The sequence below is a fragment of the Kitasatospora sp. NPDC001683 genome, assembly GCF_053596495.1.
The window spans coordinates 1-107,658 of sequence record NZ_JBSFGK010000007.1 but is presented as its reverse complement, the minus strand read 5'-3'; the positions used below and the strand labels follow the sequence as shown (position 1 = coordinate 107,658).

At 72.8% G+C, this 107,658-nt stretch carries 113 protein-coding genes and 12 pseudogenes (1 of these 125 only partly in view); 74 read left to right on the top strand and 51 right to left on the bottom strand.

Annotated features, from left to right (window positions below; genetic code table 11):
• Positions 1-156 carry the 3' end of an inorganic diphosphatase gene (locus ACWCYO_RS06050; RefSeq protein ID WP_449783564.1) on the top strand. The gene continues 330 nt to the left of window position 1, outside the view, so only the last 156 of its 486 coding nucleotides appear in the window; its start codon lies off the left edge, out of view; it ends in the stop codon at positions 154-156.
• On the opposite strand, the gene ACWCYO_RS06045 is transcribed toward ACWCYO_RS06050, so the two are convergent.
• Positions 144-1,202: a S41 family peptidase gene (locus tag ACWCYO_RS06045; RefSeq protein ID WP_449783528.1), complete on the bottom strand. Its 1,059-nt coding sequence runs from the start codon at positions 1,200-1,202 to the stop codon at positions 144-146. The genes ACWCYO_RS06050 and ACWCYO_RS06045 overlap by 13 nt on opposite strands.
• A 386-nt stretch (positions 1,203-1,588) precedes the next feature.
• On the opposite strand from ACWCYO_RS06045, the gene ACWCYO_RS06040 reads away from it, so the two are divergent.
• Both ACWCYO_RS06040 and ACWCYO_RS06035 read left to right on the top strand, forming a co-directional pair.
• Positions 1,589-2,785 (top strand): cytochrome P450 family protein, encoded by a 1,197-nt coding sequence (locus tag ACWCYO_RS06040; protein ID WP_449783527.1) that lies wholly within the window; start codon positions 1,589-1,591, stop codon positions 2,783-2,785.
• Between the two features lie 82 nt (positions 2,786-2,867).
• On the top strand, positions 2,868-3,908 hold the full coding sequence (locus ACWCYO_RS06035; RefSeq protein WP_449783526.1) for a TerD family protein: 1,041 nt from the start codon (positions 2,868-2,870) through the stop codon (positions 3,906-3,908).
• A 17-nt stretch (positions 3,909-3,925) separates the two neighbouring features.
• On the opposite strand, the gene ACWCYO_RS06030 is transcribed toward ACWCYO_RS06035, so the two are convergent.
• A complete protein-coding gene (locus ACWCYO_RS06030; RefSeq protein WP_270141271.1) occupies positions 3,926-4,612 on the bottom strand; it encodes a C39 family peptidase in 687 nt (228 codons plus the stop codon).
• Positions 4,613-4,810: 198 nt separating this feature from the next.
• Between ACWCYO_RS06030 and ACWCYO_RS06025 the strand changes: the two genes are divergently transcribed.
• Positions 4,811-5,008 carry a hypothetical protein gene (locus ACWCYO_RS06025; RefSeq protein ID WP_449783525.1) on the top strand — a complete coding sequence of 66 codons (198 nt, stop codon included), beginning with the start codon at positions 4,811-4,813 and terminating at the stop codon, positions 5,006-5,008.
• Between the two features lie 69 nt (positions 5,009-5,077).
• Here ACWCYO_RS06025 and ACWCYO_RS06020 read toward each other — a convergent pair whose 3' ends face one another.
• Complete coding sequence (locus ACWCYO_RS06020) at positions 5,078-5,791, bottom strand: TetR/AcrR family transcriptional regulator C-terminal ligand-binding domain-containing protein (RefSeq protein WP_449783524.1); 714 nt, start codon at positions 5,789-5,791, stop codon at positions 5,078-5,080.
• Between the two features lie 130 nt (positions 5,792-5,921).
• Here ACWCYO_RS06020 and ACWCYO_RS06015 point away from each other — a divergent pair, with 130 nt between their 5' ends.
• The 4 genes from ACWCYO_RS06015 (at position 5,922) to ACWCYO_RS06000 (ending at position 9,930) form a co-directional block, all read left to right on the top strand.
• Positions 5,922-6,959: an aldo/keto reductase gene (locus ACWCYO_RS06015; RefSeq protein WP_449783563.1), complete on the top strand. Its 1,038-nt coding sequence runs from the start codon at positions 5,922-5,924 to the stop codon at positions 6,957-6,959.
• Between the two features lie 137 nt (positions 6,960-7,096).
• On the top strand, positions 7,097-7,543 hold the full coding sequence (locus ACWCYO_RS06010; protein ID WP_449783523.1) for a Uma2 family endonuclease: 447 nt from the start codon (positions 7,097-7,099) through the stop codon (positions 7,541-7,543).
• 332 nt (positions 7,544-7,875) lie between these two features.
• Positions 7,876-9,249 carry an MFS transporter gene (locus ACWCYO_RS06005; RefSeq protein ID WP_405000783.1) on the top strand — a complete coding sequence of 458 codons (1,374 nt, stop codon included), beginning with the start codon at positions 7,876-7,878 and terminating at the stop codon, positions 9,247-9,249.
• A 39-nt stretch (positions 9,250-9,288) separates the two neighbouring features.
• A complete protein-coding gene (locus ACWCYO_RS06000; protein WP_449783522.1) occupies positions 9,289-9,930 on the top strand; it encodes a maleylpyruvate isomerase N-terminal domain-containing protein in 642 nt (213 codons plus the stop codon).
• 33 nt (positions 9,931-9,963) lie between these two features.
• Here ACWCYO_RS06000 and ACWCYO_RS05995 read toward each other — a convergent pair whose 3' ends face one another.
• Positions 9,964-10,794, bottom strand: a complete 831-nt coding sequence (locus ACWCYO_RS05995; RefSeq protein ID WP_449783521.1) for an ABC transporter permease — start codon at positions 10,792-10,794, stop codon at positions 9,964-9,966.
• Positions 10,791-11,702, bottom strand: a complete 912-nt coding sequence (locus ACWCYO_RS05990; protein ID WP_449783520.1) for an ABC transporter ATP-binding protein — start codon at positions 11,700-11,702, stop codon at positions 10,791-10,793. Before ACWCYO_RS05990 ends, ACWCYO_RS05995 begins: the two co-directional genes overlap by 4 nt.
• Positions 11,703-11,827: 125 nt before the next feature.
• Between ACWCYO_RS05990 and ACWCYO_RS05985 the strand changes: the two genes are divergently transcribed.
• Positions 11,828-13,024: a sensor histidine kinase gene (locus ACWCYO_RS05985; protein ID WP_449783519.1), complete on the top strand. Its 1,197-nt coding sequence runs from the start codon at positions 11,828-11,830 to the stop codon at positions 13,022-13,024.
• Entirely contained in the window at positions 13,021-13,683 is a 663-nt protein-coding gene (locus tag ACWCYO_RS05980; protein ID WP_449783518.1) for a response regulator, read from the top strand. Before ACWCYO_RS05985 ends, ACWCYO_RS05980 begins: the two co-directional genes overlap by 4 nt.
• 75 nt (positions 13,684-13,758) lie before the next feature.
• Here the strand turns inward: ACWCYO_RS05980 and ACWCYO_RS05975 are convergent.
• From ACWCYO_RS05975 to ACWCYO_RS05945, 7 genes and pseudogenes are all read right to left on the bottom strand, one after another.
• Positions 13,759-14,097: pseudogene (locus tag ACWCYO_RS05975) on the bottom strand (SAM-dependent methyltransferase); the annotation flags it as partial.
• A gap of 5 nt (positions 14,098-14,102) precedes the next feature.
• Positions 14,103-15,794, bottom strand: coding sequence for a hypothetical protein (locus ACWCYO_RS05970; protein ID WP_449783517.1), 1,692 nt, complete (start codon positions 15,792-15,794; stop codon positions 14,103-14,105).
• A gap of 308 nt (positions 15,795-16,102) precedes the next feature.
• Positions 16,103-16,846 (bottom strand): hypothetical protein, encoded by a 744-nt coding sequence (locus tag ACWCYO_RS05965; protein ID WP_449783516.1) that lies wholly within the window; start codon positions 16,844-16,846, stop codon positions 16,103-16,105.
• Positions 16,847-16,962: 116 nt separating this feature from the next.
• Positions 16,963-18,282: an ABC transporter ATP-binding protein gene (locus ACWCYO_RS05960; protein WP_449783515.1), complete on the bottom strand. Its 1,320-nt coding sequence runs from the start codon at positions 18,280-18,282 to the stop codon at positions 16,963-16,965.
• Positions 18,283-18,302: 20 nt separating this feature from the next.
• Positions 18,303-20,105: an ABC transporter permease gene (locus tag ACWCYO_RS05955; protein WP_449783514.1), complete on the bottom strand. Its 1,803-nt coding sequence runs from the start codon at positions 20,103-20,105 to the stop codon at positions 18,303-18,305.
• Between the two features lie 68 nt (positions 20,106-20,173).
• Positions 20,174-21,109 carry a DUF1648 domain-containing protein gene (locus ACWCYO_RS05950; protein ID WP_449783513.1) on the bottom strand — a complete coding sequence of 312 codons (936 nt, stop codon included), beginning with the start codon at positions 21,107-21,109 and terminating at the stop codon, positions 20,174-20,176.
• Positions 21,110-21,177: 68 nt separating this feature from the next.
• Positions 21,178-21,525: a GntR family transcriptional regulator gene (locus tag ACWCYO_RS05945; protein ID WP_449783512.1), complete on the bottom strand. Its 348-nt coding sequence runs from the start codon at positions 21,523-21,525 to the stop codon at positions 21,178-21,180.
• 499 nt (positions 21,526-22,024) lie between these two features.
• Between ACWCYO_RS05945 and ACWCYO_RS05940 the strand changes: the two genes are divergently transcribed.
• The 4 genes from ACWCYO_RS05940 to ACWCYO_RS05925 all read left to right on the top strand — a co-directional run bounded on the left by ACWCYO_RS05940 (position 22,025) and on the right by ACWCYO_RS05925 (position 24,859).
• The gene (locus ACWCYO_RS05940) at positions 22,025-22,318 is read left to right on the top strand and encodes a DUF1330 domain-containing protein (RefSeq protein WP_270141243.1); all 294 of its coding nucleotides are present in this window, start codon (positions 22,025-22,027) and stop codon (positions 22,316-22,318) included.
• A 420-nt stretch (positions 22,319-22,738) separates the two neighbouring features.
• The gene (locus ACWCYO_RS05935; RefSeq protein WP_449783562.1) at positions 22,739-23,305 is read left to right on the top strand and encodes a maleylpyruvate isomerase N-terminal domain-containing protein; all 567 of its coding nucleotides are present in this window, start codon (positions 22,739-22,741) and stop codon (positions 23,303-23,305) included.
• 106 nt (positions 23,306-23,411) lie between these two features.
• Complete coding sequence (locus ACWCYO_RS05930; RefSeq protein WP_270141241.1) at positions 23,412-23,966, top strand: universal stress protein; 555 nt, start codon at positions 23,412-23,414, stop codon at positions 23,964-23,966.
• A gap of 254 nt (positions 23,967-24,220) precedes the next feature.
• Entirely contained in the window at positions 24,221-24,859 is a 639-nt protein-coding gene (locus ACWCYO_RS05925) for an N-acetyltransferase (RefSeq protein ID WP_270141240.1), read from the top strand.
• A 13-nt stretch (positions 24,860-24,872) separates the two neighbouring features.
• On the opposite strand, the gene ACWCYO_RS05920 is transcribed toward ACWCYO_RS05925, so the two are convergent.
• The 4 genes and pseudogenes from ACWCYO_RS05920 to ACWCYO_RS05905 all read right to left on the bottom strand — a co-directional run bounded on the left by ACWCYO_RS05920 (position 24,873) and on the right by ACWCYO_RS05905 (position 26,709).
• The gene (locus tag ACWCYO_RS05920) at positions 24,873-25,094 is read right to left on the bottom strand and encodes a PDZ domain-containing protein (RefSeq protein ID WP_449783561.1); all 222 of its coding nucleotides are present in this window, start codon (positions 25,092-25,094) and stop codon (positions 24,873-24,875) included.
• A 10-nt stretch (positions 25,095-25,104) separates the two neighbouring features.
• Complete coding sequence (locus ACWCYO_RS05915) at positions 25,105-25,554, bottom strand: hypothetical protein (protein ID WP_449783511.1); 450 nt, start codon at positions 25,552-25,554, stop codon at positions 25,105-25,107.
• 182 nt (positions 25,555-25,736) lie between these two features.
• Positions 25,737-25,967, bottom strand: a pseudogene (locus ACWCYO_RS05910) (DUF397 domain-containing protein); the annotation flags it as partial.
• Between the two features lie 613 nt (positions 25,968-26,580).
• Positions 26,581-26,709, bottom strand: a complete 129-nt coding sequence (locus tag ACWCYO_RS05905; protein WP_270141235.1) for a hypothetical protein — start codon at positions 26,707-26,709, stop codon at positions 26,581-26,583.
• A 5-nt stretch (positions 26,710-26,714) separates the two neighbouring features.
• Between ACWCYO_RS05905 and ACWCYO_RS05900 the strand changes: the two genes are divergently transcribed.
• Both ACWCYO_RS05900 and ACWCYO_RS05895 read left to right on the top strand, forming a co-directional pair.
• Complete coding sequence (locus tag ACWCYO_RS05900; RefSeq protein WP_449783510.1) at positions 26,715-27,299, top strand: DinB family protein; 585 nt, start codon at positions 26,715-26,717, stop codon at positions 27,297-27,299.
• Between the two features lie 33 nt (positions 27,300-27,332).
• Complete coding sequence (locus ACWCYO_RS05895; RefSeq protein ID WP_449783509.1) at positions 27,333-27,563, top strand: transposase; 231 nt, start codon at positions 27,333-27,335, stop codon at positions 27,561-27,563.
• Between the two features lie 278 nt (positions 27,564-27,841).
• On the opposite strand, the gene ACWCYO_RS05890 is transcribed toward ACWCYO_RS05895, so the two are convergent.
• Both ACWCYO_RS05890 and ACWCYO_RS05885 read right to left on the bottom strand, forming a co-directional pair.
• Positions 27,842-28,045: a helix-turn-helix domain-containing protein gene (locus tag ACWCYO_RS05890; RefSeq protein WP_270141233.1), complete on the bottom strand. Its 204-nt coding sequence runs from the start codon at positions 28,043-28,045 to the stop codon at positions 27,842-27,844.
• Positions 28,046-28,112: 67 nt separating this feature from the next.
• Positions 28,113-28,468, bottom strand: a pseudogene (locus tag ACWCYO_RS05885) (hypothetical protein); the annotation flags it as partial.
• A 217-nt stretch (positions 28,469-28,685) separates the two neighbouring features.
• Here ACWCYO_RS05885 and ACWCYO_RS05880 point away from each other — a divergent pair.
• The 6 genes from ACWCYO_RS05880 to ACWCYO_RS05855 all read left to right on the top strand — a co-directional run bounded on the left by ACWCYO_RS05880 (position 28,686) and on the right by ACWCYO_RS05855 (position 31,752).
• Positions 28,686-28,877 carry a hypothetical protein gene (locus tag ACWCYO_RS05880; protein ID WP_270141232.1) on the top strand — a complete coding sequence of 64 codons (192 nt, stop codon included), beginning with the start codon at positions 28,686-28,688 and terminating at the stop codon, positions 28,875-28,877.
• Positions 28,878-28,879: 2 nt separating this feature from the next.
• Positions 28,880-29,236 carry an ArsR/SmtB family transcription factor gene (locus ACWCYO_RS05875; protein ID WP_270141231.1) on the top strand — a complete coding sequence of 119 codons (357 nt, stop codon included), beginning with the start codon at positions 28,880-28,882 and terminating at the stop codon, positions 29,234-29,236.
• Between the two features lie 80 nt (positions 29,237-29,316).
• On the top strand, positions 29,317-30,942 hold the full coding sequence (locus ACWCYO_RS05870) for a SulP family inorganic anion transporter (protein ID WP_270150779.1): 1,626 nt from the start codon (positions 29,317-29,319) through the stop codon (positions 30,940-30,942).
• Positions 30,943-30,982: 40 nt separating this feature from the next.
• On the top strand, positions 30,983-31,465 hold the full coding sequence (locus tag ACWCYO_RS05865) for an ATP-binding protein (protein WP_449783508.1): 483 nt from the start codon (positions 30,983-30,985) through the stop codon (positions 31,463-31,465).
• A 15-nt stretch (positions 31,466-31,480) separates the two neighbouring features.
• A complete protein-coding gene (locus ACWCYO_RS05860) occupies positions 31,481-31,660 on the top strand; it encodes a hypothetical protein (RefSeq protein WP_270141228.1) in 180 nt (59 codons plus the stop codon).
• Positions 31,657-31,752, top strand: coding sequence for a DUF6126 family protein (locus tag ACWCYO_RS05855; RefSeq protein WP_449783507.1), 96 nt, complete (start codon positions 31,657-31,659; stop codon positions 31,750-31,752). Before ACWCYO_RS05860 ends, ACWCYO_RS05855 begins: the two co-directional genes overlap by 4 nt.
• Here ACWCYO_RS05855 and ACWCYO_RS05850 read toward each other — a convergent pair.
• Together ACWCYO_RS05850 and ACWCYO_RS05845 are read right to left on the bottom strand one after the other, a co-directional pair.
• Positions 31,746-31,970: pseudogene (locus ACWCYO_RS05850) on the bottom strand (UDP-N-acetylmuramate dehydrogenase); the annotation flags it as partial. The gene ACWCYO_RS05855 and the pseudogene ACWCYO_RS05850 sit on opposite strands and share 7 nt — an antisense overlap.
• A 194-nt stretch (positions 31,971-32,164) precedes the next feature.
• Entirely contained in the window at positions 32,165-32,362 is a 198-nt protein-coding gene (locus tag ACWCYO_RS05845) for a hypothetical protein (RefSeq protein WP_449783506.1), read from the bottom strand.
• Between the two features lie 392 nt (positions 32,363-32,754).
• Here ACWCYO_RS05845 and ACWCYO_RS05840 point away from each other — a divergent pair, with 392 nt between their 5' ends.
• The 11 genes and pseudogenes from ACWCYO_RS05840 (at position 32,755) to ACWCYO_RS05790 (ending at position 42,142) form a co-directional block, all read left to right on the top strand.
• Positions 32,755-33,117 carry a hypothetical protein gene (locus ACWCYO_RS05840; protein ID WP_449783560.1) on the top strand — a complete coding sequence of 121 codons (363 nt, stop codon included), beginning with the start codon at positions 32,755-32,757 and terminating at the stop codon, positions 33,115-33,117.
• Positions 33,118-33,339: 222 nt separating this feature from the next.
• Positions 33,340-33,594: pseudogene (locus tag ACWCYO_RS05835) on the top strand (GNAT family N-acetyltransferase); the annotation flags it as partial.
• A gap of 89 nt (positions 33,595-33,683) precedes the next feature.
• Positions 33,684-33,857 carry a GNAT family N-acetyltransferase gene (locus ACWCYO_RS05830; RefSeq protein ID WP_449783505.1) on the top strand — a complete coding sequence of 58 codons (174 nt, stop codon included), beginning with the start codon at positions 33,684-33,686 and terminating at the stop codon, positions 33,855-33,857.
• Positions 33,858-34,012: 155 nt separating this feature from the next.
• On the top strand, positions 34,013-34,342 hold the full coding sequence (locus ACWCYO_RS05825; protein ID WP_380332644.1) for an ArsR/SmtB family transcription factor: 330 nt from the start codon (positions 34,013-34,015) through the stop codon (positions 34,340-34,342).
• Between the two features lie 27 nt (positions 34,343-34,369).
• Positions 34,370-34,702 carry an NIPSNAP family protein gene (locus ACWCYO_RS05820; protein WP_449783504.1) on the top strand — a complete coding sequence of 111 codons (333 nt, stop codon included), beginning with the start codon at positions 34,370-34,372 and terminating at the stop codon, positions 34,700-34,702.
• A 181-nt stretch (positions 34,703-34,883) separates the two neighbouring features.
• The gene (locus ACWCYO_RS05815) at positions 34,884-35,369 is read left to right on the top strand and encodes an NADH-quinone oxidoreductase subunit B family protein (RefSeq protein WP_449783503.1); all 486 of its coding nucleotides are present in this window, start codon (positions 34,884-34,886) and stop codon (positions 35,367-35,369) included.
• The gene (locus ACWCYO_RS05810; RefSeq protein ID WP_449783502.1) at positions 35,366-37,387 is read left to right on the top strand and encodes a proton-conducting transporter transmembrane domain-containing protein; all 2,022 of its coding nucleotides are present in this window, start codon (positions 35,366-35,368) and stop codon (positions 37,385-37,387) included. The genes ACWCYO_RS05815 and ACWCYO_RS05810 overlap by 4 nt, the downstream gene beginning before the upstream one ends.
• A gap of 127 nt (positions 37,388-37,514) precedes the next feature.
• Positions 37,515-38,468, top strand: a complete 954-nt coding sequence (locus tag ACWCYO_RS05805; protein ID WP_449783501.1) for a respiratory chain complex I subunit 1 family protein — start codon at positions 37,515-37,517, stop codon at positions 38,466-38,468.
• 31 nt (positions 38,469-38,499) lie between these two features.
• On the top strand, positions 38,500-39,159 hold the full coding sequence (locus ACWCYO_RS05800) for a hypothetical protein (protein WP_449783500.1): 660 nt from the start codon (positions 38,500-38,502) through the stop codon (positions 39,157-39,159).
• The gene (locus ACWCYO_RS05795) at positions 39,159-40,646 is read left to right on the top strand and encodes a proton-conducting transporter transmembrane domain-containing protein (protein ID WP_449783499.1); all 1,488 of its coding nucleotides are present in this window, start codon (positions 39,159-39,161) and stop codon (positions 40,644-40,646) included. Before ACWCYO_RS05800 ends, ACWCYO_RS05795 begins: the two co-directional genes overlap by 1 nt.
• A 2-nt stretch (positions 40,647-40,648) precedes the next feature.
• Positions 40,649-42,142, top strand: coding sequence for a hydrogenase large subunit (locus tag ACWCYO_RS05790; RefSeq protein WP_449783498.1), 1,494 nt, complete (start codon positions 40,649-40,651; stop codon positions 42,140-42,142).
• 558 nt (positions 42,143-42,700) lie between these two features.
• Here ACWCYO_RS05790 and ACWCYO_RS05785 read toward each other — a convergent pair.
• The 3 genes and pseudogenes from ACWCYO_RS05785 to ACWCYO_RS05775 all read right to left on the bottom strand — a co-directional run bounded on the left by ACWCYO_RS05785 (position 42,701) and on the right by ACWCYO_RS05775 (position 44,401).
• Positions 42,701-42,916, bottom strand: a complete 216-nt coding sequence (locus ACWCYO_RS05785) for a hypothetical protein (protein WP_449783566.1) — start codon at positions 42,914-42,916, stop codon at positions 42,701-42,703.
• Positions 42,892-43,335: pseudogene (locus ACWCYO_RS05780) on the bottom strand (aldehyde dehydrogenase family protein); the annotation flags it as partial. The gene ACWCYO_RS05785 and the pseudogene ACWCYO_RS05780, both read right to left, overlap by 25 nt.
• A gap of 187 nt (positions 43,336-43,522) precedes the next feature.
• On the bottom strand, positions 43,523-44,401 hold the full coding sequence (locus ACWCYO_RS05775; protein WP_270141222.1) for a universal stress protein: 879 nt from the start codon (positions 44,399-44,401) through the stop codon (positions 43,523-43,525).
• 214 nt (positions 44,402-44,615) lie between these two features.
• Between ACWCYO_RS05775 and ACWCYO_RS05770 the strand changes: the two genes are divergently transcribed.
• Entirely contained in the window at positions 44,616-46,301 is a 1,686-nt protein-coding gene (locus tag ACWCYO_RS05770) for a GAF domain-containing protein (RefSeq protein WP_449783559.1), read from the top strand.
• Between the two features lie 58 nt (positions 46,302-46,359).
• Here ACWCYO_RS05770 and ACWCYO_RS05765 read toward each other — a convergent pair whose 3' ends face one another.
• The 5 genes from ACWCYO_RS05765 to ACWCYO_RS05745 all read right to left on the bottom strand — a co-directional run bounded on the left by ACWCYO_RS05765 (position 46,360) and on the right by ACWCYO_RS05745 (position 50,376).
• On the bottom strand, positions 46,360-46,743 hold the full coding sequence (locus ACWCYO_RS05765; RefSeq protein ID WP_449783497.1) for a pyridoxamine 5'-phosphate oxidase family protein: 384 nt from the start codon (positions 46,741-46,743) through the stop codon (positions 46,360-46,362).
• A 107-nt stretch (positions 46,744-46,850) separates the two neighbouring features.
• Positions 46,851-47,552, bottom strand: a complete 702-nt coding sequence (locus ACWCYO_RS05760; RefSeq protein ID WP_270141218.1) for a response regulator — start codon at positions 47,550-47,552, stop codon at positions 46,851-46,853.
• A gap of 169 nt (positions 47,553-47,721) precedes the next feature.
• Positions 47,722-48,738, bottom strand: coding sequence for an Acg family FMN-binding oxidoreductase (locus ACWCYO_RS05755; RefSeq protein WP_449783496.1), 1,017 nt, complete (start codon positions 48,736-48,738; stop codon positions 47,722-47,724).
• 58 nt (positions 48,739-48,796) lie between these two features.
• The gene (locus ACWCYO_RS05750; protein WP_449783495.1) at positions 48,797-49,444 is read right to left on the bottom strand and encodes an Rv1733c family protein; all 648 of its coding nucleotides are present in this window, start codon (positions 49,442-49,444) and stop codon (positions 48,797-48,799) included.
• Between the two features lie 53 nt (positions 49,445-49,497).
• Positions 49,498-50,376, bottom strand: coding sequence for a universal stress protein (locus tag ACWCYO_RS05745; RefSeq protein WP_449783494.1), 879 nt, complete (start codon positions 50,374-50,376; stop codon positions 49,498-49,500).
• A gap of 400 nt (positions 50,377-50,776) precedes the next feature.
• Here ACWCYO_RS05745 and ACWCYO_RS05740 point away from each other — a divergent pair, with 400 nt between their 5' ends.
• Genes ACWCYO_RS05740 through ACWCYO_RS05720 form a run of 5 tightly spaced genes read left to right on the top strand, consistent with a single transcriptional unit; the run spans position 50,777 to position 56,359 of the window.
• Positions 50,777-52,273 carry an amino acid permease gene (locus tag ACWCYO_RS05740; protein ID WP_270141210.1) on the top strand — a complete coding sequence of 499 codons (1,497 nt, stop codon included), beginning with the start codon at positions 50,777-50,779 and terminating at the stop codon, positions 52,271-52,273.
• Between the two features lie 18 nt (positions 52,274-52,291).
• Complete coding sequence (locus tag ACWCYO_RS05735) at positions 52,292-53,515, top strand: arginine deiminase (RefSeq protein ID WP_270141208.1); 1,224 nt, start codon at positions 52,292-52,294, stop codon at positions 53,513-53,515.
• Between the two features lie 25 nt (positions 53,516-53,540).
• On the top strand, positions 53,541-54,545 hold the full coding sequence (argF, locus tag ACWCYO_RS05730) for an ornithine carbamoyltransferase (protein WP_270141207.1): 1,005 nt from the start codon (positions 53,541-53,543) through the stop codon (positions 54,543-54,545).
• Between the two features lie 2 nt (positions 54,546-54,547).
• The gene (locus ACWCYO_RS05725; protein WP_449783493.1) at positions 54,548-55,543 is read left to right on the top strand and encodes a carbamate kinase; all 996 of its coding nucleotides are present in this window, start codon (positions 54,548-54,550) and stop codon (positions 55,541-55,543) included.
• A 27-nt stretch (positions 55,544-55,570) separates the two neighbouring features.
• Positions 55,571-56,359 carry a ribosome hibernation promotion factor gene (locus ACWCYO_RS05720; protein ID WP_270141203.1) on the top strand — a complete coding sequence of 263 codons (789 nt, stop codon included), beginning with the start codon at positions 55,571-55,573 and terminating at the stop codon, positions 56,357-56,359.
• A 261-nt stretch (positions 56,360-56,620) separates the two neighbouring features.
• Here the strand turns inward: ACWCYO_RS05720 and ACWCYO_RS05715 are convergent, their stop codons facing one another.
• Entirely contained in the window at positions 56,621-57,505 is an 885-nt protein-coding gene (locus ACWCYO_RS05715; RefSeq protein WP_270141201.1) for a universal stress protein, read from the bottom strand.
• Positions 57,502-58,435, bottom strand: a pseudogene (locus ACWCYO_RS05710) (oleate hydratase). Before ACWCYO_RS05710 ends, ACWCYO_RS05715 begins: the two are co-directional and overlap by 4 nt.
• Before the next feature lie 371 nt (positions 58,436-58,806).
• On the opposite strand from ACWCYO_RS05710, the pseudogene ACWCYO_RS05705 reads away from it, so the two are divergent.
• Positions 58,807-59,642 (top strand): annotated as a pseudogene (locus ACWCYO_RS05705) (universal stress protein).
• Between the two features lie 91 nt (positions 59,643-59,733).
• Here ACWCYO_RS05705 and ACWCYO_RS05700 read toward each other — a convergent pair.
• From ACWCYO_RS05700 to ACWCYO_RS05685, 4 genes are all read right to left on the bottom strand, one after another.
• Positions 59,734-61,008: an NAD(P)/FAD-dependent oxidoreductase gene (locus ACWCYO_RS05700; RefSeq protein ID WP_449783492.1), complete on the bottom strand. Its 1,275-nt coding sequence runs from the start codon at positions 61,006-61,008 to the stop codon at positions 59,734-59,736.
• Between the two features lie 118 nt (positions 61,009-61,126).
• Complete coding sequence (locus ACWCYO_RS05695) at positions 61,127-61,558, bottom strand: nuclear transport factor 2 family protein (protein ID WP_270141195.1); 432 nt, start codon at positions 61,556-61,558, stop codon at positions 61,127-61,129.
• A gap of 7 nt (positions 61,559-61,565) precedes the next feature.
• A complete protein-coding gene (locus tag ACWCYO_RS05690) occupies positions 61,566-62,369 on the bottom strand; it encodes an MBL fold metallo-hydrolase (protein WP_270141194.1) in 804 nt (267 codons plus the stop codon).
• Between the two features lie 193 nt (positions 62,370-62,562).
• A complete protein-coding gene (locus ACWCYO_RS05685; RefSeq protein WP_449783491.1) occupies positions 62,563-63,132 on the bottom strand; it encodes a hypothetical protein in 570 nt (189 codons plus the stop codon).
• Between the two features lie 170 nt (positions 63,133-63,302).
• On the opposite strand from ACWCYO_RS05685, the pseudogene ACWCYO_RS05680 reads away from it, so the two are divergent.
• The 3 genes and pseudogenes from ACWCYO_RS05680 to ACWCYO_RS05670 all read left to right on the top strand — a co-directional run.
• Positions 63,303-63,757 (top strand): annotated as a pseudogene (locus ACWCYO_RS05680) (RNA-guided endonuclease InsQ/TnpB family protein); the annotation flags it as partial.
• Positions 63,758-63,896: 139 nt separating this feature from the next.
• Positions 63,897-64,748: a PhzF family phenazine biosynthesis protein gene (locus ACWCYO_RS05675; RefSeq protein ID WP_270141190.1), complete on the top strand. Its 852-nt coding sequence runs from the start codon at positions 63,897-63,899 to the stop codon at positions 64,746-64,748.
• A 126-nt stretch (positions 64,749-64,874) separates the two neighbouring features.
• Positions 64,875-65,279 (top strand): hypothetical protein, encoded by a 405-nt coding sequence (locus ACWCYO_RS05670; RefSeq protein WP_449783490.1) that lies wholly within the window; start codon positions 64,875-64,877, stop codon positions 65,277-65,279.
• A 48-nt stretch (positions 65,280-65,327) separates the two neighbouring features.
• On the opposite strand, the gene ACWCYO_RS05665 is transcribed toward ACWCYO_RS05670, so the two are convergent.
• Positions 65,328-66,059: an MBL fold metallo-hydrolase gene (locus ACWCYO_RS05665; RefSeq protein WP_449783489.1), complete on the bottom strand. Its 732-nt coding sequence runs from the start codon at positions 66,057-66,059 to the stop codon at positions 65,328-65,330.
• Positions 66,060-66,138: 79 nt separating this feature from the next.
• Here ACWCYO_RS05665 and ACWCYO_RS05660 point away from each other — a divergent pair, with 79 nt between their 5' ends.
• The 4 genes and pseudogenes from ACWCYO_RS05660 to ACWCYO_RS05645 all read left to right on the top strand — a co-directional run.
• Positions 66,139-67,410: a phosphotransferase family protein gene (locus ACWCYO_RS05660; RefSeq protein WP_449783488.1), complete on the top strand. Its 1,272-nt coding sequence runs from the start codon at positions 66,139-66,141 to the stop codon at positions 67,408-67,410.
• A 42-nt stretch (positions 67,411-67,452) separates the two neighbouring features.
• Positions 67,453-68,022, top strand: coding sequence for a hypothetical protein (locus ACWCYO_RS05655; RefSeq protein ID WP_270141183.1), 570 nt, complete (start codon positions 67,453-67,455; stop codon positions 68,020-68,022).
• Between the two features lie 5 nt (positions 68,023-68,027).
• Positions 68,028-68,687 carry a hypothetical protein gene (locus ACWCYO_RS05650; RefSeq protein WP_270141181.1) on the top strand — a complete coding sequence of 220 codons (660 nt, stop codon included), beginning with the start codon at positions 68,028-68,030 and terminating at the stop codon, positions 68,685-68,687.
• Positions 68,688-68,724: 37 nt separating this feature from the next.
• Positions 68,725-68,949, top strand: a pseudogene (locus tag ACWCYO_RS05645) (helix-turn-helix domain-containing protein); the annotation flags it as partial.
• A 104-nt stretch (positions 68,950-69,053) separates the two neighbouring features.
• On the opposite strand, the gene ACWCYO_RS05640 reads toward ACWCYO_RS05645, so the two are convergent.
• Both ACWCYO_RS05640 and ACWCYO_RS05635 read right to left on the bottom strand, forming a co-directional pair.
• Positions 69,054-69,311, bottom strand: coding sequence for a ferredoxin (locus tag ACWCYO_RS05640; RefSeq protein ID WP_449783487.1), 258 nt, complete (start codon positions 69,309-69,311; stop codon positions 69,054-69,056).
• Complete coding sequence (locus ACWCYO_RS05635; RefSeq protein ID WP_270141177.1) at positions 69,308-70,528, bottom strand: cytochrome P450; 1,221 nt, start codon at positions 70,526-70,528, stop codon at positions 69,308-69,310. Before ACWCYO_RS05635 ends, ACWCYO_RS05640 begins: the two co-directional genes overlap by 4 nt.
• A gap of 624 nt (positions 70,529-71,152) precedes the next feature.
• Between ACWCYO_RS05635 and ACWCYO_RS05630 the strand changes: the two genes are divergently transcribed.
• The 3 genes from ACWCYO_RS05630 to ACWCYO_RS05620 all read left to right on the top strand — a co-directional run bounded on the left by ACWCYO_RS05630 (position 71,153) and on the right by ACWCYO_RS05620 (position 73,330).
• Positions 71,153-72,238 carry an S-(hydroxymethyl)mycothiol dehydrogenase gene (locus ACWCYO_RS05630; RefSeq protein ID WP_270141175.1) on the top strand — a complete coding sequence of 362 codons (1,086 nt, stop codon included), beginning with the start codon at positions 71,153-71,155 and terminating at the stop codon, positions 72,236-72,238.
• Positions 72,238-72,867 (top strand): MBL fold metallo-hydrolase, encoded by a 630-nt coding sequence (locus tag ACWCYO_RS05625; RefSeq protein ID WP_449783486.1) that lies wholly within the window; start codon positions 72,238-72,240, stop codon positions 72,865-72,867. The genes ACWCYO_RS05630 and ACWCYO_RS05625 overlap by 1 nt, the downstream gene beginning before the upstream one ends.
• Positions 72,868-72,928: 61 nt before the next feature.
• Entirely contained in the window at positions 72,929-73,330 is a 402-nt protein-coding gene (locus ACWCYO_RS05620; protein ID WP_270141171.1) for a pyridoxamine 5'-phosphate oxidase family protein, read from the top strand.
• An 11-nt stretch (positions 73,331-73,341) separates the two neighbouring features.
• Here ACWCYO_RS05620 and ACWCYO_RS05615 read toward each other — a convergent pair whose 3' ends face one another.
• Together ACWCYO_RS05615 and ACWCYO_RS05610 are read right to left on the bottom strand one after the other, a co-directional pair.
• Positions 73,342-73,746, bottom strand: a complete 405-nt coding sequence (locus tag ACWCYO_RS05615) for an SRPBCC family protein (protein ID WP_270141169.1) — start codon at positions 73,744-73,746, stop codon at positions 73,342-73,344.
• A 182-nt stretch (positions 73,747-73,928) separates the two neighbouring features.
• Positions 73,929-74,240, bottom strand: a complete 312-nt coding sequence (locus ACWCYO_RS05610; RefSeq protein WP_270141167.1) for an ArsR/SmtB family transcription factor — start codon at positions 74,238-74,240, stop codon at positions 73,929-73,931.
• 131 nt (positions 74,241-74,371) lie between these two features.
• Here ACWCYO_RS05610 and ACWCYO_RS05605 point away from each other — a divergent pair.
• Positions 74,372-74,536, top strand: a pseudogene (locus tag ACWCYO_RS05605) (pirin family protein); the annotation flags it as partial.
• 742 nt (positions 74,537-75,278) lie between these two features.
• Here ACWCYO_RS05605 and ACWCYO_RS05600 read toward each other — a convergent pair.
• Complete coding sequence (locus tag ACWCYO_RS05600; protein ID WP_270141165.1) at positions 75,279-75,452, bottom strand: CsbD family protein; 174 nt, start codon at positions 75,450-75,452, stop codon at positions 75,279-75,281.
• Between the two features lie 326 nt (positions 75,453-75,778).
• Between ACWCYO_RS05600 and ACWCYO_RS05595 the strand changes: the two genes are divergently transcribed.
• On the top strand, positions 75,779-76,699 hold the full coding sequence (locus tag ACWCYO_RS05595) for a YihY/virulence factor BrkB family protein (protein ID WP_449783485.1): 921 nt from the start codon (positions 75,779-75,781) through the stop codon (positions 76,697-76,699).
• 551 nt (positions 76,700-77,250) lie between these two features.
• Here the strand turns inward: ACWCYO_RS05595 and ACWCYO_RS05590 are convergent.
• Entirely contained in the window at positions 77,251-78,318 is a 1,068-nt protein-coding gene (locus ACWCYO_RS05590; protein ID WP_270141160.1) for an SRPBCC family protein, read from the bottom strand.
• A gap of 3 nt (positions 78,319-78,321) precedes the next feature.
• Positions 78,322-79,134 (bottom strand): histone protein, encoded by an 813-nt coding sequence (locus ACWCYO_RS05585; protein WP_449783484.1) that lies wholly within the window; start codon positions 79,132-79,134, stop codon positions 78,322-78,324.
• Positions 79,135-79,574: 440 nt separating this feature from the next.
• Here ACWCYO_RS05585 and ACWCYO_RS05580 point away from each other — a divergent pair, with 440 nt between their 5' ends.
• The 8 genes from ACWCYO_RS05580 (at position 79,575) to ACWCYO_RS05545 (ending at position 83,365) form a co-directional block, all read left to right on the top strand.
• Positions 79,575-79,925, top strand: coding sequence for a gas vesicle protein GvpO (locus tag ACWCYO_RS05580; protein ID WP_270141157.1), 351 nt, complete (start codon positions 79,575-79,577; stop codon positions 79,923-79,925).
• Between the two features lie 72 nt (positions 79,926-79,997).
• The gene (locus ACWCYO_RS05575; protein ID WP_030285897.1) at positions 79,998-80,441 is read left to right on the top strand and encodes a gas vesicle structural protein GvpA; all 444 of its coding nucleotides are present in this window, start codon (positions 79,998-80,000) and stop codon (positions 80,439-80,441) included.
• Position 80,442: 1 nt separating this feature from the next.
• Positions 80,443-81,156, top strand: coding sequence for a GvpL/GvpF family gas vesicle protein (locus ACWCYO_RS05570; RefSeq protein WP_270141151.1), 714 nt, complete (start codon positions 80,443-80,445; stop codon positions 81,154-81,156).
• Positions 81,157-81,169: 13 nt separating this feature from the next.
• Positions 81,170-81,421 (top strand): gas vesicle protein GvpG, encoded by a 252-nt coding sequence (locus ACWCYO_RS05565; RefSeq protein ID WP_449783483.1) that lies wholly within the window; start codon positions 81,170-81,172, stop codon positions 81,419-81,421.
• A gap of 36 nt (positions 81,422-81,457) precedes the next feature.
• On the top strand, positions 81,458-81,895 hold the full coding sequence (locus tag ACWCYO_RS05560) for a gas vesicle protein (protein ID WP_449783482.1): 438 nt from the start codon (positions 81,458-81,460) through the stop codon (positions 81,893-81,895).
• Positions 81,892-82,710 (top strand): GvpL/GvpF family gas vesicle protein, encoded by an 819-nt coding sequence (locus ACWCYO_RS05555; protein WP_270141145.1) that lies wholly within the window; start codon positions 81,892-81,894, stop codon positions 82,708-82,710. Before ACWCYO_RS05560 ends, ACWCYO_RS05555 begins: the two co-directional genes overlap by 4 nt.
• A complete protein-coding gene (locus tag ACWCYO_RS05550) occupies positions 82,707-82,955 on the top strand; it encodes a gas vesicle protein (protein ID WP_270141143.1) in 249 nt (82 codons plus the stop codon). The genes ACWCYO_RS05555 and ACWCYO_RS05550 overlap by 4 nt, the downstream gene beginning before the upstream one ends.
• Positions 82,952-83,365, top strand: a complete 414-nt coding sequence (locus tag ACWCYO_RS05545) for a gas vesicle protein K (RefSeq protein ID WP_270141142.1) — start codon at positions 82,952-82,954, stop codon at positions 83,363-83,365. The genes ACWCYO_RS05550 and ACWCYO_RS05545 overlap by 4 nt, the downstream gene beginning before the upstream one ends.
• Positions 83,366-83,718: 353 nt before the next feature.
• Here ACWCYO_RS05545 and ACWCYO_RS05540 read toward each other — a convergent pair whose 3' ends face one another.
• Positions 83,719-84,222, bottom strand: a complete 504-nt coding sequence (locus ACWCYO_RS05540) for a hypothetical protein (protein WP_449783481.1) — start codon at positions 84,220-84,222, stop codon at positions 83,719-83,721.
• Positions 84,223-84,577: 355 nt separating this feature from the next.
• Here ACWCYO_RS05540 and ACWCYO_RS05535 point away from each other — a divergent pair, with 355 nt between their 5' ends.
• Together ACWCYO_RS05535 and ACWCYO_RS05530 are read left to right on the top strand one after the other, a co-directional pair.
• Positions 84,578-84,751, top strand: a complete 174-nt coding sequence (locus tag ACWCYO_RS05535; protein WP_270141139.1) for a CsbD family protein — start codon at positions 84,578-84,580, stop codon at positions 84,749-84,751.
• Between the two features lie 305 nt (positions 84,752-85,056).
• On the top strand, positions 85,057-85,506 hold the full coding sequence (locus ACWCYO_RS05530) for an SRPBCC family protein (RefSeq protein WP_270141138.1): 450 nt from the start codon (positions 85,057-85,059) through the stop codon (positions 85,504-85,506).
• Positions 85,507-85,823: 317 nt separating this feature from the next.
• On the opposite strand, the gene ACWCYO_RS05525 is transcribed toward ACWCYO_RS05530, so the two are convergent.
• Positions 85,824-86,009 (bottom strand): hypothetical protein, encoded by a 186-nt coding sequence (locus ACWCYO_RS05525; RefSeq protein ID WP_449783480.1) that lies wholly within the window; start codon positions 86,007-86,009, stop codon positions 85,824-85,826.
• 56 nt (positions 86,010-86,065) lie between these two features.
• Positions 86,066-87,004 (bottom strand): class A beta-lactamase, encoded by a 939-nt coding sequence (gene bla / locus ACWCYO_RS05520; RefSeq protein WP_449783479.1) that lies wholly within the window; start codon positions 87,002-87,004, stop codon positions 86,066-86,068.
• A gap of 134 nt (positions 87,005-87,138) precedes the next feature.
• Here bla and ACWCYO_RS05515 point away from each other — a divergent pair, with 134 nt between their 5' ends.
• The 3 genes and pseudogenes from ACWCYO_RS05515 to ACWCYO_RS05505 all read left to right on the top strand — a co-directional run bounded on the left by ACWCYO_RS05515 (position 87,139) and on the right by ACWCYO_RS05505 (position 90,233).
• Entirely contained in the window at positions 87,139-88,086 is a 948-nt protein-coding gene (locus tag ACWCYO_RS05515) for a LysR family transcriptional regulator (RefSeq protein WP_449783478.1), read from the top strand.
• 101 nt (positions 88,087-88,187) lie between these two features.
• A complete protein-coding gene (locus ACWCYO_RS05510; protein WP_270150774.1) occupies positions 88,188-89,087 on the top strand; it encodes a serine hydrolase in 900 nt (299 codons plus the stop codon).
• A 280-nt stretch (positions 89,088-89,367) separates the two neighbouring features.
• Positions 89,368-90,233, top strand: a pseudogene (locus ACWCYO_RS05505) (NAD-dependent protein deacetylase).
• Here ACWCYO_RS05505 and ACWCYO_RS05500 read toward each other — a convergent pair.
• Together ACWCYO_RS05500 and ACWCYO_RS05495 are read right to left on the bottom strand one after the other, a co-directional pair.
• Complete coding sequence (locus ACWCYO_RS05500) at positions 90,220-91,053, bottom strand: hypothetical protein (RefSeq protein ID WP_449783477.1); 834 nt, start codon at positions 91,051-91,053, stop codon at positions 90,220-90,222. The pseudogene ACWCYO_RS05505 and the gene ACWCYO_RS05500 overlap by 14 nt on opposite strands.
• 174 nt (positions 91,054-91,227) lie before the next feature.
• Positions 91,228-91,623, bottom strand: a complete 396-nt coding sequence (locus tag ACWCYO_RS05495) for an SsgA family sporulation/cell division regulator (RefSeq protein WP_270141128.1) — start codon at positions 91,621-91,623, stop codon at positions 91,228-91,230.
• Positions 91,624-91,877: 254 nt separating this feature from the next.
• Between ACWCYO_RS05495 and ACWCYO_RS05490 the strand changes: the two genes are divergently transcribed.
• From ACWCYO_RS05490 to ACWCYO_RS05470, 5 genes are all read left to right on the top strand, one after another.
• A complete protein-coding gene (locus tag ACWCYO_RS05490) occupies positions 91,878-92,840 on the top strand; it encodes a SigB/SigF/SigG family RNA polymerase sigma factor (protein WP_449783476.1) in 963 nt (320 codons plus the stop codon).
• Between the two features lie 162 nt (positions 92,841-93,002).
• A complete protein-coding gene (locus ACWCYO_RS05485) occupies positions 93,003-93,464 on the top strand; it encodes an STAS domain-containing protein (protein WP_449783475.1) in 462 nt (153 codons plus the stop codon).
• Positions 93,465-93,563: 99 nt separating this feature from the next.
• Positions 93,564-94,034 carry an ATP-binding protein gene (locus tag ACWCYO_RS05480; RefSeq protein WP_270141123.1) on the top strand — a complete coding sequence of 157 codons (471 nt, stop codon included), beginning with the start codon at positions 93,564-93,566 and terminating at the stop codon, positions 94,032-94,034.
• 191 nt (positions 94,035-94,225) lie between these two features.
• Positions 94,226-94,909, top strand: coding sequence for a hypothetical protein (locus ACWCYO_RS05475; protein ID WP_449783474.1), 684 nt, complete (start codon positions 94,226-94,228; stop codon positions 94,907-94,909).
• A gap of 128 nt (positions 94,910-95,037) precedes the next feature.
• A complete protein-coding gene (locus tag ACWCYO_RS05470) occupies positions 95,038-96,678 on the top strand; it encodes a multicopper oxidase family protein (RefSeq protein ID WP_449783473.1) in 1,641 nt (546 codons plus the stop codon).
• Here the strand turns inward: ACWCYO_RS05470 and ACWCYO_RS05465 are convergent.
• Positions 96,663-97,871, bottom strand: a complete 1,209-nt coding sequence (locus tag ACWCYO_RS05465; RefSeq protein ID WP_270141118.1) for a 4-hydroxybenzoate 3-monooxygenase — start codon at positions 97,869-97,871, stop codon at positions 96,663-96,665. The two genes, ACWCYO_RS05470 and ACWCYO_RS05465, sit on opposite strands and share 16 nt — an antisense overlap.
• 250 nt (positions 97,872-98,121) lie before the next feature.
• Here ACWCYO_RS05465 and ACWCYO_RS05460 point away from each other — a divergent pair, with 250 nt between their 5' ends.
• Together ACWCYO_RS05460 and ACWCYO_RS05455 are read left to right on the top strand one after the other, a co-directional pair.
• Positions 98,122-98,841, top strand: coding sequence for a peptidoglycan-binding domain-containing protein (locus ACWCYO_RS05460; RefSeq protein WP_270141116.1), 720 nt, complete (start codon positions 98,122-98,124; stop codon positions 98,839-98,841).
• Positions 98,842-98,900: 59 nt separating this feature from the next.
• Positions 98,901-99,665, top strand: a complete 765-nt coding sequence (locus ACWCYO_RS05455) for a D-Ala-D-Ala carboxypeptidase family metallohydrolase (protein WP_270141114.1) — start codon at positions 98,901-98,903, stop codon at positions 99,663-99,665.
• Between the two features lie 83 nt (positions 99,666-99,748).
• Here ACWCYO_RS05455 and ACWCYO_RS05450 read toward each other — a convergent pair whose 3' ends face one another.
• On the bottom strand, positions 99,749-100,228 hold the full coding sequence (locus ACWCYO_RS05450; protein WP_270141112.1) for a helix-turn-helix domain-containing protein: 480 nt from the start codon (positions 100,226-100,228) through the stop codon (positions 99,749-99,751).
• A gap of 369 nt (positions 100,229-100,597) precedes the next feature.
• On the opposite strand from ACWCYO_RS05450, the gene ACWCYO_RS05445 reads away from it, so the two are divergent.
• Positions 100,598-101,626, top strand: coding sequence for a DUF2690 domain-containing protein (locus tag ACWCYO_RS05445; RefSeq protein ID WP_270141110.1), 1,029 nt, complete (start codon positions 100,598-100,600; stop codon positions 101,624-101,626).
• 228 nt (positions 101,627-101,854) lie between these two features.
• Here the strand turns inward: ACWCYO_RS05445 and ACWCYO_RS05440 are convergent, their stop codons facing one another.
• Positions 101,855-103,198: a glutamate-cysteine ligase family protein gene (locus ACWCYO_RS05440; protein WP_449783472.1), complete on the bottom strand. Its 1,344-nt coding sequence runs from the start codon at positions 103,196-103,198 to the stop codon at positions 101,855-101,857.
• Positions 103,195-104,682, bottom strand: coding sequence for a flavin monoamine oxidase family protein (locus ACWCYO_RS05435; protein ID WP_449783471.1), 1,488 nt, complete (start codon positions 104,680-104,682; stop codon positions 103,195-103,197). The genes ACWCYO_RS05440 and ACWCYO_RS05435 overlap by 4 nt, the downstream gene beginning before the upstream one ends.
• Before the next feature lie 604 nt (positions 104,683-105,286).
• Here ACWCYO_RS05435 and ACWCYO_RS05430 point away from each other — a divergent pair.
• Entirely contained in the window at positions 105,287-107,539 is a 2,253-nt protein-coding gene (locus ACWCYO_RS05430) for a hypothetical protein (RefSeq protein WP_270141103.1), read from the top strand.
• Positions 107,540-107,658: the final 119 nt, after the last annotated feature.

Here is a 107,658-nt window from a genome sequence, read left to right as displayed (position 1 = left end):
CTGCTGGAGATCACCCACTTCTTCCAGGTGTACAAGGACCTCGAACGCGGCAAGTCGGTCGAGGGCTCGCACTGGGCCGGCCGCGAGGCGGCCTGGACCGAGATCACCGAGTCCCGCGCCCGGGCGGCGGGGACGCGCTTCGCCTACCCGGCCTGACTCCCCTGACTCCCCTGGCAGCCGGGCTGCCGGTGCAGCCAGGCCCGGGCCGCCGCCAGCACCCGGTCCCGGTCGCTGCCCACTGCGGCGGCGGGGTCGTTGGCCACCTCCTCGTCGGGCGGGATGGGGGCGTCGTACGTGCGGCCGGTGCGGTCGACGTCGTCGGCGGTGGTGAGGTTCAGGACCGCCCCGTCGGAGAGGCGGAAGGGGTTGTTCCCGGTGGGGACGCCGTAGGTCGGCTCGCCGAAGAACCGGGTGCCCTGGCGGCCGTGGAAGGCGACCACCACCGCCTCGCCGGAACTGGCGGTGTGTTGGCCGGTCAGGACGGCGACCGGCGGCACGCTCCGGGCGATCGGCCGGCTGTCCGCCCAGCCGATCGGTCGGCCGTCCTCGTAGCCGTTGCCGTGCTCGACCGACCAGGCGGCCCGCCGGCCGTCGGCGTCGACCATGCCGCCGGCCGGTCCGTCGCCGAGGATCGGCCCCAGGACGGCCAGCATCGGCCGGACGGCGCCGCCGCTGTCCCCGCGCAGGTCCACGATCCAGCCGCAGGCCCCGGCCCGGTCCGCGGTCGCCACGGCCTGGCGGCCCCGCCGGACGTACCCGTCGAGGGTCGCCGCCGAGCCCTCCACGGCGCGCAGCACCAGGTAGCCGATCCCGTCGCCGTCCAGCGAGGTGCCCTGGAGACCCTGGGGATCGAGCTCGACGGCGCCGAAGACGGCCGCGGCCGTCTTCGGGGCGGCGAAGAAGCTGTGGCCGTCGTGCACGGAGTTCAGCGCCGAGGCGATGACCCCGTAGGTGTCGGCCGCCGTCCGGGCGCCGTGCGCCTGGTCCAGCGCCCGGCGCCGCAGCTGGGCCCAGTCCACCTGGTGGCGGAGGACGGAGTGCTGCTCCATCAGGTCCAGGGCCGTCGTCAGGTAGGTCCGGGCCTCGGGCGACATGCCGTCGTCCGGAGCGCCCGAAAGCCCGCTCGCGGACCCGGCTGCCGTCAGCAGGACACCCAGCGCCGCCGCGAGGGCGGCGAGGCGCAGTGAACGCTTCCGTTCCATGTGCTCCCCCTTGCACGCCCCGCGCCGCTGCGGGGCGTGCACCACTGTAGGGCCGTTCGACGTTCCGCGGGGTCTGCCGGCTCAGAGCCGGGCGCTGCGCAGGATCGCGCCGATCTCGTCCGAGATCGCCGCCTCGTTGTGCTCGAACTCCGGTGAGGCGACCTGGTCCTGCTGCTCCGGCAGGCCGGTGAGACCTGCGTGGCGGCCTGGGCGACGGTGGCCGGGGCGAGCAGGGCGGCGAGGGTGCCGGCGAGGGCGGTAGCCAGGGTGGCGGCTTGTCCGGTGGCGCGTCCGGCGGTGCGGCGAGTTTTTGTCATGGGCACTGACCATAAGTGGCGGGCTGATGCCCCGCCAGGGCGCATGTCCGCTACCCGTAGGCTGACCGGGTGACATCCCTCGACCCGACCGTGAAGTCCCTGCTCGCCGACCCATACGGCGCCTACGCCAAGCTGCGCGCCGAGGCGCCCGTCCAGCGCATCGTCGGCCTGGACGGCCTGCCCGCCTGGCTGGTGACCCGCTATCCGGACGTCCGCCAGGCCCTCGCCGACCCGCGCCTCGCCCTCGACAAGGTGCACGCCGCACCCGGCAACTACCGGGGCCTCGCGCTGCCGCCCGCGCTGGACGCCAACCTGCTCAACATGGACCCGCCGGACCACACCCGGATCCGCCGCCTGGTCGCCCGGGCGTTCACCCCGCGCCGGGTCGCCGCCCTGCGCGCGCCGATCGAGCGCGTCGCCGAGCAACTCCTCGACGCCATGGAGGACACCTCCGCGCCGACCCGCCGCGCCGACCTGCTCGCGAGCTACGCCGCGCCGCTGCCGATCACGGTCATCTGCGACCTGCTCGGCGTCCCCGAGGACGACCGGCACGACTTCCGCGCCTGGACCGACGCCCTGATCACCCCGGACCCGGCCCGCCCCGAGCAGGCCCGTGACGCCGTCAAGGCGATGCTCGGGTTCTTCACCGGCCTGATCGAGCGCAAGCGCACCGAGCCGGCCGACGACCTGCTCTCCGACCTGATCGCCGTCCGGGACGAGCAGGACCGGCTGAGCGAGGACGAGCTGACCTCGTTGGCCTTCCTGATCCTCTTCGCCGGCTACGAGAACACCGTCCACCTGATCGCCAACGCCGTCCTCGCCCTGCTCACCCACCCCGAGCAGCTCGCCGCGCTGCGCGCCGAGCCGGAGCTGGTCGCTGGCGCCGTCGAGGAGTTCGCCCGCTTCGACGGCCCGGGCCCGCTGGCCATCCGCCGCTTCCCGCGCGAGGACGTCACCATCGGCGGCGTCACCATCCCGGCGGGGGAGACGGTGCTGCTCTCGCTCGCCTCCGCCAACCGCGACCCCGAGCAGTTCACCCACCCCGACCGGCTGGACCTGCGCCGCCGGGAGAACGGCCACCTCGCCCTCGGCCACGGCATCCACTACTGCCTGGGCGCCCCGCTGGCCCGGATGGAGACGGCGCTCGCGATCACCGCGCTGCTGCGCCGCTTCCCCGCGCTGGCCCTGGACGTCCCGGTCGAGCAGCTGCGCCACCGACCCGCCCTGCGGGCCCGTGGCCTGCTGGAACTCCCCGTCCGGTTCTGACCGGGCGACCGGGAACCGGCGTGACGTCGACGGCGTTGTCGTGGTCGGACAGCGTGATTCGGACGGTGGTGGAGGAAACCCCATGAGTGTGGCCCTGACGAAGGGTGGCAACGTCTCCCTGAACCGGCAGGCGCCCGGCGTGCGGTCCGTCCGGGTCTGCCTCGGCTGGACGGCCGGCGCCGGTTACGACCTGGACGCCAGCGCCCTGCTCTGCGGGGCGTCCGGGAAGGTGCCCACGGACCAGCACTTCGTCTTCTTCAACAACCTGCAGAGCCCGGACGGCGCGGTGCGTCACCTCGGCACGGGCGGCGGGGGCGAGGACCGGGAGCGGATCGAGGTCCGGCTCGCGGACGTCGCGGCCGACGTGCAGAAGGTCGTCTTCGCGGTGGCGATCTACGACGCGGCGCAGCGCCGGCAGACCTTCGGGCAGGTGCGCGGCGCGTACGTCCGCCTCACCGACGCGGACGGCGGCGCCGAGGTGGCCCGCTACGACGTCACGCCGGAGACGGGCAGCGAGACGGCGATGGTGTTCGGCGAGTTGTACCGGCACGGCGCGGACTGGAAGTTCCGCGCCATCGGGCAGGGCTACGCCTCGGGGCTCGCGGGCATCGCCACCGACTTCGGGGTCGACGTCCTGCAGCCGGCGCCGGCCGCCGCGCCCGTCGCCGCGTCCACCGCCCCGCCGCCGCCCGTCGCTCCGGCCGCCCCCGCCCCCGCCGCCGTTCCCGCTGTTCCGAAGACCCAGCCAGCAACAGGGAGTTCCGCCGTGACGTGTTTCTTCGACCCCACCCACGGCGTGGGCACGGCCGTGGTGCTGTGGCAGCCGCAGTGGGGCGTGCCGCGCCAGATCGAGACCTGCGCGGCCTGCGCCCAGCGGGTGCAGACCACCGTCCCGCCGTTCTACACGCCGCCGCAGGCCGGCTACCCGCAGCAGCAGGTCCAGCCGCAGGTGCCCGCCCAGCAGCATGAACAGGGCGGCCGCCGCTTCGGCACCGGCGCCATGCTCGGCGCGGGTGCGGCGGGCCTGGTCGGCGGCATGCTGCTGAACGAGGCGCTGAGCGACGACGAGCCGCACGTGGTGGTCAACAACTACTACGAGGACGACGACGACTCCTTCTTCTGACACCCGCGCCGGTCCGGTCAGCCGATGACGACCGCCATCTGCCCGTAGGTGGCGTAGCCGTCGGCGAAGTCCTGTTCGGAGACCGTGGTGCGGCCGCGCGCGGGGTCGTTGAGCGAGACGTTGCCGCCGCTGAACCCGGTGACGACGACGGTGTGTTCGGCGGGCCCCGCGTACGGGATGCTCCGGCCGTCGTACGCCGTGTACGTGGTGGTGGCGAGGTGCCGCCAGAGGTAGTCCACCCAGACGATCGCCGGGTGGCCGGCGGCCAGGTGGTCCTTCAGCTCCTGGACGGAGACGCCCTCGTCGTCCTGGAGCACGGTGAGCCCGTAGGAGCGGGCGGCCCCGGCGACCGGTGGGTGGTAGACGCCGAACCCGGTGCCGCCCGTCTCCGAGCCGTTCGGGTCGCCGACGAACGCCCGGTAGGGGTCGCCGGAGCGTGGGCCGGAGTGGCCGAACTCGGGGTGCTCGCGGTCGACGCCGATCCGATCCAGGATCTGCTGGTCGTCCGCGTCCACGCCCCGTGCGGCGAGGACCATGCGCAGTGCGGCGGCCTCGCAGTCGTCGCTGAGCTGCTGGTGGTAGTAGGGGACGCTGACGTCGTCGAGGGTGCCGGGGGCGCCCCGCGCGGGGCCGGTGCCCGCCGCCAGGGTCGCGGTGGTCAGGACGGCGAGCCAGGACGCTCGCGCTCGTGCGGTGATCGCCATGGCCATGACGCTACGAAGGCCGGTTGCGCGCCGCAGCTGCTGGGCGGCGATCAGGTGACGGAGCGTACGCGGTGGTGGTCCCGGAGGAGCTGACCCGGTGCCAGCGACTGTCCGTGCCATGCGCTTGGATGGGATCGTTGCACCGCCTGGACCACCGGGCCGGGCCACGGCGGCTGGGCCGCCGACTCGCTGCCCGAGGTGATCGGCGCGCTGGCGCTGCTGGCCACCTTCGAGGAGCGGATCACGGGCGATGACGCCGAGGCCGCGCTGGACGAGTTCGAGGCGCTGGTCGCGCAGTTGGGCCAGGGGTCGGAGAAGTCGGACCTCTGGGTCGGCCTGCTGGAGCAACTCCGGGAGAACTGCGAGGAGTTCGACGAGGAGTTCGGCGAGGACTGACCCCCCCGGACCGCCCTCCCGCACCGAACGGCTGCCCGAAGCAACCGCGTCGGGCGGCCGTTCGGCTTCTCACGCCCGCCGGTACGCCCCCGCCCGGGCGGCGGCCTCGGCGGCGGCCGCGGCGCGGTCGGCGGCGGGCTCGTCGAGCGGCTCGGCGGTGGTGAGCATCCGGTAGTAGAGCGGCGCCGAGACGGCCCGGATCACCTCGAACGGGTCGGTGTCGGGCGGGAGTTCGCCGCGCTCGACGGCCTCGGTGACGCACGGCGCCCACTCCTCGACCCGGCGCCGGTAGAAGTGCCGCAGGGCCTCGGCCGTCCCCGGATCGCCGTTGGCGGCCACGATGACGGCGCGGAAGAGCGCGCCCTGCCGGGGGTCGGCCAGCGTGCGCTGGACCAGCCGGGCGTTGGCCCGCAGGTCCTCGGCGAGCGAGCCGCTGCGGCTGCGCGGCAGCGACTGCTCGGCCATGTCGGCGAGCAGGTCGGCGACCAGGGCGGTGGTGCTGCCCCAGCGGCGGTAGACGGTGGTGCGGCCGACCTCGGCGCGCTGGGCGAGGTCGGCGAGGTCCAGGCCGCCGAAGCCGTGCTCGACCAGGGCGTCCTCGGCGGCCCGCAGGACGGCGGCGCGGACCCGGGCGGTGCGGCCGCCGGGGCGGACGGTGCCGGGCGTCCCAGGTGTTGCGGGCGTCCCGGGCGTTGCGGGCGTCCCGGGCGTTGCGGGTGTCCCGGGCTCGGCGGGCTCGGGGGAGCCGGCGGGCTCGGCGGGGGCAACCGGTTCGACGGCCATTAACGGGATTCCTGTTCCATTAGCCGGGAGAGGTCTGCTAGCTTCGAAACATCCTAACGGAACGGGAGTCCCATTAGAGGGCTCCGAGGGGAGTACGGTCATGACAACCACCACCACGCGATCCACCGGCATGGAGTACCGCCGGCTCGGCGCATCCGGACTCCGGGTCCCCGCGCTCAGCCTCGGCACCGGCACCTTCGGCGGCCGCGGCCCGCTGTTCGGCGCCTGGGGCACCACCGACGTCCAGGAGGCCCGCCGCCTGCTCGACATCGCCATCGACGCCGGAGTCACCCTGTTCGACACCGCCGACGTCTACTCCGACGGCGCCTCCGAGGAGGTGCTCGGCCAGGCCGTCCGCGGCCGCCGCGACCAGGTGCTGATCTCCACCAAGGCCGGCCTGCCGCTCGGCGACGGCCCCCAGGACGCCGGCACCTCCCGTGCCCGGCTCATCCGCTCCGTGGACGACGCGCTGCGCCGCCTCGGCACCGACCACCTCGACCTGTTCCAGCTGCACGCCTACGACGCGGCCACCCCGATCGAGGAGGTGCTGGCCACGCTGGAGGACCTGGTCCGCGCGGGCAAGATCCGCTACACCGGAGTCTCCAACTTCTCCGGCTGGCAGCTGATGAAGTCCCTGGACCTCGCCGACCGCCACGGTCGCCCCCGCTACGCCGCCCACCAGGTCTACTACTCCCTGGTCGGCCGCGACTACGAATGGGACCTGATGCCGCTCGCCCAGCAGGAGGGCGTCGGCGCCCTGGTCTGGAGCCCGCTCGGCTGGGGCCGCCTCACCGGCCGGATCCGGCGCGGCCATCCGCTCCCGGCCGGCAGCCGGCTGCACGACACCGCCGACTACGGCCCGCCGGTCGAGGACGAGTTGCTGTACCGGGTGGTCGACGCCCTGGACGAGATCGCCGCCGAGACCGGCCGCACCGTCCCCCAGGTGGCGATCAACTGGCTGCTGCGCCGCCCGACCGTCTCCTCGGTCATCATCGGCGCCCGCAACGAGGAGCAGCTGCGGCAGAACCTCGGCGCCGTCGGCTGGTCGCTGACGGAGGACCAGGTCGCCCGCCTGGACGCGGCCAGCGCCCGCACCGCGCCCTACCCGCACTTCCCGTACCGTCGCCAGGCCGGCTTCGCCCGGCTCAACCCGCCGCTGGCGGGCTGACCTGCCGAAACCCCGTTCACCGGCTTCGCCGGCCAGCCTGGGTGGGCTGCTGATCGCCGGGGGCGCGGACCTCCCGATCGGCGAGGGCCGCGCCCCCGGCATCGCCGACGCGCCGGCGCGCGGCGGCCGGCGGCGTGATGACCCTGCCGTCGTGGGCGCACGAGTCAGCCGCCGAGGTCGTCCGTCGTCAGCTCGGTCCCCGTCCGGAAGAGCTCGACCTGGTGTCCGGCTCCGGCAATCTCGACCTGCCCGGCAGCGAGAACTGGTACGTCCCGGACCCAGCCGTCGTGCCGGCCGACCTCGCCGCGAAGACGGAAGGCGCCTCGCTCCCCGATCAGACCCTCCTGATCGTCGAGGTCAGCTCTCCTTCCGGCGCGGACACCGACCGCGTCGTCAAGCGCCATCGGTACGGCCAGTACGGCGCTCCGCTCTACCTCCTCGTCGACCGGCAGAACCGCACCTGCACCCTGTACGGCGAACCGACCCGCCTCGGGTCCGCCAAGGAGAGCGGCCCGCACCCCTTCGGTGCGCCGGTCCACCTGCCGAGTCCCTTCGACCTCGACCTCGACACCACCCGCCTGTAGCCGGGCTACGAGCGGGCGGAAGCCTTCGCGCGGGCGCCGGTCGCGATCCGGTTGGGCCGTTCAAGTGATTGCCACCGGCTCCGGGCGGGTACGGACGGGCCGCGCGGGGTGGCGGACCCGGGTGGCGGCGCGCTGTGGGCCGGGCGACGATGAGCCGGAGCAGAGCCAGGACCAGCCGGGACCAGTCCCCGAACACCGGGAAGAGGCCCCCATTGACCTCCCAACCCTCCCGCGACGCCGAGAAGCAGCAGCCGCCCGGATCCACCGCGGTCTGCGGGCGGGCCCAGACACGGCGCTGGCGAGCGCTGACGGTCTGCCTGGTCGCCGGGTTCATGACCCTGCTGGACGTCAGCATCGTGAACGTCGCGCTGCCCACCGTCCGGGCCGGACTGCACATGTCGGACAGCGGCCTGCAGTGGGTGCTCAGCGGCTACGCGCTCGCCTTCGGCCTGGTGCTCGTCCCCTCCGGGCGGCTCGGTGACGCTCGCAGCAGGCGGGCGGTCTTCCTCGCCGGACTCGCCCTGTTCACCGCCGCCAGCGCGCTGGCCGGGGCGGCCCAGGACCAGGAGTGGCTGGTGCTGGCCCGGCTGTTCCAGGGCGCGGCCGGCGGGGTGCTGGTGCCCCAGGTGTCCGGCTTCATCCAGACCCTGTTCCAGGGCGCCGAACGCGGCCGGGCCTTCGGTGCACTCGGCGCCACCATCGGGCTGTCCACCGCCGTCGGACCGCTGCTCGGCGGAGTGCTGATCCACCTGTTCGGCCCGCAGGACGGCTGGCGCTGGGTGTTCCTGGTCAACCTGCCGATCGGCGTCGCCGCCCTGCCGATCGCCTACCGGCTGCTCCCGCCGCCCCGCCCGACCGCCGAACGGGCCGGGCACCGCGACTTCGACCCGGTCGGGGTGCTGCTGCTCGGCGCCGGGACGGTCGCCCTGCTGCTGCCCTTCGTCCAGCAGCAGCAGTGGCACAGCCCGGCCCGCTGGCTGCTGCTGCCGGTGGCGGCGGTGCTGCTGGCCGTCTTCGTCGGCTGGGAGCGGCACTACGGGCGGCGACGCGAACCGCTGGTCAGCATGGCCCTGTTCACGGTGCGGCCGTACGCGGCGGGAGTGCTGCTGTCACTGGTGTACTTCGCCGGGTTCACCGCGGTCTTCTTCATCTTCACGCTCTACTTGCAGGCGGGCCTGCACTACTCGGCGCTGGCGGCGGGCCTGGCCGTCACCCCCTTCGCGGTCGGCTCGGGCGTGTCGGCGGCGGTGGGCGGGCGGCTGGTCAGCCGGCTCGGACGACGGCTGGTGGTGGCGGGGCTGGTGCTGGTGCTGCTCGGCCTGCTGGCCTCCGCCCTGGCGGTGCAGCTGTGGTCCGGGCCCTCGGTGGCCTGGACGACGCTGGGCCCGCTGCTGGTCGCCGGGGTGGGCAGCGGCCTGGTGATCTCCCCGAACCAGACGCTCACCCTCCAGCACGTGCCGATCGCCCGCGCCGGCAGCGCCGGCGGCGTCCTGCAGACCGCCCAGCGGGTCGGCTCGGCCGTCGGCATCGCCCTCGTCGGCTCGGTCTTCTTCGCCCATGCCGCCGGCCGCCACCCCGACTGGGCCCTCGCCTTCCAACTCGGCGACACGGTGGCATCGGGGCTGGTCCTGGCAGCGCTGCTGGTGGCCCTGGCCGACGAATGGGCGAACCGGCGGGAGAATGCGGAACAGCCCCGAGCGGGGTGACGACGAGCCGGGTCGGCCGGGGGCGTTGGGAGGTGCGGCATGACGGATGCCCGGGTGGAGTTCCTGGCGGCGGCCCGCGCGGCCGAGGGGCTGTTGCGCCGGCCGGAGGTGGCCCAGGAGTGGGAGCGGCCGAGTGCGTTGGCGCAGTGGAGCGTGGGCGGCCTGGCCGGGCACCTGGCGTACCAGGTGCTGTGCGTGCCGGAGGTGCTGGCCGCCCCGGCGCCAGGCGAGGAGACGGTGGGGCTTCTGGAGCACTACCGGCGGTCGCAGTGGCTCGGGGCCGGAGTCGATGCCGAGATCAACGTGCGGATCCGGCAGAGCAGCGAGGCGCTGGGGGCGTCCGGCCCCGTCGCGTTGAGCCGACGGGTCGCCGACACCATCGCCGGACTCCCGGCGGTCCTCGCGGGCGAGGACGGCGCCCGGGCGGTCCGGCTGCCGTTCTGGGGAGCGTGGTCGCTCGCGCTGGACGACCTGCTGACCACCCGGACGATGGAACTGGCCGTCCACGCGGACGACCTCGCGGTCAGCGTCGGGGTGCCGACCCCCGAACTTCCGCCGGAGACCTCCGAGTCCGTGATCGGGCTGCTGACCCGGCTGGCGGTGCGGCGGCACGGCCCGGTGAGCGTGCTGAGGGCACTCAGCCGGGCCGAGCGGGCGCCGGGGAGCATCGCCGCGTTCTGAAACGGCCTTGCGCCGATCAGTGGTCGGCGCGGATCAGTGGTCGCGGCGCCGGATCACCACCGTCGCGATGACCACCGAGGCCAGCGCCCACGCCGCGTACGTGGTCCAGGCGCCCGCGACCGTGGCCGGGTAGTCGGTGGGCCGCATGCCCGCCAGGGTGATCCGGGCCAGGCGCTGCCAGGCGGGGAAGGGCAGGATGTGCAGCAGGTCGGCCGTCCAGCGGTAGCGCTCGGTGACCAGGGACGGCAGGAAGAACAGCACCACCACGGTGCCCACCACCGCGCCCGCGCTGTGCCGGATCAGGGTGCCGAGGCAGAGCCCGACCAGCCCGCACACCGGGGCGAACAGCGCGGCGGCGGCCACGTACCGCAGGGCGGACGGGTCGGTGATGGACTGCCCGATGCCCCGGTCGGCCAGGACCGCCTGGGTGAGGCCGAAGGAGCCGCCCGCGGTGACCGTCCCGAAGCCGAGCAGTACCGCCGTCAGCACGGCGGCCTTGGCGAGCAGCACCGCCCGGCGGTCCGGGACGGCGGCCAGGGTGGTGCGGATCAGCCCGGTCGCGTACTCGCCCGCGATGACGATGGCGCCCAGGCCGCCGCCGACCAGCATCAGGGTGTCGGCGGAGACGATGTCGAAGGAGTCGTCCAGCGCGATCTGCGCCATCACCGCCGGGTCGCCGTCGCCGGGCACGTAGTGGTCGTGGGTGTACTGGGCGGACTTGAGGTTGGCGGCGATGGCGAGCAGCGTGGCGAGGCCGAGCACCCAGGGGATCGAGCGCAGCGACCAGAACTTGAGCCACTCGGCGGCCAGCAGGTCGCCGAAGCGGTGGCGGCGAACGGGGGTCGGGAGGGTGGCGGTGCTCATCGGGGCTCTCCGGCGAGGTACTCGACGCTGTCGGCGGTCAGTTCCATGAAGGCCTCCTCCAGGGAGGCGCCGCGATCGGTCAGGGCGTACAGCAACAGGCGCTGTTCCAGGGCGAGTTCGCCGATCCGGCCGGCGTCCAGGCCGGTGACGTCCAGGGTGCCGTCCGGGCCGGGGCGCACGGTGGCGCCGACGGCGCGCAGCACGGCGGTCAGCCGGTCGGGTTCGGCGGCGCGGACGGTGACGGCGGCCCGGCCGGCGCGGGCGGCGAACTCGCTGAGGCCCTCGTCGGCGATCAGCCGTCCGCGGCCGATCACCACCAGGCGGTCGGCGGTGTGCTGCATCTCGGCCATCATGTGGCTGGAGACGAAGACCGTCCGGCCCTCCGCGGCGAGTTGGCGGAACAGTCCGCGCACCCAGAGCACGCCCTCCGGGTCCAGCCCGTTGAGCGGCTCGTCGAAGAGCAGGACGGGCGGGTCGCCGAGCAGGGCGCCGGCGATGCCGAGGCGCTGCTTCATGCCCAGCGAGTAGCCACCGATCCGCCGCCCGGCGGCCTCGGTGAGCCCGACCTCGGCCAGCACCTCCTCCACCCGGCCGTAGGGGATGGCGTTGCTGCGGGCCAGCGCCATCAGGTGGGCCGCGCCGGTGCGGCCGCCGTGCACGTCGCCCGCGTCCAGCAGCGCGCCGACCTCGCGCAGGCCGCGCGGCAGGCCGCGGAAGGTCCGGCCGTCGACGGTGGCGGTGCCGGAGGTGGGGTCGTTGAGGCCGAGGATCAGCCGCAGGGTGGTGGACTTGCCGGCGCCGTTGGGGCCGAGGAAACCGGTGACGTGGCCGGGGCGGACGGTGAAGGTCAACCGGTCGGCGGCCGTCCGGCGGCCGTAGCGCTTGGTCAGTTCGATGACTTCGATCATGGGCACCACGGTGCCGGGGGAGCCCCTGCCGACGCATCGGACCGGTGTCGACACCGCAGGTCGGCCCCGGTCGTACAACCACGGTCGGATGACGGCGCCCACCCCCGTCGTTACGATCTTGAACCATGCCCGCGACACCGACGCCCCCGCTCATCCGGCGCGTCCCGCCCGAGGCCTGGGTCGCCCTCGCCTGGTGCGTGGCCGTCGCCTATCCCGCCGTGCTGCTCCGCGACACCGGGTGGCGGCAACACGGCGCGGCCGCGCACGGCGGCCTGCCCTTCACCCTGGCCACCACGGTGGTGGCCTTCGCCGGTGCCGCGCTGGTGCGCCGGGTGCCGGTGCTCTCGGTCGCCGTGCTGCTGATCGCCACCTGGACCGAGACCGACGGCTGGTCCGCGAGGTTTTCGCAGGTGCCCCCGGCCGCGCTGCTCGCCGTGGACGTCGCGCTCTTCGTGATCACCGCCGGAGCGCCGCGCCGCAGTTCGCGCGCCGCTTTCGCGCTGGTCATGACCTTCCTGGTGCTGCACATCGGACTCGTCCCCGGCAACACCGTCGGCATCTTCACCGGCACCCACATCGGCAGCGCCGACGGCGCGGCCCTGCTCGCCCTGGTCGCCCGGCTGGCCGGGCGCTCGCTCCGGCAGAACCGGGAGCACGCCGAGGCACTGAGCACCCGGGCGGCCACCGAGGCGGTCACCGCCGAACGGCTGCGGATCGCCCGGGAGATGCACGACACCGTCGCGCACAGCATCGGCATCGTCGCACTGCAGGCCGGCGCCGCCCGCCGGGTGATCGACCGCCGGCCGGAGCGGGCCAAGCAGGCCCTGGGCGAGATCGAGGCCGCCGGCCGGGAGACCCTGGCCGCGCTGCGCCGCATGCTGGTCGCGCTGCGGCAGGCCGACGGCGAGGTGTCGGACACCGCCCCGCACGGCCTGGCCGATCTCGACCGGCTGGCCGAGACCACCACGGCTGCGGGCGTGCGGGTCGAGGTGCGGCGCGCGGGCGAACCGGGCCCGCTGCCACCGGAGATCGACCTCTCGGCGTTCCGGATCATCCAGGAGTCGGTCACCAACGTGGTCCGGCACGCGGGGGTCCGCGACTGCCTGGTGACCGTCGGCCGGACGGCGGGGGAGCTGTCCGTCGAGATCACCGACCGCGGCCGGGGCCACGGCACCGCGCCCGGCAGCGGTTTCGGCCTGGCCGGGTTGCGCGAGCGGGTCGCCCTGCTGCACGGCGAGTTCGAGGCCGGGCCGCGACCGGACGGCGGCTTCCGGGTCGCCGCCCGGTTGCCGATCCCCGACTCCGCGGAGGTCGCCGCATGATCCGCGTGGTCCTGGCCGACGACCAGCCGCTGGTGCGGGCCGCCCTGGAGATGGTCATCGCCGAGACGACCGACGTCGAGGTGGTCGGCGAGGCGGGCGACGGCGCCGAGGCCGTCCGGCTGGCCGCCGAACTGCGGCCGGACGTCGTGGTGATGGACATCCGGATGCCCGGCACCGACGGCATCGAGGCCACCCGGCAGGTGACCGCCGACGGCGGGCCGACCAGGGTGGTCGTGCTCACCACCTTCGACGAGGACGAGCACGTGTACGCGGCGCTGCGCGCCGGCGCGTCCGGCTTCCTGGTCAAGGACATGGCGCTGGACGACATCCTCGCCGCGGTGCGGGTGGTCGCCGCGGGGGAGGCGCTGATCGCGCCGAGCGTCACCCGGCGGCTGATCGGGGCGTTCGCGGGACAGCGACCGAAACGGACACCGGTCCCGGCCTCGCGCCGGCTGGACGTGATCACCGACCGGGAGCGGGAGATCCTCACCCTGGTCGGCCGGGGGTTGTCCAACACCGAGATCGCCGCCGAGCTGGTCCTCAGCATCGCCACCGTGAAGACCTACATGACCCGGCTGCTCGCCAAGCTGGACGCCCGCGACCGGGTCCAACTGGTCATCCTGGCCTACGAGACGGGCCTGGTCTCCGTCCCCGGCTGACCAGGCCGCCGCCGATCAGTCCTTGACGGCCACGCCCGCGTACATCGCGATGTCCCGGTCGCGGATGACCGGGGCGTCGGCGTCCACGTAACAGGTGCGGCCCTGGGGCGTGCTGGACATCAGGGCCCGGGCGTGGGTCAGCACGATCGGGTCGTTGTCCACGTACGCGACCCGGGCCTCGGGGGCGACCGCCTGGGCGATCTCGTGCAGGTTGGGCGAGGTGGGGATGCCGGTGCCGATGTCCAGGAACTGCCGGACCCCGTACCGCTCGGTGAGGTGGCGCACCGAGCGCTGCATGAAGTCCCGGGTGGTGCGCATCGAGATCGGCAGCGCCGGCCAGGCCTGCACCGAGGCGTGCGCGGCGGCCCGGTCCGCCTCGAAGTTGGTCTTGCCGCCGATGAGGTAGTCGTAGACCGTTCTTAGCGATGTCGGCCAGTGTTGGCCGAATCACCTGAATCCGGACAGGTAGTCCGGTGACCTCGCGAACGGTCTTCGAGGTCGGGGAGCAGCGTGAGTTGGTCGCCTCGGTCCGGCCGGGTCTTGTCGCCTCCGTTTGGCGTGCCCGCTGTCCTGGGTGGGCTCACGGTCCCACGCGCCTTCGGGATGAACACGGTCTGGCCGGTAGCTCTCCCCGTGCTCATCCTCTGGTGAGCGGGGGTCACACCTGGCCGACGCCGGATTCGATGCCCGAGGGCGCGCCGTCCGATCACCACCGAAGCGCCGTGGTGCCTGGTGGCGGTGGTGGTGGTCTGTTGCTGGAGCGGGGTCTTCCAGTACTTCTCGCCCCAGATGCTGGTGTAGGCAGGATCGACCGCGATCACGACCAGGCCCTGGTGGTAGGCCATGGCGCGCAGGCGTTCCCGGAACTTCGCGGTGGGGATACCGGCGACGGTGCGGCGGAACCTCTTGCCGCGTGCGCCCCGTCCCATGGTTTCGCGGCCGGTGGTGCGGGCGTCGTCGAATCCCAGGTTCTCGATCGCGATCCCGGCGCAGTGATGCTCCCGGGCGGTACGGATCAGGTCGGTGATGGCCTGGCGAAGGTGCCCGTCCCGCTGGCTGGCGGGGCCTGTGATGGCGATCGCGATGGTGAGCGGGTCGCCGATAGGGTTGCCGTGCGGGTCGAGGACGTAGGCGGCGAGGTGGTCGGCGTTCAGGTCCACGCCGAGCATGCGTTCACCGAACGCCCGGATCTCCTCGGGGGTGGGCAGGACGGCGGTGTCGGCTCCCCAGGAGGCGTCCAGGTACCAGCGGGCACGCTCCGGGACGTACACGATGTCGTACCGCACGGCCCGGTGCGCGGCCGCGCGTTCCTGCCACTCCTCCCGACGGTGGTGGAACCGCACGGTGCAGCCCGGCTTGTACCGGCCACGGGGCGCGTTGGCCAGGTACCGGAGCGGCTCCGGAAGGACGAGAGACACCGAGCCGTCCTCGGGATCGACAGTGATGGTGTAGTTGCCGTGCGGGGCGCCGGTCTCCCCGTCAGCGGTCAGGAACAGCCGCGCCGCGTCCCAGCGGGCGTCCCACTGCTCCTCGGTGAGCCCGGCGTCCACCAGATTGTGCCTCGCCCTGGCCAGGCGACGGCCGCCGACCGCGATCGACGGACGACCGGCCTCGATCCGCTGCTCCACCTCGGCGAGACGGGCGGTGAGCACCGACAGGCGGCGCTGCTTGGTCCAGCGCTCTGCCTGGTCGGGGTAGCCGCGCACCTTCCCGGCCTTCTCGCCGCACGCAACCGCCAGCCGTTGCCGGATGGCGCGGATGGCGCGGCGAAGGCAGGCGCGCTCGTCGTACAGGCAGCGCAGGGAGAGCTGGTACTGGTCCTCGCTGGCGCGGGTCATCGCCCCGGCCCAGCGAGAGGAGGACACGGAGGTCAGCGCTTTCTTGCGCTCTGCCCGCCGGTTCTCCTTCACCTTCACCCGGCCCAAGCCGACTCGCTCGGCCAGGTCGGCCCGCTGATGATGTCCGAGGTGCTGCCCGACCAGCCGCAGCACCTCGGCCTCTTCGGGGTTGAGGCGCAGTCGGTCCCGTACGCGAGCACCCGTGGGAGCGGCGACGGTGAAGGGGGCCGCGATCGTCCGCAACTCACGCTTCTTCTCACGGCGCCTGCCCACGATGACAACCCTCCCCTCAACAGCCCCTCAACCACCAACCCAAACACGCCCTACCGCCCTGCCGGACTCCGATCGCCCACCTCATCACCCATACGGGGGACACTATGACCTACCGTGGCCGACAACCGAATCAACAGTTGCTTACCCGCGCGGAGTGCGGCACGTCCATCCGCAGGTCGACCGACGGGTGTTCCTCGTTCGTCACGCTCGCGCTCCCCGTAGCTGCTGGCCATCCGTCACCGGCCGCCCCGGCGACCGGTCCCGGTGCGCATGGTAACGGTTCGCCAGTGCGACGAGATGACGAATGTTCAGCTCTGGGACGCCTCCGGACCCCGCGCCTCCAGCCCCACGGCCTGGCGGGGGAGCGCCCCGGACCCGGCCCGCCCGCCGCGCCCGGCCGCCAGCTCCACCGCCGCACCGATCCAGGCCGCACCGAACGCCCAGGTCGCCACCCACTCGCACAGGTACATCGGCCGGACCGTCCAGCCGGCCCCGAACCCGGAGAGCCCCGCGACCGCCGCCGCCACCAGCGCGACCAGGATCAGCACCCCAGCGGCGAGGTAGGCCGTACCGACCCGGGCCGGCTGCGTCGAACGCGGATTGCGGAAGGAGTACAGGCAGAACAGCGCCAGCATCACGAACAGCAGCGCGGCGAACACCAGGTGGAACACCCCGACCGTGTACTGCAGCCCGGTCGGATCCCGCGGCGCCGTCGGGCACAGCGCCACCCCCAGCGCGAACACCCCGGCCGCCGTGCTCCACCGGTCGTCCCGCCCGTCGAACCGGTAGCAGATCAGGAACACGCCGAGCGCGCACAGCGCCCCGACGAGGAGGTTCCGCGTCCCCGTGTAGTACGCGGCGCTCATCGACGCGGGCCAGTACCCGTCCGTCGAGCGCCCGGTGACCTCGTCCGCCAGCCAGTTGCCCAGCGGCAGGGCAGGTGGCAGCAGCACGCCGATCGCCCCGACGCCGAAGCGCAGGAAACTGACTGTGTGTTCGTCCTGGACGGTCTGTGGTGCCGGGGAATCCGTTGCTCTCCGGTCGTCGGTCATGGACGCCTCCTCGCTGGTCGCGCGATGGTTGGCCGCCAACTGGTGTACCCGCAAAGGGAGATCGCCCCACCACCGAATCGAGTGGTTTACCGGCCGGACCGCTCGCCGGCCGACCGCTACAACGCCGCCTCGGCGCCCGGTTCCAGGACGAACTCGGCGTCGTCCGCGTCGTAGTCGTACAGCTCCCCGTAGCGGCCCCAGTCGATCGCGGTCTCCAACTGCCGTCGGGCGTCCACGGTGTCGAAGCCTGCGCGCAGCAGGTCGAGGAAGAGGTCCTCACGCAGCTTGTGGTCCTCGGTGGTGGCCAGGGCCTGGACGATGGCGCGGACCAGGGGTGCGTGGCGGGCGGCGTTGCGGGCGAACAGCTGCTTGCTGGTGAGGATGTCGGCTGCGGCGAACTCGCGGCCGGCCGCGGTGATGGCGAAGCGGCCGCCGGTGGTGCGGGCGAGGTCGAGCAGCACGGCGGCGTCGACCAGCGGGAGCAGGTCGTCGACCTCGAAGTTCAGTTCGTCGGCGATCTCGGCGAGGCCCTCCTCGCCGCCCATGGCGAGCAGGATCTCCAGCAGGCCGGCCAGGCCGCCGACGGTGGCGGGCGGCAGCGGGGTGGTGATCGGGGTGGCCGCCTGGCGGGCGGCGGGTTCGGCGGCCGGCTGTTCCTCGCGGCCGGTGAGGATGCCGTAGACGGTGTCGACCAGGGCCTCGAACTGGGGGGTGCGGCGGTCGCGCGGACGGGGCAGGTCGACGGTCAGTACGGCGCGGATCCGGCCCGGGTTGGAGGACAGCACCAGGATCCGGTCGGCCAGCAGCACCGCCTCCTCGATGTTGTGGGTGACGATCAGGATCGACCTGACCGGGGCCTCGTGCCCCTCCCACAGGCCGACCAGCTCGTTGCGCAGGTTCTCGGCGGTCAGCACGTCCAGGGCGGAGAACGGCTCGTCCATGAACAGCGCGTCCGGCTCGACCACCAGCGCCCGGGCGAAGCCGACCCGCTGGCGCATCCCGCCGGACAGCTCCTTGGGGTAGGCGCCCTCGAAGCCGTCCAGGCCGATCAGGTCGATCGCCCGCAGGGCGCGCTCGCGCCGCTCGTCCTCGTCCACCCCGCGGGCCTGCAGGCTCAGTTCGACGTTCTGCTGGACGGTCAGCCAGGGCAGCAGGGCGAAGGACTGGAACACCATCGCCACTCCCGGGTTGGCGGCCCGCAGCGGGGTGCCGCGGTAGGTGACCGTCCCGGAGGAGGGCGGGATCAGCCCGGCCAGGCAGCGCAGCAGGGTGGACTTGCCGGAGCCGGACTTGCCGAGCAGGGCGACGATCTCGCCCTCGGCCAGGTGCAGGCTGATGTCGTCGAGCACCGGCAGGGCCCGCCCGTCCGGGGTGGTGAAGGTCTTGGTGACGTCGGAGGCCTCGACGATCGCGGTGCGGGTGGCGGCGGCGGTCACGGTGCTCCTCGGCGGACTGGTCAGAGGGCGTAGCGGGTCTCGGAGAGCCGGTAGAGCCGGCGCCACAGCAGCCGGTTGAGCGCGACCACGTAGACGCTCATCACACTGACCCCGACGAGGATCTTCGGGAAGGTCCCGGTGCGGGTCGCTTCGGCGATGTACGAGCCGAGCCCGGTGGCGGTGAGGTGGTGCGAGCCGTAGTCCACCACCTCGGCGACGATCGAGGCGTTCCAGGCGCCGCCGGCCGCGGTGATGCCGCCGGTGATGTAGTACGGGAAGACCGCCGGGAGGATGAACGCGCGCCAGCGCAGCCTGCCCCAGACCTGGAAGCCGGTCATCGCCTCGCGCAGGTCGCTGGGGATCGCGGAGGCCCCGGCGATGACGTTGAACAGGATGTACCACTGCGCGCCGAGCGCCATCAGCAGCACCGAGCCGAGGTTCAGCGAGATCCCGAGGGCGACGAAGGCGGCGGTGGCGAACGGGAACAGGAAGTTCGCCGGGAAGCTGGCCAGCACCTGCACCAGCGGCTGGGCGAACCGGGTGACCCTCGGGTTCATGCCGATCCACACCCCGATCGGCACCCACACCGCGGTCGCCGCCACGAGCAGCACCAGCACCCGAAGGAAGGTGGCCGCGCCGAGGGCGAAGGCGTGGCCGAACTCGCCGAGGCCGACGGTGGTGTGGACGTAGGCGAAGGCCTGCCAGGCGCCGAAGACCACCACGGCGGCCACCGCCCCGGCGAAGAACACGTCCCCGGTGCGCTCCCGGGCGGCGGGGCGGGCCAGCGGGTGCTCGGCCAGGCCGAACACCCGCATGCCGCGGTCCAGCGCGAACCCCAGCGGCCGCAGCGGCCGGGCCGCCAGCTCCGGCAGGCTGGAGCGGCGCAGCAGGTCGAGGACGAGGCTGCGCGGCCGGTCGGTGGCCTCCGACTCCTCCACCCGGAACCGTTCGGACCAGGCCGTCATCGGCCGCCAGAACAGCACGTTGACGCCGATCACCAGGACGATCATCACGCCGATCGCGATGCCGACCTGGCCCAGGTCGCCGTTGCCGATCGCGGTGGCCGCGTAGGAGCCGATGCCGGGCAGCGCGTAGCGGTGGTTGAGCACGCTGATCGACTCGGAGGCGGCGAGGAAGAACCAGGCCCCGCCGAAGCTCATCATCCCGTTCCAGACCAGCGGGATCATGCCGCTGGGCACGTCCAGGCGCCAGAACCGCTGCCACTTGGTCAGCCGCATCACCCGGGCCGCCTCGTCCAGTTCGCGCGGCTGACTGACCAGGGTGTAGTAGAACGCGAAGGTCATGTTCCAGGCCATCGAGGTGAAGATGGCGAAGATCGACGCGCATTCCAGGCCGAGCGTGGAGCCGGGGAAGAGGTTGATGAAGGCGGTGACGGTGATCGACAGGAAGCCCAGGATCGGCACCGACTGGAGGATGTCCAGGACCGGCAGCAGCACCTTCTCGGCCCGCCGCATCCGGGCCGCGGCGCTCGCGTAGACGAAGGTGAAGAGCACCGAGGCGAACAGCGCGACGAACATCCGCAGCAGCGAACGCACCGCGTAGAACGGCAGGTTCGACGGGTCGGTGGAGACGGTGGCGGGAGCCTGGTCGGGCAGGAACGGCGCGTCCAGCGAGGGGGCGAGCCGCAGCAGCCCGTACAGTCCGGCCACCAGCGCGGCGGCGACCAGGACGTCCACCCAGCGCAACTCGGGGCGGCGCCAGACACCGCGCGAGGGGAAACCGCCGCTGCCGCCGGCCACCCGCACCACCGTCCGTCCGCTGCTCGCCGCCTGGGGGCCGACCGCACCGGCCTGACCGCGCACCAGCCTCGCCGCAGACGGACGGGCCCGCCACCGGAGGGCTGCTCACGGGTGGCGGGCCGGGCGGGGGCTCAGCGTGTCGCGGCGCCGGCGGTACGGGCGATCAGCGCGTTGAGCAGGGCGGCGCCACGTTCGGCGTCGTCGACGCTGACCGCGAAGTCCCGGCCGCGCCTGGTGCGGACCACCAGGCAGTCGCCCCGGCGCAGGAACACGATGCTGCCCCCGCGGTGGAGCCGGTAGCCCCAGCCGCCGGCCTGGCGGGCGGTCAGCTGCTCGGCCCGGGCCGAGACGAGCTCGGCGGGGGCGAGGCGCCGGGCGGGCCGGCCGAACGGGCCGAAGCCGACGTGCAGGCCCTCGTCGTCCACCCGGACCCGCACCGAGGAGCTGAGCAGGGCGGCGACGGAGCCGAGGCCGAAGAGGACCGCCGACGGCCAGTCGGCGGACTCCGTGAGCCCGCTCGCGGCGAGCAGGAATCCCGGCACCGAGAGCAGCCCCAGGACGGCGGAGAGCAGCTGCAGCCAGTGGTTGGAGGCCTGGGAGAACCAGACCACCCGCTCACCCGCCCTGAGTTCCAGCTCCGGCGCCCCGGGCCTGGCGGGCACGGTGGCGGCCCGTCGGGTCGCCAGCCAGGCCAGGGCGCCCGCCAGGCCGGCCGCCAGGACGATCAGGACCACCTCGATGCCCATCGGCGCGGCGTCCTGCCAGCGGGCGCGGTCCAGGTTGGAGCGCACGATGGAGGCCTGGGCCCCGCTCAGCAGCACCCCGGTGGCGGCCAGCACCGGTCCGGCGAAGCCGCGGGCCGAGCCGGGCCGGAAGCGCAGGGCGACGGCGAGACCGGCCGCGACCAGCAGCCAGAGGCCGGCCGGGAACAGCGCCGCCGTCATCAGCGGCATCGAATCGTCCGGGTGGCTCCCGCTCCAGTGGGTCGCCACCTGCTTCGGCAGCCGGTCGCGGGCGGTCAGCGGCAGCGCGACCAGCAGTGCCGCCACACCGAGTGTCCAGACCACCGCCCCCCACAGCGCTCCCCGGCGGGCCGGCCGGCTTGAGGCGGGCTCTCCCGCAGGTTCTTCGTTCCTCACGACATCCCCCTGATCAGATCCACGAGATCGTTCCTGCTGTAGCCGGCCCGGGCCGCGTCGGCAATCAACTGTCGTACCCGGTCCACCAGTTCGGCGCGGGTGTCGGCGTCCGTCGCGACCGTGATGCCGCGGCCCCGGCGGAACTCCAGCACCCCTTCGTCGCGCAGGGCGCGCAGCCCGCGCAGCACGGTGTTGGTGTTCACCCCGAGGGCCCGGGAGAGCTCCCGGGCGGGCGGCAGCTTGTCGCCGGGGGTGCACTCGCCCTCCGCGACGGCCCGTCGGATCGCGCCCGCCACCTGCTCGTGCAGGGGGCGGGCGTCGCCAAGATCCAGCTTCAGCAACATGGTGCCAATGACGATAGCACCATTCGATCGTCGTGCCGGGGCCAGGGGATTACCGGCCTCGGTACTGGTGGGCTCGCGCGTTCAACGGTCGCCGGTTCTTCGAAAGGATCAGCCCGACCGTGACTGAAGGTGATCCGGGTGGCAGAGCGGCGGCTACCAGTGCGGCGACGACGGGAAGCGGATGCACCATGCCCGAGTGAGAAGCGGCTCGACGGCCATCCAACGCGCCGCTCCGCCAGCGCCGAACCGGTCGTTCCAGGACACCGACACGGCCAGCTCGGCACGGACGGGCTGTGCCTGCGGCCGATGCGCAACGGGACCCGGCCGGTCGCCGACGATGCCTACTGCTCAGGATGCCGACCGCGAGTTCCTCACGGCGACCGCCGGGTCGGCTGACCGGCGCGTTCTCCGAACCACCCCGGCGTCCCGTCGTTGGGTACGATCGATCTGAATTACATATTCGAAGTCAGATGTGCTCTTACGAACACTGGGGGGTTCCGTGCCCAAAGGCTACTGGGTCAGTGTCTACCGCACCATTTCAGACCCTGAGAAGCTGGCTGCCTACAACAAGCTGGCCGGTCCGGCCGTCCGGGCCGGGGGCGGGCGGCTCCTCGCCCGTGACGGTCGGGTCGTCGCACACGAGGCCGGAATCGCCGAGCGCACCATCCTGATCGAGTTCGACAGCTTCGAACAGGCCCTCGCGGCCCGCGAGAGTGAGGCCTACCAGGAGGCGCTGGCCGCGCTCTCCGACGGCGTCGAGCGCGACTTCCGCATCATCGAAGGCATCGACTGACAATCGGCGACCTGCCCGGCGTCCGGCTCCGGCGGGCACCGCGACGGAGAAGGAGCACCACGCCGCCGGGCAGGGTACGCGACCAGAGTCGGCTCGCGGCTCACCTTGAATGAGGACACCGGGGGCCGACCCGGACACCGGTGCGCCGGTCAGCACCACGGCCCGGCGTTGTCGCCCTGCTCACCGGCCTCCCGTCCGGTCCGTGCCCCAGCCGCCACGCGCGCAGCCGGCGGCGGCCTTTCGCCTCGGCCGGGCTCTGGGCCGGGTCGAGGGCTTCCTCGTCCGGGGGTGCAGCAGGCGCTGGTACCGCAACAGGCCCTCCGGTGCGCTGTCGGCGCTCCTTTCTCCGGGGTGGTGAGGGTCCGCCCGCGATGGCGGCGGTGAAAATCGCTGTCCGATCGGCGGAACGCAGTGACAGAGATCCAGGGTGACAACACACTCGAGTTCCCCGTTCTGCTGCGACTGATCGACGAACGGTCAACTGCCTTCCGCGCCGCGGTCGCCTCCGCGCCCGGCCTCGACGTGCAGGTGCCGACCTGCCCCGAGTGGACGCTGTTCGATCTGGCGCAGCACATCGGCGAGGGGCGCCGCGACTGGGCCGCCACCGTCGCCGCAGGGCCTGCTCCGACCAAGTCCGCAGCCAGGCCAGCAGGGCCTCGGGGAGCAGAGCCGCTTCGCGATCAGCTGCCGGTCCTCGCCGGGTCAGGGGACGTAGAGGCTCTGCGCCTCGGTGACGCGGCCGTCGTCGCCGGCCTGGATCACTTCGAGGACCTCCCCGGCGCAGTCCGCGCCGGAGTGGATCTCCGCCGCCTCGTCCGTGAGGTCGTCGACGATGCTGGCGATCCCGTCCAGTGCGTAGCACCCGGAGGGGTCGGTGTGGGTCGTGCCGTTGACCGCCAGGTCTCCGGTGGCCGCCGCGGCCGGACCGGCACCCAGGGCCAGGGGTGCGGCGAGGGGGAGAGCCCGGCCCGCGTACGGAGTGCGTAGGGAACACCACCTGGCGCGTCAGGAAGCCGTCAACAAGGGCCGACCGACCGGCCAGGCAGCGATTGGGTGGAGGTCGACGGAGCACCCAACCACACGAGGACGGACCATGCACGGCAACGGGCGGCAGCAGGACGGCGCGGCACCCAGGGTGGTGGTCGGGGTCAGCGGGTCGCTGGGGAGCCTGGCGGCGCTGCACCGCGGGGTGGCCGAGGCCCGGAACCGGGGCGCGGAGCTGTGGCCGGTGCTCGCCTGGGAGCCGCCGGGCGGCGAGCACGGCTACCGGCGCTCGCCCTGCCCACCGCTGCTCGCCGCCGTCCGGGAGGCCGCCGAGCGGCGCCTGGACGAGGCGCTGGACGCTGCCTTCGGCGGCGCCGACCCGGGCGTGCCGGTGCAGCCGGTGGTGATCCGCGGCGAGACCGGGCCCGCCCTGGTGCACCTCGCCGACCGGGCCGACGACCTGCTGGTGCTCGGGCGCAGCGGCGGCCCGCTGCGCCGCCGGCTGCGGCGCCCGGTGTCCGGGTACTGCGCCCGCCGGGCCGGCTGCCCGGTGCTGACCGTCCCGGTGCCCGAACTGCTGCACGACCTGGAGGCCCTGCACCGCCGCGCCCGCTGGCACCTGCCGGTCGGCCCCGCGCCGGAACTGCTCCCGGCGAAGGGGTAGCCGGGGGCCTGCTGCCGGCGGTTCGGACCGTACGGTCCGAACCGCCCCATGGACGGCCCCCGGGCCCCGGCCGGTACTCCGGAGCCCGCGACGGCCGGAGGCGCCCCCGGCGCCTCACCGTGGAGTGGCCGCCGTTCGGACAGCGGGCCGCCGCCCGCAGCGGCCACTCCACACTCTCCTCGCCGTAGGCGAGTTGACGGTACAACAGCCACCCCCGCCCGGGCGGTGCGGATAAGGACGCGCAGAATGTCCGTATGCGGATGACGAACACCAATGCGACCACGAACGCGACCACGAACGCGGACACGAGCACGCCGAGGGCGGCGACGGGCGAGGACGTCGGGGCGATGTCCCGGGTGCTGGCCCGGGCCTTCGAGGACGATCCGATGATGTGCTGGTTCTTCCCGGAGGACGCCACCCGCCCGGCCGCGCTGGGCAGTTACTTCACCACGCTGCTCACCCGCCAGTACCTGCCGTACGGGCTGTGCGAGCGCACCGAGCACGCGGCCGCGTTCTGGGTGGCGCCGGAGGCGCAGGAGAAGGCCGTACCGGACGAGGGCACGATCCGGGAACTGGCGGAGCTCCTCGGGGACCGGGCCGGCTGGTTCCGGCAGTGCGTCGATGCGGCCGCCGCGACCGCGCCGCAGGAGGCGCACTGGTACCTGGCGGTGATCGGCGCGGACCCGCTCGCGCAGGGCCGGGGGCAGGGCGCCGCCCTGCTGCGCTCGGGGCTCGCCCGGGCGGACGCGGCGGGGCTGCCGGTCCACCTGGAGTCCTCGAAGGCGGAGAACCTCGCCGTCTACCGGCACTTCGGCTTCGAGGTGCTGGAGGAGGTGGCGCTGCCGGGCGACGGGCCGACCCTGTGGACGATGCGCCGCGCGCCGCGCGGCTAGCGGTTGACAACCCTCAGTCATCGGCAGCGAGTTCGGCCGGTACGGCGATCACGTCGACCAGTGCCTCGCCGCGCAGGACGGTGAGCGGGAGGGAGCGCCCGATGGCGTCCGCGAGCATCAGGCGCTGCAGGGCCTGGGCGCTGCCCATGGGTTCGTCGTCGGCGGTGAGCGGCAGGTCGCCCGCGCGCAGCCCGGCCCGGGCGGCCGGAGCGCGCCCGGGGCTCCACCGGCGGATACGCTGCCGGTCAGTGCGCGAAGGGCGGTTCGAAGCAGCCGGACTCGGGGTACGGCCCGGTGGCCTTCGCCTGGTAGTTGCTCCGCTGCACGAAGCCTATGACGCAGGCGTCGTCGTGCACTTGGAGGCTGACCACGGCGCCCTCGGGGGTGACGTAGTGGTCGGTCACGAAGCGCGCGTCCATCTGCCGCACCACCAGAGGCCCGTTCGGTTTCTCCTGGTACCCGAGCTTGAGCAGCGCGGTACGGACGGTCTTCGGGTCCCAGGTGCCGGCCTGCCAGAGCGCCTTGAGGACGGGCTCGATGCGGTCGGCCTCCTTCTTCGCGTCCGCCGCGCTCGCGGGGGACATCTCGCCCGCGATGCGGGAGCCGTTGTTCTCCCGGTAGTGCGGCGCGCCGTCGCCGGCTCCGGGCTCCACGTAGGGCGTGGGTGTGGCGGTGCTCGCCGTCGCCGAGTGCACGGGACGCTGTTCTCCGCACGCGGTCAAGAGAAGTGCGGCGGCGCTGAGGAAGACGACTGCGGCGACGCGCCTGGGCTGTTGGCGTATGAAGATCATGGGAATGACTCTCCCACGACGGGGAGGCCGTCCTCGGTCCGGGGCGTCCGGGCCCGCCTCAGTGCGAGGCGGGCCGGCAACATGACTCAAGTGGTCGGGAAGCTCCCGCTCTTGACCTTGGCGATGAACGCAGCCCATGCGGCAACATCAAAGATCAGCGCAGGACCACCCGGGACCTTGCTGTCGCGTACGGGGACCACGCCAGTCGCGGCGAAGAACTCCTGGGTCCAGGCGTCGGCGGGCTGGACCTGGACGCGCCAGACGATGCCGCGCCGCCGGGCGCCGTGGTCCTCGGGCAGCCAGCCGACGTAGACGCGACCGTCCGGGCTGGAAGCCGGACCACCTCGGTGGTGTCCACCAACTGCAGGCGGTGCAGCGCATCCTCGATCCGGCCGGACCGTCCCTGGGGCGTGTGGTCAAGATGGTCCGAGGACCACGGGGCGAGGGCCCGGTAGACCGGGCCGAGCGTGCGCGCCCGGTCGGTGAGCCGGTAGACCCGGCCTGGTCGTCCTGACCTGCGCACTTCTTCTGCCTCCTGCAGCTGTGGCTCCTTGATCGGCGCACGGAGGCTACAGGTGCCACGCCCGGGTGATCGCCTGCGACCACCATGCGATCACCAACGCGGAATTGGGGCTCTGACCTGCGGCTCGCGGTGAGAGCCCGCACCTGGTCCGCTCCGACCCGACTGTCTCTCGCCTGATCGACACCCTGGCCTCGCCCCGCCCGTGCGCTCGCGGCGATTCGCCGAGCGCGGGCCGAAGTCAGCGAAGGGGTCTGACGGTTGGCCGGCGAGGCGACCCGGGAAGCGGGTGGCGAGGTGGGCGTGGATATCGACGGCGTGCTCGCCCTGGCGCACTCCGGGAGGCAGGACGCGGCCAGGGCCGGGGAAAAGACGTTCGACCACCCGGCGCCCATCTATAAGAGGTTGTCTCACGTGGCAAGTTCCGCGACCTTCTTGTAGCAGGTCAGGGCAGCGGCCATGGCCAGGCCTCGGCTCTGCCAGTCGTTGCGGACCACGTACGGGATCTTGAGACCACGAGCAGCCCATGGCAGGCTCATGGCGCATGATCGATGAATTCGCGAAAGACAACCTGCACGGGAGACTGCGGCGGGACCGCGAGGCGCTGCTCTGGAAACTCGACGGCTTGTCCGAGTACGACGCCCGCCGACCTTTGACAGCGACCGGGACCAACCTCCTCGGCCTGGTCAAACACGTGGCCAGCGTCGAGGCCAGGTACTTCGGCGAGGTCTTCGACCGCCCTTCCCCGGAACCGCTGCCCCGGTGGCAGGACTCCAACGGCAGCGATCTGTGGGCGACCGAGGACGAGACCCGCGATCAGATCATCGGGTTCTACCGGCGCACGTGGGAACACTCGGACGCGACGATCAACGAGCTTCCCCTCGACGCCCCCGGCCACGTGCCGTGGTGGCCGGAGCCCTATTCCAACACGAACCTGTTCACCATCATGGTCCATGTCCTCGGCGAGTCCAACCGCCATGCCGGGCACGCCGATATCCTGCGCGAGGGCCTCGACGGCCGGACCGGGGTGCGCCCCGAACACGAGAAGCAGATCGACGAGGAAGCCCGCGCAGCCTACTGCGCGAAGATCGAGCAGGCCGCCAGGGCGGCCGCACCAATCAAGGCTTAGAGGTTGTCTCATGTGACTTGATGTTCGTGCGGCATGATGGCGGTCGTGGGTGCTGATCTATCGAAGTGTCTGGTTCCTGATGAACTCTGGGAGCTGACCGCCCCGTTGCTGCCGTCGTTCGCTGGTGGTGGGACCGCTCCGTGTGACGAGCGGGCCGTGTTCACGGCAGTGGTGTACGCGCTGACCAGCGGCTGTGCCTGGCGGCATCTGTCGCCGACATTCGGTACGTCGCCCGCCACCGCGTATCGCCGCTTCACGGTATAGACCGAGGCCGGCCTATGGCGTCGGCTGCACCGGGCGGTGCTGGACGAACTCGGGGCCCGGGGCGAGGTGGACTTGACCTCAGCAATCGTCGCGGCGGCCTCCGTTCGCGCCAACGGGGGATCGCTGATCGGGCCGAACCCGGTCGATCGCGGCAAGAAGGGCAGCATGCGGCCACGGACGCCGATGCCCGTGGGGCCATCACCGCGCCTCGGGCCCGCCCGGAGGTGATGGGCGGGCGCCGACCGAGCGGTCGCCGCCACGTGGTCGGCGGCTCCTGTTCAGCCGTGCGAGGTCGGGCCGCCGCGCGGACGGAAGGTGACGTCGGCCATGCGCAGCAGGCGGTGGACGGACCCGTACGACCTTTCGTACTTCTCGGCGATCTCGCGAACGGACGCCCCGGCGTCGTACATCTGACGCATGTCGCGGGCGAGGTTGTGACGTTCGGCGTCGCCGGCCTGCCCGCCTGGGTCGAATCCTGTCATGTTCCGACCCCTCCTCTCCTGTCGGCAGGGCAAGACTGCGGCGCTCACCTTCCCGCTGGGGCCGCGCGTCGGCCTCGATCCGGCGGATCTGGTGGCGGGCCATCGCGAGGTTGGCGCGCGCGGTCCAGGACGAGGTAGAGGAACAGGCCGCTGCCCCCGGGGCGGGTCAGTGGCCTGATCAGGTGATACTGGTGGGTGAGCGTGGTCAGGGTGTCCTCGATCTGCTCGCCGTGCAGACCGAGCGTGTCCAGGGAGCGGGAGGCGGCGCGGAACATGTCCGGTGGTGCCGGCCGCCGCGAGCTCCAGGTCCTGGGCGGCGCCGAGCGACCCCAGAGCCATCCCGCTCCCGGAGTCGACCACGGCGGCACCGAGCGCCCCGTCGATGGTCATCGCATCCTTGAGGGCACTGTCGACGTTCGCCATCTGCTCCTCCTCACCAGGTCGTTGGTTTCGAAGGCTACGGATGAGGCCGGCTTCGGCCGTGGCGATGACCACTGTTGATCATTACCGCCTCAAGCCGGGCGTATGTCGATCTGCGATGATCGCAACTTGAAGAATTCTTCAATTTCATAGATGATGCTGCCTTGTATCCGGCAGGGGTGTGGCCGCGCGCGGCAGCGCCGGCGGCGAGGAGGGGCGCATGAGCGACGTTTTCGGCCAGGAGCTTCGTGAGCAGCTCGCCGAGGCGCGCCGGCAGCGGGCCAGCGCTCGGGCGGCCGGCGACGAGGACGGCGCGCAGGCGTACGCCGGACGCATCACGCAGCTCCTGCGGATCGCCGCCCACCACGGCATCGAGGTCGAGCGCACCGTCGAGGAAGAGGAAGAAGACTGAGCATGGCCGTCCCGCTGTACCAGGCCAAGGCGGAGTTCTTCCGTACGCTCGGCCACCCGGCGCGCATCCGCGTGCTGGAACTACTCCAGGACGGTCCGCGCCCGGTGCGCGAGTTGCTCGCCTCGATCGAGATCGAGCCGTCCAGCCTCTCCCAGCAGCTCGGCGTCCTGCGCCGCAGCAATCTGGTCACCGCCACCCGTGAGGGCAACACGGTGGTCTATGCGCTGAGCACGCCGGACGTCGCGGAGCTGCTGCGGGCCGCGCGCCGCATCCTCACTGAGATGATCACCGACCAGGGGACGCTGCTCGCCGAGTTGCGCGGGGCCGACGTGCAGGACGTCCGGGAGAAGACCGCGTGAGTGCCGTACAGCCGACCCTTCTGAACCGTGCCGCCGGACGCGTCCGCGCCGTTCTGCCGAATCGCCCGATCCTCGCCACCATGGGCCGCTCGCCGCGCAAGGACCTGCTGGCCGGCCTGACGGTGGCGATCGTCGCCCTGCCACTCGCCCTCGGCTTCGGCGTCGCTTCCGGCGCCGGCGCCGAGGCCGGGCTGGCCACCGCTGTGGTCGCCGGCGCCCTGGCCGCGATGTTCGGCGGCTCCAACCTCCAGGTCAGCGGCCCGACCGGCGCCATGACCGTGGTCCTGGTGCCGATCGTGCACCAGTACGGCACCTCCGGCGTGCTCACCGTCGGTTTGATCAGCGGTGCACTGCTGATCGCTCTCGCGCTGGGTGGCGCCGGCCGCTTCATGGCCTACGTCCCCGCCCCGGTGGTGGAGGGCTTCACCCTTGGCATCGCCGGCGTGATCGGGCTCCAGCAGGTGCCGGCCGCGCTCGGCGTCAAGAAGGGCGACGCCGAGAACGTCGTGGTTGTGGCGGCCCAGGCCGTTGCCGACTTCGTCCGCCACCCGCACCCGGCGGCGATCGCGGTGGCGCTCGGCGTCGCCGCCGTGATGCTGGCCGGTGCCCGGTGGCGCCCCGGCATCCCGTTCTCGCTGCTCGCCGTCGCAGCCGCGACCCTGGCGGCCCACTTCGTCCACCTGGACGTGGCGACCATCGGTCACCTTCCGGCTGGACTGCCGATGCCGTCCCTGGGGTTCCTGGACCTCGGCGCCGTTCCGCATCTGCTCACCGCCGCCTTCGCGGTCGCGGCGCTGGCGGCGCTGGAGTCGCTGATGTCGGCGACCGCCGCCGACGCGATGAGCGTGTCCGAACGCCACGACAGCGACCGGGAGTTGTTCGGTCAGGGAGTGGCCAATCTGGTCGCCCCGCTGTTCGGCGGCGTGGCCGCCACCGGCGCGATCGCCCGCACCGCCGTCAATGTCCGCTCCGGCGCCGCCTCCCGGCTCGCCGCCCTGGTCCACGCAGCCGTGCTCGCCGTAGTCGTCTTCGCCGCCGCACCCCTCGTGCAGGACATCCCGCTGGCCGCGCTCGCCGGTGTGCTGATCGCCACCGCCGTCCGGATGGTCGAGGTCGCCTCGCTGCGGGCGCTGGCCCGCAGCGGCCGCGGCGAGGCTGCCATCCTGGTTCTCACCGCCGCCGCCACTCTCGCCTTCGACCTGGTCACCGCCGTCATCGTCGGCCTGGCCGTCGCCGGGATCCTGGCCCTGCGCCAGGTCGCACAGTCCGCGAGGCTGCAGCAGGTACCCCTGCACGACGGTCTCCCTCCGGCCGACCACCACGAGGAGGAGCAGGCACTGCTCGCCGAGCACATCGCCGCCTACCGGATAGACGGCCCGGTGTTCTTCGCCGCCGCCCACCGCTTCCTGCTCCAGCTCGCCGAGACCGCCGACGTCAAGGCCGTCATCCTGCGCATGTCCCAGGTCACCGCCATCGACTCCACCGGCGCCCTCGTCCTCGGCGACGCGATCAGCAAGCTGGAGCGGCACGGCATCCTGGTACTGGTGTCCGGCGTCAAGCCCGGCCACCGGCGCACCCTGGACGCGCTCGGCGTCCTGGACGATCTGCACGCGGCGGGCCGGGTCTTCGCTCACACCCCCGATGCCATCGCCCACGCCCGCACCGAACTGCACACCACCGGCGTCCTGGCGGATGCCACGGTATGAAACGGAGCCGACCGATGACCGCACCCAGCGAGCCCCGGAGGTGAAGCGCCGCTGGGGACGCCGGAACTGGCGCGAATGGGACGACGTTCCGCCCGCCCGCGAGGACCCGCCCATCGCCTCCGGGCGGCACCTCACGCTGTCCCTTCCGACGCTCCCGTCCTCGATTCCGCTGGCCCGGCACACCGCACAGATCCGCTTCACCACGTGGGGCCTGCCGCGCGAAGCGGCTGTCCTGGACGCCGCTTTGCTGATCGTCACCGAGCTGGTGACCAACTGCGTGCGCCACGCCGCCGAGCGCTCACCCCAGCTCGGGCTGACCGTGAGCCTGGGGGACAGCTACCTCGAAGTTTTGGTGGCCGACCAGCACCCCCGCGTGCCGAGGGTGTCGGCCCGCGGGGGCCTGCAGGTGATCGCCGAACTCGTCTACGACTTCGGCGGCCGCCTCGTCATCGCCCCCTCCACCCTGAGCGCGGGCAAGACCGTGCGCGTTCAACTGCCCCTGCCCGCCAAGCCCGCACCCTGACCCGGAAGGACGCCCTTGCGCTTCGAGATCACCCCCTACGACGATCACGGCGCCCCGACGGCCCCTGACGTCGTCGACCTGACCACCCTGCGCGAACGCCTCGCCGACGCCGCCCTCACCGGCCAGCGCCTGCACATCCGCCCCCGGCCCCGCCACGACCGCCCCGCCACCCGACCCCAGGAGAACCGGCCATGAGTGACGCCACCTCGGAGGAGAAGAGCCGGCGCAAGGCCATGCTGATCCGGGCCGGGATCTACATCCTCGGGACCCACCTGCTCGCCGTGTAGCCGGTTGTCGCGATGAGCAGCGCGGTCCCCTCGAAGCCCGTCGCCAATGATCAGATTGCTGCCGCCGCCGATGATGAGCAGCGGCTCACCGATGGCATCGGCAGCGCGCGCTGTCCCGACGATCTCGGCGTCGGTGGTCGCGGTGACCAGTCGGCGGGCCGGTCCGCCGAGGCGGATGGTGGTCAGTGGGGCGAGGGGATGTCGTGGAGTTCCTGCACGGCGTCAGACTAGGTGGTCGTTCAAGGAGATGGCCGCAGAGGGCCCGGCTGCGTGATCCCTCTCCCGTGTTCGTGGCCGTCGATGACTTCGAGACGGCCCGCGGCTGGCCCGGGACAACGGCGTGGAGATTCTGCCGGACGACGTGAACCGGACGGTTCCCGACCAGTGACCGACCGGGTCGGCCGAACTCTTGTCAGCAGTAGGCCGACCCTCCGGATCCCGCTTCTGATGACAGGTCGAAACCGCGACGCCTGGCGCTGCGTTCAAGGTCCTCAAGGTCCACGCCGGCCAGCGCCAGCGCCCAGGCGTCGCCCTGCTCGGCGGCCCTCGCCTGGGTCCGTCGCAGCTCGACGGCCCGGCGGCGCAGCATCTCCTCGGACCCGTCGTCCATCCGATTTCCCCTGTCGCACGTGGCAGGACCTGGTGCGGCGCCGCCGGGTGGCTTCCGCCGCAGAGGTGGGGCCGCCCCGGCGTCGGTTCCAGGGCGGCCCCACCGCGGGAGGCGCTTCCGGGGGCCTCCCGTGCAACGACTTTATCATTTGCTAAGATTCGCAACTGCGAGGACAGCGAAGGGAGCCGGAGTGCGTATCTCGCCGGGCCGAAGAGCCGTGGTGTCGTCCGCTCCGTACCTGGCGCCGGACGGGCCGTGCTGCACCGCGCCAGGTGTGCGGCACCACCGCCGGTGGCCCGGGCTTCCGCTCCCCCTGCTGGTCGGCGGGGCTGTCCTTGAGCTCACCGCCGCCCTTTCGGTGTGGTGTCTCCGACGGGAGGGCGGCGGTGAGCATGCAGTGGGAGCTTGAAGAGATGGATGGCGTCGGTGTCCTTCGGCTCACGGGGTACCTCGGCGAGCGGGTGGTGCGCCGGTTCCACGGTGCGTTCGACTGGGCCCGCGCACGCTGCACGGGCCCGCTGGTGATCGGCCTGTCCGGCTTGCTCGGCTGGAGCCAGGAAGGCGAGGCGGCGATCGTCGATGCCGCCGGCCGGCTCGGCACCGACCGTTCGCCACTGATGTTGTGTGGCCTTCGCGACCGGGCGGCGCCGCTGTTCGCGACCGGTGCCGCCCTCGGCCTCATGCGCGTCTGTTCTGACCTGCAGACCGCGCTGGCGGCCCTGGGCGTGACCGCAGACTCGCGGTCCCGACCATGAGTGATCCGCGACCTCCCCGCCGAGCTCGCCCGCTCTGACGATGGACTTCGCCCCGGAAGCCGTGCGTTTGCGGGCGGCGATAAGTGACTTGCCCCGGCCGGACTTTCTCTCCAGAATCCGGCCCATGAACGATCTTCCCAGGACGGACTTCTCCGTCAAACCCATGCTTGTCGGACGAAAGGTGACCCTGCGTCCGTTCCTGCTGACCAGGACGCTCCGGCCCTGCGTGCGATCCTGCAGGACCCGGAGGTCGGCCTGCTGACCGGCAGCGACCACGGCCCGGTCGAGCCGGAGCCCTGGAACGAGGCCGCCGAGAAGCAGATGCGCGCCTGGTACGGCACCCGGCACGAGCGGTCGGACCGGTTGGACCTCGCCGTCGTCGAACGGGCGAGCGGGGTGTGCGTGGGCGAGGCCGTGCTGAACGAGTGGGACGGCGGCAACCGCAGCTGCAGCTTCCGCATCGCCCTGGCCCCGGCCGGACAGGACAGCGGGCTGGGCGCCGAAGCGGTGCGGCTGATCGTCGGCCACGCTTCGAGCGCCTCGGCCCGCACCGGGTCTCGCTGGGGGTGTCCGCCTTCAACCCGCGCGCTCGGCGCGCCTACGAGAAGGTGGGGTTCGTCGCGGAGGGCGTCAAGCGCGACGCCCTGCGGTATGACGGAGCCTGGGTGGACCAGATCACGATGTCGATTCTCGGCCCCGGGTGGGAACGGCACCGCGGCCGCCCCACTATCGCGCGCTGACCGCCGCAGCCCCACCTGCGAAGCCCGGTCGGGGCGCCCTTGTCGATCACATGAACTGAGCAATTGCTAAAGTCGAACCAGATAGAGGTCCGCTTTCGAGCGCTGATGGAGACGGTGACGACGTGAACGCCGAAGCCCCCACCCCGCCTCCGGTGATCAGCGTCCCGCTGTACCAGCTGAAGGCCGAGTTCTTCAAGACGCTCGGCCACCCCGTGCGGATCCGGGTCCTGGAACTGCTGAGCCAGCGAGAGCACGCCGTCGCCGAGATGCTTCCCGAGGTCGGCGTGGAGGCCGCCCACCTGTCCCAGCAACTCGCCGTGCTGCGCCGTGCCCGGCTCGTCTCCTCCCGCCGCGAGGGCTCCACGGTCTACTACCGCCTCACCACCCCCGAGGTCGCCGAACTCCTCACGGTCGCCCGGGGGATCCTCAGCGACGTCATCACCGGCCAGGCCGAACTGCTGGACGATCTGCGGACGACCACCTGAGGCCGCCCTGCCGATAGCCTGCCGGGCATGATCATCGAGATCCGCACCTACCGTCTGCACCCCGGCACCCGGGAAGAGTTCGTCCGCGTCATGCGCGAGGAGTCCGTGCCGCTGCTGCGCGCGCACGGCATCGACGTCGTGGACTGCGGCCCGTCCCTGGTCGACGAGGACGGCCACGAAGAGGCCTACCTGATCCGGGCGTTCCCCTCCCTCGCACACCACCGCGAGCGGGAGGACACGTTCTACGGCAGCGACGCCTGGCGCCTGGGGCCGCGCGAGGCCATCGTCTCGCGCATAGCGAGCTGCCACAGCATCGTCGTCGCGGCCTCCGAAGCGGCGATCACGGCGCTGCGGCGCTGAGCCCCGGCCGCCCGTTCCCCCGTAGGGCTGAACCGGCCACCTGGCATGCTGTTCTGCGAACCCCAGCAGTTGCTAATCTGCGAAAGTCCGCAAGACAGTCACGTTCCGCGAAGGCCTGCGCACGCAGGCGGACGGAACCGGCTGCGGGGAGAGCCCTTGCCGGGGCGGAGAGGTCTGAGACGTGGGTCTGCTGCGCAAGATCCGTGACACCGGACGGGTGGCCGAGCCGGCCCCGCCCGCACCCACCGCCGAGGACGTCCCGCCCCAGGCCCGCGCTCTCGGCGGCTCGGTGCAGGTACGGCACGTGGACGCGGGCTCGTGCAACGGCTGCGAGATCGAGATCGGCGGCGCGTTCGGCCCGGTCTACGACGCGGAGCGGTACGGGGCCCGGCTGGTGGCCTCGCCCCGGCACGCGGACGTGCTGCTGGCCACCGGTCCGGTGACCCGGAACATGGCCGAGCCGCTACGCCGCACCTACGAGGCAGCACCGGAGCCCCGGCTGGTGGTCGCGGTGGGCGACTGCGCGCTCGACTGCGGCCTGTTCGCCGGTGCTTACGGCGTCCAAGGCGCCGTGAGGGACGTGGTGCCGGTGGACCTGGAGGTGCCGGGCTGCCCGCCCGAGCCGGCCGCGATCGTGGCGGCACTGCGCAGGGTGACCGGCCGGTGAACACGATCGGCCCGGCCCTCGGCGTCGCGAGCGCGCTGGCCGCCGCCGGCAGTGCCGCCGCGCTGCTGGTACCCGAGCGCGGGCGCGCGGGCGCTGTCGGCGTGTGCACCGCCGGGGTCGGCGCGGCCGGCGCCGTGGCGGGGGCGGCGGCGCTGGGCGGCGCCCACTGGGCGGCCCGGTTACCGGAGTTGCTCCCACTCGCCGGGGTCGACCTCACCGTCGACGCCCTCTCCGGGCTGTTCATGGCCGTCTCCGGCGGCGTGGTGGCCGCGGTCGCGGTGTACGGGATCGGCTACACCGGCCACGGCCTGACGGCCCGCCCGGTGCAGGCGCTGCTCCCGGTCTTCGCCTGGACCCTGCTCATGGTGCCGACCGCCGCGAGCGTCTCCACCTTCCTACTCCTGTGGGAGCTGATGGCGGCCGCCTCGCTGCTGCTGGTGCTGGCCGAGCACCGGCACCGGCGCCAGGTCCGCGAGGCCGGGCTCTGGTACGCGGTGATGACCCATCTCGGCCTGGTCCTCCTGCTGGTCGCCCTGCTGCTGTTCGCGGCCCGCGCGGGTGGGCAGTCCTTCACCGCCCTGCGCGCCGCTGCCGGCGCCCTCTCACCCGCCGTCCGGGGCACGGTGTTCGTCCTGGCGCTCGCTGCGTTCGGGTCCAAGGCAGGCATGGTCCCGCTGCACGCCTGGCTGCCCCGGGCCCACCCGGAGGCCCCCAGCCACGTCTCCGCGCTGATGAGCGCCGCCATGGTCAACCTCGGCGCGTACGGCCTGGTCCGCGTCGGCCTCGACCTGCTCGGCGGCGGGCCCCGCTGGTGGTGGCTGCTGACCATCGCCCTCGGCGCGCTGTCGGCGGTGTACGGGATCGTCCAGGCGGCCGTCGCCACCGACCTGAAACGCCTGCTGGCGTACTCGACCTGCGAGAACCTCGGCCTGGTCCTGCTCGGCGTGGGCGCAACCGGACTGTTCTCCACCGGCGGCGACCGGCCGCTGGCCGCGCTCGCCCTGGCCGCGGCCCTGCTGCACGTGATCAACCACGCGGCGTTCAAGGCACTGCTGTTCTGCGCGGCCGGCTCGGTGCTGCGGGCCACCGGCACCCGGGACCTGGACGCCCTCGGCGGGCTGCGCGCCCGGATGCCGGTCACCTGCGCGCTGTTCGCGGTCGGCGCTTTGGGCGCGGTGGCGCTGCCGCCGGGAAACGGCTTCATCAGCGAGTGGCTGCTGCTGCAATCGCTGATCCACGGCCTGGCCGTGCCCGGCGTAGCCACCGCGGTGGTGCTGCCGGTGGCGATCGCCGCGATCGCCCTGTCCGCCGGCCTGGCGGCGGCGGCCTTCGTGAAGGCCCTGGGCGTCGGATTCTTCGCCCGTCCGCGCAGCACCGCCGCCGCAGCCGCCGTCGAGAGCCCGCGGACCATGCTGACGGGCTTGGGCCTGCTCACCGCCGCCTGCGCCGCGCTGGCGCTGTTCCCCGGGGTGCTGGCCGACGCTCTGGCCCGGGCCACCGCCGCGTCCGGGCTCGCCGGAGGCCATCCGGTGGACGCGCCCGGACTGCACCTGCGCCTGGCCCAGGTGTCCGGGGTCCTCGCCCCGCTCTGGCTGGCGCTCGCCCTGGTCGCCGCCGTCCTCCTGCTCGCCCTGTTGCTGCGGCTGGCGGCCCGCAAACCCCGGCGCAGGCAGGCCCCGCTCTGGGACTGCGGCGCGGGCGCGCCCACCGCCCGGATGGAATACACCGCGACCTCCTTCGCCGAGCCGCTGCAACGGGTCTTCGACGACGTCCTCGCCCCGGAACAGGACATCGACGTCACCCCGGTGCGCGAGGCCGCGTACCTGGTGGAACGCATCCGGTACCAGCGGACGGTGCCCGACCGCGTCGAACACCGGCTCTACCGCCCAGTGTTGGCCCTGCTCGCCGAGACGGGCCGGGCCGCCCGCCGACTGGCCGACGGCAGCGTCCACCGCTACCTCGGTTACGGATTCCTCGGCCTGATCACCCTGCTGGTCGCGCTGGCGGTGACCAAGTGAGCGAGCGATGGCGGCACCCCCGGCCGGCGGCTGGGGAAGAGGTCACAATCGGGAGGTGCGCGTGCGCGAATGCCCCGGCCGAGCGCCGAGGGCACCCCCGGCCGAAGGCTAGGGGAGAGGCGGGCACATGAGCGTCGTCGGGGCGGCGGCGATGGTGGCCCAGACAGCCCTGGTGGCGGGCGGCGCGCCGTGGCTCGCCGGGCTGATGCGCCAGGTCCGGGCCCGCCTGGAGGGCCGCGCCGGGCCCGGCCCCGGCCAGCCCTGGCGCGACCTGCGCAAACTGCTGCGCAAACGACCGGTCACCGCCACCGGCACCGGCTGGGCATTCCGCACCGCCCCGCTGCTGCTGGTCGCCACCACCGCCGTGGTCGCCACCCTGGTACCGCTGGCCTCGACCCACACCCCGGTCAGCGACTCCGCCGACCTGATCGTCGTGGTCGCGCTGCTCGCTCTGGGCACAGTCTCGCTCGCGCTGGCCGGCCTGGACACCGGGACGGCCTTCGGCGGCATGGGCGCCTCCCGCGAGATGACGGTGGCCGCCCTGGTCGAACCGACCCTGCTGATGGCGGTCTTCGCACTGTCCATCCCGGCCGGCTCCACCAATCTCGCCGCGATCGTCGCCGGTGCGGCCCACGACCCGGCCCGGCTCGCCACCCCCACCGGGCTGCTCGCCGCCTTCGCCCTCGCGGTGGTCGTCCTCGCCGAAACCGGCCGGCTGCCCGTGGACAACCCGTCCACCCATCTCGAACTCACCATGATCCACGAGGCGATGGTGCTGGAGTACGCCGGGCCGGACCTCGCGCTCGTCGAACTCGGCGCCCAGATGCGGCTGACCGTACTGCTCGGCCTGCTCGCCTCGCTCTTCACACCGTGGGGCATCGCCACCGGCGCCGGGGTGGCGGCCGTCCTGCTCGCGCTGGTGCTGTTCGCCGTCAAGGTCGCGTTGCTCGGGGCGCTGCTGGCCGCGGCCGAGGTGTTCTGGGCCAAGGTCCGCCTGTTCCGGGTGCCCGAACTGCTCGCCGGCTCCTTCCTGCTCGCGCTGCTGGCCGTGGCCTCCTCCTACTTCCTCACCGGAGAGTGAGCCCGTCGATGAATCCCTGGACCCGACGCCGATGAGCGACGGCATCTTCACCCAATTACTCGACCTCGCCTGCGGAATCCTGCTGCTGGCCGCCGTTCTGGTGCTGTGGCGGCGCGAACTCTCCGCCATCGTCCGGGTGTTCGCCGCCCAAGGCGCGGCACTCGCCGCCATCGCGGCGCTGCTCGCCGTCCATGAGCACCGCTGGGACCTCTTCGGGGTGGCCGCCGGCATCGCCGTCCTACGGGCCGGCGTGCTGCCCCACCTGATGCGCCGCGCGCTCACCGCCAGCGGCGGCACGCAGGAGACCACACCACTGGTCAACGTCGCCGCCTCGCTGCTGACCGCCGCCGCGCTCACCCTGCTCGCGTACGCCGTCGCCCGCCCGCTCACCGAACTCGCGCCCTCGCCCGCCACCCGAGCGCTGCCGGTCGGGCTGGCCGTCGTCCTCATCGGCTTCTTCGCCCTGGTCACCCGCCGCCACGCGCTCTCCCAGGTGGTCGGCTTCCTGCTGGTCGACAACGGCATCACCGCCGTCGCCTTCCTCGCCACCTCCGGCGTCCCGCTGATCGTCGAACTCGGCGTCTCCTTCGACGTTCTGTTCGCCGTCCTCGTCCTGCAGATCCTCACCACCCGGATGCGCGCCGCCTTCGGCAGCACCGACCTCGACGACCTGCGAAGGCTGCACGACTGATGCCCCCCGATACCTCCGCGCTCCTGCTCACCCTGCCAATCGCGACGCCCACCGCCGTCGCGGCCGGCTACGCCGCCACCGGCTGGCGGCCCGCGACCGCGTGGGCCGGGCTGCTCTCCCCGGCCGCGATCCTGGCCTGTGCCGCCGCCCTCGCCACCGACGTGCCCGGTCACGGGCCGCGCTCCGCGTACGGGGGGCTACTGCGCGCCGACGCGCTGGCGGTGTGGATCCTGCTCGGCGTCGGCGCGGTCGGCACGCTCGCCTGCGCTGCGGCCCCCGCCTACCTGGCCGCCGAACGCGCCGGCGGGCACGCCGACGAGGGCTCCGCGCGGCGCTTCGGCGCCCTCGTGCACCTGTTCCTCGCGGCCATGGCCCTGGCCACCCTCACCGCCAACCTCGGTGTGCTCTGGGTCGCCGTCGAGGCCACCACCATCGTCACCGCCTTCCTGGTCGGCCACCGTCGCACCCGCGCCGGCGTCGAGGCCGCCTGGAAGTACGTGGTCATCTGCTCGGCCGGCATCGCCCTGGCCTTCCTCGGCACCGTCCTCGTCTACTACGCCGCCCGGCACGCCGGCATCTCCGAGGCCAAGGCCCTGGACTGGCCGACCCTGCTCGCCCACGCCGACCGCCTCGACCAGCGCACCGTACGGCTCGGCACGGCCCTTGCCCTGCTCGGGTTCGGTGCCAAGGCCGGCCTCGTCCCGCTGCACGCCTGGCTGCCCGACGCCCACAGCCAGGCCCCCGCCCCAGTCTCGGCGCTGATGTCCGGCGTCCTGCTGGCCGTCGCCTTCACCGCCGTCCTGCGCTACAAACTGATCGCCGACGCCGCACTCGGCCCCCACTTCGCCCGCAGCATGCTGCTCTGGACAGCGCTGATCACCCTCGCCCTCGCCACGGCCCTGCTGCTCGGGCAGCGGGACTACAAGCGCCTGCTCGCCTATTCGAGCATGGAACACATGAGCCTGATCGCGCTGGCCGCCGCCGTCGGCAGCCGGCTGGCGCTGTCCGCCATGCTGCTGCACATGGCCGGCCACGGGCTCGCCAAGGGCGTCGCGTTCTGCTCCTCCGGGCACATCCTGCACCTGACCCGCACCACCCGGATCGGCCGGGTGCGCGGCCTGCTCGCCCGTGCCCCCGCGCTCGGCGGCACCTTCGGCCTGGCCGTCCTCGCCCTGCTCGCACTGCCGCCGTTCAGCCTCTTCGCCTCCGAACTCGCCATCGCCCGCGCCGGGTTCGCCTCCCCACTCGGCTGGGCCACCACCTTCGCACTGGCCCTCGTCCTGGCCTCGTTCGCCGCGATCACCGCGCGCACCGCCCGGATGCTGCTCGGCCCCCGACCTGCCGACGCGGCGGCGGCCCCGGAGCGTGCCGGGTTCGCGGTGTGGGTACCACTGGCGGGCGGACTCGCAGTCTGCGCGGCCCTCGGCGTCACCATCCACCCGCTGAACGAGCTGCTGACCGCCGCCGCGCAGATCGGAGGCCACTGACCGTGCCACCCGTACAGCACGCCACGATCGACCTCGGCCCCGCCGAACTCCCCGGTCAGGCAGCCGACCTGCTCGCCGCCGGTAACCGGCTCGCCCTGGTCGCCGCGCACCACGACCCGGGCGAAGTTCGCGTGGTGTACCTCTTCGTCCAGGGCCCGCCCGACACCCGCACCGAACTGCACGTCCACCTCGACCCGCGGTACCCGGCCGTGCCCAGCCTTGCCGGAATCTCCTTTCCCGCAGGCCGGTTCGAACGGGAGATGCGCGACCTGCACGGCATCGTCCCCCTCGACCACCCACTGCCCCGGCGGCTCGTCCGCCACCCGCACTGGCCGCGCGGCTGGTACCCGATGCGCCCGGACGCCGGACCGCCCCCGCCGTTCGGCGAACCCGAGGGCCCGTTCCCCTTCCTCACCGTCGAGGGGCCGGGCGTGTACGAGATCCCGGTCGGCCCCGTCCACGCCGGCCTCATCGAACCCGGCCACTTCCGCTTCTCCGTCGTCGGCGAGACCATCCTCAAGCTCAAGGCCCGCCTCTGGTACGTCCACAAGGGCATCGAGAAGCACTTCGAGGGCCGGGACCCGGCCGAGGCCGTCGCCCTCGCCGAGCGCGTCAGCGGTGACACCGCCGTCGGCCACGCCCTCGCCTACTGCCTCGCCCTCGAACACGCCACCCAGACAGCCGTGCCGGCCGAGGCCCGGGCCGCCCGCGCCCTGCTACTCGAACTCGAACGCGTCCACAACCACGTCGCCGACCTCGGCGCCCTGTGCAACGACGTCGGCCACGGCATCCTCAACGCCCACGCCTGGCGCATCCGCGAGCAACTCCTGCGCCTCAACCGGGAGATCACCGGCCACCGCCTCCTACGCGGCGGCATCCGGCCCGGCGGCTGCACCCTGCGCGCCCTGCCATCGCCGGACCGGCTGCGGGCGGTCGCCGCCGACGTGGCCGACCTGGTCGACCTCGCGCTCGGCCACCGCACCATCCTCGACCGCTTCACCGGCACCGCCGTCCTCACACCCGACGCCGCCCAGGGCCTCGGCTGCCTCGGCCCCGTCGCCCGCGCCAGCAGCCTGCCCACCGATGCCCGCCACGCCCACCCCGACCACGACTACGGCGACACCCTCACCACCCATGCCCTGCCAGGCGGCGACGTCCTCGCCCGCTTCCGCATCCGAGCCCAGGAAACACAGACCTCACTCGCCCTGGCCGAGCGCCTCGCCGATGGGCTGCCCCTCGGCGCCACCGTGGACTGGCCGCGTCCGTACGGCAATCACCGGCCGAGCAGCGGCAGCGGCCTCGCCGAGGGCTGGCGCGGCACCATCGCCACCCGGATCGAACTCGCCGCCGACGGTCGCCTGAGCCGCGTCAAGATCGTCGACCCGTCCTTCTTCAACTGGCCCGCCCTGCCGGTCGCCCTCGCGGACACGATCGTCCCCGACTTCCCCCTCACCAACAAGAGCTTCAACCTCTCCTATGCCGGCAACGACCTGTGACCCGGCAGATCAGTTCTTGGGCCCCGAGGATCACAACCACCCGACCGTCATCCGCCGGCGGGGGCTCTCCGCGTTCGTCAGTGCGAGCAGAGCCCGCAGCAGGGCTGTGGCGTGCTTGGCGTTCATGCGAACCTTGGCGAGGTCGGGTGACAGTCTCCCGGCATACGGCTCTTGTCGTACCGGACAATCCCCGGGCAGGCAGCGCGCGGGAGCACGCCCCGGCGCGGTGGGCGTATCCGGCCGGGCCCGGTACCGGCAGCATCCCCGTACCGGACGGCACGGCCATCGGGACGGCCGTCCGGGTCGGGCTGAGCGACGCCGGACTGCCGATCAGCGTGCCCAGGTCGAACGAACTGATCGTCTCGGACGCCGTCCTGGCGGGCATCGGCACGGTCTCCGTGCTCGGATTCGGTAGGCAGGGGTGGCCGCCACCAGCTGGATCGGCGGGCCCAGCGGAGCTGGGAGTCCGCTTGGGAGCAGGTGGAACCGGGATGGTCCGGGCGCCGGTGCTGAGCAGCCGTACCGCGGCCCGGGACCTGCCGGGGAACCCGTCCGGGTTCAGACGGTGTGCAGGCCCTGTGCGGCGAAGATCGCTCGGGCTCGGGCGATCTGGTCCGGCGTGGGCACCGGGGTGTCGGCGAGGGGGAAGTCGAGGCCGAGTGCGCGCCACTTGGCGGCGCCGAGTTTGTGGAAGGGCAGGACGTCGACCCGGGTGACGTTGCCGAGCGAGGCGGCGAAGGCGGCGACGCCCTCGTCTTCAGCGCCAGCAGGCACTTGAAGATCACGGTCGAGGTCGGGTTGGTCACCGGGGTGATGCCGGCGACCACGCCGACCGGCTCGGCGATCTCGACGATGCCGTCGATCTCGTCCCGGTGGACCACCCCGACCGTCCTGGTCCGGGCCATCACGTGGGTGACGTTCTCGCAGGCGAAGACGTTCTTGACCGCCTTGTCCTCGAAGACCCCGCGGCCGGTCTCCTCCACGGCCAGCACCGCGAGCGCGGTGTGCCGTTCCAGTGCGGCCAGCGAGGCCTTCCTGACGATGTGGTCGACCTGTTCCTGGGTGAAGGAGGCGTACGCGGCCAGCGCGTCGAGCGCGTTGCGCACTGGGCGGTCGACGGCGGTCGGCTCGGGGGCGGGAAGGCTGCTGCTCTCGGAAGCCGCCTTCGACTCGTGCCGCGGGCGACGGGCCATGCTGGACTGCCTTTCCGGATCATCGTCCGATGTCAGGGCACCGGGCGGGTGCCACGCGCGCCGTCCCTTCCAGGCTTCCTCGTGCGGGGCGCCGGGGGACCGGCCCAATGGGACCCGCTCGCGGCCGAAGGTCCCGGGTCCGCCGCGCGGTTGGTCCCGTGTCAGGGACCCGGGTGCGACCGGTGGTTCAACGGTGCGGTACGACGGCGACGGGGCAGTGGGTGTGGTGCAGCACCGACTGGGCCACCGCCCCCAGCCGGGGTCCGGCCATCGGGTGCTTGGGAGCGCGCCGGCCGAGGACGACCAGCGACGCGGTGCGGGAGGCCTCCACGAGCATCCGGCTTGGGCTCCACGGGCACACCTCCGCCGTCGTGCGGACCTCGGGGAACTTGTCCCGCCAGCGCGACAGCGCGTCCTGGAGTCGCACCTGCTCGGCGGCCGCCAGGGACTCCCCGATCTCCCGCATGCCCACCGGCGCCTCGGTGGTGTACGGGCCGCGGAATGTGTCCCGGCTCTCCATCACCCGTAGGGCGGCGCCGGTGCCGGCCGCGTGCTGGAAGGCGAAGGCGAGCACCGCGTCGCACGGCCGGTCGCCCTCGACGCCCACGACGACGGCTCCGGGCGCCGTGGTCGGTCCGTCCGTTCCGGTTCCTCCGTCCGAGCCGGCGCGGACCAGCACCACCGGGCAGTCTGCGCGGGCGGTGGCGCGCAACCCGACCGAACCGACCAGGAGGTCGGCGAAGCCGCCCAGGCCGCGCGAGCCCAGGACCAGCATCGTGGCCCGCCGGGCGGTGGCGGCCAGCGCGTGGGCCGGGTTCCCGGGGATGATCTCGCAGGAGAGCGCCAGTTCGGGTAGCTCGGCCGTGATCCGGTCCCGGATCGCGGCCACCGGGCCCGGCAGCGCGCTGTCGCCGCCGAGGTCGCGGTCGAGCGCCTCCACCTCGCCGCCGGCGACATGGACCATCCGCAGCGCGAGCCCGTTCCGGCGGGCCTCGAGGGCAGCCCACTCGGCCGCCGCCGCACTCTGTGCCGAGCCGTCGATCCCCACCACCACGCTGTGCGACATCTCTGTGACCTCCCTGGTCGGCGGAGGACCGCGACACCCGTAGGCGCGGTCCCGTCCGGCGACCAGACTCCCGCCGTGCCGACGGTCGGTCACAGGGGCCGAGCAGCCCCACCTCGGTACCGAAGGTCCCGGGATCCGGTGGCCGTCTGCGAGAATCGGCCGCGACTTCGGCGATGAGGAGGAGCCCGTGAGCGGCGAGACGGTGCGGTCACGGATGCCGCAACTGCGGTTGGACGAGTTGCTGGAGGAGCTTCAGGCGCGGATCGACGCGGCCCGGGGCACCCGGGACCGGGTGCACAGCCTGCTGGAGGCGGTGCTGTCGGTCGGCCGGGAGCTGGATCTGACGCAGGTGCTGCGGCGGATCGTGGAGGCGGCGGCGGTCCTGGTGGACGCCCGGTACGCGGCGCTCGGGGTGATCGGGCCGGACGGGGAGACGCTGTCGCAGTTCCTCACGGTGGGCCTGACGGAGGAGGAGATCGCCCGGATCGGCCCCTACCCGACCGGTCGGGGCCTGTTGGGCCAGCTGATCCGCCACCCGGAGCCGTTGCGGCTGGAAGACCTGTCCGCGCACCCCTCGTCGTTCGGGTGCCCGGCGCACCACCCCGTGATGCGGAGCTTCCTGGGCGTGCCGGTGCGTGTGCGCGAGGAGGTGTTCGGGAACCTCTACCTGACGGACAAGCGGGGCGGTGAGGAGTTCGACGCCGACGACGAGTCCGTGATCTCCACCCTGGCGGTCGCGGCCGGCGTGGCGATCGACAACGCCCGGCTGTACGAGGAGGCCCAGCGCCAGCAGCACTGGCTGAGCGCGAGTGCGGAGATCACCCGCGCCCTGCTGTCCGGCGGATCCCGCTCCGAGGTGCTGGAGCTGATCGCCCAGCGGGCGCGGGAGATCACCGGCGCGGACCTGGCGGACGTCTCCGTTCCGGTGCCGGGGACGGGAACGGTCCGCGTGGAACTGGCGCTCGGCGGCGACGCGGTCGGCCGGTCGAGCCTGGTGGTGCCGCTGGAGGGGTCGCTGTCGGGTGCGGCCTGCGCCTCGGGGGTGCCGGTGACCACGGTGGACCTGGCCGGCGATCCCCGGCTCTCCGCCGGGCCGAGCCGCTTCGCCGGGCTCGGACCGGCAGTCGCGGTCCCACTGGGCCGGGCCGAGGGACAGATCGACGGCGTGCTGCTGCTGGCCAGGAAGGCGGGCCGGCCCGAGTTCACCGACCGGGAGATCGGCCCGCTGCTGGGCTTCGCCGACCAGGCCGCGCTGGCCCTGGAGCTGGCGGAACGCCGCCGCGACGTCGAGCAACTGGCGATGTTGGAGGACCGCGACCGGATCGCCCGGGACCTGCACGACCTGGCCATCCAGCGACTGTTCGCGACGGGGATGACGCTGCAGAGCGCGGCCCGGGTCATCGATCATCCCGGCGCATCGGACCGGGTGCTGCGTGCGGTGGGGGACCTGGACGAGACCATCAAGATCATCAGGTCGACGATCTTCGGCCTGCGGGCGCGGGAGGAGAAGGGCGGCCAGGGCCTGCGGTCGCGCGTGGTGCGGGTGGCCGAGGAGGCGCAGGCCGCGCTGGGCTTCCCGCCCAGGCTGAGCATGGAGGGCCTACTCGACACGGACGTGCCCACGGAGGTGGCCGACCATGTGGTGGCGGTCCTGGGAGAAGCGCTGAGCAACGCGGCCCGGCACGCCCGGGCCGGGCGGGTCGAGGTGGTGCTGCAGGCGACCGGGTCGCGGGTGGTGCTCACGGTGCAGGACGACGGGGTGGGCATCCCGGAACAGGGGCGGCGCAGCGGGCTGCGCAACCTCGCGGAGCGGGCCGAGGCCCTGGGGGGCGTTTTCGAGCTGGCCTCTCCGGAGACCGGCGGCACCAGGTTGTCCTGGTCGGTGCCGCTGGAACACTGACCCGGCCTGTCGGCACCGCCTTCGTCGTGCCGTCCGCTGGCTGGAGGCGGTGATCTGGTCAGCGTTGGACCAGGCGGGTCGGCGGGAACAGGCGGCCGCTCACCAGCTCGGGAAGGATGCGGACGGTGACCGTGTCGGTCGGGCCGGTTGCCGTCCGGTCGGGTGTGACGTCGGCGCGGCCGAGGACGGTCACGCTCCAGCCGGTGCCGTCTGCCGCGTCGAGCTCCCCGGCCTCGAAGGCCACCAGCGCGCCGGAGACCGCTCGGACCAGCTCGGAACCGGCGGTGGCGCTCAGCAGGACGCTGCCGTCGGCGCCGAGCCTGTATTGGATGGGTTGAACGGCGGGCAGGGCACCGAGGGTGTAGACGACCCGGCCGACCGAGAGGCCGGCGAGGAGCCGTCGGCACTCTCGCCCGTCCAGCGGCGTGGTGTCAGGTGTCATGGCATCGATGGTGTCGCCGCATCGGGCGCCGGGGGAGGGGCCGTTGGTCCCCGGCGAGGATGCCGACCGGACCTGGTCGGTGGGGCGGGTGTCCCGGGGCGGCTGGTTCAGCGGCCGGGCCGACCGGTCGGCTGCCCGTGGGTGGCCAGGGTCTGGGTGGCGATCAGGGCGGCCTGCACCCGGCGTTCCACGCCGAGTTTGGCGAGCAGGCGGGAGATGTGGTTCTTGACGGTCTTCTCGGCGAGGTAGAGCCGCTGGCCGATCTGGCGGTTGGTGAGTCCCTCACCGACCAGGGCGAGGACCTCCCGCTCGCGTTCGGTGAGCTGGGGCAGGTCGGAGCTCTGTTCGGTGACGGCGTCGCCGCGCAGGCGGGCCATCAGCCGGGTGGCGGCGCCGGGGTCGAGCATCGACTGGCCGGAGGCGACCGTGCGTACGGCGGAGACCAGGTCGGTGCCGCTGATCTGCTTGAGGACGTAGCCGGCGGCCCCGGCCATGATGGCGTCCAGGAGGGCCTCCTCGTCGTCGAACGAGGTGAGGATCAGGCAGATCAGTTCGGGCATCCGGGAGCGCAGTTCGCGGCAGACCGTCACGCCGTCGCCGTCCGGCAGCCGCATGTCGAGGATCGCGACGTCGGGGCGCAGCGCGGGGACCCGGGCGAGCGCCTGCTCGACAGTGGCGGCCTCGCCGATCACCTGGAGGTCCGGCTCGGCGTCCAGCAGGTCGTGCACGCCCCGGCGGACCACCTCGTGGTCGTCCAGCAGGAACACCGTCACTGAGCCGCTCGTCCCAGCCGCCGGACTCTCCGTCATCACCGCTCCAACCCCGTGGGCCCGCCCCGGTGGCAGGCCGCGTGAAACCTCCACCAAGTCTGGCGTGACCCGGGGCGGTTTCGATAGGGCCGTCCGGCCCTACCTCGTCCGGGACGCCGGGGCGGCCGGGGACAAGGCGGGCGAAGCGAGGAGCGCGGGATCCGGCTCGTCACACGGCGGCCTCCTCGGGCACTGAGGGGGTCAGGGTGCTCCACCGGGTGACCGGCGGGACCGGCAGGCGTCGCGGCGTGGGGAAGCCGGCCGGCCCGTGGCCGACGCGCAGCAGCATCTGGGGCGCGCAGTGGTGCGGGAGCGCGGCCGCTGCGCGGGCCCGCAGGTCGGGCCATTCCATGGCCTGGTGGAACAGGGAGGCACGGAGGCCTCGCAGGGTGAGCAGCAGCAGCGCGTGCTGCAGCGCCTGGCCCGCGCGCAGCCAGTCCGCCCGGCCGTCGTGGCGGGTCGCCAGCAGGAGGAGTCGTGGCTCGGACTCGTACGCGACCTGTGGCCGACCCGTACCGGTGCCGGGGACGAATTCGCGCATGGGCAGACGTCCGCCGACATCCTGCGTCCCGGCGGCGTAGGCCGGAATTCCCGCCCGGTCGTCGGGGCCGGCGATCCAGAGCAGACTCTCGGCCCGGCGCGCCGGATCGTTGCGGTTGCGATGTTCGGCGTCGGCGGTGAGGCCGAGCAGTCGCGCCCTCCCGGCGGGGCCGGGGCGCAGCAGCTCCGCGCCTTCCTGGTGGGCGCACTCGGCGAGTTCCGCCAGGACGGCGGCCGGTACCGGCTCGGGCGTGAACGGGAAGCGGCTGGTGCGCCTGCGCCAGATCGCCCGGTAGAGGTCGGGGCGACGGGTCAGGGCGGCCCGTGGTCTTCCGGCGAGCCGGACGGTGGCGAGCAGGTCCGGGGTCTCCGGGTCGGGAAGCAGCCGCACCACCGGCTCCCGGCCGAAGTGCACTGCGGCGGCACGGAGGTTGAACAGCGCCGCGCCGACCGAGACGTGCACCGCCCTGGCATCGGGATCGGTCCGGGGCAAACCGTGGACCGGGGCGGAGTACACCTCGAACACCCGGGTGTCCTCGTCGAAGCGGAAACGCCACGGCTGGGTGTTGTGGATGGACGGTGCGGCACACGCGGCGGCGACGACGGCGCGTGCGATGTCACCGGTGGTATCGGGTTGGTCTGCCACGGTCTTCCTTTCGGGGGGGATCCGGCTGGGGGAGGGGGAACCGTGCTGTCGTGTCCGGTCAGCCGTGATGGTTGCCGGGCGGGGCACGGCCGCTCCACACGGGCTCCAATCGGGCCCAGGACCGCGTCCACGCCCGGTCGGCCCGACGGTCGAGGGCGCTCAGCCTCGCGCAGAGCCCCGCGGAGGCGAGAACGCCGAGCAGGCCGAACAGGAACAGGCCCAGGAACACGGCGTCGGCCACCAGGTCGGCGGCGCTCGGGGGTGCGGCGGCCGGGCGGCCGCTCTGGTCGACCCAGATCCCGACGGTGGCGCCGGGCCCGGTGGTCCGGGGGACGTCGATGCTGCCGGTGTTGCGCTGGTTGCCGGGGTAGGTCCAGGCCGCGTCGGCGCGATAGACGGCCTTCCCTCTTATGACGGTGGCTTCCGCCTTCCGGACGGAGCCCTGCACCAGGGCGTCGACGCGGTGCAGGCGGGCGGCCGTGGCCTCGGCCTGCCGCCAGCCGTCCGCGAGGTGGGTGACGGCGGCCCCGGCGCCGAGGAGTGCCGCGAGTGCGATCCCGAGGGCGGTGAGCACCACCGCCCGGCTCCGGGCCCGGTCGAGGGCACGGCCGAGCGGATTGCGCTCCCGGCCGAGAGCCCGGCGCAGGTGGCCGCACGGCGGTGCGGGCGGGCTGTCGGGCCGGGCGGGGCGGTGGGTGCTGGCCACGGTGGTGCTCCTTGTCGCTGCTCGGGCGGGCGATGGCGAGGGGTGTGCACGGCTCACGGGTGGGGGACCACGGCGACCGGGGCGGCGCAGTGGTGCAGAACCGCGTGGGCGACCGGGCCGAGGCGCGGACCCAGGCGGTGACGGGTTTCCCGTCGGCCGACGACGACGAGGTCGGCATGGGTGGAGGCCTCCAGCAGGGCCCGCGCTCCGCCGCCGAGGCGGATGTCTTCGACGATGTCGACACCGGGGTGCTTCGCCCTCAGGTCGGTGAGGACCGGGGACATCAGGGCCGCTTCGACGGCCTCCTGCTCCACCGGGTCCACCTGGGGCGGCATCAGGCCCCCGTAGGCCCAGGCGGGCACCAGGTCCCACCCGTGCACGACGCGCAGCCGGCAGCCGCGCAGCTCCGCCTCGGTGACGGCGAACTCGACGACGGCGTCGCCGGGTTCACGGCCGTCGAGACCGACCAGCACCTCCCGGGTCGCCTCGACGGCCGCGGGCCGTTCGGCGGGTGCCTGTCCGGAGCGGACCAGCACCGTCGGAATGGGAGCGCCCGCTGCGACCGCGAGTCCCACCGAACCGACCAGGAGACCGGCGAACCCGCCGAGCCCGCGGGACCCGAGCACCAGCAGCTCCTGCCCCTTCGCCGCGGCGACCAGCCCGTCGACGGGATCGTCCGAGATCACCGCGACCTCCACCGGCAGGCCCGGGTGGTCGTGCCGGATCCGGTCGCCGATCCCGCGAAGCGCGTCCAACGCCCTCGGCCGCAGGTCGCCGGGCCGCGAGACGTTCTCGGTCCCGGCATCGAGCCACGGCCAGGCGTGCAGCAGCCGGAGTGCGCGGCCCCGGCGGCGGGCCTCCGCGGCCGCCCACAGGGCCGCGGCCTCGCTCTGCGGCGATCCGTCGATTCCGGTCAGGACACAGCGCGTCATGGTGGTTTCCCCCTCGTGAGATCAAGGCATCGAGCCCGGACGGCCGCCGCCCGGCATGCCTCGAATCTGCCGCCCGGGCGCCGGGCGGCAGAAGGGACCGAAGGGACCGGCCGCTGGGCCGGTGGTCCTGGTCACGGCAGCGGTGGTCCCGGTCGCGAGAGCGGCGGGCCGTGCGCCCGGGTGCGGTACCTCCTCGGGTCGACCGCGACGGGTCGGGGCCGGGCCCCGGTGGTCCCGGCCCGGGCCGGGACCACCGGGCGGGCGGACCGGGACCGCGGGCACGGGGGACAGGGACCGTCGGCCCCTGGGGCGGAGCCGCTCGGCGGACCGAGGATCTTCCTCGGCGAGCGATGGGCAAGACCCCCGCCCCGGACTTCCACTCTGACCGAGGAGCACCCTCATGTCCGCACCCGACCAATCGGATCGACGAGCCGCCGCGGCGGCCCCGGGGCAACGGAGAACCGACACACGTTTCGGGCTGCCCGCCGCGACCGCGCTGGTCGTCGGCAGCATCATCGGGACGGGGGTGTTCGCCCTGCCGTCCGCGCTCGCCCCCTACGGGCCGATCGCCCTGGTGGCGTTCGTCGCCGTGACCGTCGGCGCCCTCGCACTGGCGGTGGTGTTCGGGCGGCTGTCCGAGCGGGTGCCCGGCAGCGGTGGCCCGTACGTCTACGCCCGGGAGGCATTCGGCGAGTTCGCCGGGTTCCTGACCGCCTGGTCCTACTGGATCACCGCCTGGGCGGGCAACGCGGCCATCGCGGTGGCCTGGGTCGGCTACGTCGAGGTGTTCGTCAACAAGGGCCACCACACCTGGGCGTCGATCACGATCGCGCTGGCCGGGCTCTGGCTGCCCGCGGCCGTCAACCTGACGGGCGTGCGGAACATCGGCGCCTTCCAGGTGGTCACCACCGTCCTGAAGTTCCTGCCACTGGGCTTCATGGCGACCGCCGGACTGCTGTTCGTCAAGTCCGGTAACTTCGGGGCCTTCAACGCGAGCGGGGGGTCGGCCCTCGGCGCCGTCTCGGCGGCGGGCGCCATCGCCCTGTTCAGCTACATCGGCCTGGAGACCGCCTCGGTCGCCGCGGGCCGGGTCCGGGACCCGAAGCGCAACGTGCGCCGCGCGACCGTCTACGGCACGCTGGCCTGCGCGGCGATCTACCTGCTCGGCACCCTGGCCGTCTTCGGCACCGTCCCGCACGCCCAACTCACGGGCTCCACGGCACCGTTCACCGACGCGTTCAACACCATTGCCGGCGGCACCTGGGCCGGGAACCTGGTCGCCGCCGCCGCCATCGTCTCCGGCCTCGGCGCACTCAACGGCTGGACGCTGATCTGCGCCGAGATGCCGCTCGCCGCGGCCCGGGACGGACTGTTCCCCTCCGCCTTCGCCAAGGTCCGGGGACAGGGCCAGGTACCCGTCTTCGGCATCGTCTCGGCCACCCTGCTCGCCTCGCTGCTCACCGTGGTCAGCTACACCCAGTTCACCAAGGTCTTCACCGAGATCGTGCTGCTGAGCGTCCTGACCGCCGTCATCCCCTACCTGGTGTCCGCGGCCGCCCAGCTGCTCTGGCTGGTGCAGCACGGCCGCGCCGAGCTCGACCGGCGGCGCCTGGCCCGGGACGTCACCGTCACCGTCCTCGCACTGGCGTTCTCCTACTGGTCGATCCAGGGCAGCGGCTACCAGACCGTCTACTACGGCTTGTTCACCGTCCTGCTCGGCATCCCGGTCTACATCTGGCTCAAGCGGGAGCGGAGCGGGAACGCCACGGCCCCGGCGGCGCCCTCCGGCACCGGCACAGCGGCCCCCGCGCCGGTGGCCCACCCGGTCCGCACGGCCCGCCCGGTCGGCCTGCCGACGATCATCCTCCGCGCCCTGCGCCCGCGGCACCAGCACTGAGAACAAGGAGCACCATCGATGAACACCCTGCGTGTCGACTCCGAAGCCGGCCGCCTGCGCCAGGTCATCCTGCACCGCCCCGGCCTCGAACTCGCCCGGCTCACGCCCCGCAACGTCGACGATCTGCTGTTCGACGACATCCTGTGGGCCAAGCGCGCCCGCGAGGAGCACGACGCCTTCGCCCAGGTGCTGCGCGACCACGGCGTCCGCGTGCACCACTACGCCGACCTGCTCGGCGAGACCCTCGCCCTGCCGCCGGCCCGGGCCTGGCTGCTCGGACAGATCGTCACTGAGGCCACCGTCGGTCCAGCCCTGGTCGACCTGGTCCGGGCACTGTGCGAGGACCTCGACGGCCCGACCCTCGCCGAGTACCTGATCGGCGGCGTCCTCAAGGACGACCTGCCGCTGAAGAGCCCGCACAGCCTGGTCTGGAGCGCGCTGGGGGAGCAGGACTTCGCCCTGCCGCCGCTTCCCAACCACCTCTTCCCGCGCGACAACTCCTGCTGGATCGGCGGGCGTTACAGCCTCAATCCGATGGCCCGCCCGGCCCGCCGCCGGGAGACCCTGCACACCGCGGCGATCTACCGCTTCCACCCGCTGTTCGCCGAAACCGCGCCTCCGCTGCTGGACGGCACCGTCCGGGCCCCGGGCAGCACCCTGGAAGGCGGCGACGTCCACGTCCTCGCCGAGGGCGTCGTGATGGTCGGAATGGGTGAGCGCACCACCCCGCAGGCCGTGGAGACCCTCGCCCGGCAGCTGTTCCTGACCGGCACCGCGCACCGGCTGATCGCCGTCCGGCTGCCCGAGAGCCGCGCCTTCATGCACCTGGACACCGTCCTGACGATGATCGACCGGGACGCCTTCGCCGTGTACCCAGGCCTCGCCGACCGACTGCGCTCCTGGACCCTGACACCTGCCCCCGAGCGCCCTGCCGGCTTCGACGTCCGTCCCGACGCCGACCTCGCCACCTCGCTCGCCGAGGCCCTCGACCTGGACAAGGTGCGCTTCCTCTCGGCCGAGCAGGACATGCGCGCCGCCGAGCGCGAACAGTGGGACGACGGCAGCAACTTCCTCGCCCTCGAACCCGGCGTCGTCGTCGGCTACGAGCGCAACACCACCACCAACACCTACCTGCGCAAGCAGGGCGTCGAGATCGTCACCATCGCAGGATCCGAGCTCGGCCGGGGCCGCGGCGGCCCGCGCTGCATGAGCTGCCCCATCCAGCGCGACCCCGCCAACTGACCACCCCCACAAAGGAGAAACCGCCATGACCACCGACCTGCACGGCCGCCACTACCTGGACGAACTCGACTTCACCGCCGCCGAGATCCACCACCTGCTCGACCTCGCCGCCGAGCTGAAGGCCGCGAAGCGGGCCGGCACCGAGACGCCCCGGCTCACCGGCCGCCGTCTCGCGCTGATCTTCGAGAAGAACTCCACCCGCACCCGCTGCGCCTTCGAGGTCGCCGCCGCCGACCAGGGCGCCACCACCACCTACCTCGGCCCGGACAGTTCCCACATCGGCCACAAGGAGAGCGTCGCCGACACCGCCCGCGTCCTCGGCCGGATGTACGACGCCATCCAGTACCGCGGCTTCGACCAGGGGACCGTCACGGAACTCGCCCGCCGCGCCGGCGTACCGGTCTACAACGGTCTCACCGACGCCTGCCACCCCACCCAGAGCCTGTGCGACGTCTTCACGATGCGCGAGCACAGCGGGAAGCCGCTGGAGGAGATCTCCTTCTGCTACCTCGGCGACGCCCGCAACAACACCGCCAACTCGCTGATGGCGATGGGAAGCCTGCTGGGCATGGACGTCCGGATCGCCGCGCCGCGCGCACTGTGGCCCGAGCCGGAGCGCGTCGCCGCGTGCCGGGCGCTCGCGCTGGACGCCGGGGCCCGCCTGACCGTCACCGAGGACGTGACCCAGGCCGTGCGCGGAGCCGACTACCTCTACACCGACGTGTGGGTTTCGATGGGCGAGGACCACGACCACTGGCCCGACCGCATCGCGCAGTTGCTGCCGTACCAGGTCAACGCCAAGACCCTCGCCGCCACCGGCAACCCGGGCACGGCCTTCCTGCACTGCCTGCCGGCGCTGCACGACACCCGCACCGACCTCGGCGCCGAACTCGCCGCCCGACACGGACTGGAGGGCCTCGAAGTCACCGATGAGGTCTTCGAGTCGCCCGCCTCGCTGGTGTTCGACCAGGCCGAGAACCGCATGCACACCATCAAGGCGATCCTGGTCGCCACCCTGGGGAGGAACTGACCGTGCGCATCGTCGCCGCCCTCGGCGGGAACGCCCTGCTCCAGCGGGGCGAACACCCGGACGCCGAGGTCCAGTTGCACCACGTCCACCAGGCGGCCCGCTCGCTCGCCGAGCTCGTCGAGGCCGGGCACGAGGTGGTGATCACCCACGGCAACGGCCCGCAGATCGGCCTGCTCGCCGTCGAGAGCGAGACGGACCCGGCCCTCACCGCGCCCTACCCGCTGGACGTGCTCGGCGCCCAGACCCAGGGCATGATCGGCACCCTGCTCGCGCGGGAACTGATGAACCGGCTCCCCGGACGGGAGGTCGCCGCCCTCGTCACCCACACCGAGGTCGACCCGCACGACCCGGCGTTCACCCACCCCACCAAGTTCATCGGCCAGCAACTCAGCGCGCAGCAGGCGGAGACCCTGGAACGCGAGCGCGGCTGGACCACGGCGCCGGACGGCGCGCACCACCGCCGCGTCGTTCCGTCGCCCGAACCGCGGGCGGTGCTCGAAGCGCCCCTCGTCCGCCGCCTGCTGGGCGGCGCAGCGGTGGTGATCTGCGGGGGCGGCGGGGGCGTCCCGGTCGTCCGCGACCGCGACACCGGCCTGCTCCGGGGAACCGAGGCCGTCGTCGACAAGGACCTCACCGCAGCCCTCCTCGCCGAGCAGCTCGACGCCGACGCCCTGCTGATCCTCACCGACGTCACGCACGTGTTCACCCGCTACGGCACCGCCCACCCCGGCCCGCTGGTGACCACCACACCCGAGCGCCTGCGCGCGCTGGACCTGCCCGAGGGGTCGATGCGGCCCAAGGCCGAGGCCGCCGCCGCGTTCGCCGAACGGACCGGAGGCCTGGCCGTCATCGGCCCGCTCGACAATGCCCTCGGAACCGTCCTGGGAACCACCGGGACCACCGTCCGCGCCGCCCTGAACGGCGCGGGGAAGGGCCGTGCGGCCCTGCCGACGGGCCGCGCGGCCGACCACGGCGCCCTCCGGCACCCGGCAGTCTGAAACCACATCCGAAAGGCAGGGCTCCTGATGAACCGTCTGCACACGCCGATCGCCCACGACATCCAGGTCGAGACCCGGGGAGAGGTGTCCCTCGCCGCGCCGGACTACGCCAAGGCGAAGCTGCTGGCCGTCGTCGAGCGGCAGCACGAGCCGGTGCTCGCGGCCCGGGTGAAGCTCACCCAGGAGAGCAACCACGCCGTCGTCAAGCCGGCCATCGCCCAGGCCGTGGTGGACCTCAACGGCCGCCCCGTCCGCGCCCACGTGGCGGCCGCGACCATGCAGGAGGCCGTCGACCTGCTTCAGGACCGGCTGACCGCCCGGCTCGCTCGGGTACACCGGCACCGCGACCCCCGCCGCCAGCATGTCCCGGCCGGTCGCGGTGCCTGGGACGACGAGGCGGCCCGTGAGCACCGCCCGCACCGGCGAGGCCTGGCGCCGGAGGAGCGGCGGATCGTGCGGCACAAGGCTTACAGCCTGCCCAGCCAGAGCGCCCGGGCCGCCGTGTTCGAGATGGAGGCCATGGACTACGACTTCCACCTGTTCACCGACGCCACCACCGGCTGCGACAGCGTCGTCTACCGCGACGAGCGCGCAGGCGGGCACCGCCTGGCCACCGCCGGGCCCGTCGGCGAGCCGGAACCGGGACTCACCGTGAGCACCGCCGGGGTGCCGGAACTGGCGGTGGCCGAGGCGGTGTCGAGGCTCGACCTCACCGGGTTGCCGTTCGTCTTCTTCACCGACACCGCCACCGGGCGGGGCAACGTCCTCTACCACCGCTACGACGGCCACTACGGCCTCATCACGCCCGCGCGGTAGCGGCTGGAGGAGCCGCGCCGAGGACGTGGAGCCGGGGACGGGTGAGACCGTCCCCGGCTCGCGCCGTTCCGGAACCCGGAGCAAGGGCCGGCGCCAGCCGTACGGACCGCTCACCCCGGGGAGGCGCCGCAGTCCGCCGTCGGGCCCCTCACCAGGTACATCCACCACCGCCGGCACCCCTCCGGACCGTACGGGGGGAGGAGAAAAGGCGGTGGGCCCCACGCCTTCGTGGGGCCCACCGCCTTCGGGCGTGGTGTCCGGTCAGTCGTGCGGCACGACCGCGACCGGTGCCTGCGCGTGGTGCAGTACGGCGTGCGCGACCGGGCCGAGCCGAAGGCCGACGTGGTGCGGGCGCCGCCGGCGGCCGACCACCACGACGGAGGCGCCGATGGAGGCGTCCACCAGCGCCGAGGAACCGGTGCCGATCCGGCTGTCCTCGACCACCTCGACCTCCGGGAACTTCTCCCGCCAGCCGGTCAGCGCCTCGGTGAGCAGTTCGCCCTCGATCGCCCGGAACTGCTCCGCCTCGGCCAGCGGGGGCACCCAGCCGGCATAGCCCCAGACTGGCGGCGGCTCCCAGCCGTGGACGGCGCGCAGGACGGCTCCGCGCCGGGCGGCCTCGTGGAAGGCGAACTCGACGACCTCCGGGGAGGGGCCGCGGGTGTCGACGCCGACGACCACCTCGGGCCGATCGGGGCCGCCGGGCCGCTCGGACTCCCCGGCGCGGACGAAGACCGCCGGCACCTCGCACCGGCCGGCGACGGCGAGGCCGACCGATCCGACCAGCAGGCCTGCGAAACCCCCGAGTCCCCGCGAACCGAGGACCAGCAGTTCCGCGTCGGAGGCCTCCTCGGCCAGCGCCTCGGCCAGCGCATTGACCGGCTCCGCGCCCCCGATCAGCTCTGCCCGGATCTCCAGACCAGGGTAGGAGTCGAGGACCGCCTGCTTGGCGTCCGAGAGCATCCGGGTGGTCAGCGCGCGGACGTCGGCCGGCTGACCGGGGTCGGCGTGGATGTCGTCCAGCCAGGTCTGAGCGTGGACCAGGCGCAGGGTGAGACCGCGGCGGACGGCCTCGGCGGCAGCCCAGCACGCCGCGGCGGTGCTCTCGGACGAGCCGTCGACACCGGCCAGTACGTATGTGCTCATGGGTAATACTCCGGTTCTCGTGCGGTGTCAGGGGAGTGCCGCCACGTGCGGGTGCGGACCAGCGTCGCCGAGATCAGCGGGCGGGTCCAGGGTCGTCCGGGCCTTCGGCGCGGGCCGGAAGTCCCTCGGTGGTGGGGGAGTGGCGGGCGGCCCGCCGGACTCCCCCGTCTCCTGGGACCGAAGGCGGTCTTCAGGGCCTGGAACGCCGTCTTCGGATCGAGCAGGGCGTGGTGCACCGGCGGGACGGACCTGTCGAGGCCGAGCAGCCGGTAGACGGCGTGCATGGCGCCGCGTACCGAGTACTCGACGGTGAACACCACGTCCTCGGGGATCTCCACGACTGCCCGGGGAAGACGAAGTTGCGGGCGCCGTGCGGGATCACCAGCGGACGGTCGCTGACGTCGCGCCGTGCGAACTGGCTGGTGATGTAGGGCATCGTCACCGTGGTCACGGTGGTGGTCGCGCGGACCTCGTCGGCGATGTCGCCGAAGCCGAGCTGGCCGACCAGCTCGTCCAGGACCTCCCGGCCGGTCGACTCCGCCATGGCCTTGCCGGTGTGCTCGCCCGGGGTGTCGATGAACAGCCCGTAGCCCCACAGGGTGAACACGTCCTCGGGCTGGCCGTCGAAGTGCGGCGGGCGAGGCACGACGATCGACATCAGCCACGGCGAGTCCTTGAAGGTCATGAGAGCGCCGGTGCCGGGGGCGTTGCGACTGAACGCCTCGATCCGCTTGAGCAGGACGGGGCTGCGCATCGTCAGGGTGAAGGACTCCCAGGCGGCTTCGGCGATGTTGCCGTTGAAGACGGCGGCCGGCCGAGGTCGGGGGCCTTGCGGGAGAGCGTCTCCCACAGGGCCCAGCCGCCGTCGCGCTTGTCCCGGACCAGCTCGGGCACGGTGTCGTCACCGCCGTAGGCGGCGTCCGCGGTCATCGAGCCGAGCGTGAGCCCGGGTCTCTCTGGTGCTGTCGATCATGTTCCGTCCAGTCTCGGGGAGCTGCGTCGTACGGCGCGCCTGCACCGATCGGCAGGCTCCGCCAGACTCCGTCCTCGGGGGGCGCCGGCCCAGGGCCGGGCAGTCCGGGAACGCAGGGCCACAGGTCCTGTCCGTCCGGTCCCGACGTGCCCCGACCGGCCCTGTGCGCCACCGCGTCCCGGCGGTGACGACGGGGCGGAACGCAGCTGCCGGGTGCCGCGCCCGACGCCCCAGAGGAGACCTCAGCCATGTCCGTCCCCCCGTCTCCCGCCGGACCCAGGGTTCCTGACCGAGGATCAGGGGGGCCGTCATCGAGGAGACAACCACCGTGGAGCTGCCCGTCACCGTCGGCGTCGACACCTCCGAGGCGAGCCTGGCGGCCGCGGACTGGGCCGCGCGCGAGGCGCTGCTGCGCGGCCGACCGCTGCGCGTCGTGCACGCCCTGCCCCTGATGCCCCACCCGCTGCCCGGCCGGACGGCAGGGCAGCCGTCCGACAGGGGCGGCCTGCTGCACGAGGTGCGGCACGTCCTCGCCGTGCGCCACCCCGGAGTGCTCTTCCACACGAGGAGGTCCACGACGTCGCCACGTCGGCGCTCTGCGCCGCCGCCGAGGACGCCGAACTACTGGTGGTCGGGACTCGCGGCGACGGCGGCTTCGCTGGCCTGCGGGTCGGGTCCACTGCGCTGTACCTCGCGGCCCGGGCCAGCTGCCCTACTGTGCTGCTCCCGGCCGAGTCGGAGGGCCCGGAACAGCGCGATCAGGTGGTGGTGGGCGTGGACGCCCGCCGCCCCGCCGAGGCGGTGCTGGAGTTCGCGTTCGCCGCTGCGGCACGGTACGGCCTGTTGCTGCGGGCCGTGCACGCCACCGTGGTTCCGGTGGCCGGGCCAGCCGCTTCGGTGGGAAGCACGGCCCCCGTCCCTGCGCCAGTCGCGGCAATCGCAGCCCGGGTGGACTGCGCACGGTGCCCAGGCAAGGCCCTGACGCCGTCGCCGCTCATGTGGCATGGAGGTGCTGAACATCACTGGCCGCCGCGAGGCTGCGCCCGCTGTCCGCCGCGCGGTCGAGTGCGCGAGCGAGTGCACGGACGGCTTCGCCGGGCCTGGGAACGGCACGGTTTCTCCCTGCTCGCCGAGGGTGTGTACGCCTGCCGGATGGAGCCCTGACCACCGAACCGGCCCCGTCCGTGTGAATCCCTCAGCGGTGAACGGACGGGGCCTTGGTTGGCTGCTCGTCGGCCAGGGCTCCGGTCGGGTCTCAGACCTCGTCGAGGGGGACTTTCGGGTTCGCCAGGCGGTCGGCGTCCACCACGCGCTTGGAGGCGATCAGTTCGCGGATCGGGTCGGTTACATCCCAGACGTTCATGTTCATACCGGCGAGGACCCGGCCGTCCTTGAGCCAGAACGCGATGAACTCGTTGGCCTTCACGTCCCCTCGGAACACGACCCGGTCGTAGCCGTCGGGCTCGACGTAGCCGAGGTATTCCATGCTCAGCTTGTCCCGCGAGGCCACCGGCTCGTTCGGATGCCGGGGTGTCCACTCGGCATCCGTGAAGAAGTACGGAACCCGGTCGTACACCGCGTCCGGCTGCCCGAGCATCGCGCGGGCGGCGGTCTGGGGCTGGTTGAGGGCGTTGGCCCAGTGCTCGACCCGGAGGTGCTTGCCGAACAGCGGGTGGAAGGCGTTGGCGACGTCGCCCGCCGCGTAGATGTCTGGGTCGGAGGTGCGCAGGTGCTGGTCGGTCTTGATGCCGTTGTCGACCTCCAGCCCGGCGGCCTCGGCCAGGGCGGTGGCGGGGGAGATGCCGATGCCGACCACCACCGCGTCGGCCGCCACCTCGCTGCCGTCGCCGAGCTTCACGCCGCTCACCGTGCCGTCGGCGCCGGTCAGTTCGGTCACCTGGACGCCGAAGCGCAGGTCCACGCCGTGGTCGCGGTGCAGGTCGGCGAAGACCTGGGCGACCTCCCGGCCGAGCACCCGCAGCAGCGGCAGCTCCAGCGCCTCCAGGACGGTGACCTCGGCGCCCGCCGTACGGGCCGCGGCCGCCACCTCCAGGCCGATCCAGCCGGCGCCGATCACCGCGATCCGGGCGCCCGGTCGCAGCGCTGCCTTGATCCGCTCGCTGTCCTCGACCCGGCGCAGGTACAGCACGCCGTCCTGGTCCGCGCCGGGCACCGGCAGTCGGCGCGGCGCCGAGCCGGTGGTCAGCAGCAGCTTGTGGTAGGCCACCTCGCCGTTGTCCGTGAAGGTCACGGTGCGGGCGGCCGGGTCGATCGCGGACACCGCGGTGCCCAGGCGCAGCGTGACGTCGTGCTCGGCGTACCACTGCGGCGGGTGGACGTAGATCTTCTCCCGGGCGTCCTTGCCCAGCAGATAGCCCTTGGACAGCGGCGGCCGTTCGTACGGGCGCTCGTGCTCCTCGCCGATCAGGACGATGCGGCCCCGGTACCCGGCCTCGCGCAGGGCCTCGGCGGCCTTGGCACCGCCCAGGGAGGCCCCGACGATCACGATCGGCCGCTCGCTGCCCGCCATGCCCAACTCCTTGCTCTCCGTTGAAGATTCAGGGGCCAGCCTGCCGCTGTCCGGGTGGTGTGTCGAGACCGCGATGGGCGCGCCGCATGACGCTCGCCCGTTCGGGTGAACGGCGCGGTCAGGGCGTCATCGCGTCCCTGACCAGCGCGGTGTCGGTGAACTGCTCGAAGCGGACGATCCGGCCGCCGCGCACCACGAAGTGGTGGGCGACCCGGACCGCGAGCGCCTTTCCGGTGGTCTTGTGGACGGCCGTGTAGCGGGCGAGCACCACCACGTTCTCGCCGTCCACCACGTAACTGTCGTCGTGCGTCGTCCAGCTGTCCCACTCGGCGGCCAGGCGCTCCATGACGTTGGCGGTGACGCCCTTCGGGGTGCGGTAGGTGCCGGCCAACGGGAAGCCGGCCATCTCCGTCCACTCGACGTCCTCGGCGAGGGTGCCGCGCAGTGCGGCCAGGTCGCCCCGGGCGGAGGCCAGGTACTGGCGGCGCACCACGTCGGCCGGGGCGGGGGACTCGGCGAAGCCCTCGACGTCCCTGGGGATTTCGATCACCGTGCGCTCACCTCCACGCCATCTCGCCCTTGGCGACCTTGGTGCCGATGTCGACCGCGATCCGCAGGCCCAGCTCCGGGAAGCGCCGCTCCAGTGCCTCCTTGGCGGCGGCCGCGTCCGGAGTCCGGCCCAGCTCGGTCTCGAAGGCGCGCAGGTAGGCGCGGGTGTGGTCGATGGCGTTCAGGTCGGTGGGGGCGTCGGCGACCCGGTGGCCGGCCGCCACCCAGGTCGGGTGGAGCGCCTCCATGCCGTCCAACAGGTCGATCCAGGCGGCCCGTTGGGCGGAGGTCGGGGTGTCGGCGGTCCACACGTGCAGGCCCTCGAACAGCAGCACCCCGCCGAGCACCGCGCGGTGGTGGTGCTGCCACAGGTAGTGCCGGTCGGGCAGGTGGAAGTCGGCGCCGCGCAGCTCGAACCGGTGGCCCTCGAAGACGATCTCGTCCCCGGGCAGCACTTCGGGCCGCACCAGCCGGGTGGGCAGCTCGGGGCCCAGGCGCGCCCAGGCGCGCAGCTTGTCGTCGAAGGTCTCCTGGATGTGCTCCACGGTCGAGGCGGTGGCCAGGAAGCGGGCCCGGGGGAAGGCGTCCTGGACCTCCTGGGCGCCGAAGTAGAAGTCCGGGTCGCCGTGGCTGACGAACACGGTGGTCAGCCGCTTGCCGCTCGCCCGCACCCGTTCGACCAGCCGGCGCCCGTCGGAACGGGTGAACCCGGCGTCCACCAGCAGGGCGTCGTTCGGGCCGGTGACCAGGACGGAGGTCTTGTTGAGCGAGCTGTCGGGGGAGTCGATGATCTCGAAGTCGAGAGCGCTCATGCGCCCACCTCGCTTCGCTCGGTGAGCGGTTCGCGCAACGCGCACCTTCCGATGATTCGCTCACTTCGTTCGCTCATGGTGTGTGCAGTCCTTCCTCGGGCCGGGCACGCCTCGTCGCCAGGATCGGGGCCGGGGGCCCGGTTCGCATCCGGAGGCTCGGCCGATCGCGCTCCCTGCCAGGGGCGGGCCAGGATCAGTGCCGGGTCCAGAGGGTGAGGTCGCTGCTGGTGGCCACGGCGAGGGTGCGGCCGGTGGGGGAGAAGCCTGCGGCGCGGAAGGTGGACCAGGAGGAGTGGAAGACGTGCCACCACGTCTCGCCGTGCTGCCCGTTCCGTTCCGGCCCCTCGCCATGGACGAGCAGGACGCGGTGGCTCGGCCACTCCGGGGAGATCACCTCGACGCCCCAGCCGCCGGCGGCACCGCTGTGCAGTCCGCCGCCCCGCAGGCCGGCCACCGGGATCCGGACGTCGGCGACCGGGCCGAGGCCGGGGCAGGAGAGGTCCGGTCCGTCCGGGTCATCCTCCGGGTCGTAGTCGCGCTCCAGCTTCTCGCCCGTCACCGCGTCGAACAGGCCGTGCCCGCTGTTGGAGACGGTCAGCACCAGGTCGTGCCCCGTCTCCGGATGGACGGCGAAGCCGATGCCGAGCAGTCCACCGACCGGGACGATCCCCCGACCGACCTGCCGCCACGGCTCGGGTGGGGGGATCACTTCGGCGGCGACGACTCGGTCGTGGAGCTGCTGCTGGTACGGGGTCAGGGCCATGCGGATGATCATCCCATCTGGTCGGTGCTACTCCGTCGGCCCCGGCCGCAGCACCGCCAGCGCCCCGACCGCCGTGGTCACCGCGAGCCCCCCCACAGCAGCCCGGGACCGGAGGCCAGCAGTGCCGTCAGCACCGCCGGCGCCGCCGCCCGGCCCCCGAGGACAGCTAGACGACCACCGCCATCGCCCGCACCTACGGCACGGTCGTGGTCGAAGCGCTCACCATCACGAACATGGTCAAGTCCGCCAAAGGAACGACCGAAGAGCCAGGGAAGAACGTCGCCCAAAAGGCCGGGCTGAACCGCTCCATCAACGGCGAGGCATGGGGCCGCACCGTCACCATGCTGACGTACGAGACCGCCCGGCACGGCGGCACCCTGGTCAAGGTCCCCGCCCCCGGCACCTCCCGGCGCTGCTCCGTGTGCGGCTTCACCACGCCCGGCAGCAGGAAGTCCCAGGCGTGTTCGTGTGCAAGAACCCGGACTGCGGCTGGTCGGGCGACGCCGACCACAACGCGGCCCGGAACGTCTTGCACCTGTACCGGATGGGCCTCGCGCTCATCCCGGCTGCCGGAAGGGCAGTCGTCAGGCGCGCGAAGCGCGTCAAGCCCGCTACCGCAAGGTGAGCAGGAATCTCCCGGCTTCAGCCGGGAGAGCACTTCAACAGTTGGACCTGTCCGGCAGCGCCCGGCTGGGCTCGGACTTCCTGGAGGCGGTGCTGCGGTGAGCGGGAACAGCGACCGCCGGCGGGACGTTCGTCCGGTCATGACCGACGACGCCCCTGAGATCCTCCGCTACGCCGCCTTCGCGATCCGCCCCGAGGGCGGCAACCCGGCGGGCGTGGTGCTCGACGCCACCGGACTGACCGAGGAGCGGATGCTCGCCATCGCCGCCGAGGTCGGGTACTCCGAGACCGCCTTCCTGACCCCCGGCGAATCCCAAGGCACCTACCGCGTAAGGTACTTCAGTCCGCTCACCGAGGTGCCGTTCTGCGGGCACGCGACGGTGGCCTCCGCCGTCGCGCTGGCCGAGCGGATCGGTCCCGGGCGGTACGTGTTCGGCACCGCCGCCGGCGACGTCCCGGTCGAGGTCGAGCGCGGTGCCGACGGCCTGCGGGCGACGCTGACCAGTGTCGAGCCGAAGGTCGAGGAGGTGCCGGCGGCGGACGTCGAGGAGGCGCTCGCCCTGCTCGGCTGGGCGGCCGGCGACCTGGACCCGGCGCTGCCGCCGCGGATCGGCTACGCCGGCGCCCGGCACCTGGTGCTCGCCGCCGGCACCCGGGCGCGACTGGCCCGCCTGGACTACGACTTCGACGGCCTGGCCGCCTTCATGCGCGCCCGCGACCTGGTCACCCTGCAACTGGTCTGGCGGGAGGCCCCCGAGGTCTTCCACGTCCGTGACCCGTTCCCGGTCGGCGGCGTGGTCGAGGACCCGGCCACCGGCGCCGCCGCGGCCGCCTTCGGCGCGTACCTGCGCGAGCTGGGCGCGGTGGCGGCCCCGGCGGTGCTGACGCTGCACCAGGGCGAGGACCTCGGCCGCCCCGGCGTGCTGCGGGTCGAACTGCGCGCCGAGGACGCCCGGGTGCGGGTCTCCGGTACGGCGGTGGCGATCCGGTAGCACCCGGTCCGGCCGGGGACCAGATCCGGCGGGGGTCCTGACCTCCGGCGGGCGGGGCCGCTCTTCCCGCCCGCCGGACTACCGCGCGGCCCTCGCCGAGGACGGCGCCGCCGGACAGGCGCCCCAATGCCTGCTCAGCATGGGCCTGTTGCGCACCCTGCCCGGCGCCAAAGGCAGCGGCTGACCCCCGTCCGGCCCGACCTCGCGGTCACCGGCCTGACCCGGCCGCTCGAACTCGCCGTGCTCGCCCACCAGGAGCAGCTCGCCGAGCTGCGCACCGCCTTCACCGCCGCAGAGCAGGCCTACCGGGACGTGATGAGACAGGCCCAGCTCCCGATCCGCCTGCTGGCCGGCGAGGAGATCAGCCCCGCGCTGGAGAAGGCCATCGCCTCCCGCCTGGGGATGAGCACCCGCACCGTCTCCAGCCACGTCCAGAAGGCCAGCGAACTCCTCGGCAGCCGCAGCCGCGGCCACCTCGGCTACATCATCGCGCGCGAGGGCGTCCGCGACGAACCGCTCGACGAACCCTGACAGATCGTCAGACATGCACCCCTCGGCAGGGCTTCGGGCAGCGAAGCGTCAGCAGGGCAGCACCAGACCCTCCTCCGCCACGAGCACCTCGCCCGTGAACGCGCTTCCGGCCTCGGCGGCCGACCCGTCGCGGTCGCCGCCGGGCCAGAAGTGGGTGAGGAGCAGCCGGCGGGCCCGGGCCCGGGCGGCCCAGGCCCCGGCCTCGACGGCACTCAGCAGGTGCGGGTCGCGGTCGGGGCCGCGGAGGGTGGCTCCGGCGATGAACAGGTCGGCGTCCGCGGCCAGTTCGGCCAGCGCGTCGCCCGGCCCGGCGTCGCCGCTGTAGCCGAGGACCAGACCCGGGGTGGTCAACCGTACGCCCGCGTGCGGGACATGGTGCGGCAGCAGCGCGGACTCCAGCCGGAACGGCCCGACCCGGTGGCCGTCCGACGGGAGCCGGTGCACCTCGAAGACCTCGCTCAGCTCCTCGGTCGGCTCCATCGCCTGAACCCGCTCGACCACCCCGGGGGTGCAGTACAGCGGCAGCCGGGCGCCCCGCGGCTCGGCGAAGTAGCGGGCCCGGCACAGCGCGCTCAGATCGGCGCAGTGGTCGGGGTGCTCGTGGGTGATCACGACGGCGTCCAACTCCCCGGCGCCGCAGTGCTCCAGCAGCCGGGGGAGCGTCCCGTAGCCGAGGTCCAGCACCAGCCGGAACCCGTCGTACTCCAGCAGGAACCCACTCGCGGCCCGCCCGGCCTCCGGCCAGGCCCCGCACGTTCCCAGGACCGTCAGTCCGCGCATGGCAGGATGCTCTCACAGCCCGGTCGTTCCCGTGGAAAACCGTTCGCGTTCCCGGGGCTCCGTCGGCGAAGCTGCCGGGATGCAGCGAGCGAGCAGCCGGACCGTGACGGTCGATCTCACCTACGGGGACGAGTACTTCGGGCAGGTGGGCCCGTTCGAGGTGGCCCTCGGATGGTGGTCCGCCGTGGACGGCGTCGTCGCACGGGTGACGGAACTGGCCGGAGTGCCGGTGCTGGTGACGCGACTGGTCGACGGGCACAGCGACGACCCCGGCCACGGCGGCCGGGTGCGCTACCACGCCGAGGCGCTCCAGCGGCCGACCGCCCTCGACCCCCGCCCGCCGGCCGGCGAAACGGTTGCTCGCCTGGCGCCCGCCGCCCGGCGCGCCGCCTGGGCCACGCCGGAGGGCCTGCGCGCGGCGCTGACCTGGGCGCAGGCGCGGCTCGCCGCCGTGGGCCGCCCGGCCGCCGCCGCGCGGCAGATCCGCACCTGGAACCTGTCCGCGCTCTTCCGCTTCCCCACCGCCACCGGCACCGACGCCTGGCTGAAGACCACCAGCCCGCGGTTCACCGCAGCGGAGGGGGAGGTCATCGGGCTGCTCGGCGGCGTCGATCCCTCGCTCGTCCCGACCGTCCTCGCCGCCGACCCCGCCCACGGGTGGCTGCTGCTCGACCACGTCCCCGGTGAGGACGGCTGGAGCCCGTCCCCCGGGACCGTCGCGGACGTCGTGCCACGCTTCGTCGCCGCCCAGGCCGCGCTCGCCGAGCGCCCGGCCGCGCTCGCGGGCCTGCGCGACCGTACGCCCGCCGCGCTGCACACCCAGCTCGTGGCGCTGTTGGACCGGCTCCCCGTCGAGACCGACCTGACGGTCGAGGAACTGGACCGGCTGCGGGAGTTCGCCGTCGGCCTGCCCGCGCTGCTGGCGGAGCTGGCCGCCTGCGGGCTCCCGGAGACGCTGCTGCACGGCGACTTCCACCCCGGCAACTGGCGCACGAACGACGGCAGCCCAGTCGTGGTCGACTACGCCGACGCCTGCCTCGGCCACCCGGCCCTGGACGGCCTGCGCCCCCGGGCCTACCTCACCGCGGAGGCCTGGCGGCACCACGCCGGGGTGTGGACGGCAGCCTGGCGCCGGCACGCCCCGGGCTCGGACCCGCAGCGCGCCCTCCACCTCGCCGAACCGCTGTACCACCTGTCGTACGCCCTGCGGTACCAGGAGTTCCTCGACCACATCGAGCCCAGCGAACGCCCGTACCACGAGGGCGACCCGGCAGCCGAACTCCGCGCCGTGCTCGCCTGCGGGCGCCGGGCGGGACGCGAGCTCCCAGGGCAGGAGGTTTCGACCCGCTGATTGTGGTCAGCCGCTGGGCACCGAAGGACGAGGGAGGACCTGATGTCAACCGGGACCCTCATCGCGATCATCGTCCCCGTGGTGGCCGTGCTGCTCCTGGCCACCGCGGTGCTGTGGTACGTGAACCGCCGGCGCCGACTGCAGCAGCGGTTCGGCCCGGAGTACGAGCGCGCCGTCCGCCGTGCCGGTAGCCACCGGTCCGCCGAGCAGGATCTGCGGGAGCGGGAACGACGCCACGACCAACTGAGGATCACGCCGCTGCCGCCGGACACGAGACGGCAGTACACCGAGGACTGGACGCGGGTCCAGCAGGAGTTCGTCGACCGGCCGGGCGAAGCCGTCCAGCACGCCGACCGGCTGGTCACCCTGTTGATGCACGACCGCGGCTATCCCACCGAAGGCTACGAACAACAGCTCCGGGACCTGTCCGTCGATCACGGGCGGACGCTGGAGCACTATCGCAAGGCCCACGCGATCAACGACTCGGCCCGACGGGACGACGCCACCACCGAGGAGCTCCGGGGCGCGATGGTGCACTACCGCGCGCTGTTCGCAGAGCTCCTGAACGGTGACGAGCCCCCGGACCGGGGTGCCGGGGCCGAAAGGAGATGACCGGGATGTCGCACATGCACTTCGACGACAAGGGGCGGATGACCGCCGAGAACACCGCCGCCGCCGAGGAGGAACAGCGGACCGGGCCCGCTGAGGACGCCGCCGCGGTGTTCGGCTCCGAGGAACGCGGGGAAGGCGGGGAACGCGAGGAACGCGGGGAACGCGAAGAACCCGGGGAATCCGAGGAAGGCGGGGAAGGCGGGGAACGCGAGGACCGAGGGGAATCCGAGGAACCGGAGGAGGGCGCGCAACGAGCCGTCTTCCCGGGCGAGGCCACCGAGGCCACCGGGCGACCGCCCGAGGAGGCGGCCGAGCACCGGGCACCGGCCGAGGAGGGCAAGGCCCCGGAGCGGCCGGACGCCGACCGCAGTCCCGACGCCGACCGCAGCCCCGACGGCGAACCGCTGCTGCCGGCCGAGGAGGCCCGGGAACTGCGCGAACGCTGGCAGCAGGTGCAGACGGACTTCGTCGACGATCCCCGGGAGGCCGTCCACTCGGCCGACGCCCTCGTCGCCGACCTCATGCAGCGGCTGTCCGAATCCTTCGCCGACCGCCGCAGCAGTCTGGAGAGCCAGTGGAACCGCGGTGACGAGGTCGAGACCGAGGAACTGCGGGTCGCCCTCCAGCAGTACCGCACGTTCTTCAACCGCCTGTTGCACAACTGAGGGAGGAGGACCGTCTCCCCCGGCATAGACTGCCCGGGTGGAACGCACGCCCCCGGTGCCGCGGCCGGTGCCGTCGCCGGTGTCGCCCGAGCTGCCGTTGCAGGAGCTGGAGTGCTTCTCCGTCCTGGTGCACCAGTTGCACTTCGGGCGGACGGCGGAGCTGCTCGGCGTCTCGCAGGGGCGGGGCTCGCAGCTGATCAAGCGGTTGGAGGGCCGGGTCGGTGCGCCGGTGTTCGAACGGACCAGCCGCCGGGTCGAGTTGACCGAGCCGGGCTCATCGATCCGGCCGGCCCGGCGAGCCGTCCGTCCGGCCCGGCGAACCCCGGTGCCGCCTGCCGCACCCGCGGCGGGCGACACCGGGGCCGGTCACTCCACCGGGGCGATCCGGTACCCGCCGTGCGCCGAGTGGAGGGCCAGTGCCTCGACCGGGCAGTACTCCACCGCCTCGGCCAGCCCGTCCGTCAACTCCGCGCCGCCGTCGGCATATCGGTCGACCGGCCGGGCCCGTCCGTCGGCGTCCAGGGCCAGTGATTCGGGGGCACTCAGGGCGCACATCCCGGAGCCGATGCAGCGGTCCCGGTCGACCCGGACCACCACGGCCTCCGCACCGGAGGAGCCCGTCACCAGATGACCCGCAGCGAGTCGGGGCTGCGGGTGAGCAGCCCGCGCCGCCAGTCGACGTCCTCGACCGGGTCGGCCATCCGCAGCGCGGGCAGCCGCCGGGCGAGCCGGTGCAGGGCCAGTTCGAGCTCCATCCGGGCCAGCCAGGCGCCCAGGCAGTGGTGCGGTCCGGCGCCGAAGGTGAGCATCGGCGCGGCCAGCGGGGAGAACAGCTCGGTGCGCAGGTCCCCGGTGAAGACCTCCGGATCCTGGTTGGCGGCGCCGGTGTCGGCGGCGACGACGCTGCCGGCCGGGATGACCACCCCGCCGATCTCGACGTCCTCCACCGTGCGGCGCAGCAGCCCGGGCATGTGCTCCGTGACGTCGCCGAGCGGGACGGCCCGCAGGATCTGCTCGGTCGCGGCGGCGGCGCTGGCCTCGTCGGAGGCGAGCCGCTGCCAGGCGTCCCGGCCGTCCTGGAGCAGGTAGACCAGGGCGTTGCCGAGACTGGTCATGGTGGTCTCGTGCCCGGCCACCACCAGGCCGATGACCAGCGCGACCAGCTGGCCCTCGGTGATCGAGCCGTCCTCGGCGGCGGCCGCGAGCAGGCTGCTGACCAGGTCCTCGCCCGGGTCGGCGCGGCGCTCGGCGATCACCTCGGCGCCGAAGGCGGCGAACTCGGTCATCGCGGTGCCGATCGCCTCGGCGCTGAAGGCGGTGGTGGAGAGCGCGTGGTCGCTCCAGTGGGCCAGCCGCTTGCTGTCGAGGTTGTCCAGGCCCATCAGCCGGCTGATCACCGCGACCGGCAGCGGCCGGCTGTAGGCGGCGACGATGTCGGCGGGGGAGCCCCGGTCGATCAGTTCGTCGATCAGCGACTCGACCACCGAGGCCACCCAGGGCTTCCAGCGGGCGATCGCGCGCGGGGTGAACGCCCGCTGCACGGTGCGGCGCAGCCGCTGGTGCTCGGTGCCGTCGATGTTCAGCATGCTCTGCGGATCGTCCAGGATGTTCGGCGTGACCATGAGCGGCGGGGCGTCCGGCGCGTAGAGCGGGGCGCGGCCCAGGCGCGGGTCGGTCAGCACCTGCCGGACGTCGGCGTGCCGGCTGACCAGCCAGACCGGGGTGCCGGTGGGCAGCGCGGCGAGTCGGGGCGGGCCGGGTTCCAGGTGGCGCAGGCAGTGCATCGGGGGGAGCGGGGCGGTGCCGGTGCCGGCACCGGTCGCACTGTTCTCGGTGGACATCCGTACTCCAGACTCCAGGGCAGGGACCGCGGGGGCGGCCCGACGGGGGGGTGGATCCGGGGTTCGTGCGGGGACGGGTGGTTCGGCCGGGGCGGCTCGACTCGGGGCCGGCGGTGCGGGTGGCGCGGGGAACGACGTGGCGCGGTGGTTCCGGGGTGCGGCGGACCGGTTGGTGCGGTGGTGCCGGGGAGGCGCGGGCCCGCGTGCGGGATGGCGCGAAACGTGCGGGGGCGTACGGTCGGTGCGCGCCCGGCACGTGCGGCGCGCGGTGGCGTGCCGTCAGATGGGACGGATGTGCTGTGCGTGGTCGCGTGGACCGTCTCTGCTACGACCGTACGTGGGTGGCGGGGCGTCCGTCAGCGGCACTTCCAGCCAACGGCGGTGCTTTCCGGGCAGTTCGTGGCACGCTGACGAGCGCTCAGCGCGAGCCGCGCGCCCCCTGGAGCCGGACCGCGCGGGATCGGGCGCCGCGTGAGCCGTGGTCAGGCGGCGGATATGCCCGCGGCACGTGTCGGATACCCTTCGTGGGCGGACGCACCGGAGTGCTTCTAGAGTTCTCCTGCAGTCGCTCGTCGCAGGTCACGCCGGTGCAGAGCCGCACCCGGCCGACGGAGGTGGAATCGGATGGCCCAGCAGGTCAAGGCAGTCATCGCGCGTGCCAAGGGCGCGCCCGTGGAGGTGACCACGATCGTGGTGCCGGACCCGGGGCCGGGCGAGGCGGTGGTCCGGATCCAGGCGTGCGGCGTCTGCCACACGGACCTCCACTACCGCGAGGGCGGCATCAACGACGAGTTCCCGTTCCTGCTCGGCCACGAGGCCGCGGGCATCGTTGAGTCGGTCGGCGAGGGCGTGACCGAGGTCGAGCCCGGCGACTTCGTCATCCTCAACTGGCGTGCGGTGTGCGGCCAGTGCCGCGCCTGCAAGCGCGGGCGTCCGCAGTACTGCTTCAACACCCACAACGCCAAGCAGAAGATGACGCTGCTGGACGGCACCGAGCTGTCCCCGGCGCTGGGCATCGGTGCCTTCGCCGAGAAGACCCTGGTCGCGGCCGGGCAGTGCACCAAGGTCGACCCGGCCGCCGAGCCGGCCGTCGCCGGCCTGCTGGGCTGCGGCGTGATGGCGGGCCTCGGCGCCGCGATCAACACCGGCAACGTCGGCCGCGGCGACACCGTCGCCGTGATCGGCTGCGGCGGCGTCGGCGGGGCGGCGGTGATGGGCTCCCGGCTGGCCGGCGCCTCCGAGATCATCGCGGTGGACATCGACGACCGCAAGCTGGAGACCGCCCGCAAGCTCGGCGCCACCCACACCGTCAACTCCCGCACCACCGACCCGGTCGAGGCGATCCGCGAGCTGACCGGCGGCAACGGCGCGGACGTCGTGGTGGAGGCCGTCGGCCGCCCGGAGACGTACCAGCAGGCCTTCTACGCCCGCGACCTCGCCGGCACCGTCGTCCTGGTCGGTGTGCCGACGCCCGAGATGACCCTCGAACTGCCGCTGCTGGACGTCTTCGGCCGCGGCGGCGCGCTCAAGTCCTCCTGGTACGGCGACTGCCTGCCCTCCCGGGACTTCCCGATGCTGATCGACCTGTACCTCCAGGGCCGCCTGGACCTCGGCGCCTTCGTCACCGAGACCATCGCGCTCGACGCGGTGGAGCAGGCCTTCGAGCGCATGCACCACGGCGACGTCCTCCGCTCGGTGGTGGTGTTCTGATGGCCGCCCGGATCGACCGGCTGGTCACCGCCGGGACCTTCGAACTCGACGGCGGCAGCTGGGAGGTGGCGAACAACGTCTGGATCGTCGGCGACGACGAGGAGGCGGTGGTGATCGACGCCGCGCACGACGCCGACGCCATCGAGGCCGCGCTCGGCGGGCGCCGGCTGCTGGCGATCGTCTCCACCCACGCCCACAACGACCACGTCGACGCCGCCCCGGCCCTGGCCGAGCGCACCGGCGCGCCGATCCTGCTGCACCCGGACGACCTCCCGCTGTGGAAGCTCACCCACCCCGAGCGGCTCCCGGACGGCGAACTCACCGACGGCCAGCGGATCGAGGTGGCCGGCACCGAGCTGACCGTGCTGCACACCCCCGGCCACGCGCCCGGCGCGGTCTGCCTGTACGCGCCCGGGCTCGGCACCGTGTTCACCGGCGACACCCTGTTCCAGGGCGGCCCGGGCGCGACCGGCCGCTCGTTCTCGCACTTCCCGACCATCATCGACTCGATCCGGGAACGGCTGCTCTCCCTCCCAGCCGACACGGTGGTGCGCACCGGCCACGGCGACCCGACCACGATCGGAGCCGAGGCCCCGGCCCTGCCGGAGTGGATCGCCCGCGGCCACTGATCTCCGTGCCGGCACGGCCCCCGGGAGTTGATCGTTTCCCGGGGGCCGTACCATCGCGATCATGGCCCACGACCCGCGCGACCTCGACGACGCCTTCCTCGCCTTCTGGCGCGAGCGGCACATCTCCACCCTGACCACCACCCGCCCCGACGGCACCCCGCACGTGGTGCCGGTCGGCGTCACCTTCGACCCGGCGACCGGAACGGCCCGGGTCATCACCAGCCGCACCAGCCGCAAGGCCCGCAACGTGGCGGCCGCCGGGCCCGAGGGCCTGCCGGTCGCGGTCTGCCAGGTCGACCGGGCCCGCTGGTCCACCCTGGAGGGCGTCGCCGTGGTGCGCGAGGAGCCCGAGCAGGTCACCGACGCCGAGCGCCGCTACGCCGAGCGCTACCGCACGCCGCGGGAGAACCCGGACCGGGTGGTCATCGAGATCGCCGTCGAGCGCGTCCTCGGCCGCGCCTGACTCCTTGCTCCTTACTCCGCGAGTGCCGGGGCGATCCGGCGCAGCACCGACGGCCAGCCCTGCCCCATCCCGTGGTGGGCCTGCCGGCCCATCGGGGTGTCCAGGTCGAACCCCGCGTGCTCCAGCAGCAGCCGCGTCCCGTGCCCCTCGGGCACCAGCCGCCAGGTCACGGTGGTGTCCAGCGAGCCCGCGCCGAAGCCGTACCGCAGCAACCGCTCCACCTCCACCTCGACCACCTCGCACGGCTGCTGCCCCCACGGCCCCATGTCCAGGGTGAACCGGTGTCCGACCACCGCCTTCACGTCTCCGGCGGCCCACCACCGCGCGTGCAGCTCCGGATCGGTCAACGCCTCCCACACCCGCGCCGGCGGGTACGGCAGGAACTCGTCGCAGTGGATCGCGGCCTTCTCGGTCATGAACTCTCCTCGTCCAGGAGCCCGTGCAGCGAACGCATCCGCGCCCACCAGTAGTGCTCGTACGGGTAATGCGTCCCCCTGACCTGCGGAAACCGTATTCACCAGTTTTCCCTGGTCAGCAGCGTTTTCACCCCTCGTGTGCCCGGAAAGTGCCCTGTGATGGCTCTCTCCGGAGGCGCTCGTCAGCTCTCCTTCTCGAGGACATCGCGCAGCGATCGCATCCGCTGTCTCCAATACCGCTCAAACGGATGGAGCCACTCCTCGACCTCGGCGAGCGGATCGGGCTCCAAGTGGTAGTACCGATGCCGTCCGCGTGGCTCCTCGCGCACTAGCCGGGCACTCTTGAGCACCGCCAGGTGCTCGGAGACTGCCGGTCTGCTGAGTTCGAAGTCGCCCGCCAGCTCGCCAGCCGCGCGAGGCCCGCTCCGGAGGCTTTCCAGCAACCTGCGCCGCACCGGGTTGGCCAGCGCACTGAAGACGTCGACGTCCGCCATGACCCCATCATGCGTCGGGGATTCCCGACACGTCAACTTCTTCCGACCTGTGACGCGCTCTGGCGGACGATGGGGGGTGGCGGGGTGCGGGCCGCCAGGGTCGATGGGCCCCGGTGGTTCGGCTGATTGCCATGTGGTGGAACTTCATCGGCCGATCCGGTGAGGAGATCGTACAGGCGCGGAACGACTGGGAGAAGGGCTCGCGATTCGGTGAAGTCCATGGCTACGACGACGCCCGGTTGCGGGCCCCAGAGCTCCCGTCGATCCCACTGAAGGTGCGCGGACGAATGCGCTGACCTGTGGAAACGTCGCTTGCGGATTGTGTCTGGTGCTTGCTGGCCGGTGCACCCCGGGCGCGCCTCAGGCCCTGGCGTGAGGCGCGCCCCAACGTCGTGCGGGCCGCTCTGGAGGCTCGAAATGAGGGCTTGCCGATTCTCATGTTTGGCCACGCGTGACAGGGTCTATCGGATTGATGCGGTTCAGGCACGGTTCCGTGAAGTCGATCGTGCTTCCGTGCGCTCGGTGACGCTCCGTCCTATCCGGGTGGATGCTGACCGCGTGTGAGGTGAACTCCTTTCTGCTTCCGCATCTCGTGGGCATGCGGATCGAGTGCAAGGAGGTGCGGGACGGCCGCGTGGTGATCGAGGCATCGACGCCGGAGGCCGTGCCCGTGCCGTGTCCAGACTGCGGGGCGCCGTCCGATCGGGTGCACAGCCGGTACGGACGGAGGCTGGCGGACTATCCGGTGACCTGCCCGGCCCGATCGGCAAGCACGTTCCGCTGGCCGTCGTGGTCGTTCGCGACTACGCGCTCCAGGTGAGCAGGGACAGAGTCGCGGGCCCGATCTACTGGCACCGGCCGGCATCCGACGGTGGCTGGGGGTGGGGAGACGCCAATTAGCCACCCTGAAGGACGGTGGCCGACGCTGAGGTCTGCTGGGGCGGCGCAGGCGTTCGGTGAAGTCAAAGGCAGGCGACGCAGCAAGTCCGCCCCCGGTACTAGTGATGGGAGGCGGACTTGCGTTCCAGGGGTGTTTGGTCAGTGCTTGAGGGCATCCTTTGCCTTCTGGCCAGCCTGGAGCATGTCACCCTTCACCTGCTCGGCTTTGCCCTTGGCCGTGAGGGTCTCGTTTCCGACGGCCTTGCCGGCGGCTTCCTTTGTCTTTCCCTTAACGGTCTCTGCCGTGTGTTCTATCTTCTTACCTGCGCCCATGACCATCCTCCTCATGAGCCCGGTTACCTGCACCGCGTCTGCCCCGTATCGGCACCTTTACGCCCGAAAGCTATGGAGCGCGCTGGCCGTCGACCCACATGGGTCAGGGTCATCCGCGGCCCGCACCACGGTCCCGGAGCCAGCCGCGCGGCGTCCTCCGGATCTGGTCAACGGTTGGGCTGACATTGGTGCTGGCAGCTGCGGCCGCCGTACCCAGCCGACTGTCCCCCAGCCCGGAAGGCCCAGGCATGAACCCCGTCGAACGCACCCTCCGCGCTCTCGACCGTGCCCAGCAGCACCACGCGGTCCCGGGAATGGTCGTCGGCGTGATCAAGAAGTACGGAGATGACCGCGGCAGTCTGCTCACAGCCCTGATCGCCTACTACGGGTTCATGGCCCTGATCCCGCTGCTGCTCCTGCTCAGCACCATTCTCAGCTTCATCCTCCACGGACACCCCGGCGCCCAGAAGACCATCGTCAACTCCGCGCTCGTCGACTTTCCCATCATCGGCGATCAGCTCCGCCAGAACGTCCACTCCGTCCAGGGCAGCGGCCTCGCCCTCGTCGTTGCCCTCCTCGGCCTGGTATATGGCGCGCTCGGTATCGCCCAGGTCCTTCAGCACGCCATGGCCGAGGTCTGGAACGTGCCCGGAGTGGTCCGCCCCGGCTACTTCCCGCGCCTGGCCCGCAGCCTGCTGCTGTTCAGCACCCTCGCCGTGGGCCTGCTACTCGCCACGGCCGCCGCTACCCTCGTCGCCACCACTCTTGGCGGGCTGGCCGCCCACATCGGCGCCCTCGTCCTGTCCGCCTTGCTCAACACGGGCCTGTGCCTGGCCTGCTTTCGCATCCTGACTCCCAAGATCATCTCCACTCGCGCCCTGCTGCCCGGATGTGCGATCGCCGGGCCTTTGTTCACCGTCCTGCAGGCCTTCGGTGCCGTCCTCGTGGCCCACCAGCTGCGCCACGCCACAGCTGTCTACGGGTTCTTCGCAACCGTGATCGGCCTGCTCTCCTGGCTCGCTCTGGCCGCGACGATCACCGTGTACGCGGCCGAGACCAACGTGGTTCTGCACCGGCGACTGTGGCCGCGAAGCATTCTGCAGCCACCGCTCACCGAGGCAGACGAGAAAGTCCTGGAATCCATCGCGAACCAGGAAGAACGCCGCCCCGAGCAGCACGTCGACGTCGACTTCGACGATGACAATGCGTCCCCCGAGGACGGGCGGCCGCACCAAGGCGACACCTGACCCGTAAGGTTGGGACCAGTCGTAGGCCCCAACGAAATGCTTACGAAAGCATTTACTGGCCGGGGCCCGAGACTCCGGGCGGCCTGATCTCTAGGCCGGTCCTTCGTGCAAGAGATCGCTATGGCGGGCATGGAGTGGGGAGATCCGGGGAGTCCTCGGCTCCGCCCTGGTCGACGAACGTGGTCACCGGAGCAACCCCCGCGAGCGCGGGGCCCACCCGTAGAGGGCGCCGGCCAGGGCGAGCCAGCGGCTGGTCCGGGCCTGTGGCGTCGGGAGCGCCACTGGGGCCAGTGCAGGATGTGGTCGGTGCTTGGGTTTCGGCGCCCAGGCCGGCGGCTGGCCTGGGCGGCCATGTCCCTGACACGATCGGGGGGCCGGTCCGCGCCTGGTGGGCCTGGCGAGCCGTCGCCTTCGGCTTCCCGGCTGGAGGATGGCCAGGGGCAGGAGCAACGCCACCTCGCTGCCAGCTGCAAGCCGGGTGGCTGCTCGCCTCCGCCGCGGGCTCGGCAGTCGGGCCGGTGCGCAGTGCGGGTTGGCTGCCCCGGGGCCGGTCAGTGGGCTTCCTCCACGTACTCCTCATCCTCCTCTTCCGGTTGTTCGTCCTCTTCCCCGTAGTCGCGATCGTCGTACTCGTCGTCGTACTCGTCCTCGGGCTCCTCCTCTTCCTCGTCGTACTCGCCCTCGGGCTCCTCCTCTTCCTCGTCGTACTCACCCTCGGGCTCTTCTTCCTCGTCGTCGTACTCCTCCTCGGGCTCCTCCTCTTCGTCGTATTCGTCTTCTCCGAGCCGGTCGTCCTCGGCGGCTTCGTCTTCCATCGCCTCCTCGTGCGTGCGCACCACCTCGCCGTCGCGGATCTCACCGCGCCAGCCTTGGGCTTCGTCGTTGGACAGGGAGACGTGCCGCTGGAAGTTCTTGAAGTCGAGGCGGAGGCGCCGGCCCTGGGCGCGCCAGATGTTGCCGGTCTTCTCGAAGAAGCCGTTGGGGTAGTACTCGACGACGAGGACGATGCGGGTCAGGTTCGGGGTGAGCTCGTGGAAGCTGACGACCCCCCGAGTGCTGCCCTTGGCTCCTTCGGAGGTCCACACGATGCGCTCGTCCGGGATCTGCTCCTGGACCGTTGCCTTGAAGCTGCGTTTAGAGGGTCCGACTTTCACCTTCCAGTCGGTGGTGACTTCATCGCCCTGTGAAACGCTCTGCACACCCTTCGCGAAGCCGCTGAAATCCTCGTACTGCGTCCAGTGGTCGTAGGCGGTGCGCACAGGGACGCCGACATCCAGTGCCTCCACGATGTTCATCGTCTTCTTGCCCGCCTTGCGGCCGGGCTTGCCGCCTCCCCCGAACGTCTCCTTGGCCTTGTCGACGAGGTTGTCCTTGATGCTCTTAGCCTTCTCGCCCATGAAGGCCTTGAGCGGGGAGTCACCCTGCAGGACACGGGAACCGACCTTGGGCAGGACGCCTCCGTTCTGGGCGACGTCACCAAGGGTGTCGGTGAGGTCGGAGACCTTCTCAGCCGCCTTCTCCACCAGGTGCTCCAGCTGGGCGCCGAGGAAGTTGACGACTTCTTCACGTAGCTGGTCGACTCCCGACCCGGCTGCGGACCTATCTCCCGTGGCGGCCATGGCTCACCTCCGCCGGGTCCGCGTTGACGGCTTGGCAGCGGTGCTTTTGCTCGCCGCGGTCCTTTTCGCTGCGGTCTTCTTCGCTGCGGTCTTCTTCGCCGGCGTCGGCGCTTTCTCGCGCGCGGGCTTGGATGCGGCGGTCTTCGACGTCGTGGCGCGGGCCGACGACTTCTTCGCCGCTGGCGGACTCTTGGCCGTGGTCTTCTTCCCCGCCGGTGCGGCCTTCCTGACGGGTCGGCGGGCGGCGGTCTTCGGCGCGCTGGTGCTCGGCGCCGTGCGGGAGGAGCGCGGCTGGTCACCGGCGGGTTCGGCGGTGCGGCGTCGCCGGGCCGGTTTCGCCGGACGAGTTTCCACGGGCTCGGGCTCCTCCTCGGGCTCCTCCTCGGGCTCCTCCTCGGGCTCCTCCTCGTACTCTTCCTCCTCCTCCGGCTCCTCGTCCCATTCCTCCTCCGCGGCTTCGGCCTCGTACGGTTCCTCCTCGTCCTGCCCCTCGTCCGGCTTCGGTTTTCCGATGTTGAGCGTGCGCTCCCTGAGCGAGTCGGCCAGCTCACCGATGCGCCGGTCGGCGGCCGCGGCGACGGCCTTCTTGCCTGTTTCCAGCAGTTCGCCGCGGATCTGTTTGTTCAGCTCGGCCACCTGCGGGACCTCGGCGAGCTTGCGTAGGCCTTCGGTGGCGAGCTGGCGCGGATCCAGACCAAACCGGCGCCCGGCGAGGTAGGTGGCGGCCGCGAACGCGAGACGCCCCTTCTTCGCGCGCCCGAGTACGTAACCGCCCACGACAGCCGCCGCCAAGGCGACCTTGGTGGTGTCATTCATAGGGGCATCCCTTTCCGGCGATCGCCCCTTCGCGAGTGATCGGCACCAGCGAAGGGGCCGTTCCTTGTCTTTCCGCGCGCGTGATGGCCGGTCTTGTGGTCGGCGCGACGCCGACATGCGGCAACGATCCGCCGCTGCGACGTCGGTCACGGCAGCCCGCGTCGGAAGCGGCGCTGGGAGAACCGGGGATCGTGACCCCGCCGAGCCCGGCAGAAAAGAGCCCAGTTCCCAGTCTGGCATGCCGCGGTGTTCCCGCACCTGGAACCGATGTCGCGCCGAGTGCACGGCCCCGTACTCCACGCCCCACGCCGACCAGCCACCGCGATGCAGGCCTTCGGCGCCGGGGCATGAGGCACAAGTCGACGGCTATATTGGTGCATATCGGGCATATGCGGTAAGTGAATGCTTCTGGAGCGGCTTTCCCCGATCCGGAGAAGGGCATGACCACTGGCAACGAGCACGACGAGGAGCCGAGGAGGGCCAGCGCGCGTCCCACGCGGTCGCCGGGCCGGACGCCACGGCCCCGTCGACGTGTATCCGCGCCACACGCCATGCGCATCGCCGCTCAGCAACTGCAAGACCTCCTTGGACGTGTCCCCGAGTCGGTGTCGGCCCTGAAACCCGTCGAGGGCGGCTGGCAGGCCGACGTGGAGGTGGTGGAGCTGGAACGCATCCCCGAGACGACCAGCGTGCTGGCCAGCTATCGGGTAACGCTCGACGAAGAAGGCGAACTGCAGTCGTACGAGCGGATCCGTCGCTACACCCGGGGACAGGTCGATCGCCCGACCTGACAAACCCTGCGGCGCGATGACCTGCAAGAACGCCCGCGTTCACCGCGAGGGCGGGCCGCGAAGGGAGGCGCCATGACTGTGGTGCCGCAAAGCGCAGCCGGCGTTTCCCGCAGCGGGAACACCGGAAGTCTCTACGACGTCCTTGAGCTGATCCTCGACCGGGGCCTGGTCATCGACGTCTTCGTCCGGGTCTCGCTGGTCGGCATCGAGATCCTCAAGATCGACATCCGCATCGTCGTCGCCAGTGTCGACACTTACCTCCGATTCGCCGAGGCATGCAACCGCCTCGACCTGGAATCCGGGCGCAAAGCGCCCGCTCAGCTCACCGACATCGTGGGTGAGGTCACGGAAGGGGGTGCCCGGGGCAAGAGCAAGGGCGCGCTGAGCGGTGCCGTCGACGCTGTCACCGACGCCCTCCACCTCGGAGACGCCAACGAGGAGGAGGAAGAGGAGGAGGAGCCCGCGCCGAGGCGCACGCGGCCCGCCCGTCGGCCCACCAGACGACGGGAGGAATGAGATGGCCGTCTACGTCTACTCCATCACCGCAGCCGGTCATTCCCACAACCTGACCGGCCTTGACGCGGTCGGTCCCGTCCCAGCAGTCCTACGCTCCCTGCGGGCCGGGCCGCTGGCGGCCGTCGTCAGCGACGCACCTGCGGAACTGCGGCCCAAACGCCGCGACCTGATGGCCCATCAGGCCGTTCAGGAACGCCTCGTCGCCGACGGGGCGGTGCTGCCGCTGCGCTTCGGCCTCACCGCTCCCGACGACGACGCCGTCCGGGCCGCCCTCGACCAGCACCGCGAGGAGTACCTCCAGCGGCTGAGCCACCTGGAGGGCTGCGCCGAGTACCACATCAAGGCCGCCGTCGAGGAGGACGCGCTGCTGCGGCAGATCCTGCGGGAATCGCCCAGAGCCCGGCAGCTCAACGACGACATCAAGGCGGGCAACAGCAACCCCGAGCTGCCGCTCGCCCTCGGCGAACTCGTCACGCGGGAGGTCCTCGCGCGCCAGCAGGCCCTGGCAGCCGGCATCACCGAGGCACTGCGTCCCCACACCCGCGAGGAACTGGCCTCCGAGCCGACCGGGAACGACTTCCTGAACATCTCCTTCCTCGTTGACCAAGAGCACCGAGAGCTCTTCCTCACTGCGGTAAAGGGCCTCGCCGACGAACTCGGCGCCGATTGCGACGTCCGGCTGTACGGCCCCCTGCCCGCCTACAGCTTCGTCTGAAGGACGTGAAGCCATGGGTCTGATCACCCAGATCCTCACCCTCCCGCTCGCGCCGGTGCGCGGCACCGTCTGGGTGCTCGAACGCGTCGTCGAAACCGCCGAGGACGAGTACTACGACCCGGCGCCCGTCGAACACGACCTTGCCGCACTGGAGCGAGCACTCCTGGCCGGAGAGATCGACGAGGAGACCTTCGACCGGCGTGAGGACGAACTCCTCGACCGCCTCGACGAAATCCGGGCCCACACCCAGCACCGCGCACCATGACCGCACAGCAGCCACGCGACCGGGCGGAGGACAGCAGTGAGTGACTCTCTCGCCAACCGTCTGGGCTCGCTGCCCTCCCGGTCCACGCCGCCCTACCAGCCGACCTCCTCCGCCAGTCTCGCCGACATCCTGGAGCGGGTGCTGGACAAGGGCGTCGTCATCGCCGGCGACATCCAGATCAACCTCCTCGACATCGAACTGCTCACCATCAAGCTGCGCCTGCTCATCGCCTCCGTGGACAAGGCCAAGGAGATGGGCATCGACTGGTGGGAACACGACCCCTCACTGTCCTCCCGCGCCGACCACTCCACTTCCCGTCTCGAAGAGGAGAACCAACGCCTGCGCGAACAGATCGAGGCCCTGCGCGCGGACGCCGCCCTACCGCCCGTCAGCGCTCCGGAGGCAACCACGCCGCGCCGCCGTCCGGCCAAGCGGCCCACCGCTCACCCACGACCCGGTCCAGGTGACACATGAGCGACGCCTCCCTCACCTACGCCTACGCCGTCGCCCGCGACCGCACCCCCGCCCTGGCCGCCGAGGCGGGCACCCTCACCGGCGTCGCCGGAGCACCCGTCCGCCTCCTGACTCCCGACCGCACCACCACCCCGGTGGCCGTCGTCAGCCACGTCCCCGCCGAGGACTTCCACGAAGCGGCCCTGCATCGGCATCTGGAGGACCTCGGCTGGCTCGAAGCCCTGGCCCGGGCCCACCATGGCGTCATCGAAGCGCTGGCAGCGCACACAACCGTCCTCCCACTGCGCCTGGCCACCGTCTACCTCGACGACGACCGGGTACGCGCGATGCTCGACGACAACCAGAAACTGTTCCTGGACGGCCTGGAACGCCTGCGTGGCCATGTGGAGCTGGGCGTCAAGCTCTACATCGAGGCCGAACCCCGGCCCCCCGCCGCAACGGATGCCCCGCCTGATCCGGCGCTCAGTCCGGGACGCGCCTACCTCCGCCGCCGCCGTACGGAGCAGGACGCCCGCCACGACGCCCACCGGGCGGCCGAAGAGGCGGCACAACGGATCGCAGTGAGCGCCCGCGCCCACGCGGTGCAGTGGGCACGTCACCGCGTCCAGGAAGGCGAACTGGCAACCGGCCCCGGTCAGAACGTGGTCAACGACGCCTACCTCGTGCCCGCGGACCATGTCCGCGCGTTCCGTGAGGAGACCATGCACGCCACCGACGGTCTTCCCGGCCTGCGGGTCGATGTCACCGGTCCGTGGGCCCCCTACTCCTTCGCCACCCTCACCCCTCCCGAACGCGGCACGGCGAGTGCACCGTGAACCCTTCAGGAAACACCCCGGCTCCGACCAGCGGCGCGTCCCCGCCGCAGCAGCAGGTCGCCCTCATCGACCTCCTGGACCGGCTGCTCAGCGGCGGAGTGGTCGTCACCGGTGACCTCGTCCTGTCCGTCGCCGACATCGACCTCGTACGGATCTCGCTGCGCGCCCTCATCACGTCGATCAGCGAGCGCACGGCCGCCCCCTGGGCGGCGCACGCCCCATCCGAAGAGTGGGGGACGCGGTGACCACCGACAGGCCACCCCGTCCGGACCGCCGCCAAGAGGTGGCCCAGGCCGCCACACGCGCGTTCCGCGTTTTGCCGGCCACCAGGAGCGATCAGGCAGCCACAGGCCGGGGCCGCCCGCCCCATGCACCCCGAAGGATCACGACCAGCCCCGAGACCGTCGAACGGGACCTGATGAAGCTCGTCCTCACCCTCGTCGAACTCCTCCGACAGCTCATGGAACGGCAGGCCCTGCACCGGGTCGAAGCCGGCGACCTCACCGAGGAGCAGGAGGAGAACCTCGGAGCCACCCTCATGGCGCTACACGAGCGCATGAACGACCTGTGTGCCCGCTACGGGCTCACCATGCAGGACCTCAACCTCGACCTCGGACCGCTCGGCCCTCTCCTCCCGCCAGACGAACCGCAGTAGTCCCGTCCTGCGCCGCAGTGCAGATAACCGTGGAAGGCGCAGGCCCGGACACCGGGCCGTGCCCTTGGTCCCGTCAGGACAGAACCGCGTCCGCCACCTTCTTGAGCGCGCTGGGCGTCTCGGGCCGGCGGGGCGCCTTGTCGCGCGCTTCGATCAGACGGGCTACACAGCACCGCGCATGCCTTGAGGAAGCCGAACGGAGGACGGACTCTGCTCACATGCCGCAACCAGGTCGGCCTGACCTCCCACGGCTCCCTTCGCCTGCCTGGAAGCGGCCAGCCGAGCGTGATCCACCGTTGCGTGATTCATCGGCTTCCCCTGGGAGGACCTGGGCCCTGCACGGGGTGATGGCGCTACTGCCAGCCGCCGCCACGGTGTTGCTGGCGGCAGGTACGCCCGGCGGCGAGGGCCTGGTCGATCAGCCCACACACGCGGGGCAGGTCGGCCACGTCGAACATCGCGGCGGCGGGCAGGGCCAGAGCGAGGGCGGCTACCGCGCCGACAGCCACCGCTTCGATCACGGCCAGGTCGACGGGCGGGTGGCTGCGCCGGGCGCCGAGCAGCACGTAGCCGTCGAGGTGTGAGCGGGTCTGCCAATCGACGCCGCCCAGGTAGCCGTCCCCGGGATCCAGGTCGCTGCCGACTCGGGCGACCGCTTCGGCGAACTGGTGCAGGACCCGGCCGTGCGCGGGGTCAGGCTGCCGGTCGGCGAGCTGGCCTACCCAGGCCGCGGCCCTCGCCGTGCAGGCGGCGACCGCGGCCAGCACGTCCCCGTCGTACCCGCTCGGCCCACCGGCGACCGAGTCGGCCCCGTCTTCTCCCAGGCCGGGAACGCCGGGCAGGCCGGCCCAGGACATGGAATGGCTCATGCCCTTGCAACGGCCCACTGCGGCCCGAGGTCACGCCTGTACGGCACTCGATGCTGGGGTCCCGTGAGCCGAGGCCGGCAAACAGTGCCCGTGCAGGGGTGTTGTCTCCCATCGGCCGCTGGCACCCAGGGCGGCTCCATCCCCACTGCCACCCCCAGCACGTCCGGCAACGCCGCCACCCCCACGGACACCCCGACCTACATCCAGGTCCAGTAAGCGCAGCGCCCACGCCCACCGGCGCGGTCCCGGACCAACCGCACCGGACCACATCCGGTGCATGCCTGCGGGCAATCCGGGCAGCCGCTCCGGGGACAGGCCGTTGCGGAAACGGAGGGAGATCGCAATGAGCGCCTCGGACAAGGCCTCGAACCTCGGTGACAAGGTCAAGGGCAAGGTCAAGGAGGCCGTAGGCAAGGCGGTCGGCAACGAACGCCTGGAAGCCGAGGGCAAAGGCGACCAAATCAAAGGTGACGTGAAGCAGGCCGGCGAGAAGGTCAAGGACGCCTTCAAGGACTGACCGCGCCACCCGTTGGAGGGAAGGGCTGAACACCTCAGGAGAAGGAGTGCCCAGCGATCCGGGCCGTGTTCGCGGGTGCGCGGGCGTTCACCCGTGCGGACCACACGGCGCGGCCCGGGCGGCGCATGGCCGTGGCCGTCAGGGGACTGGTCAGCCGCCCGCTGTGGCTGGCCGGTGCTGAATCTTCGCCGGTTGCGGGCACGCCGCGGGTGGGGCGAGATGGCCGAGGGGTCGCGTGCCTGCCTGCCCAAGGGCTGGCGCGCGGGTCCGGTTCAGCAGACCGACGAGTAAGGAGTGGGTTGGTTATGAGCAGGGTCCAGGAGACGATCGACGTCGACGTGCCGATCAGCACCGCGTACAACCAGTGGACGCAGTTCGAGCAGTTCCCGATGTTCATGGAGGGCGTCGAGGAGATCACGCAGATCGACGACCGCCACAACCGCTGGAAGACGAAGATCGCCGGTGTCAGCCGGGAGTTCGACACCGAGATCGTCGACCAAGTCCCGGACGACCACGTGGCGTGGCGCACGGTCACGGGCGAGGTGAAGCAGTCCGGCATGGTGTCCTTCCAGCCTCTGGACGCCGGCCACACCCGGATCGTGATGTCGATGGACTACCAGCCCGAGGGGCTGGCGGAGAAGGCCGCCGACATGGTGAACATGCTCGACCGGCAGGTGAGGGGCGACCTGAAGCGCTTCAAGAACTTCATCGAGAAGCGCGGCAGCGAGACTGGCGGCTACCGCGGCAAGCTCTGACCCGGCAGCAGTGTGAGGGCCCCGGCTGGCGGCGGATCCCGCCCGCCGGGGCCGTCCGGCTTTGTCGGGCGGGTGGGGGTGCTGGGCCGGGCCGCCGCAGGGACGCATGCCGGAGCCGGGCCGGAGCACATGAAGGCCGGCCAGGGGCCCGGGCGGCCTCCGAGAACCGCAGCCGACCCACCCGAGTGGCACCACCCTCGCCGGCGCCCTCTCTCCAGCAGCAGCCGTTGCACGGTGGCGGGGTCGAGCCGGGGGACCTGGCGCCGGTCGGCACCGAAGACTGCGGCGCCCTTGCGAGCCGTGGGACTCCCGACATGTCAACTTCTTCCGACATGTTGAGTGGGGACCGGGAGCGTCACGGAAGGCCCGTCCTCGAGCTCCCGGTCGAGGTGCCAGAGCCGGACGACGCCGTCCGCCCCGCCGGTCAGTGCGAGGACGCCGTCCGCGCTGACGGCGAAGGCCGTGGTCGGCTCGGCCCGGATCGTGCGGACCTGTGCGCCCACCGCGGTGTCCCAGACCGTCAGGGAGATCAGTTGCGGGACGGTCAGTTGCGGGACGGTCAGTTGAGGGCGGTGACGACGGCCTTGGTGGCCTCGGCGATCAGGGCGTCGTCGGAGGTGGCATCGGGCTTGCCCCGGTCGGACAGGACGACGATGACGACCGGGCTGCGGCCGCCGGACGGCCAGGCGACGGCGACGTCGTTGCGGGTGCCGTAGCCCGCGGTGCCGGTCTTGTCGCCGATCTTCCAGTCGGCGGGCACGCCCGCGCGGATGTAGGGGCCGCCGGTGGTGTTGCCGAGCAGCCAGTCGGTCAGCAGCCGGCGGCGGTCGTCCGTCAGGACGTCGCCGAGGACGTAGCGGCGCAGGTCCGCGGCGAAGGCGTGGGGGGTGCTGGTGTCGCGGGGGTCGCCCGGGGTGGCCTCGTTCAGGGTGGGTTCGGTGCGGTCGACGTTGGTGGTCGGGTCGCCGAGGTCGCGCAGGGCCCGCTGGACGGCCTCCGGGCCGCCGAGTTCGGCCATCACCAGGTTGGCGGCAGTGTTGTCGCTGTACTGGATGGCGGCGGCGGCCAGATCGCGCACCTTCATGCCGGTGGCCACGTGCTGGGAGGTGATCGGCGCCCACGCCAGCACGTCCTCCTGCCGGTACCCGACGACCTTGTCCAGTTCCTGGTCGGTCGCCCCGCGCAGCAGGGCACCGGCGGCGAGCGACTTGATCGTGGACGCGAACGCGAAGCGCTCGTCGGCGCGGTGGGCGACCTCCCGGCCGCTGCCGGTGTCCACCGCGTACACGCCGAGGCGGGCGCCGAAGTGCCGCTCGAGTTCCTCGAAGGCGGCCTCGGTCGTGCCGGCGGAGGCCGTGCCGGTGGTGGCGGTGTCGGCGGCGGTCGCGGGCGCCGCCGCAGCGCCGGTGCCGCCGTGGCCACAGCCGGCCGTCAGGGCCGCCGCGAGCAGGGCGACGGCGGGCAGTGCGGTACGGGGATGCCGGAACGCGGACGTCATCGGTGATCTCCAGATCAGGCGTACGGGAAGGCCAGGTGGTCCGGCCGTGGCCTCAGCTAAACAGGCCGTCAGGACTCCAGTCCAAGACCATGATGGTGAAGGGATCGATGACGAAATGCCTATGATTGCTGCTCATGGACCTGTTGGGGCACCTCCGCCACTTCCGCGTCGTCGCCGAGGAACGGCACTTCGGCCGCGCCGCCGAGCGGCTGCGGATCGCCCAGCCCTCGCTCTCCCAGCGGATCCAGCGGCTGGAACGCGAACTCGGCGTCACCCTGTTCGACCGCGGCCCGCGCGGCGTCGCGCTCACCCCGGCCGGCCGACTGCTGCTCGCCGAGGCGGAGGAGGTGCTGGAGTGCTCCGCCCGCCTGCTGGCCGTCGCGGCCGACCTGCGCACCGGCCGGGCGGGCACCCTGCGCGCGGCCGTCCCGCCCGACCTCGGACCGGCGGCCCTGGCCGCGCTGCTCACCGGCTTCGAGAGCGCCTCCCCGGGCACCCGGCTCGAACTGCGGGAACTGCCGGTCGCGGCCGCGGTGCGCGAACTCGCCCAGCACACCGTGGACGTCGCCGTCGTCCGTCACCCCTGCCCGGCCGCCGGGCTGGCCTTCGGGCCCGTCCTGCACCAGCCGCTGGGCGTGCTGCTCGCCGCCGACAGCCCGCACGCCGACCGCCGGGACCTGGCCGTGGCGGAGCTGACCGGGCGGCGCCTGGTGCTCTTCCCCCGCGCCACCGCCCCGGCGCTGTACGACGAGATGCTCACCACCCTGGCCCGGCACGGCTGCACCCCGGAGGCGGTCGTCGACCCGCCCGGCGCGGACGTCGCGGGCGCGCTCGTGCTCACCGGCAGCGCCGTCGCCCTGGTGCCGCGCACCGTGGCCCCGCCGGGTACAGTCTGGCGTCCGCTCACCGGCACCCCGCTGACCTGGCGCACCTCCACCGCCTGGCCGGCCGGACGGGACGGGCCCGCCGTCCGCCTGTTCGCCGAGGTCGCTCACCGGGCGCTGACCGAACCCGGCGGCCTGCTGCCACAGCCGCCCAACCGCCCGCTCTTCCCCCGGCCCGCAATGGAGTTCCCGCTGTGACCAGCGACCGCACGAAGGGTGACCGAGCCCGCAGAGACCGGCCGGGAGACGACGCTCCCGGCCGCCGCGACCCCGCCGGCACCCGCGCCGCGCGCGCCCGCATCGCGGCCGCCTTCGCCGAAGCCGGGGTCACCGGCCTGCTGCACGCCCGCGACCTCGACACCGGCGCCGAACTCTCCCTCGGCGCCGACACCCCGGTCAGCACCGCCAGCGTCCACAAGCTCTGCCTCCTGGTGACGCTGTACCGCGAGGCCGCCGCCGGCCGGATCGACCTGACCCGGCCGGTCGACCTCCCCGCCACCGACCGCACCCCGGGCCGCACCGGCCTGTCGGCCATGCTCGACGCCGCCCGGCTCTCCCTGCGCGACCTCGCCTACCTGACCGTCGCGGTCAGCGACAACACGGCCGCGGACGTGCTCTGGGACGAGATCGGCCTGGACACCGTCAACCGCACCATGGCCGAGCTGGGCCTGACCCACACCGTCGCGGTCCACACCGTCCGCGAGATGGTCGCCGCCCTCGCCGAGGACACCGACCGGGACTCCCCGGTCGACCCCGCCGTCGTCGCCCGGCTCAGGGTCCTCGACCCGGCCTTCACCAACCGCAGCACCGCCCGCGAGATGACCGCCCTGCTCGCCGCCCTCTGGCACGGCGACGCCTGCCCCGGCGAACCCGGCGCCGCCCTGCGCCGCCTGCTCGGCCTCCAGGTCTGGCCGCACCGGCTGGCCTCCGGCTTCCCGTTCGACGACGTCCGCGTCCACGGCAAGACCGGGACCCTGCCCACCCTGCGCCACGAGGTCGGCGTCGTCGAGTACCCCGACGGCGGCCGCTACGCCCTCGCCGTCTTCACCCGCGCCGCCGCCACCGCCATCACCCTCCCCACCGCCGACGCCGCCATCGGCACTGCCGCCCGCCTCGCCGTCGACGCCCTGCGCCTCACGGCGTCCGGGCGGGCCGGCGGGGACGGCGGGGACGGCGCCGGGGGTGGAACCAGGAGTTGACCGCCGAGTAGCCGCCCCGCCCACGAACGCCCGGGTGGCAAGGGGCCGGTGTGACGCCGCCGGTGGGCTGCCCGCGAAGGTCACCCGCCGGTACGCCCAAGCCGGTCGCTCGGCCGAACCGGGGGCGTGCCGACCCACGTCCGATCGCGTGACCGCGTCCGACCGGATGACGAATCCGTGGGCCCAGGATGCCCCGGGGCAAGGAGCTTGCCGCCGCCACGGCCGCTGAGAGGTACCGGGCCCTCGCCGGCGTCCGGCGCCCGGTCCTACGCTGGACCGCATGGGTGTGCCCGTGGCGGGTCTCGGCGGTACGGCGGCCGATGCGGCCGGCCTGGAGGTGCTGGTACGGCTGCTGGCCGGGCGCGGGGTGGTGGTGCTCAGCGGGGCGGGGTTGTCGACGGAGTCGGGGATCCCGGACTACCGGGGGAGACCGGCAGCCGGCGGCGCGGGGTGCCGATGACGTACCAGGAGTTCACCGGGAGCGAGGCGGCCCGGCGGCGGTACTGGGCGCGCAGCCACGTGGGGTGGCGGACGATCGCGGGGGCCGAGCCGAATGCCGGGCACCGGGCGGTGGAGCAGCTGCGGCGGTCCGGGCACGTGTCGGCGGTGATCACCCAGAACGTGGACGGCCTGCACCGGGCGGCCGGGACGCGCGGGGCGGTGGAGCTGCACGGCGGGCTGCACCGGGTGGTGTGCCTGGCGTGCCGGCGGACCGGCTCGCGGGAGGAGCTGGACCGGCGGCTGGAGGAGCTGAACGGCGGCTTCCGGGCGGGGGCGGCGCGGGTCAATCCGGACGGTGACGCCGAGCTGTCGCAGGAGCTGGTGGACGGCTTCCGGGTCGCCCCCTGTGCGGCGTGCGGGGGAGTGCTCAAGCCGGACGTGGTCTTCTTTGGCGAGAGCGTGCCCCGGCCGAGGGTCCAGCGCTGCTATGAACTCGTGGACGCCGCACAGGCGTTGGTGGTCCTCGGCTCATCGCTCACGGTGCTGTCGGGGCTGCGCTTCGTCCGCCACGCCGCCCGCGCGGGCACGCCCGTGGCGATCGTCAACCAGGGCGCGACCCGCGGGGACGAGCTGGCCGCCGCCCGGGTCGGCCTGCCGCTGGGCGCGGTGCTCACCGAGGCGGCCCGTCGGGTCAGGGCCGGCTAGCGAGGGTGTGCAGGGAGGCCTTGAGGGCGGCGACGAAGCGGTCCCGGGTGAAGTCGTCCACCAGGTCGAGGGAGAGGTAGGGGTTGAGGTCCTCCAGCTCGACGAGGAGGAGCTCGCCCTCGGGGGTGCGGCAGGCGTCGACCCGCTGGATGCCGTGCTCGACGGTGTTCCAGGCGATGAAGCGCCGGGCGAACTCCAGGTCGGCGGCGGTGGGTTCGTAGGGTTCGAGGCGCCAGCGCTGCTCGGGGTCGGGGGCGTGCAGGGCGTACTGGAAGGCGTCGTCGACGAAGTAGAACGTGACCTCGTAGGTGAACGGGATCAGCGGCTGGACCAGGACGTCCTCGTGGTACGGGACGGCGGCGAGCTGCTGGCGGGGGACGATCCGCAGGCCGATCGAGTCGGCGCCGAGCTTCGGCTTGACGACGTACTCGGGGACGACGGGCAGGCGGGAGAGGTCCTCGGCCCGGTCGACGGTCGGGATGACGGGGTGCCCGGCGGCGGTGAGGTCGAGCAGGTACTGCTTGCCGGCCATGTCGGCGCGCCCGGTCAGCTGGGTGTACACGCGGGCGCCGCGCTCGAGCGCCTGGTCGCGGAAGCGCTCGTACTCGGCGCGGTAGTCGAGCACCGGGCCGCTGTTGCGGACGAGGACCACGTCGAAGGAGTCCAGCAGCGCTGCGGCGTCCAGGGGGTGGCACAGGGCGACGTCGAAGTCCTCGCGCAGCCGGGCGGAGAGCTGGATGTCCTCGTCGCAGTACCGGCGGCCCCGGGCCTGGTAGGCGAGGTCGGTGACGAGCAGGACGCGGGGTTTGGTGCGGGCCATGGCTCTCCTGAAGATCATTCGATCCGCTCAGCCTACTTACCCGTCCACCTCGGGGTTCCGGCCCCCGGCCCCCGGCCCGTTGCGGCGCGGGGCCGGGCGAGCCGGGCGGGGGCGGTCGTCTTGGCGAGGACTCCTCTCGGCGCGGTGGCGTGTGGTTCGGGGCGGGCGCGCGGGTCAGGCGGTCAGCAGGGCCTTCAGGCCCCGGTCCCAGTCGATCCGGGCGTGCTCCTGCCCGAGCGGGACGAGCCTGACGGTGGCGGCCAGGAACCGCGCGACCGCCCCGGTGGAGACGACGAGCAGGGCGACGCCCTCGCCGCCGGCGAGCGCGATCAGCAGGCGGGTGTCGTCGAACGGCGTGACGTGGACGTCCCCCTCGCCGGAGGGTTCGTGCAGGCCGGCGATGAGCAGGTCGCGCGAGAGCGACCACACGGCCTCCGCCTGGTAGGAGGTGAAGTCCAGCTCCACCGCGTGGGGCTCGCCGGCCCGGTAGGACCAGTCGACGTCCAGGTCCCGGCTGCGGTCGTCGCCGGTCATCAGTCGCATGGTGATCCGGGTGGTGAGACGTTCCATGGCAAGGGTTCCCCTTTCCCGGGTTCCGTCGGGCGGGGGCGGCCGCAGGCCGGCCGTCCCTGCCCGTTCGTCTGTGGTGCCTGCCGGCTCGGCTGCCCCCGATGCCGTGGTCCATGCCCCCGGATCCGCGATCCCTCCGCGGCCGCTCCACCGCCCGGCCGTTCGTTCACGCGATCCTCACAGTGCGAACCGGCATGCGATCGGCCTCGGCGGGTACCCGGGGACGGACCGTACGTCGAGGGGAAAGGACCGACATGGCCACGACCAGTGACGAACTCCTCCACCGCGTGACAGCCCCGGTTCCGGACGAGGCCTCGACGGTCGACGCGCCCGGTGCCGACCGCGCCGCCGTCCCGGAGCGCCCGCGACGGCCGGAACCTCCGGAACGCCCGGACCTTCCGGAACACCCGGACCTTCCGGAGCTCGCCGACGTCGAGGACCCGCGGCAGGTCGCGCCCGGCGACGCCCGCGAGCTGACCAGGGTGCTGCTGGCCCGGCTCTCGACGCTGGAGGAGGGCACCGCCGAGTACTCGTACGTGCGCGCCACGCTCATCGAGCTCAACCTGTCCCTGGTGCGGTTCGCGATCCGCCGGGTCGGCAACCGCCGGGAGCCCGAGGAGGACCTGATACAGGTCGGCTCACTGGGCCTGATCAAGGCGATCGACCGCTTCGACCCCGAGCACGGCGCGGAGTTCGTCACCTTCGCGCTGCCGACCATCCTCGGCGAGATCCGCCGTCACTTCCGCGACGCCACCTGGGCCGTCCACGTGCCGCGCCGCCTGCAGGAGCTGCGCATCACCCTGGCCAAGTCCCGCGACCTGCTGTTCCAGCGGCTGGGCCGCTCGCCGACCGTCGCCGAGCTCGCCCGGCACCTCGACCTGTCGGAGGAGGAGGTGATCGAGGGGCTCGCGGCCGCCAACGGCCACACCGCCGGCTCCCTGGACGCCCCCGCGACCGAGGGCGAGGAGGACCAGGGCCCGCTCGGCCAGCGCCTCGGCGAGGAGGATCCGAGGTACGACACGGTCGAGAACCTGATCGTGCTCAAGCCCCTGGTCGCCGCCCTGCCGGAACGCGACCGCCTGATCCTGTCCATGCGCTTCGGTGAGGAACTCACCCAGTCCCAGATCGGTGCCCGCCTCGGGCTGTCCCAGATGCACGTCTCCCGTCTCCTCAACCGCACGCTGACCAGCCTGCGCGCGGACCTCACCGCCACCTGAGTCGGCCGCACGGCCATCAGGACCACCACGACGCCACGCACGCCACGCACGCCGCCCGCGGCGCGGCCACGGCTCGGGCGCGGCCTGACGGCGGCCTGGCCCCGCGCCGGGTGGCGTGCGTAGGCTCGCGGGGCACACCCCGTGGAGGGGAACACGACGACGATGCCAGCCGAGAAGACGATGCCCGCAGAGAACGAGTCCGTGACCGTGCCGCCGACCACCGCGCCCTCCGAGCCCTCCGAGCCCTCCGACCCTTCCCGGCCGGGCGCCCCGTCCGGTCCCGACCTGGCCGTCCGCACCTGGCACACCGCCACCCGGGCGGCCGTCTGCGCGCTCGCGGGCGACCTCGACATCGAGACCCTGGCCCCCGCCCGGAACACCCTCGACGACCTGGTGGAGCAGCATCCGCCGCTGCTCGTCGTCGACCTCGCGGGCGTCGGCTTCTGCGACTCCTCCGGCCTCAACCTGCTGCTGCGGACCAGGATGGCGGCCGCCGCGGCGGACGTCGGGTTCCGCCTCGCGGCGCCGTCCACCACGGTGCGGCGGTTGCTGGAACTGACCTGCGCCGACACCGTGTTCTCGCTCCACCCGACCGTGGCCGCCGCGCTCGCCGCACCCCGGTGAGCGCCGTGACCGCGCGGCGGCACGCATAATTCGGCAGTGGTCGGGAAACCGAGCAGACGAAGCGGAACACAGTGCCGAGGCAGGAAGGGGAACCCGCACATGACGACCAGCCGGGCAACCCTCGACGGCGACCGGCCGGGCACCGGTCCCAAGCTGCCGCCCGGCGGCCAGCGCCGGCGCCTGCACCTGGCCGGGCTGCCGAAGCCCGTCGCCCGAGCCCGGGCGTACACCGCGCGGGCGATCGCCGACTGGTCGTGGCCGACAGGTGCCTGCGGCGCCGAGGACGACATCGTGCTCCTGGTCGCCGAGCTGGTCGCCAACGCCATGCTGCACGCAGGCGGCCCCGTCGACCTCGTCCTGGACGCCTCCGAGACCCGCCTGCGGATCGAGGTCGGCGACCGCTCGACCGACCTGCCCGAGCCGCGCCGCCCCCACCGCCCGGGCCTGCCCGGCGGGCACGGGCTGTTCATCGTCCAGAACGCCGCCACCCGCTGGGGGGCGCTGCCGCACCGCGACGGCAAGACGGTCTGGGCCGAGATCGACACCGGCCCCGCCGGGCCCGGTCGCTGATTCCGCCGACCGACGAGTCGGCCGTTCGGACGAGGGGCCCGCGCGATCGCCGAGCTGCCGGGGGGATGGCGGCGGCGGGTGAATTGGACTGCCGGATCGTCAGGTTCCCGGTACCATCTGCGAGTTCGACCGCAGCAGCAGCGGCAGGACAGCCAGCACAGTCGGCACAGGCAGGACATGGGGGACGGGCCGTGGCAGGAACCATCACGTTGTGGGTGTTCGGGCTGCTCTGCTTCGTCGTGGCCTTCGCGAAGGAGGCGGCGAGCGGGGCGGGGATCAGCCTGCCCGGGCCGAAGACCGGGGGAGCCCGGTTCGGGGTGATCGCGGTCGGGGTGCTGGCGCTCATCCTGGGGACGGCGATCCGGCCGAAGGGCGACGCGCCCGCGGGCTCGGCCCCGGTGGCGGGCACCGCGGCGTCGACGCAGGGCACCGCGCCGCCCGCGCCGGCCACCACCACGAGCACCGCCGCGCCGGCCCCGCCCGCGCCGTCGCCGACCGGGTTGACCGTGGCCTGGACCGGCCAGGTGGGGATCTCGATGGAGGGCGGCATCGACTTCGACCTGACCCCGCCGTCGCGTCACCCCGGCTTCCCGCAGGGCATCTACGCGACCGGGTTCACCGCGACCACGGCCGTGCTGCGGGAGGAGATCCAGAGCGAGCACGACAGCTTCGGCATCTGGACGGGCCAGACACCGCCGTCCGGTGCCGCCTGCGCCGACTGGGCCGCCAGCCACTCGGGCGACTCGGCCCACGTGAACGTCGGGTCGCTGGTCTGTCTGAAGAGCCCCGGCGGCCGCACCGCCCTGATCAGGATCGACTCCATCGCCCCGGCGGACTACCAGGTGGAGGCCACGGTGACGGTCTGGTCGGGCTGAGGGTCCGCCGGCCGGGGTCCGCCGGCCCGAGGCCCGTGCCGCGGGAGTGGTGCGGAAGGCCCAATGTGCGGCGGGCGCGCGGTGTGCTTACCGGGAGCCGCCGGTGGGCTGACCTAGATTGCCCGACCATGACCGAAAAAGTCGGAATCAGTCGTCGATCGATGTTCAAGGCGCTCCCCGCCGCCGTCCTGGTGGCGGCGTCCGACGGGATCCTCTCCCGGCAGTCCGCGGCGGCGGCGCCCGCGCCCGCGGCCTTCCCGCAGCCGGCCGTCCGTGCCCGGCGGCGGGTGCCCGGCACGCCCAGGGCGGTGCTGGAACAGACGCTCGACGTGCGGTTCACGGACACCGTCATCCCCGGCTACGGGACGGCCACCACCCGCACCTACAACGGGACGATCCCCGGACCGACCCTGCGGGTGCGCGGCGGGGACACCCTGCGGCTGACCCAGGTCAACGGCCTGCCGCCGAACGAGCCCCACAGCGGCGGCCACAACCGGCCGCACAACCTCAACAGCTTCAACCTGCACACCCACGGCCTGCACGTCTCCCCGTCCGGGGACGCCGACAACGTGCACCGCGAGTTCGCCCCGCGCACCGCCGACGAGGTCGACGCCGGCGCCCCCGAGCCGCAGTACCTGACCACCGTCGACATCCCGGCCGACCACCCGGCCGGCACCCACTGGTACCACCCCCACCTGCACGGCGCCACGGCCGTGCAGATCGTCGGCGGAATGGCCGGGGTCCTCATCGTCGAGGGCGACGTCGACGAGGTGCCCGAGATCGCGGCGGCCGCCGACCTCGTGGTCTGCGTCAACGAGCTCAGGCTCAAGGACGGCAAGGTCCCCGACTTCACCACCGGCAACGCGCTGACCGCCGTCCCGGCGACCCTGACCGTCAACGGCGCGGTCAACCCCACCCTCACGCTGCGCCCGGGCGAGGTGCAGCGCTGGCGGCTGGTCTGCGCGACGGCCTTCACCGCGCTGCCGCTGCGGCTCACCGACGGCGAGCAGAACCTCACCTTCCACCAGATCGCCCAGGACGGCGTGACCTTCCCGGCCACGGTCGCCACCGACCGGCTGCGGCTGGCCATGGGCAACCGGGCCGACGTGCTGGTCCGCGGCGGCGACCCCGGCCGCTACGAACTGCGGGCCGACAGGGTGACCGAGCCGCTGATGACGGTCCAGGTGGCGGGCGACCCGGTCGACCCGCCGATGGACCTGCCGACCACCCTGCCGGCCGGCAAGCCCTTCCTCGACGCCGACGACATCGCCAACCCGGACACGGACCGCGAGGTGGTCTTCCACGTCGACCCCGGCGTCCTCGCCGGGCCGTTCCCCAACGCCTTCCGCGTCCTGGGGAGCAACCCGACCCCCGCCGCCGACCCCGACGGCGACCTCACCCGGGACCCGGCCTACGGGCTGTTCGACCCCGGCTACGTCAACCACACCCTGGGGCTGGACACCGTCGAGCGGTGGACGCTGCGCACCGACGAGACCAACCCGGCCTTCAGCCACCCCTTCCACCTGCACACCAACCACGTCCTGGTCACCCACCGCAACGGCGAGCAGCTCGACCCGCCGGTCTGGCAGGACACCATCGACCTGGCCGGCGGCGAGCCCGGCGACACCGTCACCTTCCTGGTCCGGTACGAGGACTTCACCGGCAGCACCGTCGCCCACTGCCACCAGCTCCAGCACGAGGACCTCGGAATGATGCAGACCGTCGAGTACGTCGAGCCGAGACGGCCGGGCGGTCAGATGCCGACGTAGTTCTCGGCGAACCAGTCCTGGTGGGTGCGCGAGGTGCGCAGGGACTCGATGCGGGAGCGCCGCATGGCTTCGTGGAAGTACGAGCCCTCGTCCGGTCCGGCCGGGGCGTGCAGGAGCTGGATCATCCAGTGCGCGAACTCCTGCGCGCGCCAGATGTGTTCGAGGCAGCGCCGGGAGTACCGGTCGAGCGCCCGGGAGTCGTGGTGGGCGAGCTCGTCGATCAGTGCCTCGGCGAGGAGTTCGGCCTCCAGGACGGCGAGGTTGGCGCCCTTCGCGGCGGCGGGGGCGGGCAGGCTGGCGGCGTCCCCGGCCAGCAGCAGCGAGCCGTGCCGCAGCGGTTCGATCACGTCGGACTCCAGGTCGATGACGGAGCGCTGGAGGATCCGGCCGTGGTGCAACGGCCCGTGTTCGGCGGTGTACATCCGCAGGTCGAGCTCCGCCCAGATCCGCTCCTCGGACCAGGCGTCGGCGGGGATGCCTCGCTCGTACTGCAGGTAGTAGCGGGTGATGTCGGCGGTGCGGGCCATGTGGCCGGCGAAGCCGTGGGGGTGCAGGGCGTAGCCGACGGCGTCCAGGCTCGGGGGTGCCTCGGCGAGCAGGCCGAGCCAGGTGACGCCGTGGTCGCGGTGGTGGCGGAGGGTGCCGGTCGGCAGGGAGCGCCGGGCGGCGCCGTGGCGGCCGTCGCAGCCGGCCACGTACCGGGCCCGCCAGCGGTCGGGGCGGCCGTCGGCCTCCTGGACGGCGACGGTGGGGCGGGGGCCGGCGGCGTCCTGCACGGTCCGGGCCTCGGTCTCGAAGTGGATCCGGCCGCCCGCGTCCAGGTAGTGGGTCAACAGGTCGGTGACCAGGTCCTGCTGGGGGTAGACGGTGTGCTGCTCGTGGCGGCCGAGGGCGCCGTAGTCGAGCCGGAAGCTGCCGTCCTCGGTGCGGAACTCGCAGGTGCCGTGCGGGCGGCCGCGCCGGTGCAGGCCGTCGGCCAGGCCGTGGCGCTCCAGGACGCGGACGGTGTTGGCGGCGAGGAAGCCGGCCCGCGCCCTGGTCTGGACGTGGGCGCGGTCGGCGCGTTCGAGGACGACGCAGTCGATCCCGGCGGCGTGCAGGAGGTTCGCGAGGGTGAGGCCGGCCGGTCCGGCGCCGAGGATGAGGACGTCGGCGGATTCCCGGGCTGTTCGGATGGTCTGACGTTCGGTCACAGTACGGGGAGCTTAGTCGCCGAGCGCCTGACCGGGGACCGCGCCCGGACGACCCGGTCCGGCCCGGTGGCCGTTCCGGCCGCCTCCCGAGCGTCCCGAGGCCGTCCCGGCGGCGTCCCGGCGCCGTCCCACCGCGTCCCCGGAGTTGCCCGGGACGTCCCCGGTGCCGCCGACCCGTGGCGGGACGGCCGTCCGGCCCCGAGAGTGGGCGGCACCGCCTGATCACCCGACAGGCGCCGGAGGGGATGGAATGACCGTGAAGAAGACCCTGCGCGGGCTGGCCGTGGCCGTGCTCGCGTTCGTCGCGATGGCCCTGCTGCCCGCGCAGGCCCAGGCGCTGGACAGCACCACCTGGGTCCAGCGCAACCTGGTGGGCATCGGCTACCTGGCGAGCAGCGGCGTCGACGGCAACTACGGCCCGCAGACCACCGCCGCCGTCCGCAGCTTCCAGCACGACAACGGCCTCGACGAGGACGGTGTGTACGGCGCCCGCACCGAACTCGCCCTGCACAACAAGGTCGCCGAGGTCCAGCGCGCGGCCGGCGCCGGCGCGGACGGTGCCTACGGCTCCGGCACGACCGGCTCCGTCACCGACTGGCAGCGCGCCCACAACCTGAGCGCCGACGGCATCGCCGGCCCGGCCACCATGAACGCCATGGGCGTCGCCCGGACCGTGCAGATCACCGCCCAGTGGAAGTTCCCCAGCCACGGCTGGAGCGTGAGCGGCCAGTTCGGCTGCCTGGACCAGATCTACGTCCACGAGAGCGGCTGGAAGGTCTACGCCACCAACCCGTCCTCCGGGGCGTACGGCATCCCGCAGTCGCTGCCCGGCGACAAGATGGCCACCGCCGGCTCCGACTGGCAGACCAACCCGGCCACCCAGCTCCAGTGGGGCCTGGACTACATCAAGGGCCGCTACGGCGACCCGTGCTCGGCCTGGAGCTTCTGGCAGGCCCACAACTGGTACTGATCGGCCCCGCACAGCCCTGTTGACGTCTTCCCCGTGCCGACTCCTCGAAGGAGCACGTAGTGAACAGCTCTTCCCTCGACCGCCGCGCACTCCTGCGCTACGGCACCGGCGCCGTGGCCGCGGCCGGGCTCGCCGCGGTCGCCAACATCGGGTTCGCCCGCCCGGCGGCCGCCTACGGCTGGTCCGGAAACCTCAGTGAGGGCTCCTCCGGTTCGGCCGTGGCCGAGCTGCAGATCCGTGTCGCGGGCTGGGCGGCGGACTCCGCCTCGCAGACCTACGTGGCCGTGGACGGCTCCTTCGGGCCGGGCACCGCCGCCGCGGTGCGCCGCTTCCAGGCCGCGTACGGGCTGAGCGCGGACGGCGTGGCCGGCCCGCAGACCTTCGGCGTGCTCAACTCGCTGGAGAAGTCGGACGGTTCCACCGCCCACTTCAACTGGTCCGAGTTCACCAGCCACGACGGCTCGGGCTTCGGCGGCGGCAACGTCGGCTCCGGCGAGGTGCAGGAGAACGTCCGCCGCACCATGTACAAGCTGGAGGCGCTGCGGAAGAAGGCGGGCGACCGCGCGATCACCATCAACTCCGGCTTCCGCAGCACCGCGTACAACTCCTCGGTGGGCGGCGCGGGGAACTCCATGCACACCTACGGGGTGGCCGCCGACATCGCGGTCTCCGGCCTGTCCACGCTGTCCGTCTACCGGATCGCCGAGACCTGCGGCTTCTCCGGCCTGGAGACCTACACCGTCTCCTGGCAGCACGTGGACAGCCGGATCGAGCACTCCAACTACGGGTCGGGCTTCTGGTGGTGGCAGGACGGCGTCGCGTAACGGCGAGCGCCCTCCGAACACCGCGGCACCGCGCCCTCCCCACGGGGGCGCGGTGCCGCGCTGCGTCGTGCCGCTCGCCGCCGTCAGGCTCCGCGCCGGAACGGCCGCCGGCCGGTGGCGGCCAGCACTCCGCCCGCGCCGAGCGCCAGGGAGAGCAGGGCCACTCGCCGCAGCAGGGCGGCCTGCCGACGGTGCGGGCAGGGGGAGTCCGCGTCCTCGGCCGGGCCCCCGCCGTGGGCCGGGGCGGCCTCGGGGCCCGTCGTACCGGGAGCCGGGGCGGCGCCCGGTGCGGTGAACGTGATGCGGCGGCTGTCCGCGAGGCGCCACAGCTCCAGCAGGTGTTCGGCGTCGCCCCCGCAGACGGACGCGATGCTCTGCACCGCGTCGCGCGGGGGGAACTGCTTCCCGTTCACCCACCGCTCCCACGAGGACTTCGCGTAGTGGGTGCGTTCGCTGAGCCGGGCGTAGGTGAGGCCCGACCCGGACTTCAGCGACTGCAGCTCGCTGGCGAGCCGGTCGGCGGGGGACGGTGACGTGGTGGCGGACGCGTGTTGGCGGCCCATGAGGCTTCTCCCCGAAAAGTGCTCTGACACATGACCGGTGCGGCGGTGTGGAGGACCTGGTGACGGGTCGTAGGCGTCCGCTGCCCTGACGCCTTCGGCTTTACCCGCACCAGGAGCGCTGTTGACCTCAGTGCTACCGGTCCGGCCAACTCTGCGGGATCTCCCCTCGATCTTCGACCGTCTCCGATGGTTCTGAGACGATGCGACCCGTATCAGGGCCCCTGACCTGGGGCTTGAGACACCGGGGTGGAGACGGTTGAGACGGTGCACCGCGGGCGGCGGGGGTCGAGGGCGGGGTGCGATTAAACTGATCATCTGAAACTGGATCAGTCCATGTCTGCCGCCGACCCGCCAGAGGTGCCCGCCACGATGAGTCAGTCCTGGAAACCGCTTCCTGACGACCTTGCGGAACCGGCTCGGCGCCTGGCCGAGGAACTGCGCGCGGTCAAGGACGCGCACCGGATCTCGCTCGCCGAACTCGGGAAGCGGACCTACCTCAGCAAGGCGTCCTGGGAACGCTGGCTCAACGGCAAGCGTCTGATCACTCCTCAGGCGCTGGCCGGGCTGATCGCCGCCGTGGACTGCGACGGAGAGCTGCTGACCTCCCTGCTGCGGCAGGCCGAGGCGGCGCGGGACGCGTCCGGGGGGTCCGCGTCCGGGCCGGTTCCCGTTCCGGTGCCGGTCTCCGTTCCCGTGCCGGTCACCGTTCCCGGCTCCGTGCCGGAGCCCGTTCCCGTGCGGCCGACCGAAGCGCCGGTCCAGCTCTCCGCTCCGCCCGTACCGCAGGGCGAACGGTTGACGGACCTCTCCGCCGTCCTCGCCCGCATCGCCGGATGGCGCCGCCCGTGGACCCTGGTCGCCGCCGCCCTCGCGGTCGCGCTCGTCGTGGTCGCGAGCCTGTACCTGCACGGCCGCAACGCCGGTACCACCGCCGCGGCGGCCGGGCCGACCGGGCTCTGCCAGGGCATCGGCTGCGCCGGCAAGGACCCCCAGGTCATGGGGTGCGAGGACGACGACCACACCCTGCTGACCGGCAACGTCGGCCAGGTGATCCTCTACCTCCACTACAGTCCGCGCTGCCGCGCCGCCTGGGCGGGGCTCACCGACGGCGCCCCCGGGGACACCGCCACCATCACCAACAACACCGGCTGGCAGGAGACAGCCCTGATCCACTGGGGCTACGACGCCTACTCGGCTATGGTCGACGCCGGCCCGGCCGACACCACCCTGCGGGTGTGCGGCCACCAGCCGGGCGGCGACGGCTGCATCCCCCTGGTCACCAACCCCGCCGCCCGGGCGAGCGCCATGCCCACCCCCGCCCCGAAGACCGAGGCTCCGCGGAAGGAGACCCCGACGCCGAGCCCGACGCCGACTTCGACGCCCGTACCGACGCCGTGAGACCGCCCCGGTGGCCGGGCGGCGACGGTGCCCGGCCACCGGTGAGCGGCGCTCACCGGACGAAGTTCCTGTCGATCAGCACTCATGCGGCTGACCTCCGGAGGGACCTGCGGACCTGCAGGTGCGTCCCCCGGTGGGGACCGCTCCGCACACGTGCGGTCCCCGGATCGACGGGCCGCTGACGTACTGCTGACGGGCTTCTGACAGGCTTCTGACGGCCGGTGGGCCTCAGACCCGGTGGGCGGCGACGTAGCGCGCCGGGTCGCGCCCGAACTCGCCGTGCCAGCGCCGGAGGCCCTGCTCGGCGAAGGTGTGGCCGGTGGCGACGATCTCGTTCAGGGGGTCCAGGTAGCCGGGGACGTCGGGCGGTTCGAGGCCCGCCGCGACGCGCGCGCACAGGCCGGCCCGGGCGAGGTGGAGCAGTTCGGCGGCCAGCGGGCGGACGGGGTCGTCGCCCAGGCGGGTGGCGAGGCCTTGCACGGGCAGCTCGGTGAGGGCGGCGCGGTGCTGCGCCAGGGTGTGGTGGCCGAGCAACTTCCAGACGGCGGCGCGGGATTCGGGGTGGTAGGTGAGACCGGTCCAGAGCGCCGGGACGGCGCCGATGAACGGGTACGGCGGACCGTCCGAGCCGCGCAGTTCCAGGGTGTTGCGGACCCGGGTGTGGGTCCAGAGCTGGTTCAGGTGGGAGGCCCAGTGGGCGGCCGTGGGGCGCGACCCGTCGTCGTAGCCGTGCCGGAGGAGGTCGGCGAAGGGGCGGTCGGGCGCCGGGTGGTAGCGGCCGTCCGGGGTGCGGTAGTGGATCAGGGGGATGTCGAGGGCCCAGTCGATCACGTCGTCCACGCTGACGTCCGGGCGTAGCGCGGGCGGGAGCACGCCGCCCCGGCGCGGGTCCATCCGCAGCCAGGCCCAGCTGCGGTGGGACAGCAGGCCTTCCGAACGTCCTTCCTGGATCGGTGAGTTGACGAGCAGGGCGGCGACGACCGGCGCGGCGGCCATCTGGGCGCGCAGCTTCTCGGTGAAGTCCGCTGGTGAGAGGTAGTCCAGCGTGACCTGGGTGGACAGCGACAGCGCCATGATGTACCGGGCCCGGTCGCCCGCCGCGCCCAGCCCGGCGAAGTAGTCCCGCATGATGGCGCCCCTGGTCATCGGCACCCACTGGATGTCGGCCAGCCGGTCGAACGGGAGGTTGCCGCCGGGCACCAGGGCCAGGCCGAACCGCCTCGCCAGGTCAGCGAGTTGCTCCAGGGCGGCGCGCATGTCGGACACCGCCTCGGCCACGCTCGGGACGGGCACCGAGGAGTACTCGAGCTGGCCGCCGTGCTCCAGGCTGATCTGGCTGCCGTCCGGGCGCAGCACGCCGGTCAGCCGTCCGGCGTCCTCCTGGCGCTCGCCGCCCCAGTGGGCCAGCACCGCTTCCAGGACCGCCAGCACGCCGCGTTCCCCGAAGTAGCGGGCGGCCAGCCCGGTGGCCGGGTCGAGCAGACCGCACTCGACCTCGATGCCGACCTGCTCGCTCCGGGCGGGTCGGAACGGGGCGCGGAGGTCGTCCCGGGCCAGCTCCCGGTCGGTCACCCGGTGCCCACCCGGATGGCGGTCCGGGGGTGGCCGGCGCGGTCGAGGAGGGCGCCCACCGCGTCGAGGGCGGACCGGGCGGCGCCCTGGCACCAGGCGTGGGCGCCGGACAGGTGCTCGCCGGCGAAGAAGACCCGCGGGTCGTCGGCCGGGTGGGGTGAGCCGAGCACGGCCAGGTAGCGGGTGTGCTCGCCGGGCGTCAGGTGGGCGAAGGCGCCGCCACCCATGCCGGTCTGTACGTCCCAGTCGCAGTGCACGATGTCGTCCACGTCGGCGGAGACGCCGGGGTGGAGCCGCTCGAGGCAGTCCAGGACCAGGGTGTCGCGGTCCGCCGGCGGCAGCGCGGCGAAGCGCCGGGCGTTCGCGCCCCACTGGTAGGCGCCGAGCAGGGCGGTCGGCTCGGCCGAGCGCAGCGGGTCGCGGGCGGCCCAGCGGTGGTCGGCGCTGCCGTTGACCCCGTCCGTGACGGGCATCGCGTTGTCCGACGGGTACCAGCACTGCTGGATCGGCAGGTCGGTGAAGCTCCCGCCGCCGTGGATGCCGTCCTCCAGCTCCCAGCGGCGGCGGGTGAGGTGGAGGACGGTCTTGCTGCTGCTGGCGTAGCTGATGCCGCGCACGGCGTGCCGCTGGACGTGGGGCAGTCCCGGGGTGACGGTGATCTGGTCGAGGGCGGGCGCCGGGACGCAGCACACCACGTAGTCGGCGTGGTCCTCCAGCGGGGCGCCGAGCCGCTTGCCGTGGATCCGGACGCCGTCCGTGGTGAGCGCCAGTTCGTCGATCCGGCTGGAGAGCCGGAGGGTGTCGGGGCGCAGGGCCCGGACGAAGGCGTGGATCAGCGCGTCCAGCCCGTTCACCAGCTCGACCTGCCGTTCGTGGAACAGGCCGAAGTAGTCGACCAGGACCTCCAGTAGCGAGGACTGCTCGTAGTGGGCGAGCCCGCTGGCGTGGCCGATGAGGTCCCAGGCCTCCTGGGAGAGGTGCTCGTGGACGAACTGCCACAGGGACATCGAGGCTGCCCGCTCCAGCGCCGGGTCGTCCCAGTGACCGGCCAGTGTGCGCTCCTGCTGCTCGACGGTGAGCGTGCGCCACACCGAGCCGAGGAGGCGGTCCAGCACCGGGGTCGGGGCCTGTCGTTCGCCGGGGCGCAGTGCGTACGCGGGGTAGATGGTGGCGACGTCCCGCACCCGGACCCGGCGGCCGCGCAGGTGGTAGTAGGCGCGCGGGTTGGCGTTGACGAAGGGGCGGGTCTCCAGGCGGAACCGGGAGACGTAGTGCAGCACGCAGTGGTGGTTGCCGGGGATGCGCATGGCACCCAGGTCCACGTGCGTGCCGTCCCAGAAGCGGTGGGTCCGCACCCGTCCGCCTGGCCGGTTCGACCGCTCGTAGACCACGACGTCGAAGCCGCGCCGCTCCAGCTCGTACGCGCACACGAGGCCGGCGACGCCTGCGCCGATGACGGCGACCCGCCCTCGGGCACCGGTCACCGGGTTCAACAGGGAACGCGGGAAGGCAAAGCTCGTATCGAACATCGACACCGTACCCATCTGGCGACCGGACTTCCGCCTCAGCCTGGTCCAGGCCTGGTTCGTGTGCCACTCGGCGGCGCCGACGCGAGTGACGTGACGGGTCCGGCGGGCAGGGCCAATCTTGCCACCTGGTGACCCGGTTCCGGCGCATCCCGGCGACGTGGTCCGGACGCATCGGCGGCGCACCGGTGTCCGCTCCGGGGCGGCCCTTCGCGGGGAGCCGGAAATCGACCCGGCCGGTATTCCTACCGCGGCGCGAAAGGCCGGTGCGGTGCGCGGCCCGGAGGCATTGTCAGGCGCTCGCCAGAAACCGTGGGATCCGACCGTTCTGAAGGCGCTGGAACGGCCGACGGCGCTGGTCGTGGCGCTGATGGGCCATGCTTTCATCAAATTCCGTTCACGCCCCGGACATTGAGCGTGGACCAGCGCCGGGACGACCTTCTGTCAGTAATTCCTCAGCCCTTGGTAAATCTTGTTCCCAGGCTGCTGCGCCGGGCCGATCCGGCCGGGCATTATCGGCTCCCATGAGTCGACTCACCGTAATACCGCAGGGGGCTTTCGCGTGAGAGCCTTCCGCTTCCTCCCCGCCGTCGCACTGGCCGTCGCCACCGCGGTGATCGGGCTGGCCACCGTCGTGCCGGCCTCGGCCACGAGCTCACGGGTGGACCTGAACGTCCTGGTGGTCACCGACGGCAACCCCTGGGTCGAGGGGATCCGGCAGCAGCTCTCCGCCGAGGGCGTGCCGACCACCGTCATCGACCTGACCAGCAGCGGCCGGGCCACGATCACCGCCGGCTTCCTGGCCGACACCCTGGCCGACGGCACCCCGCACGGGCACTTCGAGGGCGTCGTGCTGCCCAACGACGCGCCGACCCAGCTCTCCGCGGCCGAACTGAGCACGCTGAGCGGGTACGAGCAGACCTACCAGGTCCGGCAGGTGGACGCCTACGTCTGGCCCGGCGCCAACACCGGCCTGTCCGCCCCGACCTGGTCCGGCTCGCTGGACGCCACCACCGCCACCGCGAGCGCCTCCGCCCGCGCGGACGCCTTCCGCTACCTGAACGGTCCGGTGGCCTTCGAGGGCACCGCCGGCGGCAACGGCTCGTACGGCTACCTGCCGACCCCGCTGCCCGACGACCCGGCCACCGGCTCGCACTTCGAGCCGTTCCTGACCGAGACCATCCCCGGCACCACCACCCAGGGCACCCTCGCCGGGGTCTACACCTCCGGCGGGCGCCAGCAACTGGTGCTGACCTTCGCCTACAACTACTACCAGCAGCAGTTCCGACTGCTGGCGCACGGCATCGTGGACTGGGTCACCAAGGGCGTCCACCTCGGCTACTGGCGCAACTACTTCTCCGCCCACATCGACGACCTCTTCAACGCCAACTCCCGGTGGAGCCAGGTCGGCAACTGCACCCCGGGCGAGGGCGACTGCGTCGGCACCGTCCCGGCGACCACGCCGATCCGGATGACGCCCGCGGACGTCACCGCCACCGTCGCCTGGGAACAGCAGAACAACTACACCCTGGACTTCCTGTTCAACGGCGGCCCCAGCCTGGACTACGCGGCGGCCAACGGCGGCACCGACCCGCTGACCACCGCCCTGCTGGCGAACAAGAACAGCTTCATGTGGCTCAACCACACCTACCAGCACCCGTTCCTGGGCTGCGTGCAGAACTTCACCGTGATCCCGTGGAAGTGCCAGACCGATTCCACCGGCGCGATCCAGTACGTCGACCAGGGCACCGTCAACAGCCAGATCCAGCAGAACATCCAGTTCGGCCAGGCCAACGGACTGCCGTTCCGGCCGGGCGAGCTGATCGCCGGTGAGCACTCCGGCACCGTGATGCTGCCGCAGCAGCCCTACGACAACCCGAACTTCCTCGCCGCGCTCACCCAGAACAACATCCAGTGGCTCGGCGTGGACGCCTCCCGGGAGACCGGCCAGCGGCAGATCGCCTCGGCGCTCGGCGTGCCGCGCCACCCGGTCAACGTCTTCTACAACGTCTCCACCCAGTCCGACGAGGTCAGCGAGTACAACTGGCTGTACACCTCGAAGGCCAACGGCGGCAGCGGCAACTGCGAGGCCAATCCGACCACCACGACCTGCATCACGCCGCTGGACCTGACCACCGGCTGGGCGAACTACGTCCTGCCGCTGCAGGTGAAGATCACCCTCGGGTACGTGCTCGGCAACGACCCGCGCCCGTTCTTCATGCACCAGTCGAACCTGACCGACGACCGGCTCGCCCTGCAGACCCTGACCAACATCCTCGCCACGTACCGCGGTTGGTACACCGCCGACACCCCGATGGTGAACCAGACCCTCACCGACGCGGGCACCACCCTGCAGCAGCAGACCGCCTGGCGGCAGACCCAGACCGCCGGCACCGTCAGCGGCTACGTCCAGGGCGGCGTGGTCACCGTCCAGGGCCCGGCCGGCACCACCGTCCCGGTCACCGTGCCCGCCGGCACCACCGTGACCGGCGGCGCCGCCTTCGGCAGCGTCTACGGCGGCGAGCAGTCCGCGTTCACCACCCTCGGCACCGCGCCGACCAGCCTCACCGTGGCCAGCGCCCTGTTCGGCACCGCCCCGAGCGCCGGCGCGACCCCGAGCAGCGGGATCGCGCTCGCCTCCTACTCGATCGGCTCGCCGCACGAGGTGCACCGCAAGGGCAACGCCGTGACCGTCACCGACCCGTTCGGCACCCACGTGCTGCCCAAGCTCGCCGGGAAGCCGGACGAGGAGCTGCACATCGGGAGCACGCACCACCACCCGTACCGTACCCCGGTGGCGCAGACGAAGAAGTAGCCCGCAGCGCGGGCGAACGGCCGGGGGGGGGGGGGGGGCCCCCCCCCCCCCCGGGGGGGGCCGGCGGCCAAGCCCGGCACCCGCAGAGTAGCAGGGGTTGCCGGGTGGGGGGGGGGTGT

Excerpts from the sequence above, each read along its gene's own strand:
- ACWCYO_RS05895 (WP_449783509.1), top strand. The coding sequence starts at position 27,333 with ATGATGGCGGTCGTGGGTGCTGATCTATCGAAGTGTCTGGTTCCTGAT.
- ACWCYO_RS05685 (WP_449783491.1), bottom strand. The coding sequence starts at position 63,132 with ATGGCCCTGACCCCGTACCAGCAGCAGCTCCACGACCGAGTCGTCGCC.
- ACWCYO_RS05515 (WP_449783478.1), top strand. The coding sequence starts at position 87,139 with ATGGACCTGTTGGGGCACCTCCGCCACTTCCGCGTCGTCGCCGAGGAA.
- ACWCYO_RS05765 (WP_449783497.1), bottom strand. The coding sequence starts at position 46,743 with ATGACACCTGACACCACGCCGCTGGACGGGCGAGAGTGCCGACGGCTC.
- argF (WP_270141207.1), top strand. The coding sequence starts at position 53,541 with ATGACCACCGACCTGCACGGCCGCCACTACCTGGACGAACTCGACTTC.
- ACWCYO_RS05450 (WP_270141112.1), bottom strand. The coding sequence starts at position 100,228 with ATGGGCCGCCAACACGCGTCCGCCACCACGTCACCGTCCCCCGCCGAC.
- ACWCYO_RS05855 (WP_449783507.1), top strand. The coding sequence starts at position 31,657 with ATGAGTGACGCCACCTCGGAGGAGAAGAGCCGGCGCAAGGCCATGCTG.
- ACWCYO_RS06020 (WP_449783524.1), bottom strand. The coding sequence starts at position 5,791 with ATGGCCGTCGAACCGGTTGCCCCCGCCGAGCCCGCCGGCTCCCCCGAG.
- ACWCYO_RS05625 (WP_449783486.1), top strand. The coding sequence starts at position 72,238 with ATGGCCGCCCGGATCGACCGGCTGGTCACCGCCGGGACCTTCGAACTC.
- ACWCYO_RS05980 (WP_449783518.1), top strand. The coding sequence starts at position 13,021 with ATGATCCGCGTGGTCCTGGCCGACGACCAGCCGCTGGTGCGGGCCGCC.
- ACWCYO_RS05535 (WP_270141139.1), top strand. The coding sequence starts at position 84,578 with ATGAGCGCCTCGGACAAGGCCTCGAACCTCGGTGACAAGGTCAAGGGC.
- ACWCYO_RS05650 (WP_270141181.1), top strand. The coding sequence starts at position 68,028 with ATGTCGCACATGCACTTCGACGACAAGGGGCGGATGACCGCCGAGAAC.
- ACWCYO_RS05555 (WP_270141145.1), top strand. The coding sequence starts at position 81,892 with ATGAGCGACGCCTCCCTCACCTACGCCTACGCCGTCGCCCGCGACCGC.
- ACWCYO_RS05740 (WP_270141210.1), top strand. The coding sequence starts at position 50,777 with ATGTCCGCACCCGACCAATCGGATCGACGAGCCGCCGCGGCGGCCCCG.
- ACWCYO_RS05460 (WP_270141116.1), top strand. The coding sequence starts at position 98,122 with ATGACCGTGAAGAAGACCCTGCGCGGGCTGGCCGTGGCCGTGCTCGCG.
- ACWCYO_RS05770 (WP_449783559.1), top strand. The coding sequence starts at position 44,616 with ATGCCGCAACTGCGGTTGGACGAGTTGCTGGAGGAGCTTCAGGCGCGG.
- ACWCYO_RS05570 (WP_270141151.1), top strand. The coding sequence starts at position 80,443 with ATGGCCGTCTACGTCTACTCCATCACCGCAGCCGGTCATTCCCACAAC.
- ACWCYO_RS05620 (WP_270141171.1), top strand. The coding sequence starts at position 72,929 with ATGGCCCACGACCCGCGCGACCTCGACGACGCCTTCCTCGCCTTCTGG.
- ACWCYO_RS06015 (WP_449783563.1), top strand. The coding sequence starts at position 5,922 with ATGGAGTACCGCCGGCTCGGCGCATCCGGACTCCGGGTCCCCGCGCTC.
- ACWCYO_RS05690 (WP_270141194.1), bottom strand. The coding sequence starts at position 62,369 with ATGAGCGCTCTCGACTTCGAGATCATCGACTCCCCCGACAGCTCGCTC.
- ACWCYO_RS05585 (WP_449783484.1), bottom strand. The coding sequence starts at position 79,134 with ATGAATGACACCACCAAGGTCGCCTTGGCGGCGGCTGTCGTGGGCGGT.
- ACWCYO_RS05795 (WP_449783499.1), top strand. The coding sequence starts at position 39,159 with ATGCCCCCCGATACCTCCGCGCTCCTGCTCACCCTGCCAATCGCGACG.
- ACWCYO_RS05615 (WP_270141169.1), bottom strand. The coding sequence starts at position 73,746 with ATGACCGAGAAGGCCGCGATCCACTGCGACGAGTTCCTGCCGTACCCG.
- ACWCYO_RS05985 (WP_449783519.1), top strand. The coding sequence starts at position 11,828 with ATGCCCGCGACACCGACGCCCCCGCTCATCCGGCGCGTCCCGCCCGAG.
- ACWCYO_RS05610 (WP_270141167.1), bottom strand. The coding sequence starts at position 74,240 with ATGGCGGACGTCGACGTCTTCAGTGCGCTGGCCAACCCGGTGCGGCGC.
- ACWCYO_RS05470 (WP_449783473.1), top strand. The coding sequence starts at position 95,038 with ATGACCGAAAAAGTCGGAATCAGTCGTCGATCGATGTTCAAGGCGCTC.
- ACWCYO_RS05890 (WP_270141233.1), bottom strand. The coding sequence starts at position 28,045 with ATGACAGGATTCGACCCAGGCGGGCAGGCCGGCGACGCCGAACGTCAC.
- ACWCYO_RS05670 (WP_449783490.1), top strand. The coding sequence starts at position 64,875 with ATGCCTGCTCAGCATGGGCCTGTTGCGCACCCTGCCCGGCGCCAAAGG.
- ACWCYO_RS06035 (WP_449783526.1), top strand. The coding sequence starts at position 2,868 with ATGAGTGTGGCCCTGACGAAGGGTGGCAACGTCTCCCTGAACCGGCAG.
- ACWCYO_RS05845 (WP_449783506.1), bottom strand. The coding sequence starts at position 32,362 with ATGGACGACGGGTCCGAGGAGATGCTGCGCCGCCGGGCCGTCGAGCTG.
- ACWCYO_RS05905 (WP_270141235.1), bottom strand. The coding sequence starts at position 26,709 with ATGAGCCTGCCATGGGCTGCTCGTGGTCTCAAGATCCCGTACGTGGTC.
- ACWCYO_RS06045 (WP_449783528.1), bottom strand. The coding sequence starts at position 1,202 with ATGGAACGGAAGCGTTCACTGCGCCTCGCCGCCCTCGCGGCGGCGCTG.
- ACWCYO_RS05495 (WP_270141128.1), bottom strand. The coding sequence starts at position 91,623 with ATGGAACGTCTCACCACCCGGATCACCATGCGACTGATGACCGGCGAC.
- ACWCYO_RS05715 (WP_270141201.1), bottom strand. The coding sequence starts at position 57,505 with ATGAGCACATACGTACTGGCCGGTGTCGACGGCTCGTCCGAGAGCACC.
- ACWCYO_RS05530 (WP_270141138.1), top strand. The coding sequence starts at position 85,057 with ATGAGCAGGGTCCAGGAGACGATCGACGTCGACGTGCCGATCAGCACC.
- ACWCYO_RS06005 (WP_405000783.1), top strand. The coding sequence starts at position 7,876 with ATGACCCTGCTGGACGTCAGCATCGTGAACGTCGCGCTGCCCACCGTC.
- ACWCYO_RS05965 (WP_449783516.1), bottom strand. The coding sequence starts at position 16,846 with ATGACCGACGACCGGAGAGCAACGGATTCCCCGGCACCACAGACCGTC.
- ACWCYO_RS05630 (WP_270141175.1), top strand. The coding sequence starts at position 71,153 with ATGGCCCAGCAGGTCAAGGCAGTCATCGCGCGTGCCAAGGGCGCGCCC.
- ACWCYO_RS05760 (WP_270141218.1), bottom strand. The coding sequence starts at position 47,552 with ATGACGGAGAGTCCGGCGGCTGGGACGAGCGGCTCAGTGACGGTGTTC.
- ACWCYO_RS05655 (WP_270141183.1), top strand. The coding sequence starts at position 67,453 with ATGTCAACCGGGACCCTCATCGCGATCATCGTCCCCGTGGTGGCCGTG.
- ACWCYO_RS05565 (WP_449783483.1), top strand. The coding sequence starts at position 81,170 with ATGGGTCTGATCACCCAGATCCTCACCCTCCCGCTCGCGCCGGTGCGC.
- ACWCYO_RS05590 (WP_270141160.1), bottom strand. The coding sequence starts at position 78,318 with ATGGCCGCCACGGGAGATAGGTCCGCAGCCGGGTCGGGAGTCGACCAG.
- ACWCYO_RS05820 (WP_449783504.1), top strand. The coding sequence starts at position 34,370 with ATGATCATCGAGATCCGCACCTACCGTCTGCACCCCGGCACCCGGGAA.
- ACWCYO_RS05880 (WP_270141232.1), top strand. The coding sequence starts at position 28,686 with ATGAGCGACGTTTTCGGCCAGGAGCTTCGTGAGCAGCTCGCCGAGGCG.
- ACWCYO_RS05990 (WP_449783520.1), bottom strand. The coding sequence starts at position 11,702 with ATGATCGAAGTCATCGAACTGACCAAGCGCTACGGCCGCCGGACGGCC.
- ACWCYO_RS05720 (WP_270141203.1), top strand. The coding sequence starts at position 55,571 with ATGAACCGTCTGCACACGCCGATCGCCCACGACATCCAGGTCGAGACC.
- ACWCYO_RS06030 (WP_270141271.1), bottom strand. The coding sequence starts at position 4,612 with ATGGCGATCACCGCACGAGCGCGAGCGTCCTGGCTCGCCGTCCTGACC.
- ACWCYO_RS05575 (WP_030285897.1), top strand. The coding sequence starts at position 79,998 with ATGACTGTGGTGCCGCAAAGCGCAGCCGGCGTTTCCCGCAGCGGGAAC.
- ACWCYO_RS05675 (WP_270141190.1), top strand. The coding sequence starts at position 63,897 with ATGACCGACGACGCCCCTGAGATCCTCCGCTACGCCGCCTTCGCGATC.
- ACWCYO_RS05580 (WP_270141157.1), top strand. The coding sequence starts at position 79,575 with ATGACCACTGGCAACGAGCACGACGAGGAGCCGAGGAGGGCCAGCGCG.
- ACWCYO_RS05800 (WP_449783500.1), top strand. The coding sequence starts at position 38,500 with ATGAGCGACGGCATCTTCACCCAATTACTCGACCTCGCCTGCGGAATC.
- ACWCYO_RS05665 (WP_449783489.1), bottom strand. The coding sequence starts at position 66,059 with ATGCGCGGACTGACGGTCCTGGGAACGTGCGGGGCCTGGCCGGAGGCC.
- ACWCYO_RS05700 (WP_449783492.1), bottom strand. The coding sequence starts at position 61,008 with ATGGCGGGCAGCGAGCGGCCGATCGTGATCGTCGGGGCCTCCCTGGGC.
- bla (WP_449783479.1), bottom strand. The coding sequence starts at position 87,004 with ATGACGTCCGCGTTCCGGCATCCCCGTACCGCACTGCCCGCCGTCGCC.
- ACWCYO_RS05875 (WP_270141231.1), top strand. The coding sequence starts at position 28,880 with ATGGCCGTCCCGCTGTACCAGGCCAAGGCGGAGTTCTTCCGTACGCTC.
- ACWCYO_RS05840 (WP_449783560.1), top strand. The coding sequence starts at position 32,755 with ATGCAGTGGGAGCTTGAAGAGATGGATGGCGTCGGTGTCCTTCGGCTC.
- ACWCYO_RS05930 (WP_270141241.1), top strand. The coding sequence starts at position 23,412 with ATGCACGGCAACGGGCGGCAGCAGGACGGCGCGGCACCCAGGGTGGTG.
- ACWCYO_RS05490 (WP_449783476.1), top strand. The coding sequence starts at position 91,878 with ATGGCCACGACCAGTGACGAACTCCTCCACCGCGTGACAGCCCCGGTT.
- ACWCYO_RS05485 (WP_449783475.1), top strand. The coding sequence starts at position 93,003 with ATGCCAGCCGAGAAGACGATGCCCGCAGAGAACGAGTCCGTGACCGTG.
- ACWCYO_RS05735 (WP_270141208.1), top strand. The coding sequence starts at position 52,292 with ATGAACACCCTGCGTGTCGACTCCGAAGCCGGCCGCCTGCGCCAGGTC.
- ACWCYO_RS06000 (WP_449783522.1), top strand. The coding sequence starts at position 9,289 with ATGACGGATGCCCGGGTGGAGTTCCTGGCGGCGGCCCGCGCGGCCGAG.
- ACWCYO_RS05745 (WP_449783494.1), bottom strand. The coding sequence starts at position 50,376 with ATGACGCGCTGTGTCCTGACCGGAATCGACGGATCGCCGCAGAGCGAG.
- ACWCYO_RS05925 (WP_270141240.1), top strand. The coding sequence starts at position 24,221 with ATGCGGATGACGAACACCAATGCGACCACGAACGCGACCACGAACGCG.
- ACWCYO_RS05775 (WP_270141222.1), bottom strand. The coding sequence starts at position 44,401 with ATGTCGCACAGCGTGGTGGTGGGGATCGACGGCTCGGCACAGAGTGCG.
- ACWCYO_RS05480 (WP_270141123.1), top strand. The coding sequence starts at position 93,564 with ATGACGACCAGCCGGGCAACCCTCGACGGCGACCGGCCGGGCACCGGT.
- ACWCYO_RS05600 (WP_270141165.1), bottom strand. The coding sequence starts at position 75,452 with ATGGGCGCAGGTAAGAAGATAGAACACACGGCAGAGACCGTTAAGGGA.
- ACWCYO_RS05635 (WP_270141177.1), bottom strand. The coding sequence starts at position 70,528 with ATGTCCACCGAGAACAGTGCGACCGGTGCCGGCACCGGCACCGCCCCG.
- ACWCYO_RS05660 (WP_449783488.1), top strand. The coding sequence starts at position 66,139 with ATGCAGCGAGCGAGCAGCCGGACCGTGACGGTCGATCTCACCTACGGG.
- ACWCYO_RS06010 (WP_449783523.1), top strand. The coding sequence starts at position 7,097 with ATGACCCTGCCGTCGTGGGCGCACGAGTCAGCCGCCGAGGTCGTCCGT.
- ACWCYO_RS05995 (WP_449783521.1), bottom strand. The coding sequence starts at position 10,794 with ATGAGCACCGCCACCCTCCCGACCCCCGTTCGCCGCCACCGCTTCGGC.
- ACWCYO_RS05870 (WP_270150779.1), top strand. The coding sequence starts at position 29,317 with ATGGGCCGCTCGCCGCGCAAGGACCTGCTGGCCGGCCTGACGGTGGCG.
- ACWCYO_RS05900 (WP_449783510.1), top strand. The coding sequence starts at position 26,715 with ATGATCGATGAATTCGCGAAAGACAACCTGCACGGGAGACTGCGGCGG.
- ACWCYO_RS05500 (WP_449783477.1), bottom strand. The coding sequence starts at position 91,053 with ATGGCCCGCACCAAACCCCGCGTCCTGCTCGTCACCGACCTCGCCTAC.
- ACWCYO_RS05540 (WP_449783481.1), bottom strand. The coding sequence starts at position 84,222 with ATGTCCTGGGCCGGCCTGCCCGGCGTTCCCGGCCTGGGAGAAGACGGG.
- ACWCYO_RS05805 (WP_449783501.1), top strand. The coding sequence starts at position 37,515 with ATGAGCGTCGTCGGGGCGGCGGCGATGGTGGCCCAGACAGCCCTGGTG.
- ACWCYO_RS05945 (WP_449783512.1), bottom strand. The coding sequence starts at position 21,525 with ATGTTGCTGAAGCTGGATCTTGGCGACGCCCGCCCCCTGCACGAGCAG.
- ACWCYO_RS05445 (WP_270141110.1), top strand. The coding sequence starts at position 100,598 with ATGAGTCAGTCCTGGAAACCGCTTCCTGACGACCTTGCGGAACCGGCT.